Source organism: Paenibacillus sp. FSL H7-0357, from assembly GCF_000758525.1.
Taxonomy (GTDB): domain Bacteria; phylum Bacillota; class Bacilli; order Paenibacillales; family Paenibacillaceae; genus Paenibacillus_AQ.
In genome coordinates, this window is sequence record NZ_CP009241.1 from 6,688,684 (window position 1) to 6,804,026 (window position 115,343).

Below are 115,343 nucleotides of genomic sequence, written 5' to 3' on the forward strand. Positions count from 1 at the left end.
TAATACGTCTCCGGCTCCATAATGAAATTATGTGTCCGGGCAATGATCTTCTCCGGCTGCTCCAAATCCAGCAGCATGGCTCCTACACGGTAGACAATGTCCTCATCGACGCCGTGATAGAGCACCAGCCAGCCCTTGTCTGTACGTATCGGAGGTGTAGAGCCTCCGATCTTCCGCGATTCCCAGGATAGATTCCCGGCTGTGGCAAGCAGCTTGGGTTCTTCCCAATGGATAAGATCCTCGGAGTAGGTAATCCACATGGCCGCCTTCTCGGTTCCGTAGGCTTCACCCACGTATTCCTCGGGACGGCGCAGCAGTACGAATTTGCCGCCTATTTTCTCAGGGAACAGAATATTATCCCGGTCATTGATATCCAGTGGTGTCGTGTCCGCAACAAACTCCCAGTCCAGCAGATTATCCGATTTCAGAATGGATGACCGGGTCAGCCAATGCCCCTCCTCTTCCCCCCAGCCATCCGGGTATTCCGGAATGGAGCGCTCCGGGACACCCGCCCCGGTAGGATAATAGCTCATGGCGCAGGGGCGCAGGGCATAGTTCAGATAAAAGGTTCCGTCGATTTTGACAATCCGCGGGTCCTGCACACTGCCGTAAGGAAATCCCAGCATATCGGGTGTCACAATCGGCTCATCCTTCACGTGGGTAAAGTTCACGCCGTCCTCGCTCTCCAGCAGGCCCAGAAAGTTCTTGCACGGGGTCAGGGAACCTGCGGTGCGCTCGATCATATAGAATTTCCCGTTATCGATGATGACCGCAGGATTGAAGACCGTAACCTTTCGCCATTCATAACCGCCAGGGACGACGATCGGATTATTCGGATGTCTTGTGATTTGCATGTCTATTCCTCCTGCGAATAATGTTCATGGTATAGTTTGATTGTTTGAACCTCATAGGGTTTAAAAGAAAGCGGGATAACTCCGCCGGAAGATTCCACGGGACCCGTCTCAGTCTCCAGCAGATTCACCCGGCAGGCGCGGATATCATCAGCCTTCCAGTTCAGCACAGCCGTATCTCTGCTGCCTGCGGATTCATACAGCCGGACAATGGTCCCGCTGCCGTCCTCTGCACTCTTGATCGTATCGAGCACCACATGCCCGCTCTGAAAACCAAGCCAGGCATAGGTACCCGGATAGCTGCCGGGATGAGACTCTTCGCTGACCACCAGCAAGGGTTCGTTCAACTCCGCCGCTTCCCGCACAACAGTACTCTGACGCCATTCGCCAGCGTGGGGATACAGAGAATACGTAAATTCATGTTCCCCCTGATCCGCATAGCGGTCCGGCCAGCGCGGGGCGCGCAGCAGTGAGAGGCGCAGCACTCCGTCATGGATGTCATAGCCGTATTTGCAGTCATTCAGCAGACTGACGCCATAGCCTCCCTCGGACAAATCCGCCCAGCGGTGGCCGCAGACCTCGAATTGTGCCTGCTCCCAGCTGGTGTTGCGGTGGGTCGGACGCTCCAGTGCTCCGAACGGAATCTCATACGTAGCCTTCGCGGCCACAATGTCCACCGGGAAAGCAGCCTTCAGCACTTTGTGCTCCTCTTTCCAGCTCACACGGGTCTGAAAATCTACCCTGCGGCTGTGCCGGGGCAGAATGATCTCCTGCTCAATCAGGGATTCATTCAGCTGCCAGCGGAATTTCAGCACCGTCAGTGCAGGTCCGCTGACCAGGACCTCCCGGTCCAGCAGCTTCGCCCGGCCTGCAGGCTGCTGCTCATAACGCGGGTCCAGGTCCCAGGCATCCCATAGAGGGGGAGTATCATGATAGAACTGCAGCTGGTTGCCGGTCTGTCCGGGCTGAAGCAGCTCCCGGCTGGCACTCTTGTCGTACCAGCGGCTGATTTCCCCGTCTTCATTAAACTTAAGAATATAATGCTCTGTCTCCCATTGCTCCGGGAAGGCTTCTCCGGCGCTGAGTTGTCCCTGAGGCTCATGCCTTCCGCCGGCTTGTTCCGCTTCCCGCAGCCAGAATGTCCGGCAGCCAAAGGCGGGGACCCTGCGGACCCGGACTGCCAGCGTATAGCTGCCGCCGGCTCCATCCGTGTTCCAGCATTCGCTATCCAGCAAGCCGTCTTCATCGAACGCCTGCACCGCAGTCAGACTGCTGTCCCCCTCAAGCCGGATCAGCTCCGTCCGCTCCCAGCCCAGGCTGTTGAAGACTACATAGGGACGGCCCTCCCCCGAAGTATCCACTCCGCTTGCCAATGCACGGAGTGAAGTGTCCCGCACCTGCTGGCCCAGGCTGAATATTTCCGCGTATTGCTCCCGCGAGGTGGTGTACACCTCCGGAATTGAAGTACCCGGGATGATATCATGGAACTGATTAAGCAGCAGCAGCTTCCATCCTTCGGCAAGCTCCGGATATTCCGGTTCCAGATGCTTCAGAAGCCCGCTCTTTTCCGCGAGTACGCTCCAGATCTCCGCTTGCCGGTACAGGACCTCCGCTTTGCGGTTGCTGCGTTTATTAAAGGCATGTGTAGTGAACGTTCCCCGGTGAAGCTCCAGATAGAGGTCGCCGTGCCACGCGGGAAGCTCCGGCTGGCGCAAGCTGATCTCCGAGAAAAAAGCCTCCGCAGTAGAGAATCTGCTGACGGGCTGGCCCGGCGTCAGGCCGGTACGGGCCACGTATTCCAGCATTTCATGGGTGACCCCTCCTCCGCCGTCACCGTGGCCGTAGAGCAGCATCAGCTCATCATGCCGTTCCTTCTGGGCATAGGCCTGCCAGTGCTCCTGGACATCCTTCGGATGGGTATGCTCGTTTACCCCGTGGTTCTGATAGGCCACGATCTTCGTTCCGTCAATGCCGACCCAGTGGAACAGCGTATGCGGGAAGGGATTGGTATCATTCCAGCCGAGCTTGGTTGTCATGAAATAATCAATTCCAGCCTGCTTCAACAGTTGTGGCAGAGAAGCGCAATAGCCGAAGGTATCAGGCAGCCATTCAATCGTGGACCGCTTGCCGAATTCCTCCATATAGAAGCCCTGACCATACAGCATCTGCCGCACCAGCGATTCCCCGCTGGGGATGTTTAAATCCGGTTCCACCCACATGCCTCCGACCAGCTCCCACCGGCCCTCGGCAATCCGTTCCTTAATCCGTTCGTACAGCTGCGGATAGTTCGCCTTGGCAAAGGCATACAGCTGTGGCTGGCTCTGGGAGTAGCGGAAGTCCGGATACTTATCCATCAATGCGCAGACCGTAGAGAAGGTCCGGCTGACCTTGCGTACCGTTTCCCGGACCGGCCACAGCCAGGCAATATCAATATGCGACTGGCCCACCATGTGCATCGTCCCGGCGGACAGACCATCTGACCTTTCCGCCGCTACCTCCGCCCGCAGCTGCTGTTCAGCACCTGCGATGGCATCGCTGTCACGGAGCAGATGCTCCTTCATGTAGAGCTTATCCATCACCCGCTCCAGCGCCTTCAGGGTACGTATGCGGCGCATATCCTCTACAGGCAGCAGCAGGGCCGCTTCATGCGCCGTCTTCACCGTATGCAGCAGGCTGTATACGGGAGGATTCACACGCACAAGTGTGATTTCGATCCCGGCCAGCGGCGGCTTAATCACCGCCTGGCGGTTCAGGGGATCCTCCGGCTCAGGCACCGGATCATACAGCTCGATACCGAGCTGAAGCTCCTCTCCTGCAGCGCCGGGAGGCAGAGGAATGAACCAATGATTGCTGTCCAGGCCATGGTGCGGCACTCCATTAATACTCAGGAGGCCTTCCCCGCGGCCCAGATAGAGCAGTGCAGTCTCTTCGCGCGGCCAGTCTTCCGGAACCGCGACCTGATGCTGAAGGAAATACGTGGTACCATAGCCTCCGTCGAGCCGTGAAATCTTGTAATTCTGATGAAGCTCCTCTTCGTGCTCGTATAAGCCGGGAGAGACGTAGCGGGACCTCTGCAGACTCCATTCCTTCAGCTCTATCTTCTCCGCCCACTGGCCTTCCGCCAGCCAGCCGATAAAACGGTTCATACGCTTCATAACTCAGCCTTCCTCCCTGACATGGAGCGGTGCCGTCAAATATTCTGCAGAGTGAGGTCCCGCCATGATCGTAAATTCCCCTGTCTCCACGATCCGCGTTAAATCTGCCGATACGTATTCCAGTTGCTCCCTGCCGACCTTGAACGTAACCGTCTGCATGTCTCCCGGCTGGAGGCTGATCTTGCGGAAGGCCTTAAGCTGCTTCTCAGGACGCGTTATGCTGGAGGCCAGGTCTGAAATATACAGCTGAACCACCTCACTCCCCGTCCGGGCACTCGAATTGGTTACATCAACGGATACACGCGCTTCACCATCCGCAGAAATGACGGAGGGCTCCACCTTCAAGTTGCTGTATTTGAATTCGCTGAAGCTAAGTCCGTAGCCGAACGGATACTCGGCATTAAAGTCCGTCTCCAGGTACCGCTTGCCTCTCGTCCGCCGCTTGTAGTAATACACGGGGAGCTGACCGGCATGTTTCGGAATACTGATGGTCAGCCGCCCGGAAGGGTTCACTGCGCCGAAGAGAATGTCGGCAATGGCATGCCCGCCTTCCTGACCGGGGTACCAGGCTTCCAGAATGGCATCGGCATGCTCTACAATCCATGGCTCGGCAATTGGACGGCCATTGATATAGACCACAATCAGCGGCTTACCCAGCTTGTGAATTTCCTGCACCAGCTCAAGCTGCACGCCCATCAGATTCAGTGTGGCACGGTCAATGCCCTCGCCGCACTCCATATCGCTCCAGGAATGTTCGGTCACGACAGAAGCACCAGTGAGCAGATCAATCGTCCCTTCGCCAAAGTCCCGGCTACTTGAGCCGCCAATCGCCAGAACAACCGCATCCGCCTCGGCTGCACAGGCCAGTGCATGCGCGAAGCCTTCCCGGGAATCGCCTTTAATCCGGCAGCCCGGAGCATACAGCACTCTGTCCAGCCCGCCGCCCAGCGCATTTCGAATCCCGTCCAGCACAGTGACAATAGCGCCTTTGGGCTGAGGTGAGGTATAATCGCCCAGCTGATTGTACGATGCATCCGCATTGGGTCCTATAACTGCGAGCTTCCCGATCCGCTTACTTAGCGGCAGTGTTCCGCCCTCATTCTTCAGCATAACAATGCTCTCGCCGGCAATACGCCGCGCCAGCTCCCGGTGCTCCGGCTTGCCTATCGTCCGCTCGGCCTGCTCAGGATCGGCAAAGGGACGGTCGAACAGCCCGAGCTTGAACTTCAGCTCCAGAATCCGGGCAGCAGCGCGATCCAGGTCGGACTCCTGCAGCCGTCCATGATGGATAGCGCCGGAAATATGCTTCTCGAACATCTCCCCCGACATCTCCATATCGATTCCGGCCAGCAGCGCCTGGGCCACCGCCGCTTCCCCGCTGTCCGCTGTGTTATGCCCGTTCGTCAGCATGCCCAGCGCTCCGCAATCCGTGATCACGAACCCGTCAAAGCCCCATTGTTCCCGCAGCACATCCTGCAGAAGATATCGGTTCGTCGTGCAAGGAACACCGTCAATTTCATTGTAAGCAGTCATAATAGACAAGGCTCCGGCTTCCACCGCTTTACGGAAGGGCAGCAGATCCACCTCATGCAGCTCGCGGAGCCCCATATGCACGGGCGCGGAATTCCGTCCGCCTTCCGAGCTGCCATAGGCGGCGAAATGCTTCAGAGTCGCCAGAACGGAGTCATCTGCATCCAGCCGGTCGCCCTGCAATCCCTTTACCGCCTCCACTCCCATCGTGGCAATCAGGAACGGGTCTTCGCCAAAAGTCTCCTCTGTCCGCCCCCAACGCGGATCCCGCACCACATCCAGCACCGGCGAATAGGTCGCCGCTCCGCCCTGGCTGCGGGTCTCGAGTGCCACTACCCGGCACATCTCCCGGTACAATTCGGGATTCCACATACTACCCAGGGCCAGCGGCACTGGAAATACAGTCGCACCAATAGCCATATGCCCGTGTGAGCATTCCTCGCCGAACAGGATCGGAATGCCAAGACGGCTCTCCTTCATGGCATAAGCCTGAATGGCATTAACCGCCTCCGCCCCCTCCTTCGGGGACAAGCCCGTCTCCAGTGTGACGCCAGTCCATGGATCTGCACGCAGAGTTCCATACAAAGAGCCAACGCCTCCGCTTGCGACCTGTCGCTTGAAGGCTTCCGTCATCCCCGTGGTTCCGTCCGGACGCTTCTCATAACATTGCCACCCGAAAGGCTGGACTAATTGCCCAGCCTTCTCTCCAAGTGTCATGCGCTGCAACAGGTCCTGTACCCGATCCGCCACAGGGCTTGTTTTATCCTTATAGATCATTTCTACAGCACCTTTCTGCAATAGACAATCATGCCGCTCTTTGGCGGCACTTCAGAGGATGAAATTCCGAAGAAGATAGCCCTCAATTTGGCTTCGCCAAATTCGAGGCTTCCATAACAATGTCCTTAGTATGGACACTGTTATTTCAGGATAGAGACCTGAATTAGTTGGATTTCCAGCGGTCATATGCAGCCTGATTGATCTCGGCCACACGCTCACCGCCCATTTTCTTGACAGTCGCCACATAATTATCCCAGCCGGAGAGCGGCTCGGCACCGGTGATGAACTTCGCTTCCATCTGCTTCACATACGTGCTCAGATCCGAATTCAGACTGCTGATTTCGGTCTGCTCTTCCACGGTGAGGAACAAGGCCGGGAACGGAATCCGCGCTCCCTTATCGAGAAGCTTTTGCTTAGTCTCCTGCTCCACCCAAAGGTCAAAGTCCGTCTTCAGACCCTTGTTGATATCATCCATGGAGAGGGTTGGGGCCGGGATTCCGTAGTTAGGCGTCAAGGTCGCCCGGTAATCTTCCATTTCCTTGCCGTCCGGTACAGGCAGGTACTCCTTGACTCTATTTTCTTTATCAGTGTAATTCCAGAGTGTTCCCTCCGGCCCTTTATTGAAGAACAGCGCGCCTTCATAGGAATACAGATAATCTACCCAACGGATGGAAGCTTCAGGCTGCGGGTTGCTCTCGGAGATGGCGAACGCGCCGGTAGTAATCCCTCTGTTCTTGGCAATCGCCGGGGCGGCAACCGATTCGCTGTGAACCGGCGCGAACATCGGATCTGCCGTCGAAGGCTCTCCGCCTTTAGTCATATAAGCATGCCAGTCGGAGAACAGGGCAACGCGGTTATCCTGCGCTTTGGCCTTTTTCTGCTCTGCGGTCTGCGAGAAGCTCTCTTGATCCAGCAGCTCTTCGGACCACAGACGGTTCATATAGGTCAAATACTCCTTAAAGCCTTCCTCAAGCGGTGTATAATGCACCGTGTCGTTGTCATCCACGTAGATTTCTTCCTCATAAATGCCGAAAGCGCCCAGCAGCCATGTGCGGATATCGCGGAGATTCGCTGCGGTTGTCGTCACCGAGGAGATGGGAATTTCGTCTGCGACGCCGTTGCCGTTCGGATCTTCCTCCTTCACACGCTTCAGATAGGTATACAGCTCTTCGGTCGTTTCAGGAAGCTTGTCAATATTCAGCGCCTTCAGGAAATCCCCGTTATACCACATCGGGTTGCGGTACCAGTGCTGGCTGAGCTCCACCACCGGCAAGGAATAGATATGCCCGTCCGGTGCTGTAATCGACTTGCGGACATCGGGATTCTCCTCCAGCAGCGCCTTGAAGTTCGGGGCATATTCATCAATCAGATCCTCCAGGGGAATCAGGATACCCTGTTCTCCATAATTCATCTGTTCTGCAGTCGTCAGACCGGCAGCATAAAAAATATCCGGGTAATCCCCGCTCGCAAACACCAGATTCTTTTTGGTCTCAAAGCTGTCCTTCGGCGCATTCTGGTATTCCAGCGTAATGCCGGTAAGCTCCTGCATCTGCTGAAGCACAGCCATATTCTCCCAGTTCTGAATCCCTACATCCGGTGCCAGCATCGTTAACGTAACGGGTTCACTTACAATCGGAAATCCTTCCTTGCTCACAGTGACTTCTGCGGTACCGCTGTTCGCTGCCCCTTCTTTCGAATTGCCGCAGCCTGCCAGCAGTGTCAGGATCACAGCCGAAGACAGCAGAAGCTTCCATGGTTTACGTGTGGTCTGCATAGATGATTCCTCCCTTATTATCATTAGATTTTATACACTTACCCTTTGACAGAGCCAATCATGACCCCTTGGACAAAGTAACGCTGCAGGAACGGATAGACAGCCACAATGGGCAGGGTGGAGACGACAATGACTCCATATTTGATCAGCGATGCCGTTTCTGCCTTCGAATTCATGGCCATCGCCACCTCGCTGTTAATCGCGGCACCCGTGGTTTCGGCCGACATTTCCTGAAGGACAAGGATCTGACGCAGAACCATCTGCAGCGGATACTTGGCTTCATCATTCAAATAGATCAGGGACGGAAAATAACTGTTCCAGTGGCCTACACCATAGAACAAGGCCATAACGGCTACAATCGGTGCGGATAGCGGCAAAATAATGCGGATGAACAGCTTCAGATTGGTACAGCCGTCAATGTGCGCCGCTTCCTGCAGCTCCTTAGGGATGGTCGTCTGAAAAAATGTGCGGGCCACGACAATGTTCCAGACTGAAGCGGCCACCGGCAGTATCAAAGCACCCATACTATTAATGAGGCCCAGGTTCTTGACCAGCAGATACGTCGGCACCAGTCCGCCGCTGAAGAACATCGTGAACAGAATGATGCCCATAAACAGCTGGCGTCCGACAAAATCAGATCTGCTGAGCGCATAAGAGGCCGGCAGGGTAACGGCGAGATTGAGCAGGGTGCCTGCCGCCGTGTAGATAATTGTGTTCAAATAACCATTCCATATCTTAGGGTTCTCAAAAACAAGCCTGTAGCCGTCCAGAGTCACATTCTTCGGAAACAGCCACATGGCCCCCGAATTGACATCCTGCGGGGAGCTGATTGAAGCGCTGAGAATATAGATCAGCGGATAAAGGACAACCACCAGTGCAAGACATAAATAAATATAGGTGCTGATCAGAAACAGCTTATCCCCCCTGGATTCTTTCATTGCAGTAACCATAGACTTCAACTCCTTTCTACCAGAGGCTGTTCTCACTGGTGCGTTTGGCAATCCGGTTGACGGTAACCAGCAGAATGACGTTGACCACCGAGTTGAACAATCCGACAGCTGTTGAGAAACTGTATTGGGCGTTCACCAGGCCGGCGCGGTATACATAGGTGGAGATTACATCGGAAGCTTCCATATTGAGCGAGTTCTGCAGCAGCAGAATTTTCTCGAAGCCAAGGCCGAGAATATTACCCATATTCAAGATCAGCATGATCGTAATCGTGGGCACAATTGTCGGCAGATTGATATGCAGCACCCGTTTGAGCCGGCTCGCTCCATCCACTATAGCCGCTTCATGCAGCTGGGGGTCTACGCCCGACAGGGCCGCAAGGTAAATAATGGTCCCCCACCCCGTGCTCTGCCAGACGCCCGAGAAGACATACACCGTCTTGAACCAGGCCGGATCGGTCAGAAACTGTGCAGGCTGAAATCCGAGGAACTCAATGACCCGCACAATCATTCCGATAGAGGGTGATAAAAAGGTAATGATCATCCCCGCCATGACAACTACAGAAATGAAATGCGGTGCATAGGTGACCGTCTGGACTGTTTTTTTGAACGGACCGTTGCGGACCTCATTGAAGGCCAGCGCCAGAATAATCGGCAGCGGAAACCCGATCGCAAGTTCATAGAAGCTGATGCTGAAGGTGTTCCAGAGCAAATCCCAGAAAAAATAGGAATTGAAGAACCGTTCGAAATGGTCAAAACCAACCCATTCACTGCCCGTGATTCCTTTGGAAGGCACGAAGTTCTTAAAAGCAATCTGGATGCCGTACATCGGACCATAATGAAAAACGAAGAAATACAGTAATGCGGGAAGCATGAACAGATAAAGCTCCCAGTTTTTCCAGATCCTTTTGCCAAGGGACTTGTTCTTCAATGAAGGACTTCCGGATACCGCAGCGTTACTCCCCTTCATTCTTTCACTCCTCTCTATGTTAGTTTACGTAACATTAAGTCGTATAGCTGCTTCGCATTCTTCACAATGCAACTCTTGCTAACGCTTACAACACAAATTGTAGTGAAACTAAGCTGACATCGTAAATATGTAGGTTCTGCATTGTCATGTTAAGGGAGTGTAAAACCGCACTACTGCGGCACTTTCCGGCCTGCTCTGCTATTGTCACCTTCATATGGCCCACCGCCTGAAATGTGTGAATTATGAACCTCCCTCCGGGCTGCAAAAGTTACATATTGTGATCACAGGACAGGTATGCAAACATTTGCTACGAATGCCTGACTAAATGATTGACTGACGATATAGGAGGTTTCTGTTATGACCCGTACAACCGCCCACCTGATCTCCCACACGCATTGGGACCGGGAATGGTACATGCCTTACGAGCGTCATCATGCTCTGCTGGCGAAGCTGATGAATGAACTGCTGGAGACCCTGGAGAAGGACGAACGCTACCGTTATTTCCACCTGGACGGACAGACCATTATTATTGAAGACTATCTTCAGGTGCATCCTGAGAAAAGAGAAATCCTGGAGCAATTCATCCGTGAAGGACGCATTGTCATCGGACCCTGGTATGTGCTTCAGGATGAATTCCTGACGAGCTCGGAAGCCAATGTCCGCAATCTGCTGATCGGCCATCAGGATGCGGCCAAGTATGGCGTCATCTCCAAGCTGGGCTATTTTCCGGATTCCTTTGGCAATATGGGACAAGCGCCGCAGCTGCTCCGGCAGGCAGATATTGAGACTGCAGTGTTCGGACGCGGTGTGAAGCCGACTGGCTTTGACAATATGGTCGGTGAGCTGAACAGTGCAAGCTATGAATCACCTTATTCCGAAATGTTCTGGGAGTCTCCCGACGGCTCAAGCGTGCTTGGACTGCTCTTCGCGAACTGGTACAGCAACGGTAACGAGGTGCCTGTGGAGGCGCAGGAGGCCACGGCCTTCTGGGACAAAAAGCTTGCCGATGCCGGTAAATATGCCTCCACCCCGGAGCTGCTATTCATGAACGGCTGTGATCATCAGCCTGTGCAGCGCAATCTCGCCGATGCCCTGGAGACCGCCAGGGAGCTGTATCCGGATGTGGATTTCGTCCATTCCAGCTTCGAGCAGTATTTGCAGGCGCTTAAGCCCTCGCTGCCTGAAGATCTCGTGACCGTGAACGGCGAGCTGCGCAGCCAGCACACCGACGGCTGGGGCACGCTTGTGAACACCGCTTCCGCCCGCGTCTACCTGAAGCAGATGAACCAGCGGGGGCAGACCCTGCTGGAGAAGGGCGCCGAGCCTCTGGCTACACTGGCTTATCTGGTCAGCGGGAAGGCTTACCCCCATGCATTGCTAACCTACGCCTGGAAGACCCTGATGCAGAATCATCCGCATGACAGCATCTGCGGCTGCAGCATGGATGAGGTTCACCGCGAAATGATTGGACGCTTCGAGAAGAGCAGACATGTGGGTGAAGCCATTATTGAAGAAAGCCTGAAGGCTATAACCGGAGTGATCGGTACTGCAAACACGGCTTCCTGGGGAGAATCCGCCATTCCGGCAGCCGTCTTCAATACCACAGGCTGGGAACGCAGCGGTACGGTAAGTGTGGAGATCATTGCCGCCAAACGCTATTTCAAGGAAGGGCCGAACCCGGCGGCGATTGCCGAGGCGCTGGACCGGCTGCCGCTTGATCTGGGCAACGGCCGGCTGCTGGACAGTGAAGGGCGGAGCATTTCCTGCCGGGCGGAAGATCTGGGCACCCAGTTCGGCTATGAGCTGCCGGACGACCAATTCCGCAAGCCTTATATGGCCCGCAAACTCCGTCTGACCTTCGAGGCCGCACAGGTACCACCGCTCGGCTACAAAACATATGCCTGGATACAGTCACCGGATGTCCGTACCGAAGCTGCTGCCAGTCCACTAAGACTCATGGAACAGGGAATGGCCAACGACTTCCTCGCTATTGGGATCCGGGAGGACGGCTCCTATGATGTAACGGACAAGCATACCGGTAAAGTCTTTAAGGGACTCGGCGTCTATGAGAACTGCGGCGATGTGGGGAATGAGTATGTGTTCCGTCAGCCGGAGGGCGATGTACCGCTGACTACCCGTGGCCTCACGGCCCGGATCTCTCTTGCCGAGCATGAACCCTACCGCATTACCTACGAAATCGTCCATGAATGGGAAATCCCGGCTTCCGCCGATGCTGCGTTCGCGGAAGAGAAACGCAAAATGGTTCCGTTCCGGCAGCGCAAGGCAGGCCGTTCCTCGGAGAAAGTGCCGCTGCGGATCGTGACCCGGATCAGCCTTGAGGCTGCAGGGACCGGCATTCAGGTCTCTGCCAAGTTTAATAATCAGGCCATGGACCACCGGCTGCGCGTCCTCTTCCCTACTAGACTTGCCGCCTCCACCCTTCTGGCCGATTCCATATTTGAAGCGGCGAAGCGCGATATTGCTCCGGCTTCCGATTGGATTAATCCAAGCAACGCCCAGCATCAGCAGGCTTTTGTCAGTGTGTCGGATGGCAGCGCCGGACTTATGATCGTCAACAAAGGACTGAATGAATACGAGGTCCTGCGCGACAGGAGGAATACCATTGCTGTGACCCTGCTGCGCAGTGTGTCGGAGCTGGGGGACTGGGGTGTGTTCCCTACACCGGAAGCCCAGTGCCTGGGTGAGCATACCGTAGAATTTGCGGTTCGTCCTTATGCCGGAGATGCTGCCGAGCCGGAGGCTTTTGCCTGGGCCTATCAATATCAGGCCCCATGGTTCACTGCCCAGACCGGCTGGCAGCAGGGCTCCTTGCCTGCCGAGTATCAGCCGCTGGAGTGGCAAGGCCGCACACTGGCCCTCTCCGCATTCAAAATGTCCGAAGCAAATGAGGACGTTGTCCTGCGGTGGTATAATCTGGCGCACAGGGAGCAGGATTTTACGTTTAAGGCTCATTTTCCCGTACAGGCTGCATACGCCAGTGATATTCTGGAGCGGCGGAAACACAGGGAAGCATCCGACGAAGGAATCCTTCGCAGTTCCGTCAGCAAAGCCCAAATTGTCACCTATGCGCTGCAACCGTTACAACCCTAATATCAACCATACCAGGAGGAGTTAGACTATGAACCTGCCAGCTTCCATTACCCAGTATCTGAATGAAGCCGACGAACGGCTCGCTCACCATCCGAAATTGCAAAAACTGTTCCGTAACTGTTTTCCGAATACGCTCGAGACTACAACCAGACTGCTTGATGACGGCACTACCTTCGTATTCACGGGGGATATTCCGGCCATGTGGCTGCGTGATTCCACTGAACAGGTGCGCCATTATATTCCTTTTGCCAAAAATGATCCTGAGCTTCAGCGGACTCTCCGCGGCCTGATTGCCCGGCAGATGTTCTATGTCAATATCGATCCGTATACCAATGCCTTCAACGAAACAGCAAGCGACAAGCATTACCGGGACACCGACGACTGCAATCTGAATCCGTGGATGTGGGAGCGTAAATACGAGCTGGACTCCCTCTGCTTCGTCGTACAACTGGCTTACATGTACTGGAAGGAAGCGGAGCAGACCGACATCTTCGATACCGCCTGCTACCAGGCGCTGACCTCCATCGTGAACGTTATAGAAACGGAGCAGTATCACGGGGAAAAATCGCCGTACCATTTCATCCGGCAGACGCTTCAGGATACGGAGACTTTGTACAACAACGGACGCGGCATGCCCGTCAATTACACCGGCATGAGCTGGTCCGGCTTCCGTCCAAGCGATGACAGCTGCGAATTCGGCTACAATATTCCCTCAAATATGTTCGCCGTGGTGATTCTGGGGTATATCCGCGAGATCGCAAGCGAGGTGTACAAGGACGAAAGACTGGCGGCCCGGGCTGCAAAGCTGCGCAAGGAAATTGACTTCGGCATCCGTACCTACGGAATTGTAAACCACCCGAAATACGGCAGAATCTACGCCTATGAAACAGACGGCTACGGCAATTATTCCCTGATGGATGATGCCGGCACGCCGGGACTGATGTCCATTCCTTATATTGGTTATGTGGGTGTGGAGGATGAAATTTATCAGAACACCCGCCGGTTTGCGCTCAGCTTCGACAACCCTTTCTATTTCGAAGGTAAACATGCCAAAGGGATCGGCAGTCCGCATACGCCGGGAGGTTATGTTTGGCATATGGCGCTGTCCATGCAGGCGCTGACGGCAGACAATGATAAGGAGATCAAAGAACTGATTGATATGCTTATACGGACCGATGCGGATACCGGATATATGCACGAAGGCTTCCACCCTGACGATCCCGCCGATTTCTCGCGCGAGTGGTTCGCCTGGTCCAACAGCCTGTTCGCCACCCTGATCAGCAAAGCGATGGACAAAGGACTGGTCTAGTCTGAGCTGCACCAGTCGTACCTTCCTTCAATGGATATTGCAGCGGAAAACACAACCCTAGTTAATGATGTGAATTATAGAATCGAGTCCTGCCTTTAGAAAAAAACCGGCTGCGCCGTCCTTTATACAAGGGTGGCGCAGCCGGTTTTTTGTAGCTGGAGTAGCTGGACTGCATGAACTTTAATAGCTGCTTTGGCTCTGTTCGCCTTTGGCAATAGCCACGCCGCCACTGGTACCGATTCTTGTCGCTCCGGCTCCAACCATAACAAGGGCATCCTCTGCGCTGCGCACACCGCCGGATGCTTTGACGCCGATGTCCGGACCGACTGCCGCACGCATCAGTGCGATATCTTCCTTGGTGGCTCCTCCGGTGGAAAATCCGGTCGAAGTCTTCACATAATCTGCTCCCGCTTCAACAGCAAGCTTGCAGGCACGGACCTTCTCCTCATCGCTCAGCAGGCAAGCCTCGATAATGACTTTGGTTAATGCTTTGCCGCGGGCTGCATCAACAACAGCAGAGATATCACGCTTCATCAATTCATCATTGCCATCCTTCAAAGCGCCGATGTTGATCACCATATCGACTTCACCTGCGCCTTTTGCTATTGCATCGGTTGTTTCAAAGGCCTTTGTTTCCGGCGTTGAAGAGCCTAACGGGAAGCCGATAACCGTGCATACTTTTACCTCAGGTGTATCTTTCAAGACTTCATGGGCAACAGATACCCATGCTGGATTTACGCAGACTGAGGCGAACTTATAGGCTTTGGCCTCTTCCGCCAACTTGATGATATCTTCTTTCCGTGCATCCGCCTTCAGCAGCGTATGATCAATGATCCCGGATAGTGTAATTTCACTCATTATTAATTCCTCCATAGCAGTAGATATTCTCATACCCTGTAATCATACCAATAGAAGAACGCTTTGGAAAGGCGAGGGAGAACGATCTGCACCTTTCAATATGCTTCTATGTACCTCTCCGCGGAATGGATTAACCTCTATTTTATAAATATAAAAAAATAAAAAGTTTAATTATGCTAAATAAACCTTTTCAAAACAACGATAATAATTATATGGAATTATTGGTTTCCATATTTTTCTGGATTGATTTCACAACTATTTTGTAGAAGGAGATGTTTGGACAGATGGGTAGTTTTAAATTCGCAACGAACACCAAAGAGCACAAACTAGATGTACAAGTCGAAGGAACCATGTCAGAGGAGGACGCAGGACGGTTTATTCAGGAATATAATCAAACCGTAAGCAAGTTTGACCCTACTGAATATGAGATTGTCCTGGACTGCACTACGCTGAATGTTTCTTCTCCGGATGTGCTGCCTATGCTGGAGCAATGCTATATTCTGTACCAACAATCCGGGTTCAAAAAAGTAGTCTTCACGATCGCCAAAAGTCCGGTGCTGAAAATGCAGCTTAGCCGGGTGGCTCGCTCCACAAAACTGGCAAACTATGAAATTATCGAAGTGTAGGTGAACCTGATGAAACATACCGGAGAAAACATTAGAATCCGCAATGCCGCGTACTACCATCCACAGCACATTGTTGGCAATGATTATTACCTTGATCATTTCGCGCAAATGGGGAAGGACATCAAGCGGTTCCTCGAAGTGATGGGCCGCAAGAATAGATACATTATCAAGGACGAAAATGAAAATTCGCTGACGATGGGATTAAAGGCGGCACAGAAGGTGCTTGAGGATGCCGGTCTGCAAAGTGAAGATCTCGATATGATTGTGTTCGCTTCACAGACACCGGAGTATACTTATCCTACCAATGCCCTGCTGCTGCACAACAAACTGCAATGCAAGCATCGCACCATTACTCTGGATTCCAATGCTAATTGCGCCGGTATGGTAGCGGCTGTTGAACAGGCGAGCCGTTACATGCAGTCGAACCCAAGCATCCGTTATGCGCTGATCACAGGGAGCGACTACAGCTCGGTCAACTGCAATACGGACGATGAAATCACCTATCCTAACTTTGGAGATGCGGCAGCCGCCGTTATTCTGGAGCGGAGCAGTGAAGCTGGGGGATTTACAGATTCCTTGTACTATACAGATTCCGAAGGCTGCGAGAACATTATGTTTCCAGCATGCGGATTGTCTAACATCTATCGCGAAGATATAACAGCAGAGCAGATTCGAATCCGCTGGACGCCGTTTGACGGTACCGTGTGCGTGGATGCGGCCATAGCCGATATTAAAGAGCTGCTGAGCCGCAACGGCCTGACTACCGATGATATCTCCGCCTTCTGCCTGTCCCAATTCTCACTCAAAAACATTGAGCTGATTCAAGAGGGGCTCGGCCTTAGTGAAGAGAAATTCATCTATGTTGGCGACGAATTCGGCTATACCGCCACAAGCAGTCCATTTATCGCCTTTCAGCGTGGAGTCGAGGATGGACGGATCAAACGCGGGGACTATGTCTTCTTCTGGTCCGTAGGCGCCGGCTGGCAAATTCCGACGATGCTCTTCCAATACTGATTAACGGGAAACCGGACAAGCTATCTTCTTAAAATCATGCAAAGAGCCTTGCTCTCATTCTGGAGCAAGGCTCTTCTTTATGCCGTAGCCAATGGTTACTTTTGCGTCAGCGAATCAATGTCCACAAATGGCGTGGCCCCGCCAGTTACCGACGGCAGTACGCCGTTCCATTTCTCCAGCGCTTTCTCCTGGACTTCAATTTGCTTCAGCTGCACCAGCTCAGGTGTAACCTCCTGCTTCTTCAGTCTTAAGGATTCGGCCTCCGCCTGTGCCTGGGCAATCTTCTGTTTGGCTTCTATCTCAATCCGCCGGAGATCATTCTCCGCCTTCAGCGCCTGCTGCTGGGCGACCTGCTTCGCTTCAATCGATTGGTTGAAGGCATCGGAGAATTTGAAATTGACAATGTTGATGTCATTAACGACTAGATCATATTTGGCCAGCCGTGCAGTGAGCAGACCACTGATTTCTCCCGCCACGGCATCACGCCGTGTAATCAGATCTTCTGCGGGGTATTTAGCCGTTACCTCCTTCACAATCTCCTGAATCGCCGGGTTGATGATCACGGCATCAAAATTGCCTCCAATATTATTCATCAGATTGTAGGCAGAGTCTTTACTGACGGAATAGTTAACGGCTACATGGGTAGATACGGGCTGAAGGTCCTTGGACGATGCCGTAGTGTCCGTCTCCGCTTTGGTTACCTGCGTGTTGACCTGAATCACACTCTGGAAGAAGGGAATTTTCAAATGAATGCCCGGTGTCAGCATATTGTTGTTCAGTTTACCGAAGGTTTTGTACAAACCTACATGCCCGTATTCTACGGTGGCAAATGAGTTGGCGGCGATTAGCCCCAGAACCAACACCGCCGCCGCGATGCCTATGAGTTTGCCTGGCCTAGCCTGCTTCAATTTCGGATTAATCTCCATGATTGTTGAAACCTCCCTAATTATGCTCTGCTTGGTATTGTTAACCTTTTATACGGTGGTGCAGCACCAGCGGTCGCAAGGAATTTTTTGCAGGGAAGTATTCTATATTGTATTAGGGAGAAGTGGCTACCGGAATCATTCCTTCCAGAGTAATGCGGTATTCTCTCGTTCTCTCCCCGCCGATGTCGGAGGCTTCGTAGACCAAATCGTCTCTAAGCACAACGGAATTGGCCTGCAAGGCGTCATTAAGGTATATAAATTCAGCGTACCCGCTGTGATAGCGGTATACATATGCGGTCATCGGTGTTCCATGTGCTGCCACTGCTTCCCGGTATCCATCGCCGTCAACATCCAGCTCCCGGGTATGGCCTGTGTCTATTCGCAGCATTTCCGCCGGTGTCCCCTTATTATCTATATTGTAGTAATTGCTAAGCGAGTTGTTCGCTCCCAGGCCGCCGGTGATTTTGAGTACCCGGTCCTTAAAAAGATTAGTCACCTCTACCTGTATATCCTCTACCTTACGGTAATTGTATGTTCCAACGGAGCCAAGGCTGAAATGCCCCTTACTTGTGTCTAAATCTGCATATACATAGTCATCATCTTCTGCCTGCGTATAGACAGTTATCTGAATCCCGCCAAAATCGTCCAGCCTTGTCTGTGAAATCACTTTGCTGCCCGCAGGGAGCCCTTTGGAGGTCTCAAGCACGGGTGCCTCTTCCACCCGCTGCCAATCCAGTGGAATCAGCCCCGCTCCGTTCTCCGGATCGGAGCTTACCTCCGGCGGCGGAGAGGATATGCCATCCCCACCGCCGGGTACGGCTGCAGCCGTTGCCGTTGACTGGGGAGCGGCTGTAGCGCGGAGTTCCGCAGTTTCTTTGCCGGACGGCAAGCAGCCGGATGCCAATGTCAGCAGCGGCACAAGCAGCACTGCGGTTATTCTTTTCAGGATGAGATTCATTTCTCCACTCCTCTTCTGCCGTGAATATCACCGTTCTTCTATAATATATAAATAGCAGCCTTCTCCATAGAGAAAGCTGCTAAAAAGATGAATTATGAATCATATGATTTACGAATGTCCGCCGGATAAGGACAAGCCAACCCGCTTTACCAGCTGTGTGCTTTCCTCGTTTAATCCGGTAATCGTAACCGTTTTGCCATACGCCGCATACTTGCTGATCGTCTTGGCAATGGCGCCAGCCGCTGACTGGTCCCATACATGGGAATGTGTGAAGTCGATCCTGATGTTCTCCGGATCGCCCTCATAATTAAACTCATGAATAAAGTGGCTTGTTGTACCGAAAAACAGCTGGCCGGAAACGACATATGTGGCCATATCGGCGGATGTCTGGACGCTCAGGGAAATCGAGGCTATTTTCCAGGCAAACGTCAGGGCACTGAGCAGAACACCAAACAACACCCCGATGGACAGATTATCCGTTAGCACGACCGTAACAACCGTTACAATCATTACCAGCGCATCGCTTAGCGGTACGCGGGCCAGCGTCTTCAGCGAGCCCCATTCAAAGGTGCTGATACACACCATGATCATGACGCCTACCAGCGCTCCCATTGGAATTTGCTTAACGATATCACCGAGAACGAGGATGAGGAACAAGAGGAATATCCCCGACACAAAGGTGGATAGCCGGGTGCGTCCACCCGATTTCATGTTGACCATCGATTGGCCGATCATCGCACAGCCTGCCATGCCTCCGAAAAAGCCCGTGACGATGTTCGCCAATCCTTGCCCCTTCGCTTCACGGTTCTTGTCGCTTCCGGTGCCGGTTATATCGTCAATTAAAGTTGCCGTCATCAGCGATTCCAGCAGCCCGACCACAGCGAGTGACAGTGAATATGGCAATATAATGAGCAGCGTATCCAGTGTAAATGGCAGCTGAGGCAGATGGAACAGCGGCAATGCCGATGTTATCTCTCCCATATCCCCCACGGTCCTCACATCCAGATCAAGCACAATACTGAGCACTGAAACGATAATAATTGCCACAAGCGCCGAAGGCACCGCCTTGGTGAAACGCGGAACCGTATAGATGATGAGCAGAGTCAAGGCTACAAGGGCATACATCACCCAGCCTTGGCCCTTGAAATGCGTAAGCTGTGCCATAAAGATCAGAATAGCCAGCGCATTGACAAAGCCGGTCATGACCGGCTGCGGAAGAAAGGTAATAAATCTCCCCAGCTTGAGCATCCCCATCACGATTTGGAAAACTCCGGCTAATACGGTAGCTGCGAACAGATACTCAATTCCGTGCTGGATTACCAGACTGCCGACCAGCAGCGCCATTGCGCCGGTGGCTGCCGAGATCATGCCCGGTCTGCCTCCGGCAAACGATGTTACAATTGCGATGCAGAAGGAGGCATACAAACCGACCATCGGGCTTACTCCGGCAAGGATCGAGAACGCAATCGCTTCGGGAATGAGTGCAATCGCCACCGTCATTCCGGAAAGAACATCGCTCCGTGTATTGGAAAACCACCCGTTATTTAATTTTAGCTGCTTCAAGCTTCTGTTTCCTCCTGTTTCTGTTATGGTTGATTGGACTGTTCCGAACAGCCCGGGCCGGTGCAACGCCAATGTTTCTTATTGTACCTGACCCGCCATAACCTCCACAAAAGTGCAGCCTGTACTTGTAAGCGTTTATTTCTGTCTTTTTCTCGCATATGCTGCGAAAATCAAGTCCATTCAATAGATTAAAATTACCGGTATAGTCCTGAAGCCTTAACCTCATTGAAGAAGGTATTGAATTCCTCGATATTAAGCTGCTGCGCAGCATCCGACAATGCAGTCGCCGGGTCGGGATGAACCTCGACCATGATGCCGTCGGCTCCGGCGGCGAGTGCCGCTTTGGCGCAAGGGATCAGGATATCCTTGCGTCCAGTGGAGTGGGTCACATCGACCAGCACCGGCAAATGGCTCTCCTGCTTCAGGATCGGCACGGCCGAGATGTCCAGTGTATTACGCGTCCATTTCTCGTAAGTGCGGATACCGCGTTCGATCAGCATGACCTGGGTATTTCCGCGTGACATGATGTACTCAGCTGCATGGAGGAATTCTTCCATCGTTGCAGCAAGCCCGCGTTTCAGCAGAACCGGTTTATTCAGTTCTCCAGCCGCCTTGAGAAGCTCAAAGTTCTGCATATTGCGTGCGCCGATCTGGATAATATCCACATAGTCCAGCGCCGGCTCCAGATGTGCCGGATCGACGATTTCACTGATCGTCAGCAGGCCGTATTCATCAGCCGCCTCACGGAGAATCCGCAGCCCATCCATGCCAAGGCCCTGGAAATCATACGGCGAAGTCCGGGGCTTGAACGCTCCACCGCGCATTACGCGGATACCGGCCTTTTTCAGCGCCGCGGCCACCGTACGGGTCTGCAGCTCGCTTTCTACGGAGCAAGGGCCTGCTACCATCAGCGATGACAAGCCGCCGACGGTCACATCGCCCGGCAGGACAATAACGGTGTCCTCTTTGTGGCTCTTGCGGCTGACAAGCATGCTTTTCTTGTGCTCGGCAGACTGCAAATCCAGAGAAGCGGAGAAGATTTGCTTGAAGAGGCTGCGGATCGTTCCGCTTGTGAAAGGTCCTTTGTTGCCCGCTACCAGCTTCTCCAGCATCTGTTTTTCCCGTTCCGGATCGAACTTCGGCACGCCTTGCTTTTCTTTAACTACACCAATTTCCTGAACTACCTGGGCACGCTCGGAGATCAGCTCCAGCAGCTGCTCATTAATTTCATCCAGGCGGGCTCTCAGCCCATCCAATTCCACGTTGCTCATTACCTTCCACTCCCTCTTCTCGATTAATTCAACCTATGAACACAAAAAGGCCCCCCGTCGCAAGGGACGAGGAGCCGTGGTACCACCCTTATTTAGGATTAATCAAAAACAACCGCCGGCACAAAAAATGAAAGCTCATTTCCTGCCCGGGATTAACCCTATCTTACACCCGATAACGCGGGGCGCGGGCCTCCCTACCCATAGTTGCTGCAGCAAATACTTCAGGGGCCGACTCGGAAGTGAACTTCGGCGCTAATCGTCTCATGAGGGTGCTCTCAGTCTCCGGCACACCTTCCCTGTTAAGATCCGCTTCTAGCGCTTACTCTCTTCGTCATTGTCATTTGTGTTATATGCCGGCGCTTCTTCTGCGCCGGTTGATGCTATCTTAATCAATAAGATCCTCTGATGCAAGACATCAATGTACCGCTTCGCAGCTTTAAGCAACTAAAATAACCTTTAATAAGATTAAGCGCCCAAGCCTGTTTTTTCGCCTCAAAAAAATTTCCCGATGATATTCGAAATAGCTTCGCTTCTGAGCGGCTTGCTGATATATTCATCCATCCCGGCCTCGAGACAAAGCTCACGGTCACCCTTCAGCGCATTTGCCGTAACCGCAATAATTACCGGAAGCTTCTCCTGCGGAAACGTCTGTTTAATAACCCTGGTAGCTTCCAGCCCATTCATCCCCGGCATCTGCACATCCATGAAAATAATGTCATAGTCCTTGCTGCCGGCCATCTCCACTACCTGCAGTCCATCTACCGCAACATCAACAGCGTAGCCCCGCTTCTCCAATATTTTGCGCAGCACGATTCGGTTAATTTCATTGTCTTCGGCCACTAAAATACGCAGCTCCCGGCCAACCGTACCCAGGCTTGGCAACTCGGTACCCGGTTCTCCGTCTGAACCTTTGTCCTCCTCGCGAAGCACCACAGTGAATACAAAGGCCGCACCGTTCTCTGTGCCGGTATCCAGTGCGATGCTGCCGCCCATCAGTTCAACAAGCTGTTTGGTAATGGCGAGGCCCAGGCCTGTTCCTTCATGACGCCGGCACATAAATTGCTCAAGCTGATAAAACGGCTCAAACAGCCGGCTCCGGGAGTCTTCCGGGATACCAATCCCGGTATCAGCAACAGTGAATTGCAGCGTAACGCCATCCGCGGCCTTTGCCGCAGTCCGGACCTCTATTGTGACACCTCCGGTATAGGTGAACTTCACTGCATTGCCGACTAAATTGAGCAGAATCTGCTTCAGCCGCTCTGCGTCGCCTATCAAATGCTCCGGCACTTCTGCACCCATCGTAACCTCAATGTACAACCCCTTCGCCTCCGCCTTAAGGAGCAGCAGTTCGAGCGCGGAGTCCATGCAGTTCCTCAGCAGAAACGGCTCTTCGTGCAGGGCTGTTTTGCCCGCTTCATTCTTGGAGAAATCCAGAATATCGTTGATGATATTCAGCAGCGTATCACCGCTCTGCCGGATAATATCGAGATATTCGCGCTGCACGGAGCCCGGTTCACTCATGTCCAACAGCAGATCAGTCATCCCCAGAACCCCATTCATCGGTGTGCGGATCTCATGGCTCATCATCGCCAGAAACTCGCTTTTGGCCTTGTTCGTATTCTCAGCAATCTCCTTGGCAATGAGCAGCTTCTTCTGCTCGGTAATATCCTTCACGATAATATAGAATCCGACCCGCTCCTCGTTGATGATGATAGGGGCGATCGTTGTCAGCACTTCGACGGTATGGCCGTCTTTATGCCAGATCAGATTGATATTCCGCTCCTTGCTGTTGTTCTCATTGCAATAACCGATTACATCATGCAGATGATGGGCGCCGATAATCAGACTCACACTCATTCCGACCATTTCAGGGATGGTGTAGCCTGTCAACTGGCAGGCTTGTTCATTTCCGTTTATGATATTGCCCTGCAGATCCAGGGAAATAATCGCATCATGATTATATTTTTTCAGGGAGGTATACCGCTCGATGGATTCCTGCAGCATCGTCTCTACAGCTTTGCGCTCCGTTACGTCACGGCCTACCGCAAGCACGCTCATGCTATTCCCATCCTCAATTAAACGCAGGGTGAATTCAATCCAGAGGTATCGTCCGTCGGCATGGCGGATTCGCAGCTGGATGCTCTGAGCATCCATGGGCTCAGAGAGCTCCAAAACGGTAAGATCCTCATGGTGAATCAGCCCGCGGATATCGCGTCCAATCAGCTTCTCCGGCTCATACCCCAGCACCTCCTGAATCGAAGGTGAACAATACAGGCAAATGTTGTCCAAAGTGGAATAATACACAATATCCCTTATGTTCGCGGCGATCAGCCGGTAGAGTTCATCACTCGGAGGAGGGGTGATTCCGGAGGTATTCCCCTCTGGAATCTCAGCCAAATGGATTAAATAATGCAGCTTCTCCCCCGTACAAGGATCGCTGATAAGCACAGCATGCAGAAGCAGCTGGACCGGTGTGCCGGCGGCACGGATCAGCTTAATTTCACATTCAAAAAAGGGGGCCTCTCCTGCTTGCAGAGCCCCCATCATCTTTTTATACACCGCCAAAGAATCATTATGCAGAAACTCACCGAATTCATGCTCCAGGAGCTGTTCCTCCGAATACCCCAGCATCAAAACTACCGCGGGATTTATACGGGTCCATTTTTCATCCATAGAAAGAAAAGCTACTCCAACCTTTCCCGTTTTGTACGCCTGTCCAAAGCGGGAATATACCTCCGCATGCTGTCTTAACATCTGATCCACCGCCCGTTTGTGGAGTATTGAGTGAAATTCACTTATTTTAAAACTTCAATATAAATATCTTGTATAATCGGGCGAAAGTCAAATGTTATTCCCGCTTTTTCAGCTATAAAATTCAAGGCATTAGATATTCACTTTCCGCAGGTCTTAGAATGAATAGTAAACTTCTTTTCCGGCAAGAAAATCCCTGCACAGGGTATCGCATACTTTTGCTGCGTCCTCTTTAATCCAGCCATTCCGGTCAGGGTCATGAATAAAAAACAGATAGCTGATAAATATATCCATAAAAATCAATCCTTCAATATACCGTACCTGATCAAAAGTGAAAGTGGACCTTGAAGCATAACCCAGCAATAGGGTTTGCCTTAATTCGCTTGGAAGGATGGAAGATGCGCTGCCCAGGTCAAATAGGTAATAGCCATAACCGAACAATCCAAAGTCTATATAACAGGGACCCTCATTCGTAATAATGACATTCCCAAGTTGAACATCGGCATGTATGAGCCCCCACTCTTGTTGAGCATCCAAATCCCTCAGTTGTCCCTTTACATATTCCAGAACCTCCCTAATGATCTCATAGTGCTCTTGACTGTACAGGCTGGCTTCAATTCCATATTTAAGTTCCTCAATCGCACTATCTATTCTCGCTGCATCATATACAGGTCTGGTTAGCGCCGGCAGTGCGGATTCCCGTGAAAAATGATGCAGATCCGCCAGCTTCTCCCCTAATGCAAAAGCAATCTGCCCTATGTTGTCTTCCTGCAAAGTAAGCGTTGAACCCTCTATCCACTCCAGTAAGGTTGCGTAACAGGGGCCAAATTCATTGGCTGTATATTCTGAAACAAACTGGCCCGCACGGTTAACAGAGGGTTTCTGCACCCGCAGGCTGTTCTTTTGGGATAATCCCTGAAGTAAGTACATTTCTGACTTTAAGCCTTCAAGCGTATGTTGTATACCAAACAGACCTGCTGTTGCAGGTTTATGTATGCGCAGCAAATACTGTTTGTCGTCGCTTGTATCTGTTACCTTAAACGTCATATTTTCATTATGTCTAATAAATTCAATTGCTGGTTCTGAGATAGAATAAAGCGCAAGCACTTCTTCTGCATGATGCATCAAATCGTCCACAAATTCAGATTCCATAATATAATCACCGTTCCTGCATTTTCCTTTTAGTTTATCATAGGTTTAATCCCGGATACGCGGGCAAGAACAGTTAAATACAAAGAAGCCCTTAACAAAGCGGCTTCGTAATAATCCTTATAGAACGGCTTTTCGCCGGCAAACCGGCCTTCCGGCGGAGTTCTCCCCAGTGCCCCACCTTTGACTGTACACCCTTGCTCTAATCCCGGTCCGGTGTCAGGAACCCCCTGTTAACAAAGCTTCAACAGTTTCCGTAACGGCTTTGACCTGAAAGGGCTTCGTAATATACCCGGCAAAACCTGCACCTTTGGCCCGCTCAATATCCAATCTCTGGGCAAAGGCGCTAATCGCCAAAACCGGGATATGCCGGGTCTCCTCTTTCGACTTCAAAGATTCCAATGCCTCATAACCACTCAGGTCGGGCAAGCCGATATCCAAAATAATCAGATCCGGCAGCTTCTGTCTGGCAATCTGCAGACCAAGCTCCGCCGTATCAGCTTTCAGCAGTAATACGGAGGGCAGATTTCTTTTGAAAATATGATGCATTAAATCCATGTTGAGCTCATTATCTTCTACATAGAGCACCGTCTGCTTGTATGCCCCCATTCATCAAGTCCCCCTAAATGTTTAATGCGCAATATACCTAGTCAGAGAAAATAAAAAAGCCGAAGAAAGGGTCATCTCCCCCTTCTCCGGCTCATGTTCGGCTCATTTGCATGTCCGACCCATTTCCACCTCATCTATGATGTTTATTGAAAAGTATATGCTATCACACTGGTATCCTTGTCGAAATCCCAATCCACATAAATGTCAGACAGCTCCTTGCCAAGCATCGGCGCAATTGTGGTGGTATCCTCCAAATAACGTTTTTCCATTTTGCGTTTCGTTGTTTTGAGTGTATTCTCATAGCCGAGGCCAATCAGTTCCTTCTCCAGAGGAATCAGAATTCCCTCACGCTTGATGATCAGAGTGCGCGGGCCAAGCCACCAGGAGTCGGTAAATTCCGGTTCCTTCTGCACTTTCCTGCTCACTTCATTGATCTGGGCATGGACTTCTTCACGCCCGGCATAATCGTCGACAGCCACTCCGCTGTGCTTGATGAGTGCAACGATCATTCCTGACGCGTTATGTATGCCCCAATCATAAAAAATCTCGCTGACCTCAATAGCCATCTTGTCCTTCAGGTAAGCCGAAAGCTCGGGAAGCAGTGATTTCATCAGGAGCTCCCGCGTGTAGCGGAACGCCTGCTCCTCTTCCTTGTTTAACAAAAATCTCTCCACAGGCCCGATAAAATTGCGGATATGCATGGCGATGCATTGCTCTCCGATAGAAGCATGAATGGATTCGGGCCCTTTCCCGAAGCGCTCTCTCAGCAGTCTTCCTGTGTAACTGGAAAGTTGGCTAGTAAGTTCTGTAGTACTCATCAAATTTCCTCCAGCATTATATTCTTTTGTCTGTGTCTAACTGTATGGGGAGACTCTCCGCCTGCTGAAGAACGGTTCGTACACCTTAGTATAATCTCAACAGCCAGCTTCGTACACACAAAAAAATCACTGCAGAATTTGACACACAAAATTATATTGTGTACAATTTAATTAATAAAAATATTTCATTACATATTGCGGAAGGATGATTCAGCAATGAGCATATATCAATATACCGCACGCAACATTCGGGGCAGGGAAACCAGCCTTGAACAATACAAGGATAAAGTCCTGCTGATTGTGAATACCGCCAGCAAATGCGGGTTCACTCCCCAATATTCCGACCTTCAGAAGCTCTATGAGAAATATCAGGATGACGGATTTCAAATTCTGGGATTTCCCAGCAACCAATTCGGGGAGGAACCCGGAACCAACGAAGAAGTAGACGTCTTCTGTCAAATTAACTACGGAGTTAGCTTCCCCCTATTTGAGAAGGTTGATGTGAAAGGCGAAAATAAACATCCCCTGTTTCACTATCTGACCGGTCAGGCGGGCTTTGAAGGCTTTGATGAAAGCAATGCCAGCGGGAAGCTGCTGCATGCCATGCTTCAGGAGCGTGAGCCTGCAACTCTGGCTGATGACGAAGTGAAATGGAATTTCACCAAGTTCCTTATTGACCGTAAAGGCCAAGTTGTGAAGCGTTTTGAATCCTACAGCGATCCGCTGGACATTGAGCCGGCCATTCAGGAACTGCTGTAAAATAGTTCAGCTGCATAGTGCCTGCTAATATATGGATACGACAGGAGGGCGTCCCGGAAGCCTTGTTCATTCACGGCTTCTGGAACACCCTCTTTATGCTTACAAAAGAACCAAATGGCTTGTTTCACTTGCCACGGTACGTTTCAGTGAACACTTCAAAGAACGGCGTAGTGTCCCTTTCTGCCATTGTATCCTGTACCCCGGGACTCCAGCCAATCTCCGCCCGCCAGCTTCCGAGCAGCCCGGAAGCAATCAGCTCCTGCTCATCCACCGCAATCTGCTCATCTCCTTGGGGCGCTACATAGAGCGCATCCGCCGGACAATAAGCCTCGCACATGAAGCAGGTCTGGCAGTCCTCCTGCCTGGCGATGACCGCAAGCTTGCCCTGCATCTCGAATACATTCGTCGGGCATACCTTGACGCATAACCTGCAGCCGATGCAGCGGTCCTTGCTGACCAGTTCGATCATATCGCCTGCCCCTCTCTGCGCACATTCAGCTCATGGGCATGCGGCACTCTTTCCGTACTGATGCCGATTCGGTCTATGCCGGACAGAATCAGCCGGTGGGTCTGGCGGATATCCAGCTCCGGATATTCAGCCAGCCGCTGGAGGCCCCGGCTTTCCTTGCGGGCCAGCGCAGCGGTGTATATCCAGCGGCCGACATTCAGCATGGCGGCTGCTTCCCGCGACTGCACTATGCCCTGCACCGTGGCGGGAGGCCGCCCGGCCAAATAGGGCATCAGGCTGTCCAGCCGCTTCAAGGCTGCGGCAACGACAGGTTCGCTGCGGAAATAGTTAATCTGCAGCGGCAGAATTTCACGCTGGACGGCTGCGATCAGCGGCCTTGCCTCCAGCGTTTCCGGCGCATCGGCGCCGGCCGGCAGACCATAGCGGCCTGCCGCGGTAAGCTGCCGGGTGTCCGCCTGCCGCGGCTGGGACAGCGCATGCCGCGCGGCTCCCTGGCCGGCCCAGCTTCCGCTGCATATGGCCCAGGAAGCGTTGTAGGCCCCGCCGCCGGAAATGGCGCCGGTTACCTTCTCGCGGGATGCGGCATCCCCGGCCGCATACAGGCCGGGTACCGTAGTCGCACAGTCGGTCCCCGTCAGGCGCAGGCCGCCCGTACCGCGCATCGTGCCTTCATAACGGAGCGTGAGCGGGAATTTATCCTTGAACGGATCAATCCCCGCCCGCTCCAGCGGCATGAAGAAGATCGGGTGGGCACGGCGCAGAAATTCGCGTTTCTCCGCTGTGTCGGCCAAATCCAGCGAAGCATAGACCGGACCTTTCTGCATCAGTTCCGGGATGCTGCCAAAATTGCGGTCGCCCTGGTGCAGCGGCTTGCCCGCCGCATCATAGAACGTCGCCCAAGCCAGCATCCGCCCGCGCGTCACCGTTCCGCCTTCAAAGCTTGGCGCATACTGCCGGCTGAATTCCATGCCCGACAGATCGGCACCGGCTTCGGCCGACATCAGCAGCCCCTCGCCTGTGAGCACGTTGCAGCCCAGACCTTTGCTGAGAAAGGCGCAGCCGCCGGTAGCCATCACCACGGCGTTCGCCCGTACCTCCCAGGCTTCGCCGGTCAGGCGGTTGATCCCCCGCGCGCCGCCCACGCCATGTTCATCATGCAGCAGTTCCAAAGCGGGAGACTGATCCCAGATCTTCACTCCCGCCTTACGGACTACCCGCCGCATAATCTTCATATACTCCGGGCCGTGGAGATGGGTCCGCAGCGGATTTCCCGCTTCATCCTTGGGAAAGGGATACCCCCAAGCCTCAACCCGTTCCAGACTCTGCTCCACCTGATCCAGCACACGGTGTATCCAGGCATTCTCCGAGAGGTACCCTCCGGCTTTAAGCCTGGCCTGAACCGCCGCTTCACGCAGCTCGGCTACCGGCGGGATCACGAGCAGCGTAGTGCCGCCCGGAGCCGTGGCGCCGCTCGTTCCCAGATACCCTTTATCCGCCAGGATGACCTGCGCTCCCAGTGAGGCTGCGTTCCATGCCGCCCATGCCCCGGCTGGACCTCCGCCCAGCACAAGCACATCCGTTGTTATTTGCTGCTGCTGCGGCATTTCATTACCTCCCAAAAGTTTCACTTGATCATTTCCGGCCTGCTCTAGCCCAGTTGTTCATGCAAAAATCCCAGTGTCACCGCCACGGCCTCATTCAACTCCGGGGTCGGGCCTTCGTAAGGATCTACGGTGTTGAAGCTGTGGTCAGCACCTCTTACCGAATAATAACGGTGCTGCGGTGCCTGGTCCCGGAAACCTGCATTCTGCTGCAGCAGCGATTCCCTGTCCTGGTCGCCCTGGATGATCAGCACAGTAGCAGGTAGCAACCTTAGAGCCTCCTCCAAATTAAAACGTCCCTTATTCCGCTCCACATCTTCCTGAACGGCATAGTCCTGTGGAGTCAATGCCGGCCCCCCGTCAGCCTGAGAACGGGGTGGTGCAGAACCGCCGTTCCAGACCACCAGCGCCTGCACTTCCGGATGCTCGGCAGCGAACACAATATTTCCGCCGCCCGCACGGCTGTGCCCGAGAAGGGCCAGCCGCTTAAGGTTGGCCTGCTCCGCCAGCGGCAGTCTGCCGTCCTGCAGACTGCGCAGCACCTGCTCCAGGTCTTCCAGTTCCCGGCTCAGCGTAGCTGTTTCCGCGAGTTCTTGCGGTCCGAGCCCTGTTGCGCTGCGGGCAGCAATACGCGAGAAGTTGAAGCTGACGGTGTAGAAGCCGCTTTCCGCAAGCCTGCCGGAAATCTCCGGCCAGAATGCCCAGTCCTTATGACCCCGGAAGCCGTGACTGATCAGGACAACAGGCTTCAATAACTCGCCGGGAGGAACCCTTACTTCGCCCTCCAGATAAAGTCCGTTATCCAGCGGCAGCTTGAAACGTTCAATCGTCAAAGTTTCCTTTCCCATACGTTACCTCCTCCATATAAAAATTTATTGGAGCTGCCAATCGCTGATATTGAAATCCTTTTTGGCCAGCTTCTCCTCCACCAGGAAGTTCTTCGTACCCTGGAGCAGCTTTAAGCCATCTTCAGTGAAGGCGGTATCCTTGATATCGCTGATCGGATTCACCTGCTTCGCCAGCTCGGGTGTGGTATCGCCGATTTCGGCCAGGAATTCGTAATACTCCTCTTCATGCTGCTTCAGATCGGCCAATGCCTTCTCCCGCGCCGCATTCCAAACCTTCGGGAAATCCGGGAATTTCTCCAGATATTCCTCCGACACAACGGTAGCGCTGGAGCCGAGCAGATCAGGATGCTTCGAAGCATCATCCAGATGGGTGTAGCCTTCATCAATCAGCTTCAATGCCGGAACACCGAGATTGGTCGTAGCATCCACATCTCCCCGTGCAAGTGCCGCCGTAGCATCGGGAATCAGCATATGAACCAGCTTATAACCTGTGACGCCCTCCTGCTGGAGCAGGCCGACCACATAGCGGTGCATGAAGGAGCCTTTTTGAATAGCAATAGTTTTACCCTGAAGATCCTTTACGGTCTTCGGCCCGTCCTTCTTGCCGATCAGGTAGCCGACGGTATGGGCTGAGGATTGTGAGATCAGGCGTGTTTTTGCGCCGGAGGCATAAGCTATAATGGCCGGAGTGTCCCCTAGACTGCCGAAATCCAGTCTGCCGCTAATCAGCGATTCCGTCTGGTCCGGACCGTTCGGGAAGCCGGTCAGCTTCACTTCGGTAATACCGTATTTCTTCAATTCCTCCTGGATAATGCCTTTATGGAACCCCCAGCCTTCCGCGCCTCCCGGAACGTTCAGCTTATTCGAGCCGATAAAGCCGAAACTCAGTACAGCAGGAGCATTACCGGCTGTCTCACCACCCGCCGCCTCTGCAGTATTGGTGCCGCCTCCCGCTGCCGAAGAAGCCTCCTTGCCGGAGCCTGCATTATTTCCGCAAGCCTGAAGCACCAGCATGACCATAACCACACTTGCGATAAGTGTGAAGCGAATCCCTCTTCCCCATCCGCCTTGAATCTCTCTGTACGTTTTCATTGTCCTGATCTCCCCTCAGTCTTCTGCTGAATGATTTTATTCGTGCTGTTTCTTCCGCGGGATTCTCAGAACCCCGCTCTGGCCGCCAGTTTATACATAAAGTCGTGACTTGCCACCGGCTGTCTGCCCTTGCCCCAACCGACCTTCTCGCGGTAACCGCCAAGCAGTCCCTGCTGCTCCAGTTCCGCCTCCGTCACACCGGTAAGCTCTTCGGAATCCGGCGCTACGTATAAAGCATCTGTAGGGCAATACAGCTCACACATGAAGCAGGTCTGACAATCGCTTTGCCGGGCAATGACAGGAATTCCGTTCTCCACCCGGTCAAAGACGTTCGTCGGACAGACAGACACACATTGATTGCACTCTACACACCTGGCAGCGCTGATGACTTCAATCACAACAGTACACTCTCCTTCGCAACCTCTTCTGTTTTCACCCAGACCTGATCCAATCCCCCGCTGATCAGCCGGTGATGCTGACCGTTATCCGTTTCCTTGTAATCCTCCCGCTTATGCATCCCCCGGGTCTCTGTCCGGGCAAGTGCAGAGCTGTACATCCAGCGCGCCGTAGCCGTCATCGCTTCCGCCTCGCGCGCTTTAACCCCCTCCGGTGTACGCTGGATTTCCCGGCTCCGCTGCTCTTTCCACAGTCCGTCCAAGCGTTCCAGCGAAGAGGTCAGCCCCTGCTCGGTACGGAACAAATTGATGTCGTAGGGTTTGACCTCTGCCTGTACAGCGGCCACCGCCTCAGACGCTCTGGCTGCCGCTCCCGGCTTCACCTGCTGGTGAACCAGCGGCGAGGAGGACAGCCCTGCTGGTGTGCGGTGCGCCGCATGTTTCCCAAGCTCCAGCGCATAAGCCGCCGCACCTTCTCCGGCGAAGGAGCCGGAAGACATGGCCCAGGCGGCATTGTGACTGCCGCCTCCGGTGAAGCCGCCGCAGATCAGCTCGCGGGTAGCCGCATCCCCGGCGGCATATAATCCCGGAACGCCGGTGCTGCAGTTCTCATCCGTAATGCGAATGCCGCCTGTGCCGCGGACTGTACCTTCCAGCCGCAGCGTCACCGGAAAAGCGTCCTTGAAGGGATCGATTCCCCGGCGGTCAAAGGGCAGGAAGAAGTTCGTCTGCGCGACTCTCAGCAGCGGTCTCAGATCCTCTGGGGCACCGTCCAGCTTGGCGAATACCTGGCGGCCCGCCAGCAGATTCCGGGCAATAACCGAGCGGCCTTTCTTGGAGCCTGCCCCTTCCACTACGCTGCCGTCCTCATAATAGAAGCTCGCATAGCTGTAATAGGCCGTCTTCGTCACTGACGAGAAGGTCGGGCAGATGGCATAGGCATTGGAGAATTCCATGCCTGAGAGGCTCGCTCCGGCCTCGGCGGCGAACAAATAGCCGTCACCGGTGAGGACGTTGCAGCCCAGCGCTTTGCTCAGGAAGGCGCAGCCTCCGGTCGCGATCACCACTGCCCCCGCCTGAACGCTCCAGGTCTCCCCGCTCTGGGTCTGCACTCCGGCTGCTCCGGCTACACCGTGCCCGTCGGCCAACAGCTCCAGCACCGGGCTATGGTCCAGAATCTTCACACCCGCTCTCTTGACCAGCTTGCGCATTAGCCGCATATATTCCGGTCCCTGCAGGCTTCTGCGGTATGGGTTGCCCTGTTCATCCAGCGGGAAGGGATACCCCGAAATGCCCAGCCGGTTCATATTGTCGTAGGTGCGGTCCAGCACCCGGTCCATCCAGCGGTGCTCCGCCAGCTTTCCGCCCATGGAATAGCGGCTGGCCTTCGCCTCTTCACGCAGTACGGCGTCCGGCTGCACATACCAGACCCCTGTACCTGACGGGGCGGTTGCCCCGCTGGAGCCGCAATAGCCCTTATCGGCAAGAATGACCTTCGCCCCTTTAGCCGCAGCCGTTAGGGCCGCCCATGTTCCTGCGGGACCTCCGCCGATCACCAGTACATCCGCCGTCAGATTCAAAGAGTCCTTTATTGCCGAAATATGATTCATTGTCCTAGCCCCCTATGGATTCATTAGCCTTGATAGCTGTCACGCCAGTACAGGAATTTGCGCTCAATGGCGCGGAACAAAGAGTCAATCAGCTTGCCAACCACCGCAAAAATGATAATGCCTACAAAAATGACTTCCGTATTGGAGTTCTGCTTCGCCTCATTAATCAGAAATCCCACCCCCGACTGCGAGCCGATCAACTCGGCGACGACAAGGCCAATCCAGGCCACCGCCATCGAAAGACGCAGGCCGAGCAGAATGCCGGGCAGCGCCGCAGGCAGAATGAGCCGCCGCAGCCTCTGTATATGGCTGAAGCCCAATACCCGGGCGACCTCAAACAGCTTGTTGTCCACACCCCGGATGCCCATAAAAGTATTGATATAAAGCGGAAAAAACGAGCCGCTCATAATAATGACGGTCTTCGAGATTTCGCCAAAGCCGAACCAGAGAATAAACAGCGGCGCAATCGCCAGATGCGGAACCAGCCGCAGCACCTGGACACTCGGGTCCAGCAGGTACTCTGCACTGCGGAACAGCCCGGTCAACACCCCGAACAGCAGACCTAGAAGGCCGCCAATCAGAAAACCGAGACCCGCCCTCCCGATACTGACACCCAAATGTTGGGTAAGCTCCCCGGTACCCGCAAGGCCCGCAAAGGCCGAAAGAATCGACAGCGGCGCCGGCAGAAATTCCGATGAAACCAGTCCGGTGCTTCCGGCAATCTGCCAAACAGCTAAGACCGCAACCGGAATTGCGGCTCCGGTTCCCCAATCTGCAAGAAGGGATTTCAAGCGGAAGGAAGGGAGTCTTCCCGCATTATTACGCGCAGTAATAGGTGCCGTACCGCTATAATCACGCGCCTCCCTTGCCCCTTTGGCAGCCTTGACTACCGCCTCTATTCCATCGCTCATGATGTTGTTCTCCTCCTATCCTTGATAGCTGTCCCGCCATCTCAGCAGCCGCCGTTCGATCAGACGGACTATGGTATCACTCAGCAGGCCGGCAGCGGCAAATATAATAATTCCCACGAACACTACAGGCGTGTCTGCAAACTGGCGGGCGTCGGACATCATGTATCCGATTCCTGAAGTGGATGCAATCAGCTCAGCCACTACCAATCCCAGCCAGGACAAGCCCAGCGACAGGCGGACGCCAAGCATTATGTTCGGGACCGCCGCCGGCAGCACCAGCCGGAGAATCTGCTGCATCCGGCTGAAGCCAAGCACCCTGGATACTTCAAACAGCTTGTTGTCAGTCCCGCGGATGCCCATAAACGTATTGATGTATACCGGAAAAAAAGCTCCTTTGGCAATCAGCAGCACCTTGGATTCTTCCCCGATGCCAAACCACAGGATGAACAACGGCACTACGGCCAGACTCGGTATCATCCGGATCATTTGCAGGGAGGGATCCAGCAGCTTCTCCGATCTGCGGAACAGCCCGACCAGTACACCGAACAGCAGGCCAAGACCGCCGCCGAGCAGAAATCCTGACAATGCCCGGATCACGCTGATCCGGAGGTTGCTCCAGAGGTCTCCGGTGGAAGCGAGCGAGATGAACGACTGGGCAATGGTATAAGGGGTCGGGAACAGCATCTCCGAGATCATTCCATAATGTCCAAGGGTCTGCCACAGAATCAGCACACTTCCCGGCAGCAGCATACCAAGTCCGGCAATGGCCGCTTTCCCGGGTCTTCCGGGGGTTCTGGCCGCGATGGCCCGATTGCTCATAAGTGCCCCTCCTTTTATCATATAATTCACATCGTCTAAGTCGGATAAAGGACGACACAAATCCCTTGTTTCCGTAAAATCGTTTCAGTAAAGACAACCTTAAATCCCTGCCCCGTCAGTCAGCTCAAGCTCATCCACCTTCTCGAAATAATTCAGCACCTTCAGACGCAGCTCTTGAAAAGAGGTAGTCGTCTTCTTGCGCGGATAAGGCAGATCGACCGGAACGACCTTGCGGATTTTGCCCGGGCGCGGCTCCAGAATGACTACCCGGTTGCCCAGAAAGACAGCTTCATCAATGTCATGGGTTACAAAAATCATCGTGGTCCGGTTCCGCCGCCAAATGTCCAGCAGCACCGTCTGCATATGCGCCCGGGTAAATGCATCCAGAGCGCCAAACGGCTCGTCGAGCAGCAGGATCTTTGGATTCCGCAGCAGCGCCCGGGCAATCGCCACACGCTGGGCCATCCCTCCCGACAGCTCGCGGGGATAGGACTTTTCGAAGCCGGTCAGTTTCACCAGTTCAATCAGCTCATCCACCTTCTGCCGGATGTCCGGCCTGCCGAGCGGCAGGTCGGAGGCGATATTCTTCTCCACGGTAAGCCAGGGAAACAGGCGATGCTCCTGAAAGATAAACCCCTTATCAATACCCGGACCGCCAATCTCCTCACCTTCGAGAGTCACACTGCCGGTATAACCGGTATCCAGACCGGCGACGATGCGCAGCAGCGTGCTTTTGCCGCAGCCGCTGGGTCCAATCACTGTAATAAATTCGCCTTCCTCTACATGCAGATCAACCTCATGCAGTGCCTGTACCTGCCCGCCCGCTGCATCAAAGCTCTTGTTCAAATGCGTAATAGACAGCAAAGCTTCACCCATTCATGCTCCTCCTTCCAATTGGCAAACCCAAATTCTACACAAAAAAACAGAGGGACCTCGTGTGAACTAACACGGGCACCTCTGTCTGAACAGTCGGCAATTAATAATTCAAAGTAAAACTATTGGAATTTGTAAATTTAAAATATCATCTATCTACAGGTCTGTCAACAAAAATACACATTTCGTTTACAGCCAAAACGCTGTTTACTTAAGTACATTAATTCAAGCAAATGCATTGAATAGGCTTCTTCTGAAGATACTCGACTGAAAGCCCTCCACGGTTCACAGAACATTTATCATTTACTCATATACTTACATTTTGTAAGCAGTTATGTTATAATCATCAATATTCCTTCTCACACCGGACCAGTTACCATTTACTATATTTAACATTCTATTGAACAAGGGGTCAGCATTTATGAATAACAGCGTTCCGCAAGAAAACGTGCCGGAGTTTGAATTCGGTATTTACACACTCGGCGATATCGTAACCGATTGCCATACAGGTCAGACCATCAGCCCCCGGCAGCGTCTCCATGAAGTCATCGCAGCGGCTAAGCTGGCTGATGAGGCTGGGCTGGACGTGTTCGGTGTCGGTGAGCATCACCGGCTTGATTTTGTCATCTCCTCGGTGCCGGTTGTACTCGCGGCAATTTCGCAGGCCACGAAACGGATCAAGCTGACTAGCGCCACAACGGTGCTGAGCACCATTGATCCGGTACGGGTCTTCGAAGACTTCGCCACACTCGATCTGCTGTCGGACGGCCGGGCGGAGATCATCTCCGGACGCGGTGCTTTTCTGGAATCCTTCCCCCTGTTCGGATACGAGCTGGAAGATTACAAGAAGCTGTTCGCGGAGAACCTTGATCTGCTGCTGGAGCTCAATCAGCATGAAGTCATGAACTGGGAGGGAACCTTCCGCTCCCCGCTGAAGAATGCCGAGATTGCCCCGCGGCCTTTGCAGCGGAAGCTCCCGCTCTGGGTCGGCATTGGCGGTTCGGCCGAAAGTGCCGAAAGAGCCGGTACGCTTGGTATTGGGATGGCTATCGCCATTCTCAGCGGCAGTCCTGAACCCTTTCAGAATCTTGCCGAAACCTACCGCAGAAGCGGAGCCAAAGCCGGTCATGCCCCAGAGGACTTAAAGATCGCCATCACCAGCCACGGATATATTGCGAAGACGTCACAGCAGGCGCTGGACGAGTACTATCCTTACTATTACAGTTACCGCAATGCCATCAGTCCGCATCCGGGCCAGGAGTACGGAGTATCCCGCAGCGATTTCGGGCGTTTCGTCTCTCCTGTTAACACGCTTGCCGTTGGCAGTCCGCAACAGATTATAGAGAAAATCCTGTACCAGCATGAGCTGTTCGGCCATAACCGCTTCATGACCCAGCTGGACATCGGCGGACTCCCCTTCAACAAGGTAGCGACGGCTATTGAGCTGCTAGCCACCGAGGTGGCACCGGTCGTGCGGCGGGAAATTGCCAAGAAGCGTAGCAGCCGGTCTTCGCACCAGGAGATCTAAGAAACTGGGCGTACCCAAGTGGAAACTGTTTTTTTGCAGGACGGTATCGTTCAGCGAGAAATAGAAGGATAATTTATAGCGTGAAGCATATAAATCGCTTATATTTACAAAAAAGGGGTCTCCGGCTGATGCCGGAGACCCCTTAACTATTTAGGCGAATGAAGGCTTGCTGTTGTCGACCTTCCCGCTGATAAGCTTCTTGTATTCCTCATCTCCGCCATCCAGCGATGGCGCAATATATACGTGGCCTGCCGAAGAAGCTGGCTTTGCGGCCCGGCCTGCACTTGCCTTGCCCTTAGAGCGCCGTGTCCCTCCGGAACTGCTGCCGTTGCCGCCTGCGGATCGGCGGACCGCACTGGACAAACTGACTACACCCTTCATATTCTTCATGCTCCTAGTCCCCTCCCACTAAATAATTGACGGTACGGAACAAATCGCGGTTGTAAGCAACCACTGCGGTAAGATCCTCCGCAGACAGCCCGTCGTTTCCCGAGAAATGCACAGAAAGGACATGCTGCTCACCTAAAGGATAGCATAGGATATATACCTCGGCAACTTCAGTACGCTGAAAAAAGGTCCATTCCTTGCTCAGATAAGCATCGAGCACACCGGGCCGTTTCCCTTTGTCTTCACTTAATGAAAAAGGGTAACAATGCCCACGGCCCACATTTCCTCCAACCTGTATCAGACCTTCCTTCTCACTTTCCCGCCAGAGCGCGGCGCCAATCACCCGGCATTGTCCGGGCGGCAGAAAGGAATTGCGGATAGCCTCGCTGAGCGCCTGGTATTTCTCTCCACCCTGAGCTCCGGCCACATTACTATTATATTGCCAGAAGAAATGAAGGATACTTTCCTTGCGCCTAAGCTCCAAGCCCAAATGTTCCAATTCCTTCAGGGGATCGCGGTAGCTCCCCTGCTCCTGAATAATGTCCAGGATCTTCCCGCAGCTGACATCAACGGCTGCCACCGGATTATCATGCTGCCATTCATACTCCAGCGGGGTGAGCCCGGACAGATCGGATAAGAGATGATACTCTTCGATATTCTTGCCGGGAATCAAATCCGTGCGCGGGGCTACCCGGTCCGGAAGCAGGCAAAAGACACGTCTGCGCCGCAGCCTGGCCCAGAACAGCCCCATTTCGAACTGTGTATTATCACGGGTGACATAATAATATTTGCCGCGGATTTGAGCCACATCATCAGGTGAAAAGACGAATACGGCAAAATCGCTTTCATCCAGATGTCTCTCCAGCGCCTCCATCGTATATTCATTCGCACGGAAGGCATTGGCATACCAAGGATTAACCTCGGCTTCTCGCTTTAGCTGTTCGTGGATCGCCCGGGCGTAACGGATGGATTCCCTGGATGATCCGATGAATAGTTTGGGTCTGGTCACGACGGCACTCCTTTACAAACTTTTCCAATATGAAACAATTATACAGTGCTTTGCCGCTTTGGAACAGAGGTTTAATTTCTATTAAATTTTAACCAAATCCTTTTCTTTGACCGATGAAACGGGTAATAGACATTTATCCATCCGGGAAGAGAGGAAATTTATGAACAAATTTATACATACCGCAGTGCTGGCAGCCTGCTTGCTCACTGGAAGCATGCTGCAGCCTGCAACCAGTTCCGCTGCAGGAGCCTATACAGCAAAAGTGAGTGCAAGCTCCCTCAATGTACGCAGCGAGCCGGCAGCCAATGCGGCAGTTACAGGATCCTTAAAAAGCGGCGCACAGGTGACCGTTACCGATGAACAGCATGGCTGGGCAAAAGTGCGGTCCGGTTCAATCTCCGGCTGGGTTGCGGGGTATTATCTCATAAAAGTGAGCGGGACAGGCGGTGAATCCCGTGCAGCAGTTGCTGTATCCACATCCGCCAAGGCCTCCGGAAGCGGCGGCAGCACAGCAATGGTTACGGCTGATTCCCTGCGCATCCGTGGAGGTCCGGGAACCGGTTATAAGATACTCGGAGCGTTAAAGGCAGAGGACTCCGTAACTGTTCTGCTGCGGCAGAACGGTTGGGTGCGGATCCGCACCGCCAGCGGGGAGACCGGCTGGGTCGCAGCACAGTATCTTGCCAGCGGAAGCTCCGCGAGTACAGGAAGCGGGAGCCGAACGACTGGCAGCCTTAGGCAGACTGGCGGGATCAATGGCAAGCGGATCGTCATTGATCCGGGTCATGGCGGCAGCGATCCCGGCATGCTCGGCACATCCTTTGACACGTTGGAGAAGGATCTGAATCTGCAGACGGCATTGTATGTCCGCGACTACCTGACAGCCAAGGGAGCCCGTGTGGAGCTGACACGTGCCCAAGACCAGCGCCCTTCCCTCGCCAGGAGGGTGCAGATCGGGCAGTCTGTAGGGGCGGACGCTTTTGTCAGCATCCATTACAACTCCTCCCCGAAGAATGTAAGCGGCACGCTGACTTTTTATTACTCGGAATCGGATGATCTGCGCCTGGCACGCTCCATTGAGAACCGGCTCGGGCAGGGCATCGGCTTGAAGAGCAATGGAGTATCCTTCGGCAACTACCATATTCTGCGGGAGAACAACCTTCCGGCAGCACTGGTGGAGCTCGGGTTCCTAAGCAACCGGAACGATGAAGCGGTCGTCCGCACATCTGCCTATCAGAAAAAAGCCGCCAAGGCAATTGCCGAGGGGCTGGCGGACTATTTTAAAGGTTAATGGCGAAACGGCTAAATACTGATTTCTTTGATCTTGAGATCCCTCATTTTGCCAAGGTCGATATATTCACCATCTATCTTGATTAAGGGCGTTTCGATGTTATGGGGATTCAAGTAGACAATTTCACCGACACGGCCGTCGGTTAAGATCACATCGCGCCCGACGGTCCGTTTCACAATATTCTCCAGGAACACGGAGACCACATGCGGGTCAAGCGCCCCAAAGCTGCCTCTCCTCATCTGCTCCACAATGAGATGGAACGGCATAGCTTCATGATAGGGCCGCTTGGAGGACATCGCATGAAAGATGTCGGCAACGGCAACGATTTTGCTGTAGGAATCAATCTGTTCCTCCTTCAGCCCCAGCGGATAACCCTTGCCGTCATTCCTTTCATGATGCTGGAGCGCGGTCAAGGTGATATGTGAATTAGCCCCCGTTGTCTCCTTCAACATCTCATAGCCGAAAATCGTGTGCTTTCTGACGAGGGCGAATTCTTCGGTAGTCAGCTTGCCCGGTTTATTCAGCAACTCGGGAGGAATTTTGAGCTTGCCGATATCATGCAAGGTTGCAGCTAGGGAAAGCACCGACAGCTCCGCCTGCCCCATATTCATCCATCTGCCAATCAATGTGGATAACACACCTACGCCAATATTGTGCTGGTATGTATAATCGTCCTTCCCCTGAATCGCTTCGAACAGCGCAAAAATATCGGGAAGGAGTGAAATCTCCTGAACAACCGGTACAACATCCTTTCTTATATCCGCCAATGGAACTTTGCGGGTTAATCTGAAAGAATTAAACAAATCCTTCGACACTTCCACCACACCGTTAACCATCTCGCGGCAGGCCGGCGTCTGTGGTTGTTCATCGGTGAATACGATATCCAATGTATTGATTCTTTGCTTGCGGATGAGTTCCAAATGCTCTGCGTTCAATACGCTTCTTGCCGGTATTACAGTTACACCGTACGCATTGATCAGATCATTTTTGAGGATTCTGCCTAAATAACTATCCATACCATACCAACCCTCCCATTTAACCGATAAAATGATGTGCGATATCTGTATGACTATTATCGGTAAAAGATGGGGAATTCTGAAATTTGTAGGACCGCTCCATTTTTTGTCCATTGTGGAGTGGTTATTTCGCTACAGAGAGTCCTCCTGCTTGCGGTATTCACGAGGAGTCTGCCCGGTCGATTTCTTAAAAACCCGGCTGAAATACTTCTCATCCTCATAGCCGACCAGCTCTGAAATCTGCGACAGCCGCAGGTTTGTATTTTGCAGCAGCGTCTTGGCCTTGTCTATTCTCAGTGCAGTTAAATAATCGGACAGATTCTCCCCGCTGATCTGTTTGAACTTGCGTGAGACATTCTCCCTGCTGATAAAAAAGCGCTCGGCGATATGCTGAAGCGTCATGTCCTTGGCGTAGTTCTGATTGAGGTATTCCCGGATTTCCTGAACAAGCCGGCTGTCCGGTGTCTGGGAATTCCCTTTCCACAATCGCTGCAGCATAGTCTTAAACTGATTCCGCCAGTTCTCAACGGAGAACATCCCCTCTTCGTCATAACACAGCTCAAAGGCAATCTCCTCATTCTGCCGCCAGCGCATCAGAACGGCGCGGATCTCTTCCTGCTGGTGCAGAAAGTTATTCTCGGTGAGCAGCGACAGCCCTGAAAGCTGATCGGCCCATTCATCAACCACCCGTTCCATTCTCTGCAGATCCCCCGATAATACGGCCACTCTGAGCTTGTCCAGCAGTGATTCCAGCACGTGGTCTTCCACAGACCCACTCTCCTCCGTCAGCTCCCTGTAATGATAAATGCGCCCTTCCCGCTGAAGGAGATTGCGCTCACTCAGGCCTTGACGCGCCTGACGGAAGGCGTTTTGCAGTCCTTCGGGAAAAGCCACGGGCCGGCTGAGTCCAATATCCACCTGTACCCCATAAGTCTGTTTCATCGATTCATTGATAAGCCGCACCCACACTTCCACATCCAGAGCCGCCGTCCAGAAAAGAATGACAATATCGGTGCCGGCCTGCCAGCTGCGAAAGGCAAAGCCGCTTCTCCCGGGGGAGATCACCTCATTGCAGACGTTCGCCAGCACGAAGGAGGTCAGCGTCACATCGCCATGAAACCGCTCCAGCAGGCGGCAGTTTGCACGCTGGAGCGAGATTACGGCAACTCTGCAGCTTGCCGCATCCCCCTGCAACCCCAGCTCTTCGCACAAGGAAGGCTTCAGCTCCTGAAATGAAGCATGGCCGGAGACCAGATCCGAGAGCATCTTGTCCCAGTACAGCGGCCGCAGCACATTAAGCTGCATATTCTGCCGGTGACTCTGCTGCCGCTCCTCCTCTTCCTCCAACCACAGCTTGAAGGCATGCTCGGCTGCGGCAATCAGTTGTTTACTGTTCAGGGGCTTCAGCAAATAATCTGTCCCTCCGTAGACGATTGCCGGCTTTACATAATTGAAGTCCTGATACCCGCTAATGACAATTGTCTTCGTATTCGGGAAATGATGATGCAGCCATTCCAGCAGCTCCGCACCGTCCATCAGCGGCATCCGCATATCCGTGAAGACAATCGCCGGCTGTTGCTCCTGCATTATCAGCGTAGCTTCCTGCCCGTTGGTCGCCTCAAAAATCTCTGAAATCTGATATTTTTCCCACGGTACAAAATAGCGGATCGCCTCACGCACATGCTTCTCATCGTCTACAATCAGCACCTTCATCTCACTTGCCGCTCCTTTGGGTCCATTGCACTCCCTTAATTTGTTGGGTCCATCATATCCAGCGGAATAATAAGCGTCACCTTAACCCCGCCGCCTTCGACACTCTGCAGCAATAGCTCTGCCCCGCTGCTCATCTGCAGCCGCACACGCGCCAGTACGTTATGCAGCCCAATCTCTTCGTGCTCTGTCCGGCCGCTCTGCTGAAGTCCGGCTGTAATTTCCTCCAGCCGTTCCGCAGTGATTCCTTTGCCGTTGTCCTTGACGGCAAGCCGCAGGCTGCCGTTCGCATCCAGAGCACAGGTGATGGAGATTACAGCCTCGCGGATCCCGTCCGTAAAACCATGCTTGAATATATTCTCAACAATGGGCTGCAGAATCATCTTGGGCACGGCAATCTCCAGAGCAGCTTCCTCTGCATCAATATCCAGCCTTAAGTTCTCTTCCCCGAAACGTTCCGTCTGCAGGATCACATAATTCTGCACATGCTCCAGTTCATCACGAAGCGGGACCTGCGTCCGCTCCGTGTTCATGGAATAGCGCATCATACTGCCAAGCGAATAGATGAGATCATACACCTTGGGTGCATTGTAGCGCAAGGACAGACTGGCAATGGACTGCAGGGCATTATACAGGAAATGAGGATTGACCTGGGCCTGCAGCGCCTTCAGCTGATTGGTCTTGTTGGCCAGCTCAAGTTTGTATTCCTTTAAGATAAGATCGTTGATCGTCCGGGTCATGCCGGTGATTTTGCGTGTCAGGAGGCCGAATTCATCCTCCCGTTCGGCATCCATATGCGCATCAAGCTGACCAATCTGCACTTTCTGGGTGAAGGAGATCAGCTTCTTGATCGGCCTTGTGAATCCGACGGAGATTAATACCGCGCTGAGTCCGCCAAGGATCAGGAACAGCACACCGATTCCGGTGTTGAACCGGGTGATAGTTCTGGCATCGCCATACAGATCTTCATAGGGAACCAGCTTGATGATGCTGCCCTTGAACAACGTATTCTCAATGTGGCGATACATTACAATACCCTCGAAACCATCCTTCTTCCAGGTGAAATGGCCACTGTCATCCTTCTCCGGCAACTGGCTCCAGCCTGCAGTGACCGGTTTGCCGATCCAATCGGAATCAGAAGCAAACAAGGCCTGCCCCTGTTCATTCAAGATATAAAGCCGTTCTGTATCCGAATTGTACATGGATTTGACGATTCCCTCCAGCTCCCCCAAACGGAAATCAATCGACAGATCGGCCAGAACATCATCGCTCGGCGTTCGGTACATGGGGAAATGAGCAGTAAAAACCGGCACAGTACCCGATTTCAAATTAGGGAATCCGGACTTCATCCCGTATTGATGATCCATATGCGTAACCTCAATATAAGGCCGGTACGTTTCCTCCGTTTGGATCACCGGGGCGTAATCATCATTATTCTCCCGGCGGAATAGCCCGCCGAGCACCAGATTCGACTGCCTGGCCGCCCGGACATACAGGTGAATCTGAAAGGTGTTCCGGTCGGAGAGGAACAGGTTATAGAGCTGTGTTGAGATGATCGCCCGGTTATCCGGCAAGACGGAGTTTTCAGGAGCATTATCCGGATGTTTGGCCGTAAGCAGGCTCGTATAGAAGGAGCTGGGGACATTGATTCCGCTGTATAGGGACATCGCCTGCTGATTCACTCCGCTGAAGTAACTACTGAGATTAGCCTCCCCAAGTGTCAGCAGCTTCGTATTCTGCTTCACTGACTGTTCGGTTACCGATTTCTTGGTATAGAGATATGAGAACGTTACGGATATCCCCGACGGAATCACTGAGGCCAGCAGCACTAGCGCCATCAGCCGGGTCCGGATACTGTTTCTGAACATGCCCTTTTCCTCCTGCAATATAATCCACTTTTATAATCATCAAATTGAGTGTTGATGACTCCTGCCTCTTCCTATAATGAGGGTATGAACCCGTTGAAAAACTATACAAAGGAGATTCCATATGAGAAAAGCTCTGCGTTTGCAAAAAGGCTGGGGACAGCAAATCGTTTTCCTCGGCCCCTGCCTGCTCTTCTTCCTGACCATTGTGGTCACACCCTTCTTTCTCGGCTTTTATTATTCTTCCACTGACTGGAACGGGCTGGATCTGGACAAAGCGGTCTGGACAGGCGCCGCCAACTGGAAACGGATTTTTCTGAATGATGATAAGTTCTGGGAATCCCTGCTCTTTACCCTTCGCTTCACTATAGTGTCCGTAATTGCCGCGAATGTGCTGGCACTTCTGCTGGCCTTCCTGCTGATGACGACACTGAAGACCAAGAAATTGCTGCGTACCATCTTCTTTATGCCCAATGTAATCGGCGGTATTCTGCTAGGATACATCTGGCAGTTTATCTTCACCAAGGGCTTCGGGACAATCGGCGAAATCACCGGAATCTCCTTCTTCCAGCTGCCTTGGCTCGGTACGCCCAGCACTGGCTTCTGGGGCCTTGTCATCGTATTTGTGTGGCAGACTGCCGGGTATATGATGGTTATCTATATTGCCTCACTCGCCGGGATTCCGAAGGATTTGATTGAAGCGGCCAAGATCGATGGCGCCCGCGCACCCCAGCTGTTCAAAAGCGTCTATGTGCCTTTGATCATGCCGGCCATCACAATCTGCCTGTTCCTGACCACATCCAATGCCTTTAAAATGTTCGACCTTAACCTGTCGCTGACCAAGGGCGGACCGGGAACCTCCACCCAGTCGCTCGCCTATAACATTTATGCGGAAGCGCTAATCAACAACCGGTACGGTCTTGGCACAGCCAAAGCGCTGCTCTTCTTCGCTGCTGTATCACTGATCACCGTTACTCAGGTATGGATCACTAAGAGAAAAGAGGTGTCGGCATAATGAACAGCAGCAGATACCGTCCCAGAAATTTCATTCTGGAAATTGCCGCCATACTCCTGGCCCTTGTCTTCCTGTCTCCGTTCTACCTGGTGCTTAGCAACTCTGTTAAAGGGCTTAAGGAAATTCTGACTGATGCTGCATCGTTTCCGCAGGTTTTTGTGTGGAGCAATTATTCTAAGGTCTGGGACGCCATAGACTTCCCGCAGGCTTTCTGGAACTCTCTGCAGATTACCATCCTGAGCGTTATCTTCATTGTTCTGTTCAGCTCCATGGCCGCTTATCAGATCGTTAGAAAGCCGTCGCGCTTCAATTCCTTTGTCTTCCTGCTGCTCATCTCGGCGATGATTATTCCCTTCCAGTCGCTGATGCTGCAATTGGTCCGGGTAACCAGTATCCTGGAGCTGCGCGGAGAACTTTACGGTATTGTGGCTTGCTATCTGGGGTTCGGGATGCCTCTGTCAGTCTTCCTGTTCCACGGCTTTATCAAAACCGTGCCCTTTGAGCTGGAGGAAGCGGCCCGGGTCGACGGCTCCAATCCTTACGGCGTTTTCTTCAAAATCGTCTTCCCGCTGCTGATGCCAATTATTGTTACTGTAATTATTCTCAACACCCTTTGGATCTGGAATGACTACCTGCTGCCTGTGCTGGTCATCGGCGGTAATAAGGATCTGACTACACTGCCGGTAGCTGTAACCAAATTCTTCGGGCAGTACACTAAGAAGTGGGATCTTGCGCTCGCGGGACTGGTCATGGCCATTACACCGATTCTCCTGTTCTTCCTGACGCTGCAGCGGTATATTGTTGAAGGAGTAACTTCAGGATCTGTCAAGGGATAAAAGGGTTGCAACAATATCCACTTTTTCGAGCAAAATATTAAGTGTAAGTGTAAGGTCATATGCATTACGATCAAGTTGTAGGAACCACAGACCAGGGAGGTTATTCTATGAAAAGAAAGTTCGCGTTTGTTATCGCAACCGTTTGCACACTCATTATCGCAGGTTGCGGCAATGGCGGCAATACTAATTCCGGGAACAATGGAACCGCTACCAATGCGCCGAAAGAGTCAGCAGCAACTGAGGCGACAAAAGCTCCTGCCAAAGATGTGACGATCAAAATGTTCCAGTTCAAGGTCGAAATTGCCGAACAGCTGAACACATTGGCTGAACTGTATGAGAAAGAAACCGGAGTCAAGGTTGAAGTCGAAACGCATGGCGGCGGCGAAGATTACGGCGCTTTGCTCAAAGCGGAAATTGCCTCAGGCTCGGAACCGGAAATTTTCAATAACGGCGGCTACACCGCTCTGGTTCCTTACATGGACCGCGCTACCGACTTGTCAGATCAGCCTTGGGCCGCAAAACTGATCCCTACCTCCAAAACTCCTGCTACTGTGGACGGCAAGCTGTACGGCATGCCGATGAACGTCGAGGGCTATGGCCTTATCTATAACAAGGATCTGTTTACCAAAGCTGGTATTACTGAAGAACCAAAAACACTGTCCCAGCTTAAGGACGCTGCCGCGAAGCTGAAAGCTGCCGGCATCACTCCATTTGAAGCAACCAACGAATGGTGGTCCATGGGGATGCACCTTGTGAATGTTGGTCTTGCCCACCAGCCTGATCCGAAGAAATTTGTCGATGATGTCAAAGCCGGTACGCAAACCTTTAAAGGCAATGCCGTGTTCGAGCAATGGCTTGATCTGGTGGATGTAATCTTCGGTAACGCCCAAGATAACAAAATGACTACTGACTATGCGACTCAGGTTGCTGATTTCGCCTCCGGCAAAGCGGCAATGATGATGCAGGGCAACTGGACTCAGGGTGATATCGACAAGATTGACCCTGCACTGAACCTTGGCCTGCTCCCGCTCCCGATCAGTGACGAAGAAGGCACCATTCTGGTAGGAGTACCTAATAACTATGTTGTAAACAGCAAATCCGCGCATCCGGAAGAAGCCAAAGCGTTCCTGAACTGGCTCGTATCCTCGGAGACCGGCAAACAATATTTGACGAAGGAATTCAAGTTCATTCCGGCTGAAACTGATATTGAAACAGCTGCAGAAGATATCGGCCAGGTTGCCGTTGCTGTTCAAGAAAAATCCGCAACTGCACTCGGCTGGAACTGGGATATGTTCCCTGACGGAGTAACTCAGGGCTTCGGCGCTGCGATGCAGGAATATCTCGGCGGACAAATTAACCACGATCAGCTCCTGGAAAAACTGGATAAATCCGTACAGGATATCGTGAAGCAATAATCAGCGTAAAGCTTATACATCCTTATGTACAAAAAGCCCCGCCTTCCGGTGTGCTCTCAGGTTATACCTGACAGTTGCCGGGGGAGCGGGGTTTTGTCTGATTCTGCCTTTTAGATGAACATTTCAACAATCAGGAACAGATTGAGCGATACGACCAGCGCAGAGATGATCCAGCCCAGAACCGTAGTAATCCGGTGGTTGACCAGCCCCTTCATAATCTGGCGGTTGCTGGTGAAAATAACAAGCGGGATCAAAGCAAAGGCTATCCCGAAGGACAATACCACCTGGCTCATCACCAGTGCGCGGGTCGGATTGATGCCAAAGGCGATAATCGCCAGCGGAGGAATAATCGTAATCGCCCGCCGCAGATACAGGTTGATCCTCTTATTTATGAATCCCTGCATAACCACATCACCGGCCATTGTCCCAACCGAAGAACTCGACAGCCCTGCGATCAAGAGTCCAAGGCCGAACGAAACTGCCGTTACCGGACCGGCCAAATGGCGGAACTGCTGGAAGGCCACATCCAAGTCTTCAACTACAAGCCCGTTCTTAAAGAAAAGGGCAGCGGCAACGATTACCATCGCCATATTCACAGCACCGGCAATAACCATCGCAATAACGATATCAATCATTTCCAGCTTAAAAATCTGTTTTTTCTCTTTTTCGTCAATCCCGACCACACGGCTCTGTGTCAGTGAAGAATGAAGATAGATCGCATGCGGCATGACCGTTGCCCCAAGAATCCCTGCTGCCAGCAGGATGCTGTCCACACCCTCGAATGCAGGGGTGAATATTCCGGCGATTACTGCTCCGGCATCCGGCTTAGCCATAATGACCTGGAAAGCAAAGGCTAAGACGACGATTAGCACCATCGAAGCAATCCCGGCCTCAAGCGTCCGGTAACCACGCCGCTGCAGCTCAAGAATAGCGAATGAACCGACAGCGGTAATTATTGCGGCAGGCAGCATCGGTATCCCGAACAGCAGATATAGTCCAAGGGCTGCCCCGATAAACTCCGCCAGGTCCGTGGCAATAATGACCAGTTCGCTTTGTATCCATAAAAAAATGGAAGCGCCCTTCGGGAAGCGTTCACGCGCCACTTCCGGCAGATTCTTTCCGGTAGCTATGCCAAGCTTGGCGGATAAGGACTGTATCAGCACGGCCATTAAATTCGATGCGGCAATGACCCATAACAACAGGTAACCGTATTTCGATCCGGCCGTAATGTTCGTGGCGAAATTCCCGGGGTCCAGATACGCTACTGAGGCAATAAAGGCCGGGCCCAGAAACGGAAGGAGTCTCTTCAATCCTTTGACGTCCCCGTTAAGTACTGCTTGTGCTGAAATTGTATTCTTGTGCTTCGGATTATTTATCATTTTGGGTGTTTCCACCACGTTTTGCTCGATCATTTCAAACCCTCCTCTTGCCCGGAAAAAGTTGTCTTCACACATGAAAGTTTCCCTGGTGCAACATTTAACTTATTTTTATTATAATCTGCTTAATGAAAAATGTAAATGTAATTTTCATGGAATTTTCCAATCAAACTATTACCTATTCTTAACTCAAATTATTGTCCGGCAATCATAATTAATCATATGTACCATAAGCCCAGTAAGTGAGCCTCCAATGCAAAGCGGATTTTGGGTATTTTACGGAGCTTCCACAACATAAGATTCCACAAGTGGATACGCCTTCCCCGTCCTCAAAAGGACGGTATCCGTTTCAGCGAGAAATAGAAGAATAATTTATAGCGTGAAGCATATAAAATCTTGAATTTTAAAAAAACGGGCAAGATTCAGGATGAAATCCCCTGTTCTTGCCCGCTTCCTCAAATAGCTATTTCTTCCCCTTCCAGCTATCCTTCAGTGGAACAATTCTGTTGAATACCAGCCGGTCTTCGCCGCTGTGCTTGCTGTCGGCACAGAAATATCCATGGCGCATAAATTGGAATTTCGCCTCCGGCAATGCCCCTTCCACAAATGGCTCCAACAGGCAATTCTTCAGAAGCTTCACCGAATCCGGGTTAATGACATCTCCCCATGTCCCGGTATCTCCCTTAGGACCCTCGTTGTCTTTGAGCAGCTTCTCGTACAGATATACATCTGCCCGAATGCCGTGACCGGCAGATACCCAGTGGAGCGTTCCTTTCACTTTCCGCCCGTTACAGCCGCTTCCGCTCTTCGTTTCAATGTCATAGGTACAGCGCAGCTCAGTGATCTCCCCCGTTGCCGCGTCCTTGATCACTTCATTGCATTTGATAATGTAAGCCCCCTTCAGCCGCACCTCTCCGCCCGTCGTCAGACGGCGAAAGCCCGGAGACGGTTCTTCCATGAAATCCTCCCGCTCGATATATACGACTCCGGAGAAAGGGACCTTTCTTGTGCCTAGCTCTGGATTCTCACTGTTGTTATCTATATCCAGCAATTCAAAGTTCTCTCCGGCTTGCCCGGCATAATTGGTGATCACAACCTTTAAAGGATCAAGCACCGCCATTACACTAGGCGCTTTGGCTTTCAAGTCCTGTCTCAGGCTATGCTCCAGCATCGAGAAGTCAACCATTGTCTGATTTCTGACCATGCCAATCCCCATCACAAAGCTCTTGATGCTCTCCGGCGTAAACCCTCTTCTCCGCAGTCCGCGAAGCGTGGGCAGTCTTGGATCATCCCAGCCTTCCACATAATTGCCGGCAACCAGCTGCCGGAGATAACGTTTGCTGGTGACAACACCGGTCAGGTTAACCCTGCCAAATTCCCTTTGTTTGGGCGCCTCGGCGGTCTCCAGCTCATTCAGCACCCATTCGTACAACGGCCGGTGATCCTTGAATTCCAGAGAGCACAAGGAATGTGTTACGCCTTCAATGGCGTCTTGAATGGGATGGGCAAAATCATACAGCGGATAAATGCACCACGCCTCCCCTGTCCGGTAATGTTCGGCATGAATGATTCTGTACAGTATGGGGTCCCTCAGATTGATGTTGGGCGAGCCCATATCTATTTTGGCCCGCAGCACCCTGGACCCCGAAGGATACTCACCGTTTCTCATTCCGCTGAACAGGCTCAGATTCTCTTCCACCGTGCGCTCCCGGTAAGGGCTGTTCGTTCCCGGTTCGGTTAAAGTCCCTCTGAAGGCGGTGACCTGCTCAGGAGACAAATCACAGACATAGGCTTTGCCCTTGCGGATCAAGGCCACCGCGCTGCTGTAGATTTGCTCCGAATAGTCGGAGCCGTAATAAATATGCTCACCCGGGCTGCAGCCCAGCCACTCGATATCTTCAATGATGGCCTTCACATATTCCATATCTTCTTTCAGCGGGTTGGTATCATCAAAGCGCAGATTAAATACTCCATTGAATCTGCGGGCCATGTCATAGTTGGTATGAATCGCAAACGCGCTGCCGATATGAAGATACCCGTTCGGCTCCGGGGGAAACCTTGTGCAGACCGCTCTGCTGTAGACGCCGCCCTCCACATCTTCCCTGATCAGTTTCTCCATATAGTTCTCTTCATTCTTCTCTTCTGGCATCTCATTTACATTACTCATAGCTAAACCCTCCTGTGTGTGTGCAATAACCGCTCCTAAATAGTAATTCTGCGCAACAAAAAAGAACCTCACCTCCAAGACTTTGCGTCTTGGGGACGAGATTCTCGCGGTACCACCCCAGGTTTATTAATATGTCGCCATATTAAACTCATCAAGTACGGCATTGCTGAAAGCAAGGCTTATACTCTAGCTCTGTAACAGGAGCACCTGTCGTACCATCCCCGGCTGCCGGTTCCGATACGCCGCTCAGAGGCTTGTTTCAACAAAACATTCCCTGCCCCTTTTCAGCATCCGGGGCTCTCTGTGAAGGAATGAAATTATCTACTCTTCTCATCATCGCGTGTCATTATTTTGTATAGAATACCAAACAATCCCTGCCCCTGTAAAGAGGCGGCTTACCCTTCACTGAGCGCGGCCAGCAGGTCCAAGGCTTCCTCATGTTCCGGCTCCAGGACAAGGGCTTTGCGTGTATAATCCAGTGCCGCCTCCAGATCCTCCAGCTCATAGCTGCAAATCGCCAGACAATAGAGCACTGTAATTACCGGCTCTTCCTCACTCTCATGAAGCGAGCGTTCCAGGAACATGCGGGCATCGCGGTACATATCCATTTCAAACAGCAGCAGTCCGCTGTCCAGCGCCAGATCATACCTCTGGGGCATTGGGTAATATCCTGCCCACATCTGCTGTATGCCATGCTGGAGATCCAGCAGTTCTTCGTCATTCGCATCCTCCAGCAGGCTGGAAATACGCTCAGCGCTCTGGATGAACAGCTCAGCATCATATCCGCCGAGACGCCAGAAAGCGAGAATTTGCTGCAGCCCGATGCTATCGAAGTTCTGATCCACCCATACCTTCAGGCTGAAGAAGTCATCCGGTCCGAACCGGTCGACAAATCTCCGGTAAGCCAGCCGGGTATGCACATGGCTCGCCGGATCTTTAAGCTTCAGAATACAGCCAACGTTCAGGTTCTTATAATGATGCGGGGTGAACAGCGAAAGTGCACCCTTTTGCTCAAAAAAGTACTGCATCGCGTGATAATTGGCCGTTAAGGAGATACTTCCGTGATGCATCAGTTTAGGGGGCTCTGCAAACTCCCAGTTCTCCAGCCGGTGATCGCCCTTGTCGGCGGTCAACAGCAGAAAGCCCGCTTGGGACAGACTGTCCAGCCGTTCCATACAAGCCAGCGCCGTAGCCGGGAATAGAATATGGGTATCCTCCAGCTTCTCCCGGTAGTAGTCCGCCACCACGTGATACGGATACGACTTCTCTTCATACCCGGCTGCACGGCTGTAATGATATTCCGGAATGATCCCCTTCAGCACCTCTGAAGTTCCCATCGACTCGGCTTCCTCCGGATACTTTAGGGAAACCTCGCATTCATAAATTTTGCCTTCGTCGATATAGAGCAGTTCTTGCTGAATGCTGTCAAAGAAATAGTTGGCGATTACCAGCAGCGGCTGCTTCAGTCCGCCCACCTGGATCACGTTGCCGCTGTGCGTCAGGTGCAGCTCGGTATCATGGACCGCGTCAAAGCGCGCGAAATCAAGGATTCCCTGCTGAACAAAAGGGATCAGGCCGGGATGCTGCTGCCAGCCGGCAATATTTTTGACCGGCAGATCGCTCATTACATATTGGAATGGAGGCAGCTTAATCCCCGCATAGTCGATCAATTCGCTTAGCTTCTGCAGCACCTGGAAGGCTAGTCTGCCTGCCCCCGCACCCATTTCCAGAATAATAACCGGCTCATCGGTCTGGCCAAGTGCATAACGGTCTTGCAGGAAGCCGAAGATCATCTCAGCATAGGCTGTTCCGATCATCGGGTTGCTCGTAATATATTGCGGAACCTGGTCGTTTTTCCAGGCTTGCAAGCCCAATTCCTCGTAATATGACCGCTGCAGCTCCCAAATCGGCGCTTCACTAAAGCGGTAGCGTTGTTGTTCGCTATTCGTCATGTTCTCTAAACCTGCTCTCTATAATTCTTGTTGAATATTAATAATTATATCCAATATCATGTCCAGTGTCCCACATTCCGCTGCCATTCATAAAAATCGGCTTCCGGCATATATATTCCCATTGATGTATTTTCGGATATGGAAAGGAGCTTAATCTATGGATTCCACTGAACAGGATTCAGCCGGAACAATGAAAATCCCCCAGCCGATAAGAAGCGACGGTGCAGGCAATATCGACCGCGGGCCGCGCGATATTATGCGGGACCGCGAGAACCCGGATATGTTCGTTCCTCCCCCCACGGACAACGGACTGATTCCGAATCTGAAGTTTTCCTTCTCCGATGCCCATATGCAGCTGAACTGCGGCGGCTGGTCACGGGAAGTTACGGTAAGGGAACTGCCTGTCGCCACGACTCTGGCAGCGGTCAATATGAGCCTGACGCCCGGCGGAGTGCGGGAGCTGCACTGGCATCAGCAGGCGGAATGGTCTTATATGCTGATCGGGAGCGCGCGGATCACCTCCGTGGATCAGAACGGCCGCAACTTCATTGCCGACATCGGCCCCGGAGATCTATGGTATTTCCCTCCGGGTATTCCGCATTCCATTCAAGGACTTGCCGAAGGCTGCGAATTCCTGCTCGTCTTTGATGATGGCAGCTTCTCGGATTTGAATACACTGTCGATCTCCGATTGGTTCGCCCATACGCCCAAGGAAGTCCTGGCGGCGAATTTCGGCGTGCCCGCTGCCGCCTTTGACTGCATACCGAACGATCAGGTCTATATCTATCAGGATCAGGTGCCTGGTACAATACAGAGTCAAAAGGTGCAATCGCCTTATGGGGAAATCCCGCTGAGCTTTAAACATCAATTATTGGCCCAGCCTCCACTGAAGACCCCGGGAGGAAGTGTAAGAATCGTCGACTCCTCCAATTTTCCGATCTCCCGGACCATTGCCGCGGCACTGGTGGAGATTGAACCCGGGGCCATGCGGGAACTGCACTGGCACCCGAATAATGATGAGTGGCAATATTATCTTGCCGGGCAAGGACGGATGACCGTCTTCGGGGGAAACGGCGCAGCCCGTACCTTCAATTATAGAGCCGGAGACGTTGGGTATGTCCCTTTTGCTTATGGACATTATATCCAGAATACCGGCACAGACACGCTCTGGTTTCTGGAAATGTTCAAAAGCGACCGCTTCGCCGACGTCTCCCTGAACCAGTGGATGGCCCTGACTCCCCATCAGCTGGTGGGCAGCAATCTGAATGCCGGGCCGGAGCTGCTAAATGCATTGCGTAAGGTGAAATGGCCTGTAGTGGAATATCCGGGCTACGGATTCCCGAAACGCGAGGAGTAACAACAAATAAGGAACGGCTAGGACAATGCTGTCCAGGCCGTTCCTTATTATGCAGATTGATGATTTTATTTGGCTAATCCTTGTTTGGTCAGAATATAACCTGTTCCTTGAGCAGTCATCCCCACGGCATAGCCGCCACTGAACGATGAGGATTCTCCCGTATAGATAAGCTTGGTCAGCAGTTCGCCCTTGGTGTTGATGTAACCATATTTGTCTTTGGAATTGTCGGCCGGGTTGCTGATGCCAACTAAAGCTATGCCTTCTTTGAACGAAAAGGCTCTATTGTATTTCTGGTAACCGATGACCAGCTTGCCTTGTTTATTGATGAAGCCAACTTTACCTGCAGAATTGTATACGCTGGCCAGGCCTTCACTGAAATCACCGGTATTCTCATATTGAAAAGGAAGGCTGAGCTTGCCCTGCTTGTTAATAAATCCCCATTTGCCCTTCGCATTCATCACGGACGCCAGTCCTTCTGAGAAGTCGCTTCCCCCTTTGTACTTAAACGGAATCACTGTTTTTCCCGCCGTATTGATATATCCGTACAGCCCCGCACTGTTCTTCACAAGAGCCAAACCTTGGGAGTATCCTCTCGCTTCGGTGTATTGATAGGGAATAACCAGTTTGCCGGAAGTATTGATAAATCCGATCTTCCCGCCCTTTGGCGCGTAAGCTAATGCCAGTCCGTCCGAAAAATAAAATTCCGAGCTATATTTCTCCGTTAGTGTAGTAACCACCTTGCCTGCCCGGTCAATAAGGGCTTCGCCCGCCCCCTCTGCAAGCACCACATGGGCTACACCACCCGACAGATTTCCGGCGGATGCATATTGGCAGGGAATGGCTACAACTCCCTTCGTGTTAATATAGCCATACCGTCCGGTTGCCGAATCCATCACAACAGCCCGCTGCTCAGCAAAGTCTGTTACTGGCACTATTCCCTCCGGGAGGACAAAAGCCTGTTTGCCGGTACGATCATAATAAACAAGATCTCCAGCGGCCTGCACTGCAAGCAGCAGCCCATGATGAAACTCTGCGTCACTGTTTGGCTTAGCGGTATCAAAGTCAAACGACGTTTGGGAGACATCAATCTGTGCCGGAGAAGGAGCTGCCCATCCGGTTCCCGCAATTGCGGTGGTAAGACTCAAAGTCAATAATGCCATTCCGATTCTTTTGAACATGTCTGAAAGCCTCCACTTCCTTATTTTACCTAATATATAGACGTGTTGATTATGGAAAAAGTTTCGTTGACTGTTGTGCAGCTTCTGTTGCATTCAATGTTAATTGGCCAAAGTTGCTGTATGAATTATTTATTTCGTGAAGTACTAACAGCGTGTAGGAGCTCATATTCTGATAATGGGGAGCGAAGCAGCATCTTGGAGAGGAGATGCCGGTCCGAAGAGCCATTCTTTCACAGGAATGGAGGTCGGACTCATGAGTACAGATCAGCTCATTGCACTGCTCGTTCTTGTCATTATGATCGTACAGCTCGCCGTCAATAAGGGGAAATTCTAAAGAAATGCACTCCTGAATCCGCTTGCTGCCCGGGGTATCACTGGGGCAGCAGGCTTTTTTTCTGATAACAATCTGCCGGACACCGGACAAGCTTCTCGAACAGCGGTTAGCTCAAGCTCGCATTCGCTTAATCTGCACTTCCACAAAAATCCGCATCTTTTTCACTTACTAAAGTTGAGAAACATTAAAAAGTATAGTAATATAAAAAGATGAAGGAGGCGGATTACAATGGCCCAAATGGATAATAGTATGGAGATAGGAATCAGCACTTTTTTGGAAACTACGCCCGACCCGGTGACCGGCAAGGTGATGAGCCATGCGGAAAGACTGCGCGAAGCGGTCGAAGAAATTGTTCTCGCCGATCAGGTCGGCCTTGATGTATATGGAATAGGCGAGCATCACCGTGCAGATTACGCGGGCAGCTCTCCCGCGGTTGTACTCGCGGCAGCTGCGGCTATGACGAAGCAGATCAGATTAACCAGTGCTGTTACCGTTCTGTCCTCAGATGATCCGGTTCGCGTCTATCAAGCCTTTTCTACCCTGGATGGCATTTCGAACGGAAGAGCGGAGATTATGGCAGGCCGGGGGTCGTTTATTGAATCCTTCCCCTTGTTCGGCTACAGCCTGGAGGATTATGACGAATTATTTGAAGAGAATCTGGAGCTGCTGCTGGCAATCCGCGCATCAGAGAAGGTAACCTGGCGCGGCGGCCATCGTCCGGCCATCGATAACCTTGCAGTATACCCCCGCTCCGTTCAGGACCCGCTGCCGGTCTGGATCGCCACCGGGGGAAATCCGGAGTCGGCGATCCGCGCAGGGACGCTGGGGCTTCCGGTCGCTTTCGCCATCATTGGCGGAATGCCGGAGCGGTTTGCTCCGCTAGTGAAGCTTTACAAAGATGCCGCCGCACGCGCCGGTCATGATCCTAGCAAGCTGCAGATTGCCACACATTCACACGGCTTTGTCGGGGAAACCACCGAGCAGGCCGCAGCCTTGTTCTATCCTTCCACCCAGGCCCAAATGAATGTCATTGGCCGGGAACGGGGCTGGAGCCAGCCGTACAACCGCGCAGCGTATGATGATGCCCGCAGCCTGCGTGGAGCTCTATATGTCGGTGACTCCGAATATGTCGCCGAGAAGATTATTTTGCTGCATAAGAACCTGGGCGTTACACGTTTCTTCCTTCACGTCAATGTCGGCACCATGCCGCACCGTGAGGTCATGCGCGCCATCGAGCTGCTCGGCACCAAGGTTGCGCCAATCGTGCGCAAGGAGCTTGCCCGCGGCTAAGTCAATCCTATTAAGTTCTCATACAAAAGGGATGTCCGGTAAGCCAGGAAATACGTGGCCGCCCAGACATCCCTTTTTTTGGGGGTATAAGAATCCATCCTTATCAGCCGCCTACGGAATCAAACACGGCTGATTTTCCGTTTTTGTGAATCTGTATACTCCCATAGTCCTGGGCATTGCCCAGCTCGAAAATCCTCATTCCCTCCAATCTTTTATCCTGATAGTCCATCGTCCCGAGTTCTTCAAGGTTTATTGTGAGCGTCTGATCTTCCGCCTCTGCTTGCAGCGAATTCAGAAATTGGGCTTCCTCTCCTTGAATTACGCTTGAATAATTAACAATCAGGTACTGATCTTCAGCGGCCGGAGAATATAAATACAACCCATTCTTTTCTTTGATCTGCTCAACAAAGCTCTTTGCCCCGTTACCTAGCTGCTCCAGCTTCACTTCATGTACCGGCTCGGCGTCAGTACGGCTGCATCCCGCTAATACCATTACGATAATGGAACAAAGGTATAATAAAGTGCCAGCTTTCTTCATGATTTAACAACTCCCGATTTCCTTGATTTCCTGATTTCCTTCATAAGCTTTAATAAAGTTCATTCATTCCCAGATTATTCGCGAAAAACCCGCAGCAAGTACGGGTTCAGGTTATCAACTAATCTACAATCTGCAAACAGTGATTTGTATAGGGGTGTCCTTAAATTCTTTCATTATGATCTCTTTTACTTTTTCCCATTGCAATTTATCCAGGCCGCAGCCAATTTCAGGCATAGCTATTTGATTGACGGCTTCCTGCAGACATATTTCCTTCATTGCTCTTAAGGACAACGTTAACGTATCATAAGTAGGCTTCTGCCAGTACTTTGACTTCGTTATCAAGTTAAACACTCGCTCCACTTTGTAACATTCACCTACGAGTAATTCATTCCTGTTGGCCTTCTCTTGAAGGGAGGACAGCTTGAATCTTTTCCTAAACTGTACAGCAATTCCAGCCCCCATCTTAGCATCCGCTGAAATACAATGGGCCAGACAGTAATCTTCCGGCATTGAAAACAAGTCTTTCTTTATCTCCTGAAATTCCATCGGCATTCACTCCGTGCAAGGATATAGTGAAATCTATCAATTTTCAAAATCCGTGTTATTTACTTTATTGTACTCTTCCAATAGCTCCTTGTACTTCCCTTCCTGCTGGCTTAACATCCACTCGAACAATGTTCGGACCGCTTCAAAAATATAAGGCTTAATCTTATATGGAATAGCTTGCAGAGTCATCTCATCCTGAACTAAATGCTCATAGAAGCCGACACAAATTGCATTATTCAGATACGGACTTCTCCGGTATTGGTTAAAACACCACTCCGCATAATTATAAATCTTATCTTGTTCTTTCCAATCCTTATTCCTATGTGCTTCAACAAGTCTATCTCTTAACCACACTAATAAAGAATAAATCGAGTCCTCTTTTTCATTAAACTGAAACCTAAGATCATAAAATAACTCAAGCCCTATTCTTCTCCAGGCACTCATGTATCACCTCTATTTGTATTCAGGTTCTGCTACCTTATCTTTAGGATTGTTCCCCGGGAATTTCCGAGATAAAATCCTTAGCTCCAGCCGGAAAAGATTTGGAAGCACTAATAATCACATTACCCGCTTCGTCAAACGTACCGTACTTCACTTCCTCCATTTTCCACAGATCCATGAAATAATTGACCTTCCCGCTGTAATCAGGACGGGTTCCCCACTCTTCTCCATTGGGTTTCATCATATTAATCTTAAACGGGTTTCCGTTTCCGATCTGAAGTACCTCTTTCCCTTGCCATCCCCCCCAGGCCGCTCCATTGATGACTTTATAGTAGGTGGAGATACCTCTGTATTCATAGATAAAGCTATTGCTTTTCCCATATTGAAAATAATAGGTTCCGCCCGCTCCGCCTTCTTGATCCGGGATTAGGTCATCCTGCAGCGTAATACGCGGCAAATCAAGCGCTGCATTTCTGGACTTGACCAGATCGGCACTGACCGAATCCTTCAACAACTCTTGACTCGTCTTATAAATAACTACAGTTTTTGTTGGCGCATCCCATACCACCTTTGCCTTAATCCCTTCCCCAATCCACCGAAAAGGAACATACACCGCTCCATCTCTGATTACAGGAGGCGTCTTAAGCGTTACCCGTTCCCCGCCTACAATGGCTTCCTTGCTGCCCACTGTTAATTTCAGACTATCCTTTGTTACAGAGTCAGTTACCGTGATAGTTTTGGTTTTGCTGTTCCAATCTACATTTACATTTGGAATAAAGGATACCGTACGAATCGGCACTAAGGTTACATTGTTCACTACGATGGGTTTCTGATCGCCCGTCTGCACCCCGTTTATGTTTAAGTGAAGTTCATTTTGAAGCGCAGCTGCCTGGGCAGAGTGCATCGTAAACATAGTACACCCTATAAGAGTACAAATGAGGAGCATCATTTTTTTCTTCATTTTATCTGCCTCCGCAATTAGTTTTCATTATTTATAGACGCCGCTAAAAGGAAATTGTTTCTATAAATTCAAATAGTCCCGTTGCATGTGATTAGTTCGACTATATAAATTGAATTTAAGGATTTTCCATTTTGGCGAGGACGTAACTACGGTGAATATTTGGACTTCCGGCCGCTGTTGTCGTAAGAATTTCTTGATTTAATCCGCTATTTGCGGTGGAAATCCGGTGACAAAGGCGGTCGCTATCGCTCCTACAGTTCCAAAATCCCCCTCCGTTACTTTTGCCTTTTTGGATAGTTATTAAGTTCATTCTATATAATTTGAGAAACGGCAGCAGCAATATCGCCTGCTGCCCTTCGCGCTTATGTATGATTAAGCACAGACCCAATACCTTTCCATTCATAAACTAATAGGTTCAATTCAGAACCTGCAATCTTCACCTTTTCCGTTTGAATCCATTCAGCACCAAAGGCTTCATAGAAGTAACGAGATTTGTTGCCCTCCAAAACCTCAACAAATACCCTGTTTATACTCAGCTTTTCAAATTGTAAAAATAGTATTCTTAAAAGCTGCCTTCCTATCCCCAATCCTTGATATTGTTCAAGGACATAAATCGAGGTTAAGTCCCCTGAGTTTTCTACTGTATTCGTTTCTCTTTTTCCGCCATCGGCAAATCCAATAACTTCTCCAAGGTTATTTTCTGCTACAAAGACATAATTATCATCTTTTGATAAATTCCTCATCCATAATCTGGTCCTCTGTTCATAAGAAGCTTCTCTAAAAATTCGTCAGGCATTATATTTCTATAAGTGGTTCTCCAACAATCCACATGTACTTTTGCTATCCCTTTAGCATCTGAAATCTTGGATTCTCTAATAATCATTGCTAACCCCCTCTGGATATTACCAATCCATCCAATTTTATTTAACGCATATTTTACCATGTTCAGTTAGGGCGTGTCTTCAAACCACTTCACTCGCCAAAACCTGCTGATGTATGCATTCTAAGGAATCACGGGTACAGTACCATTTTCCGATCACACGCGATGAAAGGCGTTTCGTCACTAGGTAGTTTTTTCGGTGGAGGCTTACGTCTCGGGGTTTCAGAGACTTCGCTCTTCTTCCGAAGACGTGTGTGTGTCTGGAAAGTGTATTCCTGGCAGTACAAACGGACCGATCTGCACTTATTTGGGGCTTTTAGCCTGTTACAGTAGGGAAACGGACTCCAGTGCAGTTATTTCTCCCCGATGGCCATTTTTAGATAGAATGCAGCGCAGATAAGGTCCGCTGGGTCCGCAAAAGAGAATAAACAGAGGTTTTACTCTTCATAGCGTCTCCTGAGTCCGAGTAAACGAACCCGCTGCGGGCTTGAGGGACCCTACCTTCAATACTAAATCCCTGCTTCCCCAGAGCTCTTCCAGTTTAAAGACACTCTCTAGTGCCCCCACTTAGTCAGCTTCATTTAAGAACTACAAAAAACCAGCCCTCAATGGGCTGGTTCGCTGCAAGGTTAGCTAATGGAACGACAGCCGCCCGCCAATTTGGCGGATATGGTTTACGTCGGCCCACAGTATAAAATAATTGTAGAACATTTCCCCGATTTGGACTGGGCGGGGGTATGCCCTTCATACCTCACTTCGCTGACCGGGCGCCAGTCTGAGGGATACGGAAAGGATACCCGGTACACGGAGTTTGTGTAGATGCTTTTCGGCACCCTGACACGAGGAGACCATTGCAGGGCGGTAATATGACCACCGCTGAGGACATTCACCAGCATCGGCGCTCTGATATCGACAATCCAGAGTTGAGCTGCTCTTCCTGCATCAGTGCATCCCGATAAATACGCGATACCGCTGCCTTCCGGTGACCAGCTGACGGGAGTCGCGAAACAATCCGAAGCCGCTATAGTCTTCTGCTGCTGACCGGTACGGCTGTCCATTTGGATGAGAGAATAATAATTCGGTGCCTTATAATCGGTTGCGCTATAAGCGATGGTTCGGGAGTCCGGGGACCATGCTGGAAAATAGTTTTTGGCGAGCGGTCCCCCTTCCAGCGTGTAGATGGTGCCGGTGGCCAGATCCACCGTGGAAATGATTGAGATGCTGCTGCCGGGAAACGTATAAAGCGCGAAGGCTCCGTCCGGGGAAAGCCGAACATCATGCAGCGGCCCTTCCGTATTCTGCGTGATTTGTCTCCTGACTGTACCATCTGTCCGGATGCGGTAGAGCTGGGTGTTGCCGGTGGAATCCGGAGCAGCAAACAAAAGCTCCGTGCCCGAAGGGAACCATTGGACATCACTGGCATCCGGCTCCGGGATGCTATTGCTGTTATGGGAGAATGTATCGTAGATGACGATTCGCCCGTTTTTGACATACGCCAGAAATTTGCTGTCGGGGGACCAATCCAGCAGCGTGTAGGGTTCGATTTGGTCGATCCGGGCAGCCCTAAACGTGACGGTATCTATTAGGTAGACCACGTTGCCAACGCCAATGAAAGCGACTCTCCTGCTGTCAGGAGACCAATAAGGAACGGAAAACTCTGCACCCAGTCCCTTGGTAAGTTGAAAATTAAAACCGTCCTGCGGTCGGTACAGCCAAATGTCGAACGTTCCGGCGCGGTCCGACGTGTAGGCGATCCGTCCTTGAACATAATCATGAGGAACAGCTTGCACGGCCAACATCCTCTCCTGAATCATCTTATCTTTCAAATGTATTCAGTGGAGGGCGATTAGGCTACAGTCCCGGACCGGCGGTTTATTTATAGATCAGACCCCGCCTTCATTGAACTCCTCTCTTCCAGAAAAAAACACAACGGCCTTGGTCCATGAACTTCAGGACCAAGGCCGGTTTACGGCTTTAATAAGCCTAACGTACTATTTCTCTTCCGTTCCCACGCTTGAAATGAAAAACTCATATTCAAGACTTTGCTCTGCAGGGATGGTGTATTCCTTATATACTGGCGCGCCCCAGCTATCGTCTCCGCCTACGCCCATTTGTCTTCCTGCTACTGTCACTACGGTGTAATGAACCGCCGGAAGCTCGAACGCATGGCTGGCATGCTCCAGCTCGAATGCGGTATACGGCGACAAATTACATTCCACAGGCGCGGTTGCCGGGGCCGAGATTTGCAGGCCCACTCCCGATTTATCGGTAATCTTCACGCGGCGTACTCCGGTACGGTTACCGGATTCCTGCGGAACAAGGTAGCGGGACGGCAGCTCCTGTACGCTCCGGCTGAACACGCCGAGTCTGGCACCGTACGCACGGTCGATATAATTCTCTTCCGGTCCCATCGCATACCATTCCGTCTGGTCGTAGTCCGCCGGCATTTTGAAGGACAATGCCAGGATCGGCAGATCCGGAAGCCCGGCAGCGCCGTTGTAGCGGGTACGCACCCGCACCTTTCCGTCGCCGTAGACCGTATAGGCGGTTTGAACCGACAGCCCGGGATGGATACTGAACCGGTAATCAAAGCTCACCGTGACTGCACCATCCTCCTGTGCAAGGCTCACCTCTACACATTTACGCGACAGGCTTGCAGCATACCAGCATCCGGCATTGTAGCCGAGATTGGTTCCTTTGTCGTTGTCGGTCGCCGCCCGCCAGAACAGCGGGGCCGGAGGAGCCGCAATCATTTCGCGGCCGTGGATGTTCAAGGACACCAGAGAACCAGCCTGTTTAGAGAACAGCACGGTGAAGCCCTCGCCGAGGACGCCGATTTGCACATCCCCTTCCACAACCTTCAGTTGGCCGGCTGGCTGCTCCGCTTCAGCTTCCTCTTGCACTACGAAGATGGACTCTCCAAAGGCAATTTCATATCCGGCCTTGGCCCAGAGCTCCGCATCCTTCAGCAGCAATGAGGCCTGAATGCTGTATTCGCCCGGTTTTCCGTCTGCTTGCGGCAGCTCGACCGGCACCAGCACCTCGCTTTGCGGCGCGGCATTGACGTCAGTTGTCCAAGCGCCGAGCAGCTCGCCTTCACGATACAGCCGGTATTCCAATGCCAGATGTCCGGTTCCTGCGAACAAGCTCTCATTAATGAGCCGAATGCCTGTTTTTCCAGGCTCCAGCTTGTAGTTCTGGTACAGGAATTTAACCTCCTGCATCTTCGGCGTCCACTGCCGGTCGGCGTAGACAATGCCATTGCCGCAGAAGCTGTAGTCCGTCGGACGGTCCTGGAAATCGCCGCCGTAAGCAAAATACTCGCGGCCATAGCGATCCTTAGTAATAATCGACTGATCGATATAATCCCAAATGAAGCCACCCTGGTACATCGGGTACTTATTCTCCAGCTCCGTGTACTTATGCATGCCGCCCACCGAATTGCCCATCGCATGCATGTATTCGCAGCTGAGATAAGGCTTGTCCGGGTTGCTGTTCAAATACTCTTCGATATCCGCCGGTTTGGCATACATCCGGCTCTCCATATCGCTTGTGGCATTGTAATTACGGTCATAGAACACACCTTCATAATGGACAAGACGGCTATTATCACGGCTGCGGAACCAATTCGCAACATCCAGAATGACCTGACCCGCATACGACTCGTTGCCGCAGGACCAGATTAGAATGGATGGATGATTCTTATCCCGTTCCAGCATAGACTCTGCCCGGTCCAGCACGATATCGCGCCAATTCGGATCGTTGCCGGGAATGTTCCAAGAAGGCTCAACAGCCCCCATCTTTTGCCACGAACCATGGGTTTCCAGATTCATTTCGTCGATGACGTAAATGCCGTATTCATCGCACAGCTCATACCATAGTGTTTGGTTGGGATAATGCGACGTACGTACGGCGTTAATGTTGCTGCGCTTCAGCGTACGGATGTCCCACATCATGTCCTCACGGGTAATCGTCCGGCCGGTGCGGCAGTTGAATTCATGCCGGTTGACGCCTTTGAATACAATCCGCTTGCCGTTGATGCACATCAGCTTGTTCTTCAGTTCGAACCGGCGGAACCCCGTCTTCTGGACAATCGCTTCAATGAGCTTCCCCTGTGCATCGAGCAGCGAGATGCAGAGTGAATACAGATACGGATTCTCTGCACTCCATGTCAGAACATCCGCAATGTCTCCAGACAAGGTCAGTTCACGTCCGCTGAACCCGCCCTCCGCACTCAGACGGACCTGTCCTGCTTTATCCTTGAGCTCAATTCTTGCGCTAACGTTCTCCTGCGGAGTATCCAGCAGCTGCATTTGAACATTCAGGCTTCCTTGCGTATAAGTATCGTCAAGCTCCGCCCGCACCGCGAGATCCCGGATATGTTGCTTCGGAACAGTATACAAATAGACTTCGCGGAAAATACCCGAGAACCGCCAGAAATCCTGATCCTCCAGCCAGCCTCCGGTACTGCGCTGGTATACCTCGACGGCCAGCTTGTTTTTGCCTGTACGCACATACGGGGTCAGATCAAATTCCGACGGTGTAAAGCTATCCTCGGCATAACCGACAAATTCCCCGTTAAGCCAGACATAAAAAGCCGACTCCACCCCTTGGAAGGAGATATAGAGCGGTCCGTCCTCCAGGTTCGCCGGGAGACGGAATTCCTTCACATAACTGCCGACCGGGTTATGCTCCTGCGGGATATGCGGCGGGCGGACATCACTTAGTCCATCCCACGGATACATCGTATTGACATATTGTGGCCGGCCGAAGCCCTGCAGCTGGATATGTCCGGGAACCTGGATGCTGTCCCATGCGGAGCAATTATAGGATTCCGCAAAAAACGGCTCTACACGGCTGGCCGGATTCGGCGCATAGCTGAATTTCCAGCTGCCGTTCAGGCTATAGCGCATATCCATCGGCGCACCCGCCTCTGCCTTAGCCATGCCTGCATAATAACGGTGGTCCGAATGGGCCTCGAGCCGGTTCACCTTGAACACACCCGGGTCCTCCAGCCAGCTCAAACTTGGGGTAACTGCCAATTTCATTTCCTCCTTTAGAACGTGAACATAAGAATGTTAGCTGCTTCATTCTTATGTTCAGCTTATTAGTCATTGTTATTTCACGGAACCCACCATGCCGGCAACGAACTGCTTCTGCATCAGGAAGAAGACAAGTGCTGTCGGAAGCGTTGAGATGACAACCGCGGCCATAATCACGCCGAAATCCGGCGAATAGCTGGAGCCGAGATTGGAGATCAGCAGCGGAATTGTCCGTTTCTCCGGGGTCTGCAGCACAATCAGCGGCCAGAGGTAATTATTCCAGCTGGACATGAACGTAATAATGGCGGCAGCCGAGTAAGTTGTCTTCATGGTCGGAACATAAATTCGGAAGAACAATCCCAGCTCCGACAATCCGTCCATCCGGCCGGCTTCCAGAAGTTCCCGCGGAAACATCTTGGAGCTCTGACGGAAAAAGAAGATCAGAAACGCCGTTGTGAAGGTCGGAAGAACGACCGCGGCCATCGTGTTGACTCCAATGAGCGGAGCTGTAGCGGACAGCTTTGAGAACATTTGATAGAGCGGTACCATCAACGCGGCGAAAGGAATCATCATGGATAACAATAACAAATTGAAGACGATATCCTTTGCTTTGCTGCGATAAATTTCGAATCCGTATCCGGCCAGTGATGAGATCAGCAAGGCCAGAATCGTTGTCGTCACAGAGATTTTGAGCGTGTTCCACAGAGCAGGCACAAGATTGATTGAATCCGTCAGTTTCTTGATATTCTCGATCAAATGACTTCCGGGAAGCATTCTTCCCTGAGTTACATCTACCGAAAGGTTCGTCGCACTAATAATCATCCACAAAAACGGGAAGATCGAAACGATCGCTACAATGGACAGAAACACATAAATAGGTGCGCGGCGTAAGGTTCTCATTACTTATCATCACCTGCCAATTTGATTTGAAGGAAGGCCAGTACAATAATCATGACAACGATGGAGTAAGACACAGTAGCTGCGTATCCAAAGTCAGGGGTGTACTTGAACGAAAGGTTATATATATATTGGGAAATGGAGAGTGTCGCGTTGCCGGGACCTCCCTTAGTAATATTCATGATTTCATCGAACAATTGCAGCGTCCCGATAGTCGAGGTGATCGACGTAAAGAGAATAATCGGCTTAAGCAACGGAGCGGTGATCGAGAAAAATTGTCTGACCCCCGAGGCGCCGTCAATCCGCGCGGCTTCATAAATGGAGTTGTCGATGTTCTGCAGCGACGAGAGGAAGAAGATCATGTTGTATCCCGTCCACCGCCATGTAATTGCGATAATAATTGTGACCTTTGCCCAGAAGGGATCGGAGATCCACTGAATCGGTTCGGATAACAAATGCATGTTCATTAAAGCCAGATTCACCAGTCCGTCATTACCAAACAGATATTTGAATACGACGGAGTATGCCACAAGCGAGGTTACGCAAGGCAGGAAAATAGCGGTACGGAAAAACCCTTTGAAGCGCAGCTTACTGTCATTAAGGAGCACCGAAATAATCATCGCAAAAGTGATCATGAGCGGTACTTGCACAATCAGGAACAGAAAGGTATTCTTTACGGCGGTAAAGAAGGTTTTGTCGCTGAGCAGCCGCTTATAGTTGCTTAATCCGTCAAAATGAAGATTGGCTCCTGCGCCCGTTTTGAAGGAGAGCAGCAAAGCCTGAATCATCGGATAAAAGTAGAACAAGCAAATCATGAGGACGGCCACAGCAATAAATAACCAGCCGGTAAGCTTAGCGCGGTTGCGCATGGTATGGTTCACAGCTCTCAATCCTTTCTCTATACAGGCGTGAATCGGAAAACGGATAAGCCGCCGTCCCCCCGCCAAGGCTTAAATCGGCCGGTACGGGGGGACAGCGGAGTAATCAGGTGCTACAGGGGTTACTGGATTTGAGACTCCGCTTGGGACTGAGCATCGCCGAGCGCTTTATTTATATCCGTACCGTTCAGGTAATTCTGCATTTCAACCTTGAGGATATCCTCGATAGCATAGGTGTGCATGCCGTAGTTAACATTCGGAATTTCCGCAGTCCATTTTGCGAAGTCGGAAATGACCTTTTGTCCGCCAAAGTAGTTGTCTGCGGCAGTGTAAGCTTCGCCTTCAGCAGCCGGTTTATAGGTTCCGATAACGCCAACGTCGGTCACAAGCTTCTGGTACAGGTCAGTGTCGGAGCCGAGTGTTGCGCCCAGGAATTCAATTGCCGCTTCTTTGCCGTCGTTGTTAAGTACATACCAGGAGCTGCCGCCCAGGTTGGAGGCATGCACGGAGCCTGTCGCATTTTTCAATTTAGGGAATGGTACAACCGCCCATTTACCGGACTGGTCAGCTGCCGATTTCACCGATGGTGTAATCCAGTTGCCTGTTGGAATGGATGCAACGGCACCGCTGTTGAAGCCGGCGAGGAACGAGCTCCAGTCGGAGTTAACCTTAACGATATCCGCAGACATCAGCTCTTTATAGCTTTCGAACGCTTCCTTCAGTACAGCATTGTCCTTCAGGTCAGGTGTTGTACCATCGCTCTTCAGATACCAGGAGCCGGCGGATTGGATCATCATCCGGATCAGCCCCAGATCGTTCGGGTCCTGGGTCAGCATATCTTTGCCGGTTTTAGCTTTTACCGCTTTGCCGATCTCAATGTACTTCTGCCAGTCGATATCCTGCAGATCGTCAACTGTGTAGCCCGCTTCCTGCAAATAGTCTGTGCGAACATACAGGCCTACAACCCCGGAGTCGAAAGGAACGCCATATTGCTTGCCGTTAAAGCTGGTTGGTCCGATCTTATAATCGGCGAAATCAGCGGGTTTAATGGCGTCACCGAGCTCCTGAAATGAGTCTGGATACGTTTGCAAAAAGCTTTGAGCACGGTAATCTTCAATCAGAACGATATTCGGCAGACCCGATGCGCTTCCCGAGTTGAGGCCGGTGTTCAGCTTCTGGATAATATCATCCTGGGCATATTCGATAACGTTGATTTTAGCATCCGCGTGGTCTTTCACATACGCATCCTTCGCCAGATTCATCGCGGCGATATTAAAGTTTTTGTCCCATGCCCAGACCGTGATCTCCTTGGAGGTGCCTGTAGCCTCCCCATTGTTGGTATTTGCCTGGTTATTGGCGTTACTGGAGCAGGCTGTCAGCAGCATAAAGCCGGCGAGCAGAAGAGCAGTAGCTTTTTTCTTCATGATGTATATCCCCCTAACGTATATTTGAAAGTGCTTTCTTTATCAAGAATATCATCCTGGTCCTTCATTTCGTTAGAAATTAATTTAGTTAAAATAGTGATAATATTGTCTTTGTATCCGCTTCCACGGAGAGTAAATTAGCATTTATTTTCTCCTTTCGCACTTTTTTTAGGTAAATCCCCGTCCAACAAACATCGCACATACAAAAAACCGGCGCCGTTTATAGGGCGCCGGTTCATGGCGTGGCTTGGATAGTATGCTGCAAAAACACCGGTTCAATCCGTAGTCAGCAGGGAATTTTGATAGAAACCTTCGTCCCCTGCCCCGGTGTGCTGGAGATGGATACGCCGTAAGGCTCACCGTACAGCAATGTCAGGCGGTCATGAACGTTGCGGATGCCGATGCCGCTGAACAGCTGCCTGCTGACGGACGAGGCGGGAATCGAATCTTTGTTGTCCAGATCCATCCCATCTCCCGTATCAACCACCTCGCAGTGCAGCGTATCCCTGTCCTTCATTATGGTGACATAGATATAGCCGGAGGTTTTGATATTGAACGCGTGAAAGAAGGCATTTTCGATAAAAGGCTGAAGAACCAGCTTGGGCACTTTAGCAGACATGCAATCCGGTGAAACGAAGTAATCCACCTTAATGCGGTTGCCGTTGCGAACCTGATTAATATATACATAATGCTTCAGGTTAATAAGCTCCTCTTCCACTGTAATCGTCTCGTTCACATTGCTGATGGTATTCTGGAGCAGGGAAATCAGCGCATGAATCGTCTCTGTCGCCTGTTCCTTGCTTCCTCTCTGCACCAGAATATTGACTGACGCCAGCGTGTTGTATAGAAAATGGGGATTGATCTGCTGTTGAAGCGCAGCCAATTCCGCCTTCCGCTGCTCCTTTTGGGTCTCCACAAGCTGACCCACATAATCGTTCAGCTCTTTGAGCATATAGTTGTATGCGGTGCTGAGCTGTCTTGTCTCATAGGTGCCGGTAACCGACATGTAGTTATGGAAACTTTTTTTGGTCACATTGGACATTTTTTTAACCAGTGTGCGCAGAGACTGCGTCAGCCTCTTCGTCAGAAAATAGATGACGAGTACGGCTACGGCGGCGATTGCTGCAACGATCAGAAAAATCGCCTTTTTGTCCAGCAGCGTGCCGATTGTCTGTTTCTTATCAATCAGATTCACAATATACAGGTTGTACGAAGGCAAATAGTCCGCCAGCACGATGACCTCCCGCCCGCCGATGGAGAGCTCCTGGCTGGATTTGCCCACCTCGGCGATCTGCTGCGCACTCTCCAGCAGGTCGGGAGACATGCTGCCGATTTGCTCCGTCCGATTACTGGACACGATCAGGCCCGATGTATCCAGAAACATTACATCGTTTCCCTGACTCGTAAAGCTGGCGTAGTTCTTGCGGAAATCACTTTCACGGGTGAACATATACAATGTGCCGTACGGCTTGGATAAACCCGGGGCGGTCAACGCCTTGGCGGCGACCAGATAACGGCTTTGTGAATTGAACGGGCTGGCGTCCATAAAGCTGTAGAAGAGCTGCCCATTGCGTTCCTGAGCGGCCTTTGTAATGGGATTGTTCTTCAACTCTTCTGAGGAGCCCGACCAGTAGGTAACATCGCTGGTGTAGCTTCTTCCGTTCACACCCAGAATGGAGAGGCCGATATTGGTTCCTCCGATACCGGATTGAATGCGGTCCATCTGATCCCGCATACTGTAATACCGCTTGAAGTTCGCCAGTGAATTGATATCCTTCTCCGTCATGAAGCTTCTGATCACGCCGCTCTGCCCGACTTCAATAGCGCTGTTGACGGTTGCATAATGGGAGTTCTCCAGCGCACTTTTGATCTGGTCGATAATCTTGGAATTGGTGATGCTGAAGGTTTGCACGAACAGCTTTTGGGACATTTGTACGGTCACTCCGGTAATCAGGACGGTAACCAGAATGATGCTGATGACCATGACGGCGAATATTTTACTGAACAGGCTTTGATCCTTGAGCTTTGTGAGCCATTTCTCCGTTAGTCCCATTTCGGGCTCCTTCCCGCTGCATTAGCCTTTCCGGTATTGACTAGGCGAGCTTCCCATCAGCTTGCGGAATACTCTGGTGAAATAGCTGTGGTCTGAGTAGCCCACAAGACTGCTGATTTCAGAAATGGATAAACCGGCATTTTCTTTCAGCAGCAGGCACGCTTTTTCGATCCGCACCCGGTTTAAATATTCGTTGAAGCCCTCTTTGTTATGTAGCGCAAAATAATTAGACAGATAGGACGGGTTGAAATGAAACTGCCTTGCCACTTCGGTCAGCGTAAGCTGGCGTGAATAATGCTCGTCGATATACAGTAAAATTTTTTGAATGGCCGGTACTCCGCCGCGGTTCTTGGTTACGCATTCCGTCGCAGCTTGCAAAAACTGCTCAAGCCGTATCTCCGTTTCACCGATATGCCGTGCCTCATGAATGGAGCGGAAGAACTCATATTTGCTTTCGTCCAAGGCGCGGGCCTCGTAATGGAAATGCAGCAGCATTCCGATGATCTGAAACATACTGTGGCATAAAAACGATTTGAACTCGAACATCCCTGTATCTCTCCGGCCGGACATGGACGCGACATATGCGCTTAAGCGGCCGAAAGCCAAGTCGAACTCCTGCCGGTTCAGCTCTGCACCGAAGGCATCCTGATCGAAAGCGGGACCCTGCCGCCCCTCCTCGCCGTTATCTACCAGCAAACAGTGATCCGGGAGAAAGAAGCGGCGGTCCAGCAGCTTCATCAGATCATCCGTATAGATCGTATGCAGTTCACTCAGCTCAGTGAAAACCCGGCTGACCGCGAGATTCAGGAACATATTTGCACGGATGCCCGCGGTGAATACCTGATCTGCAAGACGGACGAGCGCCTCATACCCAGCCTCCTCCAGATTAAACAACAGGCGGACATGCCCCTCCAGCGGAGACAGCCGGCGGAAGGTCACCCTGCTGCCGCTGCTTTGCAGCAGAGAACGAATGCTGTTCTCCAGCCACTCCTCTTTGCGGCTATTCGCAGCGGGTTCGTCGCCCGTATCAGCAATTAGCAGCACAAATCCCGGAAAGGGGAATGTTACCCGCAGCGCTTCCTCGTCGTACTCCACTGGAAAGCCGGAAACCAGTTTGTCCAGAATATAGTCCGCAGATTGCCGCTTGTCGCTTCTCCAGTCCACATGCTGAAGCAGCGGAATCCGCTGCGCCGTTTTTTTCAGAACGGCAAGCAGTGAAGCGGCCTCCAGTCTGGGCTTCAGGATATAATCGGCAACCCCGCTTTGGAAGGTCGAACGCACATATTCGAACTCACTGAAGCTGCTGAGCACGATCACCTCAATTTCCGGATACATCCCCTTGACGAGCCGGATCAGCTCTTCCCCGTCCATCACAGGCATAACGATATCGGTCAGGATGATATGCGGACGCTGTAATTCAATTAATTCAAAAGCCTCTCTTCCGTTGGAGGCCTCGCCCGCAATCTGAAACCCTTCCCCTTCCCAGTCCAGCAGATGGATTATCCCCTGCCGTACCAGCATTTCATCGTCCACCACCAATATTTTGCAGAACGTTGTGTCCATGGCTTCTCCTTTTTACGAACAAAAATACACTAAAAAACAAAATGAAACCCGCTTGATTAAGGGGTTCCATCTCATTGAAACAAACTTATCTATCAGAAATGAAACAGCTTTCATAATCTGATTTACATTATAGGTATACGCCCGGAGACTGTCAATTGAGAGGGAGGAGGGCGATTAGGCTATAGTCCCCGACCGACAGTTTATTTATAGATCAGACCTCCGCCTTCCTTAAACTCTTCTGCTTTGTCCCGCATCCCTGCGGCAATCATCTCTTGCTCCGGTTCTTCTTGTCCATCCTGCAACCTCGCCGTATCGCGGATACCATGAGAAATGCGCATACTGCAGAACTTGGGTCCACACATAGAGCAGAAATGAGCCGTTTTGGCTCCTTCCGCCGGAAGGGTCTCATCATGATATTCCAGCGCCCGTTCCGGGTCGAGTGACAAATGGAACTGATCCCGCCAACGGAACTCGAAGCGCGCTTTGGAGAGTGCGTTATCCCGATCCTGCGCCCCCTTGTGTCCTTTGGCCAAGTCGGCTGCATGGGCGGCAATTTTATAGGTGATGACGCCTTCCCGCACATCATTTTTGTTAGGCAATCCTAGATGCTCCTTCGGGGTAACATAACACAACATCGCCGTTCCGAACCAGCCGATCATCGCCGCTCCAATAGCCGAGGTGATATGATCATAGCCGGGTGCAATATCCGTAGTCAGTGGACCCAGTGTGTAAAAAGGAGCGCCATGGCAAAGCTCAAGCTGTTTATCCATATTCTCTTTGATCAGATGCATCGGTACATGGCCCGGACCTTCCACCATCACCTGAACATCATGCTTCCAGGCAAGCGAGGTTAATTCACCCAATGTCTCCAGCTCGGCAAACTGGGCTTCATCATTAGCATCGGCAATGGAGCCTGGCCGCAGCCCGTCACCCAAAGAGAACGCCACATCATAAGCCTTCATGATTTCACAAATATCCTCGAAATGCGTATAGAGAAAGTTCTCCTGATGATGGGCCAGGCACCAGGCCGCCATAATTGAACCCCCTCTGGAGACGATGCCCGTCATTCTTTTGGCCGTTAATGGGATGTAACGCAGCAGTACCCCGGCGTGAATGGTGAAATAATCCACTCCTTGCTCCGCCTGCTCGATCAGAGTGTCCCGGTATACCTCCCAAGTTAAATCCTCAGCCTTGCCGTTTACCTTTTCCAAAGCCTGATAGATAGGCACTGTCCCGATAGGTACCGGAGAGTTGCGGATAATCCATTCACGGGTGGTGTGAATATTTTTGCCTGTCGACAGATCCATAATATTATCCGCTCCCCAGCGGGTAGCCCATCTCATCTTCTCAACTTCTTCATCAATGGAAGAGGACACCGCCGAATTCCCGATATTGGCATTGATCTTCACCAGGAAATTCCGCCCGATAATCATCGGTTCACTCTCAGGATGGTTAATATTCGCTGGAATGATCGCACGGCCGCTGGCTACTTCCTCTCTAACAAACTCAGGGGTTACATTTTCCCGGATTGCGATAAATTCCATCTCCGACGTAATCAGGCCTCTGCGCGCATAATGCAGCTGGCTGACATTGCCGCCTTCTCTGGCTCTCAAGGGCCGACGCTGCAATCCCGGAAACACCTCTGCCGCCGACTTCTCCGTGAGATTCCCGTTATCCTCCGGCTTGACCGTTCTTCCTTCGTAAGATTCGGCATCTCCCCGCTCCGCGATCCACTGAAGCCTGTGAGGCGTTAACCCCTTGCGGATATCGCTATAGGCTTCATCGTTAGTATAAGGCCCGCTTGTATCATAGACACGGACAGGAGCATTCTCCGCTTCTCCGGCCGTACCCGAGGTTCGGCTTAATGTAATCTCGCGCATCGGAACTTGAATATCAGGCCGTGAGCCCTCCACATACACCTTGTGACTTCCCGGAAAAGCACACAGATCGACCTCATGTTTCTTCTCTTGATTCGGCATCTTATTTCCTCCTTAAGGTTTGAGTAAATAAGAAAACGCGCAAAAAAGCCGCTCCACATGGAGCGGCTCAAAAATCCATATAAGGCTAACGCCAACAATGAAATAAAGGTCCGACTCCACTTTCCTACGCTGGTATGATCCAGATCAGGTTCAAGGGTCCAGGAATGCATTTTTCCCGTCTCAGCCTATTCAGGCTCCCCTAGTGGTTTCTTATTTAGTTATGTTTAAGTTACAGAGAAATCCAGCAATTGTCAACCGGTGTTCTTAATAGAGCTTTGGATAAACATGTCCTCTTTTATGAAAAATGCTGAGCTATATTACTTAGATACTCTTCCTCAACCGTATTTTTCTTCATACTTATGAGCATTTTCGCATCTTCTCCCACTACATAACGGAATTTGCTTGTACCGTCTGTGGCCGCTTGATAAATAGTGTCAGCTACAAGTTCTGGTGCCGAGGCATAGTCTGGAGCTTTTTCCATTTCCCCTAATTTACCCAGAAAGGCAGTAGTAAATGATTTATAATCCGTTAAGCCATCATTAAAAAAGAACTCCATCGATCTTCCGCCAAAGTCCGTGCTAATGGCTCCTGGTTCAATCAACTTTACTTTGATGTTTTGTGATGCTAATTCAAAAGATACGGATTCAGAAAAACCTTCTACCGCGAATTTAGTGGAGTGATACAGAGACATCGTAGGAAAGGTCACGATCCCTCCCATTGAAGAGATGTTGATTAGCAACCCTTCCTGATTAGATCTAAAATGAGGCAGCATGGCTTTAGTCATACTAATAAGACCAAAAACATTCACTTCAAATTGTCTGCGGATCTGCTCATCCGTAGCTACTTCTATAAGTCCCATTGTCCCATATCCGGCATTGTTCAGGAGAACGTCAATTTTACCAAACCGCTGAATAGCTTCAGATAATGCAGATTGAATGGTATCTGTTTTCTCAACATCTAACCGCAACACCAACACATTGTCCAATGTAATGAATTCAGTTTCTTTTTCAGGTGCACGCATCGTGGCTACTACGTTCCATCCTCTTTCAGCAAAATGTTTTACTGTAGCTCTCCCAATGCCAGATGAAGCACCCGTGATAAAAATTGTTTTCATTAAAATTCCTCCTAAAAGTATCTGAATTCGCTAAATGCTGCTCTTCTCTTCCTCTAACTGCTCCATGCTTAACAATCCCTCGGCAATAGTTGTAAGTTTAGCTTTATATTCTGCTATCCCAATCTGGATGCAGATGATCTGGGCCGGGTGCATTTCATCTTTATAATGTGAATACTGCTCTAATAACTGATCTAACTTTTTTTGTGATTCCTCTTGTACTTGCTTCAACCAGAAAATCACCTTGTCATACCCCACAAATCGGCCAAAATAAAGCCTCATCATAAAATCGGATTTCTTACTACTGTCTCCCTCTAGTGGCGCTAGTAAATAGTCGTTAAAACAATCTCGCCCTTTAGCCGTTATGTTATAAACATTCTTGTTTGGCTTACCTTTCTGGGGCACAATTTCCTTGGTTATTAATTCTTCCTTCTCCATTCGGGCAAGCGTAGGATAAATCGTGCCATAACTAGAGCTATAGAAATTAGACAACACATTCTCCAATAACTGCTTTATTTCGTAGCCAGTCAACGCTTCTTTCATGAGCAAGCCTAAAATAACATCCTGACTGTTCAAGAATAGCTCCTCCTTATTTAAAACATCTACATATTACACTCAGTAATATATCAGACCAATATATATCACGTCAATATATAATATTTAAGCAAAAAAAACCGAGTGAAGTCAGCAGTGAATGCCTGAAATCAACTCGGCTTGTCATTTGTACTTAATTTGCTGAACTAAAATATTCTGATAAAATCCCCACCAAAACTTGCTTATAATCATTTAAGTCATAAGAAGAGTTATTTACTTTTTTCTTGGCTATGTTTATGCCGTTAAATATTTCTTCTTCCAATTCCCTTCTTGCCTTTAGTACCTCCAAGGTTCCTTCTAAACCTGTATAACCCTGTTTTTTTCCATACCCTTGGTTAGTATAATATTCAATAAATCCCTCCGACCATTCTTTAGGTCTTTCCTTAACGGCCTTTCTGAAAGAATGATCAAGATCATTCTGCTCTACGTAAAGCAGCAATGGATTCAGCCGCTCCACAATCGCTGCCAGTTCTAGAACATAATTTATAACGTCTTCCTTCTGTGCACCATATTTAATCATTCCAATGGTCACAGGGTTTTGTATAAAACAACAATCAAAAACAAAGGTGTCTGGGCCATTTAAAATATTCGCCGAAAATCCCTTCCAACGCTCTGTTATCAGTTTCCTGTTTTGAGCTAGCGACAATTCATAAACATCATTTTTGGCAACTGCCTGCAATAACTCATCTGGAAAATCCGGCCCATATTCATTTGCGATTTTTCGATATTCCAGGAAAGAATGGCTACCTTGTTTAATCACACGATTATTCAACAAATCCCGAAACTTCTCATGGGTACCCAATAATTCATCGAATTCATTTTTCTCGAGACAGGCGACTCCCTCATAATCCGCTGGATGCTCCAAATCCCCTTCTAAAAACAGCTGAGATTTAAGGTTCATTTCCGTAAGAATTTCATGAACTAATTGAGCCGTTGTTGTTTTCCCGAATCCTGGTAATCCCTCAATCAAGACTAACTTCGGTTTCATAATAAAATCCCTCCAATCATTAGTAGGAGGATATGTAGGTTAGGAGCGATAGAGATGCGGTTTCCCACGACAATAAAAGCGGATACCCTAAGGTATCCGCAGAATGGGTTTAAATTACACCTTTCCCTGCATACCCTGTAAGATTAAAGAAAAGCATGCCGAATAAAATAGTGTAATCACTATTACAGGCATCCTTTCGCATTGTTAATCTTTACAGAGTAATCCACATGATCAGGTTAACGCTCCTTTGTATGCATCTCTATTAGTTAGATTAACATTGAGCAGAGATAAATACAATCCGGGAGCCTTCTTCAAACCTCCCCCGCTAGTCTAGTTGATACAGATTCCACTTTTGCGCGTTTGTACCATTGTCATCCCAAATTTGAACGTTGGTTCCATTTGCAGTACCAGCAGCAGCAACATCCAGAGCTTTCCCACTGTTGCTGGCAATCAATTTATAAGCACTTCCAACTTTAACAATGCTCCACTTCTGATTGGAACCGCCGCCATAACTCCATAATTGCACATTCGATCCATTGGCAGTCCCCATCTCAGCTACATCCAAACCTGTATTACTATTGACGTTAATAACCTTATACAATCCTCCGCCAACATCTGTGATTGTCCACTGCTGAGCACCCGTTCCGTTATCGTCCCAGATCTGTACATTTGTGCCGTTTGCAGTGCCTGCAGCAGCTGCGTCCAATGCTTTACCGCTGCCTACGTTAACCATTTTGTAGGTTTTACCAGAAACGATACCATCACTTGGAGGCGTTGCTGACTTTATCTGCTCTCTGACAAATTTACCGGATGCCGTTAACTGCGCGTCAGACCAACCACCATAAGGGCTTGCGCCAGGCGTCAATGCAGCGGAGGCTTCCGTCTTATCACATAACGACCAGTTGGTCCAACTCAGTTTTCTGTCTTTCATAAAATCCGTCCATACTTTAGATTCGGCAAGGAAAGGACCACCATCTCCGGAAGCGTCACTCGTTCCCCACTCTGTGATGAATACGGCTACACCTTTGTTCCTTGCATAATCAATACGATCTCTCAGCAATGAACCGTGAGTCCCGGCATAGAAATGTGTTGTATACATAATGTTGCTTTGGGCGATAGGGTTATTGGCGGCATCATGCACATCCTGGCTCCATGTTCCGGTTCCTACGATAATGATTCCATTCGTATCAATGGATCGGATAACCGGGATCATTTCCTCTGCATATGGCTTAATGTGGCCGTTCCACGTAGCATACCCATTAGGCTCATTGGCGATTTCATAGATCACATTCGGATAGTCCTTATACAAATTGGCCATTTCTGCAAAAAAACCTTTTGCCTGTTCTTTATAAATATTCGGATCCTTTTCACCCAGCACATGCCAATCGATAATCACATAGATTCCCAGATCAATCGCAGCTTGTACAGCTTCTTTCACCTTGTTTTTTTGCGAAGGATCATTGATATAGCCGCCATCTTGCGTATACATAGCTGGCCGGAATAAAGTTATTCCCCAATTGTCTCTCATCCATTTCATGCTATCATAATTCACGTACTCCCCAAACCATTGCAAACCATGGGAACTCATCCCCTTTAATTGGATCGCTTCTCCCGCCTGATTCACTAATTGGTTCCCAGAAACTCGCAGTTGGCCATTTTGGGCTACGACCGAATTAGCTTCGGCATTCACCTTTTGCGGGGGGACGAAAGATACAGTCATGAAGGTGATAATTAATGCACAAAAAACCGCAATCATTTTTTTGAACATATAAAGCTACCTCCTTAAATGGTTTGCTGTACTTTCCCGTGCTCTATTTTCCGAAAAGATCCATCCCCCTTCACAAAGTTTGCAAATCTATGGGGTATGTCTTGGTGTTTCATTAACAATGTAAAAGGGTGAAAGGAATGGCTTGAGGGATGGTAGTTATCTAATCGTTAGGGTGTAGTCGATAGGCATTATGAGGTGCATTAGCATATGGAGGCGGTTAGATCATCAGATCTAAGAAGAATTATCGTTCTAGCATAGCAGATATGATTAAGACACATAACATATGGGGGTTTCTTATGAAATCCCCATGCTCAGAAAACGCTTACATATTCTGTTATATTATACAATCATCAATCGGTTTTTAATACCAAACGACATCAAATTTCCATAAAAAAAGTGAAGCGCTGTTTCATTCAGCACCTCACTTTTACTATGATGAAATTCAAGCAACACGCTCATATCTTGACGACTTTATTTCCGCCAAAAGCTTGAACAGTCTGCCTTATCCAAAATATTAAACTCGATCATCTTCTCAAGTAATGAGAAATCAACCGGACTCTCCCAACGGATACGTACCAACTGCTTGGTATGATCATAGCCAGCCTGCACAATTTCAGCAGAAAAATGATTAATCCCTGCGATTTCAGGGGCAACAGCCATATGATGTTTGGCTACGCTAAAGCCAATAATGTATGTGCCATGATCGGTGAACATAGGCTGGTTCCAGCCAATTTTCGGCATTAGGTTTGGAAATTTCTTGATTACCCAAGCCAAAACCTCTTCCACTCGCTCCCGATGTTCCGGGTTATCAATTTGCGCTAAATATTCTGCAAAAACTTCCATATCATGCCCCCCTAAAATAAAATTTATTTAATACATTAGCAATTATCCGTTTTTGATTTTCTGTAGGCTAAGGGTGTCATATTCATCTCCTTTCTGAATCTTTCTATAAAATAGCTGGTGCTGTTGAATCCAACCTTATAGGCAACTTCTGTAACATTAGATTCTGCTTGTTGCAGTAAGACTAAGCTTTTTTGTATTCGATAATCCATAACATAATTCAACGGAGTTATCTTTAACATTCGTTTGAAATATCGGCAGCATTCAGAACGGCTCAGTTGGCCTGCTCTTGCAATATCATCTAAAGTGATTTTTTCAGCGTAATGCAAATATATCCAACTCAACATTTGCTTCATCCGATGGCTCTTTACCATTTCCATCTGGTCGTACTCTAATTGAAAGCCATTGATGATTAAGTTTTTCCAAATTAGTGCCAGGTGCATGGTAATATCAATTTCAAAGCAGGGGGATTTTTGTTGAATCCATTGATTTATTTTCACAATGGCATCTAATACATTTTTCCCCCAAGGCTTATCAGCATCTATAAATAAATAGGGTAAATTAGTCGCTTGAATATAAGGGGTTACATAGGTTGTATACAGCTCTTGTGATAAAACGAAATGAGGAGAAACATTTAAACAGATATAGACGCAACCCGATTTATTCTTTTCTTCGGCCATGTGTAGGCAGCCACTATTTATAAATACCCCCTCCCCTTGTCGTACTACTAATTTTTCTTCATTTATTTGAAAGATTGCTTCCCCTTTTATAACCAGAACAAACTGAATTTCATCATGCCAATGAAGCGGTATATATCCATTTATATTTTGATTAATCGTTGTTTCGTAACATGCAACCGGTAGTACGACCGTTCGATGCTCAGTAAGCTCTTTTAAGCTTTGATCAATCATGAAATTTTTAATTTGCAAATGACCACAACCTCAATATATTTATACTTTAACATCCAATATAGATATAATTAAAAAGATTTTTCACCTATTATAACACTATTATTATATTATAAGGTGGGGAATCATCATGGATAGATCAGCCAGAAGAACAGGATTGTTTCTTGTTATAACAGGGGCTATATTTTGGGGGATTAGTGGTACCGTTTCAAAAAAACTCTTTCAGCAATTCACAATCGATGTAAATTGGCTTGTAGCAACACGTTTGCTCATAGCTGGTGCTTTACTCTTAACCGTTCAGTTTTTCATAAAAGACCGTTCACAACTATTCAGTGTATGGAAAAATAGAAAGACAGCTTGCCAACTCCTTGTCTTCGGTTTGGTTGGTATGCTCTCCGTTCAATACACGTACATGGCATCGATCAAATCCGGTAATGCTGCTGTTGCAACACTATTACAGTGTTTAGCCCCTATAATGATTATCATCTATTTAATTCTTCGCAAACACATTGTCTTAACACGAAATGATTTGGTAACTATTTGCCTTGCTTTAGTTGGTTGTTTCTTCTTACTAACAAACGGCTCGATCTCTCAACTATCCGTGCCAAAAATCTCAATAGTTTGGGGGCTTTTATCAGGAATATCCCTAGCTTTTTATACCCTATACGCAATTCCTCTCTTGAAGCAATACGATTCCCTCGTCATTGTCGGTTGGGCTATGATAATCGGTGGTTTCGGATTAAGCCTTATCCATCCACCTTGGCAGTCAGACTTTAAAAACTGGACGCTAGAAACCTATTTATACTTAATCTTCGTTATTCTATTCGGCACAATGATAGCATTCTGGTTCTATATAGAAAGTTTAAAGAGCCTTTCAGCAAAAGAAACAAGCCTTCTAGGTAGTTTGGAACCACTAGCTGCTATATTAACAACTGTATTTTGGTTAAAAGAGCCTTTTGGCTTTTTCCAATGGATTGGTACAGCATGTATCATCGGACTGATTTTGTTAATGACATTGAATAAGAAGTCTACTTCAAATAATCTATGATTTTAAATATGAGGAATTCACCATCAGGTGGAGCGCCGTTGCCCGAGGCGAACTGTGAGGTAACCGGCCACACTGAATCGTTGAAAATTCGTGAAGATTCTGCAATACTATCTATAAAATTATGAATTACGGGGGATTCGATTATGGAAACCGTTGCGCCTAAAAGATATGACACACTGGTCGGCGCGCCGGCCGCCATCGCGGCGGGTTATCGCCATACCGTCGGGCTTAAATCAGACGGCACGGTGACGGCTGTGGGTGATAATAAATATGGCCAATGTGAGGTAAGCGGCTGGCGCGATATTGTGGCGGTTGCGGCGGGTAATGCTCATACGGGTAATGCTCATACAATCGGTCTTAAATCGGACGGCACGGTGGTGGCCGCGGGTTGGAATAAACATGACCAATGCGAGGTAAGCAGCTGGTGCGATATTGTGGCGGTTGCGGCGGGTTGGCGTCGTACCGTCGGGCTTAAATCGGATGGCACGGTGGTGGCCGTGGGTCGAAATAATGAAGGCCAATGCAATGTAAGCGGCTGGCGTGATATGGCGGCGGTTGCGGCAGGTGACTGGCATACCGTCGGGATTAAATCGGACGGCACGGTGACTACTGTGGGTAATAATCGGTATGGCCAATGCAATGTAAGTGACTGGCGTGATATGATGGCGGTTGCGGGAGGTTACCTTCATACCGCCGGGCTTAAATCGGACGGCACGGTTGCGGCTGTGGGTTGGAATAAGCGTGACCAATGCGAGGTAAGCAGCTGGCGCGGTATTGTGGCGATAGCGGCAGGTAGTAATCATACCATCGGCCTTAAATCAGACGGTACAGTGGCGGCTGTGGGTTGGAATGAGTATGGCCAATGTAATATAAGCGGCTGGCGCGATATTGTGGCGGTTGCGGCGGGTTGCGCTCATACCATCGGGCTTAAATCGGACGGCACGGTGGTCGCTGTAGGTGATAATCAATATGGCCAATGCGATGTAAGCGGCTGGCGCGGCATCCAAGTACCCGCAATCGGATTTATTTAATGGATTATCGTTAGGTACTCAGTCTACAACTTTATTTTCCTAGTCTACTGTATTTTCTCCGAACACCTATTTTCTCTTTGTAAGCATAAAAAAGTCGCTCAAATGAGTAATTACAATCTATTTTTTCAAGACACAAACCTTATTGTTAAGCTACTCACATTAATGCCAATTACTAACTTTAATGTAATACTACAACTGAATAAAGAAAATAAAGTTGTAGACTGGTCGTGGGATCGAACAGTGTTATAATGCCAAAGTTTTATAAATAGAAAAGCCACATTAAGTATTTAACTCTAATGTGGCTTTCGGACACGATCACGAACCCTCACTGGCTTAAGGGGCTTAGCCCCAGGTCCGACGGACTTAGCCAGTGCAGGGTTATCTGCTGAGTTCACTTGCCCGAAAAACCTCTTACAGACCAAGGGCCGTATGGGCTGCAGCGTGAATACCTTGTTAGATGATGTATCTGCCTTCTTGAACTACAGGCATAAGGTCTATATGGTGTTATAATAAATGTTCTTCATGTATTTTTGATCCCCATAACGAATCTCTTTTGGATACTCTTCACTGTTGATCTCTAACTTCAGTAAATCATCATTACTCTCTTTTATTTTACTTTTAATCTCTGCCCTTGAGTGTATATTATTAAGTATATTCCTTACCCGCTTATCGTTATCATGTTTAATTTCACAGCGGACTCCTAATTTCACCATGTTATGCTGATCAGTAAAGTCATTAAACAAATCTATTAATATAAAACTATCCCTATCATCTTTCGTAAAAAATACAAAAACATCTCCCTTTCCTGCTCTGCTAGGTCCTTCGCCATATGATAAATACTGGTCACATAATTCCATGAAATTAAATCTTATATTTAATTGTCTCATTAATTCTTCTAAACTAAATACCTCAAACGTGTCATCTATCAAATCAAAAAACGGTAGATAAAAAGAAAATTCAATATATCTTTTCATTCTTAATTCCTTTCATTATTTAATAAAACCTGCCGGACCGAGAGGTGAATGCCCGAAGCGTGAACATGGTGTTATGCGATGGTGCCGGCTTCTTTTAGATACATTCAAGAACTTCTTTTGTATAAATATGTAAGGTTATTTAGGTGGTCATATTCAATTGTTATATCTTCATATCCCTCAATCTTTTCCAATTCAATTGGTACAACTAGTCTTTCGTAGTTATTTTTGTTGTTGATTACCATAAAATACGCCATTAATATTCCTTTTATCATGTTTTCGTGCATTGGTTCTCTAACTAATAATTCAGAAATAAAAACATCTTTATCACTATCTCCACAATTCAGGGCAACATGATAGTCCCAAAAAGGAATTGTACTTTTGCTTCCTGCAGAACAAACAATAGGATACTTTGCACTAATAAAATTGAAAACGATTGAATTAACCTCGTCGATCGTTAGATTCTTTGTTTTTTTTATTGAATGGGTTTCATCGTTGTGAATTATTATGCAATAAGGGATGCTTGAAATATGATCTTTAAACTTTGTAACTAGTCCTTCCCTAAGATATATCGGGCCTATCAAGAGGATTCCTCCTTAATAAGATTTACAGCACTTTCGCATAACGTCTTATTTACGAACTTCGTAAATAACTCTATGTAGAGTATTCGCGAAATTATTGAGCTATCCTGCCCGTTCGTTTAATCCCCTCGACGGTCTAATACTTTATTTTCTCAGTCTAAAATATTATTTTCTCCTTACACTTCCATTTACAAAAAAAGAGCCACCCTGGGATTTCAGGACGGCTCTTGATATCTGTGTTGCTTTTCCACTTATTCTGATGGTGATAAAAATCCGTGAAACTAATTTAATTAACTGAACTTTCGCAGACCAGCTTGTTTTCTTTGATAAACGCTCAAGGCTGCTCTTTTATCCAGACTCTAATTCAGTCAAATCCAGCAATGCATGTTGCCTCAGCTACATCGAAGCTTGTTTGCCAATTAAGTGCTGCGAAGTTCCTTTCAACTATGTATTCTTCTGCTTGGCAACTTGCATACCGCCGATGATAAGCATGATAATCCCAATTACTGCTAGAATAATCCGAACTAAGAATGGACTCAATGAAAACACAGTTTCACCTTGCCAGTACAATCCGAACAACCTTTCATTCATCCCCACAATCGCCAATAATGGCTTAAAAAACAAACTCAGCGCTAATAATACTATCCCGCAAATAATATTGCTATTCATTGATTCAAAACCCCTTTTCCAATTAAGATAAATGAAGATTATTTCACAATAATACTTACCCTTGCATCAACTCTCCCCGTTTACGCACAATTCTGGCAGCATCAGCACTTTTTGATCTACCACAATTGTTTCTATGTTCATTCACGTCCTTACCTTTTCATTCATCAACGTAGACTTCCCAGCCCCATTAGGTCCTAGCAACCCAAATATCTCACCGATCCTGAGTTTAGTCAGAAAAAAGTCGCGTCACGATGCACCTGTGGAAGTTAATTTTTCAGCAATGGTCTATTCTCTTGTTGCTCGAATTATTGAATGCATCCCGACGGGGATTTGCTTTGTTGCCGCACAATATATTGCCAAAGCAAGTTCAACAATCCAAGCGATGATTAATAGTAAAGCTCCCATAAGACTGCTCCTCCTCCAGTTATTCTACTGAACTCATCATAAAAAACTGCGAAAAGGATGTATATAGAAAAACGACAAGCTGCATCCACGAACCAATAAGATGCAAAAAAGCAGTAAGCATAGAGCTTACCGCCTTCTCTTACAGAGCCTTAGGACAATAGACGAACTATGGCATAAACCACTGCAATTTCGATTGCAAGAGTGAGTGCGCCGGATACACTACTTACAGCACCAATTAAGCTGCCAAGAGAAATCAAAAGGATCTCTAAGGTGAAGAAATCTTCTCACTTATTCCAAAAGGAGCATACAAAATAATTCCCGTTTGGCATGATTTAAAGGTACTTAGCAGTCGGAATAAGGAGTCAGTATATTCTTGGAGGCTTGCTTTCTTCTGGGGATTTAAATGACAGAAAAGCTGCAATTCCATTATTGAAAGGGATCACTTCACAGTATCCAAACTACACATTTAAGTATGCAACTTTGGATGCAGGTTATGACTACGAAGCAATTTACCAAGAAGTGCGTAAAACTAAAGCACTTGCTATTATTGCATATAACCGATAGCGAGAAGCTGAATTACTTTAGCTTGTGACCGCATAAACAAACAAGCTCAGTTTAATGCAGCATAAAATTCAAAAAATGAAGTTGATGAGATTGGAGTAGTCTATTGCTCTTTAAGGCAATGCATTATGAAATTGATTCATCTATGTATTCTTTATATTTGAAATTTTTAATCCCTATGAACTCGACCCTTTCTTATAATTTAGTGATCTTTCATTGATTAAGAACAAATTGGATGATGGGAGCTTATTTCCGAAATCCCTCGGGCAGACCGAGGGACGATAACCCCAATGCTTGAATATGGTGTTATCTGATGGATACGCCATCTAGGAAACACTAACATTTCTTTTACGTAATTTCTTAAATACCGAATATTCCTTATTGGACTTAATAAAACTTAATATCTTTTCGGCACATTCTGTTGGATTCATCTCTTCCGTATTTACTTCGAGGTCATATTCATCAAAGCAATATACTTGGGTAAACTGTGAATCTGCTAGTCCAATCGGTCTATCTCCTCTTGTTTGCTCTCTTCTTATGAGTTCTTCTTTCGAGCATATTACACCTGTAAATAACGTAGGCTGATCGAAAAATTGATCAAGAAACTCATTAAACCTCTTTTCAGTGTTGATTATGGTATCTGCTATTACATTAAAACCCAATTCTAATAACAATTTAATTGTCGAATGGTACACAGTGAATATAGAATCATCAACTATTTGAGAGACAACTTGATGATCTATTGCTTTTGGAGGTTCATCTGGAAATTTATTGTTAATAAAATCATTGTAATTATTAAAAAAATCATCAATTGATAAATGATAAAAAAGAATCTCTTTCTGATTTATCAGTTCAGTCGATATGGAGGTCTTTCCGGAACTTGAAGTTCCATTTAAAAAAACTAATATCCCTTGCTTCAATTTAATCATCCCTTCAAAAAATAATTATTTCGTATCTTTCAGAAAACGTTATATTCACAAAGTTCATAGAATTATCCAACTCATAAAATATTCGAGAAATGATTGAACTATCCTGCCCGTTAATGAAGCGCCCGCCAGTCTAATACTTTATTTTATTTGGACACTGACTACAATCCCTTCTAAAAAAAACAGCCCCGATGACCTAAAAAAGCATCATCGGGACTGTTGTAGAAGTTCCACACATTTTTTACTGGTTCCATAGTTTTTTAACTAGTTCTATACTTTCTTTACTGGTTCCCTACTTTCTTATCACCAGACAAAGATGATTCCGTTAAATAATAATGGGAAGTGAGATCCCGCATGCATAAAGCGGTTTCCAATCGTATATGGATAATCGGTTAAATAAAAGTGGAAAGTACCCCTCAAATATAAAGTTAAATAGAAGTGGGAAGTAAAACAAGCGGTAATATGAGCTTGTTTTTTTATTTTGCATGATGATCTTTAATGTAATTATCAGAAGGTCCATTGCATTTTTTAGAATAGAAGGTTAGATTACTAAACATTCATTAAATTGTTAATCGGGAGAGTTTATAACGCGCTATGAATTATCTAAACTATAACGAACAAAAGCACTCGCTATCTAAATCCTTCCCCAGTTTTTCACCAAATGATTAAAGATTTCTTCCTCTAATTGATTGCGGGGAACTTTCTTTCCAATAATTTCAGATGGAATAACACACGTTCTAAATTCTTTTATAGAATTTTTGACGATTAGACGAACGTGATCAGGCGATGACTTTACTACTTCAATTGTGCAGTTAATGTTACGATCTTCTACTAAAAATTCTTTAATTTTCTTAATCGTAGGAAGAATATCATCTAAAGTGTATTCAATGTTTTCCATCAATTTTAAATTCACATCACGTGCAAATTCGTCCACCAAGTCCGAGAATTTCTTGGATTCACTCATAAAATATTTCTCCTTATCAAGCAGGATTTTTATAGGTATTTTACTATTAAATAGTATCAATAAAGGAACGGTGGTGCAAGATATGCCTGTTTGTCATAAAAAAACAACGTTAAATTTAGAAATGACCGAAGGAGAATTTTTAATGATGAGGGACTTATTTACAGCTTTGCTGCTCACACAACGCTGGCCTGATGGGTCAATTATGGATGATAAGTTTTCAGATTTCGCAAAAAAAGTGCATATTGAATTTAAGCGGATATAAAAAAAGGGAAGGTTAACTACCTTCCTTTTTTAGTTTTATAACTAGGCATTGTTCTTTAAGCAAAATAATGTCCTTTACTAAGAATTGATTCAGTAATTCTACCTACTTATCTTGACTCTTGTAGTATTTTTTAAATTTCCATGAATATCAAAAACAATAAAATAATCATATTAATTATTAATATAGTAATACTATGAGAAGGAATATAGTTTGTTTTATCAAAATTGAAAAACACAATTAAGAAAGATAAAATTATGAGAACGTATATGATGTAATAATTAAACACTAAAGAAAATTATACGATAAAAAATGAAGGGACAATGACTAACCAAAACAAAAAGGCATTTTCGACCAGAAATAAAGCCATAACATTAAAACCTAATATGTAAAGCGAAAAAAATAACACATGTTTTTTGAACATATTACTTCCCTCCCCTTCTCTTAATTGGAGGTTTGTAATACCTTTCCTTTTTAAAGTAAATCTCTTTTATCTCCCTTATAGATAATTAATAACAGAACTGCAAAGATAGCTGTATCGTTTAGCCCCGTATTAAAACCATCAAAATCATAACCCGTGGCCATTAAAAAAGCACAAAATAAGGTTGAAAGATACGCCAATGGTTTGAAGAATCAATAAAATATTTCAAAAAATTTAAGTGCTTATATATTCACTTTACTGAGGGTGAATTTTATGTTTTATTAAATCTTCAATTAGGGAGTTGACCTCATTTTCAGTCATATTCCGTATTTTGCTTCCATTAATAAATTACTCTAAAACTAACTTTAATCTTCTAGTTGATTCTAACATCTCAGTTTCGTTATCAAGTTTCTTTCGGAGTTTTAAATTTATGATCAAAAGACTCATCCCTAACCCCACAATCGCAATACCATCGCAAATTATCGGTACCCATTCATTGACGGCATCTGTATTAAACGTTTTTCCTCTAGTAAATGCAAAGATAATAAGGGTCCATAAAATGGATATTATAATAGCCTGACTATTCTCCAGTTCAGCAAGTAGAGTAATAATCAAAGACAATGCCCCAACCCCTATAAACCAAATGGGCGATAACATAGAATGAACTACAGGAATAAAGTTAATATTCCAATTACTATACATGCAACTGCTACCACACGGGTAATGTCCAATCTATTTCTTTCATTACGAATATCAAGTGGCCCCATTTCTATTCCTCCTATAAATTTCAATGCTTTTAGCTTTATTTAGATAATACAACAAACAAAGGAGGTTATTTGTTACTTATTTGGAAATATTATTAATTCGATATATTTTAGTAATCGCAGCTCTCGTCAGTATTTATTTGGCTAAAGTGCGTTCCGACCTTATAAAAAGATTGGAAATGCTCAACTTGCTCCTTATGGTTCTTCACCTCTTTTTGCAAGCCCTAATAGAAAGATAAAGTAAGCTAACATAAACATAATTTATAACATAACCGATACCTTATCCTTACAAAAAAAAGAACCTGTAGGACAATAGGTTCTTTTTTGCACCCTTAAATATTTATACATTCTAGTCTAATCTCTTGTGCCACTGCTTCCGAAAAGCTTGGCCTTAACCCAGCTTTCCGAATAATTCTCCACTGTAGCACCAACTCTTTGTCACGGCGCAGTTCCTCTGCTACATACTTAACTCTACGAATTTGAAACTCTTCAAGAGTCTCCACAACCTGCTGTATAAATGCAGTTGTTAAAGGCACTTTCTGAGAATGTTTTTGTACAATACCCAGCTCAGAAATCCGTTTACCAATCATACTGACGGATATACGCTCGGGATTTTCCCTGTTTGAAGGCTCCTCTTTGACTACAATGGGCTCTTCTCCTTTTATCCTTTAATGTAGACTTAAGCTAGAATTTATCAGTAAAAGGAAAAGCCAAGCGAGTAATCAGGAATAGCCACCTGATATCGTCTGGCAGAGATCTATAAATTCAAAGGAATTGTCAAAAGATATTATCCTGTTTTCGCCTTCTTTTTCTCAATCTTTGGTTTTTCATTCATGGTTACAGGAATTCCTAGCGGATCAGCAACTAACATTAAATTATTTATTGTTCCGTTAATTGTATCAAGTATGTATTTCATATTTTCGTCCTTGTACTTCTCTTCATGATGAGTAACTCTTTTCATTGGGTCTCCAAGCGGAAGGCCGTTATAAAACATCTGCATGGTATACCCTGCTTCTGCTGTTTTTTTCAGAAGAGAATCTGATATATCTACAAATGGTTCATAAATCAATGTAAATTTTACAAAGGCCTTCTTTTCGCCTTCTTCCACACCTTTACGATATTCAATCTCCATTAATGCTTTAATTTCTTGAGGTCCACTATGTTCAAGAGGATTATTTTTCTTCTTAATTGCTTTAATAGAAGTGGAACCAATGAAACCAATAATAAAGCTGATGATTATACTTAGAATAAAAACAGTCGTCGACATTATCCAACTCCTTAACATTTATAAAAAATAAAGTAATTATTCTCGGTAATAATCCTATATATCTTGGGTCTATTGTACTACATGAATATTTAATCTTCTACTTAATTCCTTATAAAAATTCAATAGATTCCGAATTTATCAAACCCAAAAGTAATGAGGTTTTAGGTCAGGAAACAATTGATACAATTTAAATTTGCTTCGGATTAAATCATTCGGTACACTTTTTTGCAATCCATACTCTAACGTAAATAAAGCAGAATAAATTGCATCCCATTCATGTTCAGAGCAATTTTGCGGGAGAAATGTCTTACTAAATTTATTTAAGTTTCCCACATGTCTGATTTTGTTTATAAGAAAAGAATTCATTGTTTTCGAAGGAGCCTTTTTACTCAATGTGTACTTTGTTTTGGTCTCAGCATAATAAGCAACTTTAGGATGAGTTTCATTAATTATAGCATTGGGAAATTTCTTTGAAAGTAAGTCTCCAAGCATAATGCCCTGAGTAAGCATGGAACCACGTGCCCCATTAATAGAAAAAACACTACGATAAGCCAGTTTGTATTTCATTTTCAAATACCTATCCATAGGCCTCCAACCACATCTGTAAGTTGACCACCACAAACAAGAATCAATTCCAATAGCTATTACAGAGTCATTAGAACTGATAGACATACTGATCCAGCGAATAATCGTATTTACTGACTTTTCGTTCTTTGTTTTAACATCAATGATTTTATTTCCTTTAAGAAAAATCAATGCAACTCCGTTTTTGTTTTGCCCTCCTGGATCGATTCCAATTACTACATCTCTCATTTAATACCTCTTTCATTTCATAATTTTATAGGATTCAAGTTAATTGCTATATTCACTTTACTGAGGGAAAACCTTATGTTTTATTAAGTCCTCAATTAAGGAGTTGACCTCGCTATCAGTCATATTCCATATTTTATTTCCATGTATAAATTTCTCTAAAACTAACTTTAATCTTCTGTTCGGTTCTAAAATTTCAATTTCATTCTCCAGTTTCTTTTTTTGCTTGTAAAAAATGAGTAATAGACTAAATCCTAAAGTGAAAATAGCAATACTATCACAAATTATTGGTGCCCATTTATCAATGGCTTCAGTATTAAACGTTTTTCCTCTAACAAAAGCAAAAAGAATAATAGTCCATATAAATGATAACCAAATAGCTTGCGTGCTCTCTAATTCGGCTACAGCCGTAAAAACAAGAGCTAAAGCCCCTACGGCTATAAACCAAAGTGGAGTTATAAAAGAGTGTATAGAAGGAATAAGAGTGATAAAACTAGAACAAATAAATAAAATGCCCATTATTCCTATTATTTTCAATATATTTCTTTAGTACCAATTCTTCAGCGGATTCATTTATACTCCCCCTATTATTTTAGAAAATCTAAAGGTTATTAGATTTATTTAGATAATACAACAAATGAAGGGGGAGGTAAGTGATTTATATGGAACTAATAATAATACGTGCACTTTTAATAATTCAGGCTCTTACTTGTATATATTTTGCTAAAAAATATACTGATCTTATAAAAAGATTGGAAATGGTAAATTTACTTCTACTAATTTCATACTTTTTTTTACTTACCATAATAAGGTAGTAGTCTAGTTGCAAATACTACGATTATAACTAATCTCCTTAAAGAGCCTATAAAGTCATAGGTTCTTTTCGTTTTCATATCAAATATTTTTACACTCTAGATGAATCTGTTGTGTAACTGCTTCCGAAAAGCCTGGCCTTAAACCAGCTTTACGAACAATTTTCCACTGTAACACCAATTCTTTATCACGGCGAAGTTCCTCTGCTACATACTTAACTCTGCGAATTTGAAACTCTTCAAGTGTCTCCACAGCCTGATGTATAAATGCAATCGTTAAAGGCACTTTTTCTGGATGTTTTTGTAAAACACCCAGTTCAGCAATTCGTTTACCAATCATACTGACGGTTATACGCTCAGGCTTTTCCTCAGTTGAAAGCTCCTTTTCGACTACAGTAGTTGCGGCGATAAGCATCTGCTGGTCGCGCGCTTCCCAATTCACCCGAGTATCTGAATACTTTTGGGGTACCGTTATATCAGGTAACTGTTGATACAACCACTGGTTGTCATGCCGATAGAGCCAGGCAAAATCCTTTGGTGCCATTTCCCTAAGCTCTTTTCTGGTGGCCAGGGGATGAATTTGTTGCAACTGGAGCCATCGTTTTCTCCGCTTATTTCTCTCACGATCCTCAGGCACCTCTCGTGCACAAATAGCTTCTTCTTGAACTCCCCCAGCCAATATTCTCTTGTATTTGATAACCGTACCTCTATCGCAACCAAGTACTGAGGCGATACTCGTAATCGTTTTACCTTCTGACGACAATTTAAGCAGTTGCTTCTCCCACGTTTTCCCGAAAACTTTGACTTCACCGATTCGGGATCGATCCTCTACCGTCCGATCGGGCCCACGGCGGGAATATACAAATCCACAAGGACAAGAAAATGTCCCCATAGGCAGTCCTGTATCATAGTCCCGTGTTATCTTCACTTCACGAATGGTCGCGTGCCCGACATGACTTGCACCTCGATTTAAGCAAGGCCATGGCCCTTCACCGAAGGGAAGATATTTTATTTCCGTGGTAAAAAATATATCAGGACTCAACCCTAAAAAATGCATCATTAATAAATGTTGAATCGGATGTGCGGCTCCACGCTGTTTTCGAACCATTTTCAATAACCAATTTTGTTCCTTATAAATCACTTCACAATCTAGTGATCTAAGAAAATCTCGGCCATAAAAACCTACAAAAGACCGCATAAACTTTTCATTATGAACCTTTCCTGAAAAACTTGCATAACCTTCCTGCTGTAAACAAGCGATATATTTTTCTCGGATCACCTCTAGTCCAATAATGGGTGGTTCATTTCTCAATAGCCAATACGCTGCATTGGCTAAAAAACGCTCATGTTCCGAGGGATTATCCTGACTAACTTCCTCCCCTGAAGTAATCGCTTGTGATATATCAATAAACTCGTGTTTATTCTCTCGACTCGAAACTTGAAGTGAACTAGTAAGAAGCCGCGAATAATGCTTATGACAAATGTGTATCCCAGGAATTTGGTGACTAATGTGCCAATAAGGTTCTCCAAATTGATTACAGTCTTCGACTATGCACTCATGGCAATATCGCATATGAGAAAGGAAAGGAATACGACTAGCAAGTACACCAATAGTTGTATGTACATCACCATCCATCTTCATCTTCTCAATTACCTTTTCAGCACGATCAGGAGGTAAAAAGGGTGCATATAATCGATACAAGGTTAGATTTTGAATCATTCGTTCGGGAGTAAAATGTGTGCCCACGGGGAGATTAGAGTGTAGTATAGAAAGCCTTGTTGGTAAATCGTAAACGGCAGATGCCGTTCTGCTTGAAAATGCATCCTGTACGGTTTCTTTACTACCGATCATTACATTTCGGCTAACCAAATTGAATCTAGCTAAGACACTGTACAGCAATTCATCAGGATGAGGATTAAACTCAAAGATCATTCGCTTCCCTCCTATACCGCATAGAATTCCAATGCATTTCGAATGTAACCTGCTTCCCCTAATGCATCATAAGGTGGTTTCCGTACAGACAATGCCTGAGCATAAATTGCTCGTAAATCCTGGTCGGAGTAGGACACATTTTTATCGGCTCGTGATTTCGGGTTTCTTCCCACCTTGGGCTGACTCTGTTCTTCTTTTGAAACTCGTACCAATTCGAAAGCATCCCACATCGCTATTTTAATGTCATGACTAGCACCATTTCTGTCGAGCGCCTTTTTTGCACATGCTTTTGCTAATTCTTGTTCGACCCCCATATTGACAAGGTTCATCGCAATTTGTATCACTAACAATTCTTCATCCGCTTCACCAACAGATTCCACGCTCTCCAGCTTTTGCTGCATAGCAAGAGTATTCATGCGACCCGATACAACCAGTTTTCCCCGCTGATTTTGGTAAAAATTATTGAGAAGATCTGCCTCTAGCGGAATAACATCCCCGTAAGTAATCAATTTTTCTTCATCACCATTTCGAAGAGCATCAAGGATCGGTTGAGCCGTTTTCATATGTGTTTTAGCAGTTTGTTTAATCAGTTGAGGTGTAATTTTCTCTACCTCTGCAAAACCAATTAAGGACCATTGAATAAGCATAAAGAGTTTAACAGCAATATCAACAATACCCTGCGACTGGTCATACATCATATCTCTAAGAGAATCGTCCAAAGGCGTATACTCACTGGTAAACTGATACTTCCAAAGCTTTTTAATGAACATCTCCCATTCACGATCGTCTACGGATAAAGGGGTCCATATCATCTCGCCTTGCGACAATCCACGTCGTACCTGCGCAAATTCCTTGGTCAGAATCTGCTGGGCTTTGTGGGTGCCAATTAGTATAACAGGGACTCCAATTTGATTATTTAGCTTGACAAAGAAATTAAGCATTTGTTCGGCGCCACCACTGGCTGCTTTGTTTAGTCGCTGAATTTCATCAATGACCAAAACTCCAAGACCTAACGAAGAGGCAATGAGCGACATCTCAGGTAGAAGCTCATCAGCAGAGCGTCTGCTCTTGTAAAACTTTCTATAAAAATCCGTACCCATAATGACATCTACGGATTGAAAGAAATTAAAGACGAGCGCTTTGATTGATCCGTTATACGGACATTCAAGTTTCAACCATACAATCTGGTGACGTTCAAACCTATGACCGTTATATTCATGGTGTACAATTAATTGAGGGTAGTACGCTAATACACGTTCAACCGATTTTGTTTTCCCAACTCCACTGGTCCCCACAATACTAAACCCAGTCGCCGCTGACGAAAGTACAGGCTTCGTGTAATCATCCTCCCCATCCCACTTTAACTCTGGATATGCGGAGCGTAGTTGTTTCGTCCACTCCGCAGAAAGTGGATTACGCGTGACATAGCCTCCCCTAATCACCCTAGAGATTCTCTGATGCAAATCAAGCTGGTTAGGAGTAGGCTGAATTAAATTGGAAACGCGCTGGACAGCATGTTGACGGTACTCAGGCGCCTGTTCACGTTCGGATTCCAAATACGCAGGTTCAAGCCGAAGCTGAACGGCCGCCTCTTTCGTGCTTAAAATTGGAGGGAGCGCAGCAATATATACATTATGCTGATGCATAGGGTCTAGCGATTCTGTATATCTTGCTATAGCTCTGTTTCCGACAAATGCATGGGTCCCATCTGCTAAAATTTGTTTTTTAATATCATTCATCGAGGTCCTCCAATACATTTAAGAATGTATCACGCTTATTCGTTTTTGGACGTAAAATGTCATTTGTATCTTCCTCTTTGCGCGGTAATTCAATTACCTTGCTTATGTCTTGAGAAGATAATTTCTTTCCAATATCAAATTTTTCTGTCTCCCGATTAACTTCTTTTTCCTCTCGTCGATTATTTCGAATTTCTTTAGTTCTTGCCGTGTTGCTTTTATCTGATCGATTAAGCTCCGCATTAGTCTTTTGGGTAGCTTCGTCAATAATGGCATTACGTTTAGCGCTGTACTCCGTCTTAGATTGTTGTGTTCGCGTGCCTGAAAGTTCTCTGTTTATTTTTGCTATTTCATTATAATCTCTGGCCTCTTCCAGCGTCGTTCCCTTGTATCTCGCTGAACGCCCTGTTAGTTCACAGCGTTCGAATCCTTGTCTATTCTTGGCTTGAATATAAATGACATCCGTACTTCTAAAGTCATAGGAAATCTGAATTTTCCACTTTCCTGTTGATGCAGCTTGTTCAAACCATGCTTCTCTAATTGCAGTTTCACAAGAATAATACATATCTTCATATCTAATGCCTTCACGTGTAACGGTTGCCTCATCTTTAGGCATAAGGTGAAAGCGAACAAAATCTGATGGAAATGTGCGAAGCCCTCCGCCACGATGTGGAATCCCCCAATTCCAAAGATCAGTTGGATAGGGACTAACATGAGCAGCAATCATGTCCTTATCCATTTCATAGTAATCCATATACTTCTCCAGGTTGTGCTCTAGCACGGTTTCAATGATGCACTTAGTAAACTCATCTAAAGTCATTTTTCCATCTAATCGATAATCTTTTTCCCCACGTTCACGTTGTCGTTTGTGCACCGCTCCTGGAAGCCATTTAATAGCCTTTACATTTAGAAGATTAAACATTTGTTCTACGTAAGGCTTCCAATCCGCACGATAAGGTGCAGCATTGAGAAGAGGGGTATGGAGACCACCCACTACATTATCCGAAGCTTTACTTTTCAGTTCCGCGTTATCGGCAATAATCGCCTTTGGTAGATGATGAACAGGCCACTGTTCTTCATTGATGGAGATCCCGTATTGCTTACAATAATCGACCTTATTTTCAAATGCGTTGGCCAACGCCATGCGAGCGCCCGTCCAACTTGGTCCCTCTAATCCCACGTACATTCCAACAATTAACCTACTGAATGCATCAATCACGACGTAGATAACGGGGCGACCAATGAGCCGCGTACGATCAAATCGAGATACTAAATATACATCCCCAATCGTTGCATCGATTTGATATATCGAGCCTGGGCCAAAGTGTTCATCTATAGCCGAGTTAAGTACAGCACGACGTTTTAGATTATGTTTACGCATTCCCTCATTATTAATCGATCGTTCTCGCGCATTGTATGTTCTGTAATACCACGCTTTAAATGAAGCGAAAGTAGGCAGTTCTTCTTTTGGTGGCAGTAAGGGAATTTTATTTCCCTCTTTATCTTTTAAATCCCCTACACTAAAATATTTTGCAATCATCTCATCATAGGATTTCGGTAAAGATTTTCGTTTTTTTGGAAGATAAAACTGCTTTACTGATAAGCCAAAGATACGCTCAATATCTTCAGTAATATTAACACCTGCAGGTACATTAATCCCTTTAGAAAGCCTGGATGGCCTTCCTAACTTATTTCCGTTATGGCTTTTCTTTTTTCCTTTCCCTCCCTTACGAAAATGGGCCTGTGATACGGCACTGATCAGTTTACCACCAGCCCAATATCGACGAAGGTATTTATAATATGTCTTTGCCGTCGCCCCACTTAACTTCATATGATCACATATTGCTGCCCACCGAAGCTTTTCATTGTATATGTCTGGCTCATCAACCACCAAATCTTTTATTAGCTCCCAAGCTTTATTATTTTCTTCCTGTTTTACTGTACTTGGAGATAGTGAAGAAACATTAAATCTTACATAAGGATCAATTTGCCGTACTATTGCTGCATCCTCATTCAAGGCACTTGAAATAGCCTCAACTTGGCGCAAATGTGGAAAAAACACCTGTTCCTCAAAGGGTGAATTAAGCCGAATTACGTAGCATTCTGTATAACTAGGATTGATCCAAAGTATTCGTTCCATGTACTCCGTTTCAACCCATTCAATCAGCATACCCACGGCTATCATGAAACATTGTTCTCCTTCCCTTTGTTATTTTGCATCTCAGTTCGTTCAACATAAATACACTTTGAAGGGTGAATCCGCTTGTTCAAATCAATACTCCATCTCTTAGTAGCAATAAAATGCTGAACAGCCCATAGAGATGACCCGATTTCAAGTCCAAGCATCTCATCAACCCTTAGCGATGCTTCTGATAGCGAGTACCCATTCGGATGAATCACTTCCTTATATAAGGTAGGTTCAATTTGTTCTAACACATGTTGATTTTGATTAAACGGAGAACCTTCAAGTTGCCGACATCCATGAAACCATTCAATATTTTGTGCCATTTCTTTAGGTATTTCTTTTTCAGTAACGATGCCCCAATCTACATCTCGTTCAAACCAATACATACGTTCTAGTTCTAGCTTATCAATGGTGCGTTTAGAGGCGAGTTGATTGGAAGGAAGAACAGTTCGTGCAATCATCCGATCATTTCCATCTTGATTAACATTGATAACAAAATCTGTTGTCATAACCAGAAGTTCTTTTGTTTTAGAGTCGCTTGGATGTTTTATATTCAGCGCTACAGACAAATCGTGTGTTTTGTCGAGAGAGAGGGGATATTTTTCGCGGATGTCGCTCACATTATCAGACCATTCTAAGATATAGAAATAAAAACGCTCTAATTGAGATAAAAAGTGATGAATTCGCTCTGTTTTCCAGCCCAAAACTCTTCCCGATTGCGAATTGCTCCCCGCAAAATCTCGAACTGTGGTCCATGGCTTATAATTCTTTCCTTCCCCTTGTCCTAGTTTCGCTTTGATTTTATTTTTTGTAGTCATCGTTTGCATGTTGTCACCTCTTGGTCTTTTAATGTGCCTGTAAATAATCTTTAAATCCTTCTGGTTATGACAGCATATTAAACGTTATTCCAAGCAATTGCATTCCAATATTTTTCCAACCTAAAGATTATCCAAAAAACATATCATAATGCGATTTAATAATCTTTTCTTTTCTTTTTTGGGTGATGAATTTTCAAAAAAAGTCCATATTATTCCCTGCCAATGACCTCATATTTCATTTATGTCCATAAAATGTGATCTCCAAAACACATAAAGACAAAAAAACCCTAAACCATTGTGATTTAGGGATTACATTATTTATAACAGAGGATTATTTATGAATTTTCAGGAAAAAGTTAAAGGCATAGAGATTTTGAAAAAACTGTTCTGTATTATTGCTTTCGCAGTGCATTACAGAATTATGAAACATATCTCTCAGCTCTTTCTGAACTGTTTCCTCATCCAAATGTTTAATTATATTCGGGGGCAATGGTTGAGCATTACTAGAAAGGAATAGTAAATCCCTCCAGGTTTGTGGGAAATCAATTTTTTCTCCTTGAAGAGCATTTACAGCTCCATTTTGTTTTATTTCATCGAAAGTTAGTAAATACGCTTCAAGATAATCACTATTAGGTTTTGTACCGTGTACAAATTTCAAAACACGACCTTTAAGTGTCTTAGGTCTCACGTCTTTTCCGTATTGGAATTTCAATATATTTCTTAGTTTTTTAAGGAAAATCTTTTCTTCTTCATCGCTTAAGTTAAAAATAGCATCGCGAATATTCTGTATGTACATTTTCAACCCCCAATCTTTTCTTTAGGATTTCTCAAAATATACATCTTTACAAGACAATTCTATCCAAAAGGCCAAAAACCTCTTTTTCTATAGAATACTGTATAAAAACTGCAATTGAACATTTTCAATTTCAAAAAAATAAAGAGCCTATCGAATAGGCTCTTTACATGGTATAAGTCCAACTTCAGAAAAATAATAATATTTACTGAAGCATCCTCGGTTGTTGTACGCCAGGTTATTTTTGCAGCAAGCGATTCAAATATAAGTCTTATATTTACATAGAGTATATTACTGGGTTATACCATACGCTTTGAAGATTGGGCGCTTGGCTATCTATTATTATAATTAATAGATACTACCTTTCCCAACAATTGATACAAGAGGACAGCTAGTATCACATTTATATATTATTTATTACTTATTTTCGTAGTTGTTAATTCATTGGTCATAAAAGAGAATAATTTGTATAAATTCTTCTCATGTTTATTATGAATATTGAATGGTAATACCGTTTAGTGGAGGTGTTGTAATTGCAGTGGAAATTACACGAGGATACACGCTTTTCTACGGGATTAATCCAGTATTACTCCCGTCAATTCTTACTTCCCACTTATTTAACGAAGATTCTCCTCTCTCGTGGGATTACAAATGAAGACCTATATTATTCCTATGCTTATCCCAGTTTAGCGGATCTCCATGATCCATTTCTGTTCAAAGAAATGAGAACAGTCGTATATCGAATCTATAGGGCTATTATGAACGGCGAACGGATTAGTATTTTCGGCGATTATGATGCGGATGGAATGACATCCAGTGCGCTTCTTTATCGTGCGCTGTGCAATTTAAAAGGTAGTGTTTCAGTGATAGTCCCCACCCGCGCCGAGGGTTATGGGCTCTCAGTAGAAACTATCGAGAAAATCGCAATAGAGAATCCTTCACTAATTATCACAGTAGACAACGGTTCTAATTCGCATGCGGCTTTAGCCGCTGCGGCAGCCAAGGGAATCGATGTTATTGTAACGGATCATCACGAGATCACGGGTGAACTCCCTAAATGCTATGCTTTTATCAATCCAAAACGAAAAGATGACACCTATCCTTGTACCCACCTATGCGGAGTTGGGGTGGCCTTCAAAATTATTCAGGCGCTGTTTGCTGTGCGTAAAGATCTGGATTGGTATAAACATGCCTGGGAGTATCTGGAGCTTGTAGCCCTGGGGACGGTCGCCGATTTAATGCCGCTTGTGGGCGAAAACCGTACGCTTGTGAAACTAGGGCTCTATAAAATGAATAACGATCCTTCAGAACCATTTAAGAAACTATTTCAGCTTCTACGGATTTCAAATATTGATAGCTCCACCCTCTCTTTTCTGATTGCTCCTATATTCAATTCGGTTGGGCGCATCGGTAATCCTAATTTTGCGGTTAAGCTCTTAGCAGAGAAAATAAGTCATGAAGATGCGATCATTTTTATGATTGATCTAAACGAAAAGCGAAAATATCTAACGGATGTCCAATTTAGACAAGTTGATGAGACCATTCAGAGGCTACACCTCCATAGTCAAGATCTGATTGTTGTAGCCGATAAGCTACATGAAGGCTTGATTGGAATTTTAGCCGCTAAAATTACAGAGAAATATCAAAAGCCCACCATCGTGTTTACGGATCGTGGGAAGGGATCTGCACGGTCGGTTTCAAACACGTCGTTTTCTATTGTGGACGCCATTCAAAGTTGTAGCCAATATCTAAAGACCTTTGGCGGGCATCAGGCCGCAGCAGGGCTTTCGCTAGAGCTCAACCAGCTTCCTTCCTTTACAGCTGCGATTCAAATTGCTGCTCGAAAACAATCCATCATCCAGCCCTCTAAAATGTATCATCATGAACTCCCTATCCAGAGATTTGATGATGAACTCTTTGAGCACCATATGATGATGGAGCCGTTTGGCATCGGCAATGAGAAACCCCTTTATTCCAGTTCTGCAATTCCAAGTCATTATCGAGTGGAGCCTTTCGGCAAAAACCAAGTTCACGCTTCACTTCACTTTCATCGAAAAAAAGCTCTTGCGTTCTACAAAGCTTCTTCGTTTCCGAATGCCCAAAGTAAAGCAGTCGAATTTTTATATAGTGTAAATTCCTATCCAAGAAAAGATTTTATCGTAAACGATCTCAAGTTTTTTAACCATTAATAATTTAAAAAAAGGAAAAAACTTACAACTAAATACAATAGGAGCCGAGAAAGTCGGCTCTAAGATGATGGCGCTATACTGTCTTAGTTAATTCAGGGCAGATAGTCTTTCCTACGGGTCAGGAACATAAAGACGAGATTGGGCAAAATCCTTAGTTAATATCCACTGGGCTTTATGTGCTAATTAGAATAACAGGAACTCCAATTTAATCCTTAAATTATTTATAAATAATCATAGTAAAAAGTTTCGCCCATTTCTGAGCATAGTTCCTTAAATTTATTTTTTTGCAATTCATTTTCCTGTAAGGTACCTTTTATCGCAGAACCAAATGTTCCGCTGGTATTAACATTATTCAAGACTTTATTGATATGTTTGACAACAACTGAATTTAATTCTGCATTTTTAATGTAGAAAGGTAAATTACTTGTTTGATCATACCAAAATTGATAGTTCCATTTATCACTTGAAGCAGCTAGAATATAGCCTTCATATATTTCGAAAAATTTGTATTTTTTTAAAATCAATAAACTTTCATCCGATAATTTAGATATGAATAAAAAGATATCTTCGGTAATTAGATTTGTCCAAAAGGACTCGATTTCATCCTGTGGAATTTTATTATTTTTAAACAACCATTCTACAATTTCAAAAACTGCACTCGAGTTTCTTGATATTCTGCAAAACCTCGTAAAGTTATTTTTCCAAAACACTCTTAAAAAGCCATCGTTTCCTGAGAACTTTCTTATAATTGCAGGAGATACAGATATTATGTTCATGAACTCTCTCTGGTTATTCTCAAGAAATTGTAATAGTTTTGTTTGTATATTGGGATCTGTATGTTCAGATAAATCAATCCAAAATTGTGTGACTCTGTTGTTTTCATAATGAGATAAGGGGATTTTTTGAAATAATTTTTTAAACAATTCGTTACTCTGATCGAAGTGAGCAACACTGGGTAACGTATCTACTAAATAAGTGTAGTCATTGCTGTACTCAGCACATGTTGGATCAAAATGACGCCTTGCTACTTCAACAAATCCTTCAACTCCACTATCAACTATAAACTTCCCTAAATGGTTTTGTATAAACATCCATAGAGCTTCTACTTGAGGATAACTAATTATATCCTTTGCATGAATGCACGCATTACGCTTATTTTTCCAAAAAATTGCTTCGTTTCGTATATCTCTATATATTAGAAATGCTTGTTTCGAAGGTTTAGGCTTAACTTTTTTCTTTTCTACGTCATTATCGAAAGCTATTACTTCGTTCACTTCTATATCCCATTTATCTATTAATTTAAGATTATCTTGTATTTCTGTCCAAGTTGAATCGGATATACCAGCTGGCTGTTCTGCACGCAGCAATCGATGTTTAACTATTATCTGAAATGCTAAATAGGACAACATAAAAGCACCACGGTATGCTGAAACTTTAAAACATAAAATAGCCTCTTCCAAAAATTCCTTTGCCTCATCCTCAATGTATTGTGTCTCTAACCAATTCTCAAAAGCTAATTTCATTTTTATTTATTTCTCCTTTGATTTTTGTAATACACCGCTATCTATTCATATTAATATTCTTTATCTTAATTTAAAGTGACATTCGATAGGAAATACCAAACCGTACAAATTAAAAGTGATGTAATTTTTTTAATCACTTCAACAAAAAAAGAAGCACTACGTTTATTACGTTTTTTGTGCTTCTTTAAATACTAATTTATACAATGATTACTTATGGAAATTTAAGACCTTATCTCAACAATAGCTAAATTTTTAGGTTGGGGTATTATCATAATTAAATTCTTTCGCCAACCATTCAAAATCCAAATTGGTTTCCTCTTCCCCTTGTACTCCTGATTCTGATAAGGTTTTTACTCGAAGCAATTCTTCTCTTTCGGATAAAAGCAATTCGTAATCCTTATTTAATCTATCTATCTGAGAGAGGGCTTGCTGTAATTCCTGCATTAATTTTAAATTATTACTGTTTTCAATATTCATTTTATCCTTAATATCTTCGAGTTCTTGTTGTACTTGACGTAAATCCAGTTGAGAGGACTGAAGTTGTTTGTTTGATTCCTCACGGAATATCGATTCCCGTTCAATAAGAAGCGTATTTGTCTCTTTCTCATAATTATTAATTTTGCGGGTAAGAGTGTCATTTTCGGCCTGTAATGTATCACGCTCTTTTCTCGTCTCGCCTAAAGTTTGCGAAATCTTACCCTGCTCCTTTAACTGATTCTCATAATTCTGATTTAATCGAGTATTACTCATCTGTAATTGATTAATTTCAGAAGTAAATCCTTTAATTTGTTTATTATTAGATTTTATGAGCTTCTCAAGATCTCTTAATTTTAGGGACTGGTTTTCAATTGTCACTTTTAATTCATTCTGTTCTTCTAGCAAGTTATCATAGAGATCTTTATACTCCCCATCTGACTCTTTTTCTTTATACATTTCTGATGCATGCTCTAACATTCGAATTGCACTTTCAACGATCTCTCTGGGGTCATTTGGTAAGTCTATCTCTTTAGCATCATCAGAAGTATCATGCAAATACTCAAAATTATTACGGCTCAAATCCCCACCTTCTTTTTTGGGACTGTTATTAACTTGTGATTTGTTTAGCTTTTTATCCTCGACAGATAAAACTTGTTTGGAAATTAATTCTTTATAAATCGATTCAGGATGTTGATCAACAAATAATTCAACGAGTAATTGTTTATGCAATCCATTTTTATAAAACCGAAGAATATTAATAGTAGTATGTGTTGGGATTACATTTTTTTCATAAATCCCTTTGATATTTCGTACCACTTCATCAATTGTACGATCTGTTTTATTTGCAATAATATCCAAAGTGTTTTCCATGTAACTCAAATATGAATTCACAAATTTATTGTATAATTCGTAATAATTGCTTAGGACTTGACTTAACTTTTCACGAAGGAGAACACTATCAACTTTATTACCACTCAGCTCAAGTTTTGAAATTTTAATAGCTCTTAACAAAGAAACATTTCCGTAAATGATTTGAGAAATTTCATGATCTGAAAAATGATAGAGCAGAGCAGCATCAAGCAACTCATCTTTTATACCATATAGGCCATCCATAGAAATATATGGGTTCTTTTTAACGGAGGACCCTGTTTTTCTTTTCATATTATTCCCTCGTCTCTCGATTGATTGTTATTCTTCCTTGTTCTTTCTTCATTGAGCTAATAATATGATCTATTTCTCGGACGACTCGAACATCACTTTCAGTTCTTTTTGCATCATAAAGTACTTCTTGGGGGAGCAACTCTTTTTTCTTATTCACATGTTTACCAATCAACTTATAAATCTCTATTCGAAGCGCTGGCAGCTTTGCATAATCCAATCTTTTTATTATGATTGGCCCTATATCCGAATTTAGTACATTGGCTTGTAGTAATCCACAAATAATAAACAGAGATTTCTCATCTGATAAAGTTAATAAACTCTCCGCTAACTTTTTGTGTTGGTAAGGTTGTAATTTTGCAACATGTCTCTGTAATGTACGCTTTTCAAACTCACTACCTTCAACTAACAAACTGACATACTTTAAAAAGGACTCCTCATTCCCAAGTGAAACCATACAATTAAGAGCCTCTAAATAAAGCATGGAATTTTTGTTATTTAAGTAAGGTTTTATTTGCTCTTGGACATTTTGATTGCGGTTACCTATAAATCCGATAGTCAATAAACACTCTTGCTTTACCTTAAGGTCATTGGAGGTTTTCAACTCCGATAACACATATGAAAGAACACCTTCGCTTCTTGTATAACTCAAACCACGAATAATAGCACGCTTCTTATCTGGAAATTCTTCAAGTGCCTGAACCAATACATTTGTTGAATGAGTCATTCTTAGTGAGCCTAGTGTCTGACAAATAGGAATCAGTAAGTTATCGTCGTCTGTCTCATTTAACACTTTTTTTAGCATCGGTATAGCATCTTCCTGAAATGAACGAAGTGCGGTTGTATAAATCGGTCCCAAAGGATATTTTTCATTTTTAATGTAAAGTTCAAAGATAACTTTTACAGCACTTGTTCCAAATTCTGAAAATCTATAAGCATTTTTTATCGCATGTTCAATTAAATCAGTCCGCCTTAAATCGAGGTTATTAATTTCATTGAAAATATCTGGAATAGACTCTTTCTTCGCTATATTTAACAAGGCATCTAAGCTTCCCTTGAAATATTCTGGATCTGACATGCGTTTTAGCAATCCACTAACAGACTCTTGATCTCTAATGGAACCAGCAACCAAAATTGCGAAATTAATATGTTGACGTATAGTGGCTTTTTCTAAAATCGCTTTAATAATACGTCTACCCTTCAAACTTCTGTTCGTCAATCGATTAAGCAATTGAATGATAAGTGATTTGATTTTATCATCAGATAGGTCAAACTTACGACATTCTCTGAATAGAATAATGATTGACCTCTCTCCAAAGGATTCTATGATTCTTACAGATTCTTTCCATAATTCTCCGTTAGTCTGATATGCAATATTTTCAATTGCTTGCAAAATAGTCTGATATTCAGACTCAGTAATGTTTTCATCAAGGCTTTCAAATGAAATATCTACGTAACCTAGATTACCGTAATACTCAACTTCAACAACACCTTTATTCTCATTTAAAGAACTTGGCCCTGTCATAAAATCTAAAAATTCCGCTTCGTTTTCTTGCTCTTCTATTTCAATTTGTTTTAAAATCTCTTCCTTTAATTCCTCCTCTTCCTTATCGCTCAATACATTTTTTTCCCTATATTCCTCTGATGGTGAGATCTCCTTTTTCAAGCTATTCAGTTTATCTAGCACTTCATCAGACATCCGATCAAATAGTGACATCTGGTCTCATCTCCCTTTGTCGAATGTTTTTATTTAACGTTGCCTGACGTTCTTGGAGTTCTCTAATTTCTTCTTCCGTAAACTCATGTGATCCAATATTCACGTCGATCACTTCCGTTTCATCATTTTCAAGCCAAGCCTTTACAGCAACTTCTCTTTCAGTGTTGCAACTTACTTTTAACACTAATTTCGAGTTTATTTCTACAGGTTTTTTAAATTCGATTATGGCAGATTTCAATTTTTTAACATGTATAGATTTAGCAAAGGGAGCTGAGAAAAGTTCCAGTTGCATTCCGTTCACCGTTTTTATATCTCTCGGACCATTAACAATAAACTTATCTTGAATGATGCGCTCAAAGGGTAATTTGGTTCCTTTTTCAAGAATAGCAACTGGATCACCCCCGACGATATCAACATAGATATTATTAGGAACTGTATTTCCAATAACATTTTGTCTGTCTTTATTATCCGATACATATTCTTTATTTCCTTTTAAGGAAATCTCATTAATCCGATAATGATAAACAGCAGCTCCCCTACTAACTGAAGTCATTGGGTTGGATGATTTGAGCGGCTTAATTCGGCGATTGAAAATGTCATAGATGCGTTCTTGGATCGTTTGGTAATAAGTCATTCCACCTACCAAAAATACTGCATCAATATCTTCCAGTTGCATTGGACCCAATATTGTATTTTCAAGAGCGCTACGAATTGGCGTTTCAATATTTTTGGTTTGATTACCTTCAGCAAACAATAGTTTATTAATTATAGTGTCATAATCCTTTTTGGTTAATTTAAACGTTGTTACAAGCTCTGAAGGAAGTGTACCTGGAAGTGCTGCTGAGAAAGAAATATTATCGAATTGATCTTTGTTCTCGAAATATTCAATTCCTTCTATCCTTAGTTTTGACTCAATGCTGGTACTAAACTTCATTTTTGCCTTTTCAGCAATATCAGTTAGGTTGGATAACAACTGTATTACCACATCTCTTCCGAACTTTTGAGCAATAGCTTTCGCCGAAAGTCCTGATTCCTTAACAACTCTACGTAATAATTCATTCATAATTTCTGTATCAAAGTCCATTCCCCCAAGATCAGTATATTGAGAAATTGAAATTTCCTGTATATCTAGCTTTCCACCTTCTTGTCCAGAAACTTGTAATATAGATACATCACACGTTCCGCCTCCCAAATCAAAGACCATTAAGTTCTTCTTACCTGATGAAAAATCAATTCTCCTGTCAGTCGGATCTAGCTTTTCTTCTTCATTTAAGAAATCGATTAAGGCAGCCGTTGGCTCAGGGATCATATGAATCCCCTCCTCACTGAATCCGCTTAATATAGCAGCTGTCTTGGTGGCATTTTGTTGTTGAAAGTCAAAGTTTGCAGGGATTGTAATTACCACGCTGTCGATTTCTTCATTTGGATAAAAGTCTTTCACTTGTGCTCTTAAGGATGAAAGAACATATGAAGAAACCTCTTCTGGTCGTATTCTGATATCATTAATTATCCACCCTTTATCCTGTCCGATAACACGTTTGGCTTCTTTTACAACAGAAGACGGAAAAACCCCACTCATTTTTTTTGCGAACTTTCCAACATACGGTATATTTTGAGGATCTACATAAAGAACAGAGGGCAACAGAATATTTTGAATTAAAGAATCCCCCCGTTCATCTGTTTGTGTCACTTCTAAAGTTGTTGTTTCTATTTCACTTCTAATCGTTCTATGAGCTACACTCACGGTTGAATTAGTAGTTCCTAAATCAATTCCTACAAATCTTGACATATTTAATTTTCCTCTCCATCTTTAAATTTCATCTCAGTGACTAACGGGGGGATTATTATTCGATTATTCAACATCCACCCATATTTCAAAAGTTTAACTTTAATTTCGTCGGAGTCAGATGAAATGGGCCCGTTTGTTTCATAATTTTTAATTAATTCAGCACGAGTTACAATAAATATCTCGTTTATTTCTTTGAAGTTACTAAATTCTTCAAGTCCAATCGTTAAATTCAAATTTGAAAAAAGATTCACTAATCTCCCTGTACTAATATTGGGATTATTCGGCTTGATGCCTTGACTTTCCTCGAATAAATCAGAAAGCAAATAGTCCCCTCTGCTACCGCCTAAAGCTTTCAATAGATTGCTGAGTACTTTTTCTTCAGTTTGACGTACACGTTCTTTTTCTTGCTCTAAAGCCATATTCAGACGTTTAAGTTCATCTTCCGCTATTTCCAATTTATTGCTATACTCTTCTTCAAGAACTGTGAGTAATAGATTACCGCCAGATTTCATTTTTTCCATAGCACGATGAATGGAACTTAAAGCTTGATTTAAATCTTTTTCTACGGTTTCTTGTTCAGACGTAGCTCCCATAAGATCTATGGTTTCGTCAGAATTGCCTATCAAAGTTTGGCTATAAGGCAATGAATCAGTAATTCCCTTATCTATTTTCAGATTTTTTGCCGTTTGAGTGATTCCCTGTTCAGAATATCCGTGCAAATTGTCTATAAAGACCTTCATCAATTCTGAGGGTTTGCAATGTTTCGAAGATTCCAAAATTATTTTTTCCAGTCCTTCTGCAAAGCATAAACCATCAACATTAATTATTTTTTTATACGCTGCCATTCTACCATTTTTTCCTTTTTTCAATCTAAAACCAGCACCTAGTAAGTATTGTTGCGCTGGTTTAGTTTCTTCCACCGTATAATGCCAAGAAATGACTTCATCCACTAAAGAAAGAATTTGAATGTCATTTTCTCCTTCTAAGAAACATACGAAATAACGAATTAGGAGTTCAGTTAAAATTCTCTGATCAGGGATAAATAACTTACTTCCCTCTAAATCACCCTGGCAAATATAGATGAATGCCTTTCTAGCATGATTATATTTTAATTTGGTTAGTGACAAAAAGTTTGCACATAAATCCATCGTTAATTTTTGAGGTTCATCTAATTTATTCCACTCAGTTTTAATGAGAGAAATTAGTGTATCTTCATTTTCAATTTGTGGATTCTCAAAGATTGTTTTTTCACAAAGGATTTGTAGCTTCCAATAAAGGTTATTGCGTTTATCAAAACTGTATAATGAAACTTTCCTTAATAAACTTTCTGTTTCTTCTCCAAACTCTTGAGCTAACAGTTCGAGAATCTTTTCGCTTCCCTTGCCATAATTTTTCAGGGAGAAATCTATTACTCGTTCTATCGTATTCATAACTCCTCCTATTACTTGCCTGTTATAAGTGAATAAGTTTTACCATTGAAGGCAGGAACAATTGACATATCGTTTCCTAAGTAGGCTAATAAATTAATCAAAGTGGGATAGATGATATTACCATCTACAATAGTCTGGTTTGGGAAGTAAGATCTTTGATGTTCTCCGTGCATTAGAAATACCTGTTTAGGGCTGATATCCATGATTAATTTAAGAATTTGCTCTCGACTTGCATGAGCTGATAATCGAAATGTTTCTGTACTAGCCTTAAGCTGTTTTGTTACACCATTAATTTTTACCGTTTGATCCTCTATACGATTATCAGCCTGTAAAAGATGACTGCCAGGGCTTTCTTCATCCATATATCCTGTAAAGGAAATGGTGTTTTGGGGTTCTTCAATCATCTTCTCCGCATACCTTGCAGAGGCACTTTGATCCATCAGCATTCCTGAGCTTGCAACGATACAACTCCCACCTGTGGATAAATAGTCCTCATAAAATTCATCAAAACTAGAACTAAGCTTTTGATTGGCATAAATATCTTTCGCACAAATAACTTCTTCTCCAAAAAGAGTTTTATCATTCTTTTCTTCATCAAAAATATCTTGATATACTTTACATACATCAATAACTCTTCCATCAATGAAGAGATTAAATGGCAAAAAGCGTTCCTTTTGGAATGCATCCCGAATTATCATTAATATCTCTTGCGCTCTACCTACGGCAAATGCTGGGATCAAAATATTTCCTTTGTTATTAATTGTTTTTCTAATGGATTCTGTAAACATCGTCTCTTGAAGATCCCTTGAAATGCTAGCATTCGTTGGTAGAAACCCGTATGTTGATTCAGTAATTAATATATCTACTTTTAAGTCTCTGGGAAGTTTTAAACCTTCAACAGTTTTTTGATTATCAATTGAATAATCCCCCGTAAAGAGAATCGAGACTCCATCGATTTCTAAATGAATCGAACTGGCCCCCAAAATATGTCCTGAGTGGTAATAAGTAACTTTCCATTCTGTATTTTGCGATGGAATAGTGAAGGTCTTCCCTTGTTCAATTGTTCTTATGCTAAGAATTGCTCCTCGAACGTCATCCTCAGAGTAACCATCAGGATGCTTCTTATTCCCTTTCACAGCGTCCAATAACAAAATCCTCATTAATCTGCGAGTTGCCTCAGTAGTGTAAATCGGCAGCTGGTTATATTGGTTATAGATATAAGGTACAGAACCTGTATGATCTAAATGAGCGTGGGTGAGAAGTAGCGCATCTAGTTTTTCAAACGTAACTCCTTGTTCAAACATTGGAGTATAATCAGCATGGTAGTTTTCTTCATGTAAATGCATGCCTGCATCTAATAATAGGAAGTGTCCGTTGACGTTGATTAGTATAGATGTGCCCCCAATTTTCTCTCCTCCACCTAGAAATGTGATTTTACAATCCCCGAGAGGTGGCGTCTCCTTATTTGACTCTATTTTTTTTGATGTTCTCCAATAGGCAGAAATCACTTCTCGTTTATCTGAATGTTTTACATATAAATCTTCTAAGTGTTTGTGTAATAGTTCTGTATGTTTATCTTCTAAATAATTCACATATAAAATGCCTAATGTTAAATCATTTGGATACGCCAAATAATCAGCCTCAATATGTTCAAGCCACTTTTTATCTTTTCTCAATCTCCATATGATATGTAGAGAGCCTTTTCGTTTTACCTCTAACGAAAAATCCTCAAAATGGCCAAACTCAATGCTAGAAGCAATAGTAGTATTTAATGAATTCTGTAATAAATCCTTATAAAAGATGGCAAGTACTTTCACTTCTCCAAATATTGGACCACTTATCTCGTACCAGTCATTTCGACTTACTAGATTTACAATTTCATCAAGTATAATTGCCCAGTATGTTATCTGCTGGATTTTACCCACTTCGATATTTCGCAAGTAAATTAGCTTTCTCAAATGAAACCTGGCTTGATTGAAGTTTCTAAAATGATATTCTAGCTCGATTAACAAAACTAAATAATCAATATATGGTTCTAAAAATCCAGTATTATTTCTAAATTCACTATCTACGTTACCCGCTAATCCCAATAGTAAATAATATGCTTTTTCATATTGGGCTAATGAAAAGTACATCTCTGACATTTGAATAATTTCCATCGGGAAATGCTCAATACCTGGTTGATTAAGCAACCATTCGAGGTCTTCAGTAGACTGTCCCCCATATTTCCAGTAGGAGAAAAACAACGGAAGAAATAAACGTAACTCTCCCGATTGCCTAATGCCTATTTTTGCAAGGAGGTATGCATCCTGATATTTTTGAATGGACGCATAGAACTTGCATAACCTCTCAGTCATTTCTAAGTCCAAGTTGTCCATTTTTTCATATAGTCGATCATAATATTTTTTAGCTTCGGACGGGTATCCACGATTTTCATAGAAAATAGCATTTTCAAAATTCTCTTCTAATGTGTTCATGGTCGCATTCCCTCTTTTAATCATATAGACATAGTTAATATGTAATGAACTACTGCACCAGGATTGAAAAATAGTATAAAAGACTTAGAGATAAATCGCTTCCCATTTCCATATATAAGGCTATAGACACTTACATAAAATAATAGCAAATTTTGTTGGATATTGATACATATTTTGCCACGAATTAATCTACTTATGAAAAGGAAGAATTTCTGACAATTTATTTAATTTTCACTATCCATTTACTATTCAATTTGGTGGATTTTCAAAAAAAGATTTACTCAAAATAAATTTAAAAGGACTCTCCTAAGGGAAAGCCCTTTCTATAAGGGATTGCTTAAGCAAAAATTTTGATATATCTGCAATTTCAGTGGAAATTAACTCAATACTTTTCCCTATATGAAACAGGGCAATCGTATCCCTTCAGATCCCTGAAAGGCGTCGATGCCCTTCTAATCGAAAAGTAGTTTCGGTCTGAATTGTCGTCTGAGCACCCCCCATATCAATTCGAAAGGAGAATTCGCCCTACAGTCTAAGGTCCCAACGGATCTCCGCCTTAAAATGTGCTAAATAATCTCGGTAAAGGACAAAACTGTTGATTGAAAGTGTATTCTATCGGTGTAATGGCATTCGTTGGAGTTAAAACGAAAACATCCGCAAAATTGGGTTCCCGACTGCCCCTCTTGATTATCTCCCCAGGTGTAAACATATATGGTACCATCGTTTTTTAGGAGCAGGACATGGCTTGCGGTTTCGCTAGCTCTTTGTATGGATTTCTGCTGGTTATCGCTGATTTGGCCTCCGTCTTCTAAGTAAATAAGAAAGAACACAGCCAAAGATAAGGGTTAACTAAATAAAACATTTGATTCAAAATTTCATAACCCTCCTCCGTCATTGGGTCAATTGATGGACTACTTCATCCACGACCTGCTGGAAGCCGCCGTGCGCCACGAATTGCTGGTAGGAAAAGTATAGGAAATACAGAAACACAAAAAATAATGCTATACGTACCCAAGCAGGAACCAGCTCATTAAACACCCACAATCCCCACTTTAAAATGCCAACGACCACTGTTTTCAGGATTGTAAAGGGGGTTTTCACGAATTCATAAGCAATGGATTTACTGGTATGATTGGTTAGGACTTCGGATGGATCAACCCCTTTTTCGCTAACTTTGCCGTAAAATATTCGAACAGTGACATGTTTTCCTCCTCTTCGATTACATCTGGTGAAAACCCGCCAAGATATCCTCGGCTCCAATCGACATTAAATCGCTGCTACCCGTTAATGCAAGACGATTGTTTTGAGCCATCCGTACTTTATCAACGCAATTTCGCGCCCAACGGCCATTTCCCTCCAGCATACCGCCTTGGCGAGCGAAAAGAGCAGTAACTTCCTGTTCTAATGCCAATGCGGCTTCAGGCGCGAGCACAAACTGCTTGGACTGAAATGATCGCTTAACGATTTCTAGGATCTCGCTGGCACTATAGTCCGTGAATGTAAATCGAAATGGAATTCGTGAACTCAGACCAGGATTTACCGAAAGCAAGTCTTGCATTTCCTTGCTGTATCCTGCTAATATGACCACGAGTTCACTTCGGTGATCCTCCATCGCTTTGACAAGAACATCGATCGCCTCCTTGCCAAAATCATTCTGGGAGTCTGAGCGCGCTAGGGCATAGGCTTCATCAATAAAAAGGACGCCGCCCTTGGCGCTGTTAATAAGTTCTTTGACATTTGCCTCGGTATGGCCGATATACTTACCGATCATGCCTGAGCGATCAGTCTCCACCACATGGCCGTTGGCCAAAAAGCCCAGCCCATTAAGAAATTTTCCAACGATTCGAGCGACCGTCGTTTTACCTGTACCAGGAGGTCCCGAAAACATCATGTGCATGCTGATCGTTTCCGTCGACACCCCTTGTTGCATTCGTTTTTGTTCCACTTCCACGTGATGGAGTATGCTTTGGACTTGTTCTTTAAGCGAAGTTAACCCCACCATGGCGTGAAGCTCTTGCATCGCTTCTTCGCGGAGCTCACGCTTTCCGATAGCCGCACGATTGATCTCTTGATCCCCGTAATTTCTCGGCATACCTGCGGCCAGCCGCAGATCGTCAGGCAAGATTTTCCCGACATACCGATCGGTGT

The 115,343-nt window shown here is 46.8% G+C and carries 94 protein-coding genes, 1 riboswitch and 1 other annotated feature (2 of these 96 only partly in view); of the genes, 17 read left to right on the forward strand and 77 right to left on the reverse strand.

Annotation, left to right across the window (positions count from 1 at the left end; all coding sequences use genetic code 11):
* The 6 genes from H70357_RS29540 to H70357_RS29565 all read right to left on the reverse strand — a co-directional run.
* Positions 1-854 carry the 5' portion of a glycoside hydrolase family 130 protein gene (locus tag H70357_RS29540; RefSeq protein ID WP_038596658.1) on the reverse strand. 163 nt of this gene lie to the left of the window's left edge, so 854 of the gene's 1,017 nt are visible here — the first part of the coding sequence; the start codon lies at positions 852-854; its stop codon lies off the left edge, out of view.
* Positions 855-856: 2 nt separating this feature from the next.
* Positions 857-4,006, reverse strand: coding sequence for an alpha-mannosidase (locus tag H70357_RS29545; protein WP_038596661.1), 3,150 nt, complete (start codon positions 4,004-4,006; stop codon positions 857-859).
* A 3-nt stretch (positions 4,007-4,009) separates the two neighbouring features.
* Positions 4,010-6,313 carry a glycoside hydrolase family 3 N-terminal domain-containing protein gene (locus H70357_RS29550; protein WP_038596664.1) on the reverse strand — a complete coding sequence of 768 codons (2,304 nt, stop codon included), beginning with the start codon at positions 6,311-6,313 and terminating at the stop codon, positions 4,010-4,012.
* Between the two features lie 163 nt (positions 6,314-6,476).
* Positions 6,477-8,087, reverse strand: a complete 1,611-nt coding sequence (locus tag H70357_RS29555; RefSeq protein WP_038596666.1) for an extracellular solute-binding protein — start codon at positions 8,085-8,087, stop codon at positions 6,477-6,479.
* Positions 8,088-8,125: 38 nt separating this feature from the next.
* On the reverse strand, positions 8,126-9,037 hold the full coding sequence (locus tag H70357_RS29560) for a carbohydrate ABC transporter permease (protein WP_038596669.1): 912 nt from the start codon (positions 9,035-9,037) through the stop codon (positions 8,126-8,128).
* Between the two features lie 16 nt (positions 9,038-9,053).
* Positions 9,054-10,004, reverse strand: coding sequence for an ABC transporter permease (locus H70357_RS29565; RefSeq protein WP_038596672.1), 951 nt, complete (start codon positions 10,002-10,004; stop codon positions 9,054-9,056).
* Between the two features lie 357 nt (positions 10,005-10,361).
* On the opposite strand from H70357_RS29565, the gene H70357_RS29570 reads away from it, so the two are divergent.
* Entirely contained in the window at positions 10,362-13,115 is a 2,754-nt protein-coding gene (locus H70357_RS29570; RefSeq protein ID WP_038596674.1) for an alpha-mannosidase, read from the forward strand.
* Between the two features lie 28 nt (positions 13,116-13,143).
* Positions 13,144-14,424, forward strand: coding sequence for a glycoside hydrolase family 125 protein (locus tag H70357_RS29575; RefSeq protein WP_038596676.1), 1,281 nt, complete (start codon positions 13,144-13,146; stop codon positions 14,422-14,424).
* Positions 14,425-14,604: 180 nt separating this feature from the next.
* On the opposite strand, the gene deoC is transcribed toward H70357_RS29575, so the two are convergent.
* Positions 14,605-15,282, reverse strand: a complete 678-nt coding sequence (gene deoC / locus H70357_RS29580) for a deoxyribose-phosphate aldolase (RefSeq protein ID WP_038596679.1) — start codon at positions 15,280-15,282, stop codon at positions 14,605-14,607.
* Positions 15,283-15,566: 284 nt separating this feature from the next.
* Between deoC and H70357_RS29585 the strand changes: the two genes are divergently transcribed.
* Together H70357_RS29585 and H70357_RS29590 are read left to right on the forward strand one after the other, a co-directional pair.
* On the forward strand, positions 15,567-15,908 hold the full coding sequence (locus tag H70357_RS29585) for a hypothetical protein (protein ID WP_038596681.1): 342 nt from the start codon (positions 15,567-15,569) through the stop codon (positions 15,906-15,908).
* A gap of 9 nt (positions 15,909-15,917) precedes the next feature.
* Positions 15,918-16,922 carry a ketoacyl-ACP synthase III gene (locus H70357_RS29590; protein ID WP_038596683.1) on the forward strand — a complete coding sequence of 335 codons (1,005 nt, stop codon included), beginning with the start codon at positions 15,918-15,920 and terminating at the stop codon, positions 16,920-16,922.
* Positions 16,923-17,017: 95 nt separating this feature from the next.
* Here H70357_RS29590 and H70357_RS29595 read toward each other — a convergent pair whose 3' ends face one another.
* The 8 genes from H70357_RS29595 to H70357_RS29630 all read right to left on the reverse strand — a co-directional run bounded on the left by H70357_RS29595 (position 17,018) and on the right by H70357_RS29630 (position 26,967).
* On the reverse strand, positions 17,018-17,848 hold the full coding sequence (locus H70357_RS29595) for a prohibitin family protein (RefSeq protein ID WP_038596686.1): 831 nt from the start codon (positions 17,846-17,848) through the stop codon (positions 17,018-17,020).
* Positions 17,849-17,960: 112 nt separating this feature from the next.
* A complete protein-coding gene (locus tag H70357_RS29600) occupies positions 17,961-18,806 on the reverse strand; it encodes a hypothetical protein (protein WP_038596688.1) in 846 nt (281 codons plus the stop codon).
* A gap of 108 nt (positions 18,807-18,914) precedes the next feature.
* Positions 18,915-20,369, reverse strand: a complete 1,455-nt coding sequence (locus tag H70357_RS29605) for a SulP family inorganic anion transporter (protein WP_038596690.1) — start codon at positions 20,367-20,369, stop codon at positions 18,915-18,917.
* A 194-nt stretch (positions 20,370-20,563) separates the two neighbouring features.
* Positions 20,564-21,640, reverse strand: a complete 1,077-nt coding sequence (locus H70357_RS29610) for a bifunctional 3-deoxy-7-phosphoheptulonate synthase/chorismate mutase (RefSeq protein WP_038596692.1) — start codon at positions 21,638-21,640, stop codon at positions 20,564-20,566.
* Positions 21,641-22,132: 492 nt separating this feature from the next.
* Positions 22,133-24,394 carry a PAS domain-containing sensor histidine kinase gene (locus tag H70357_RS29615; RefSeq protein ID WP_052092325.1) on the reverse strand — a complete coding sequence of 754 codons (2,262 nt, stop codon included), beginning with the start codon at positions 24,392-24,394 and terminating at the stop codon, positions 22,133-22,135.
* A 153-nt stretch (positions 24,395-24,547) separates the two neighbouring features.
* Complete coding sequence (locus tag H70357_RS29620; RefSeq protein WP_038596694.1) at positions 24,548-25,543, reverse strand: phosphotransferase enzyme family protein; 996 nt, start codon at positions 25,541-25,543, stop codon at positions 24,548-24,550.
* A gap of 216 nt (positions 25,544-25,759) precedes the next feature.
* Positions 25,760-26,149: a response regulator gene (locus H70357_RS29625; RefSeq protein WP_038596695.1), complete on the reverse strand. Its 390-nt coding sequence runs from the start codon at positions 26,147-26,149 to the stop codon at positions 25,760-25,762.
* 143 nt (positions 26,150-26,292) lie between these two features.
* Positions 26,293-26,967: a Na-translocating system protein MpsC family protein gene (locus H70357_RS29630; RefSeq protein WP_038596697.1), complete on the reverse strand. Its 675-nt coding sequence runs from the start codon at positions 26,965-26,967 to the stop codon at positions 26,293-26,295.
* A 216-nt stretch (positions 26,968-27,183) separates the two neighbouring features.
* Between H70357_RS29630 and H70357_RS29635 the strand changes: the two genes are divergently transcribed.
* The gene (locus tag H70357_RS29635; protein WP_038596700.1) at positions 27,184-27,726 is read left to right on the forward strand and encodes a glutathione peroxidase; all 543 of its coding nucleotides are present in this window, start codon (positions 27,184-27,186) and stop codon (positions 27,724-27,726) included.
* 124 nt (positions 27,727-27,850) lie between these two features.
* Here H70357_RS29635 and H70357_RS29640 read toward each other — a convergent pair whose 3' ends face one another.
* From H70357_RS29640 to H70357_RS29680, 9 genes are all read right to left on the reverse strand, one after another.
* Positions 27,851-28,195: a 4Fe-4S dicluster domain-containing protein gene (locus H70357_RS29640; RefSeq protein WP_038596702.1), complete on the reverse strand. Its 345-nt coding sequence runs from the start codon at positions 28,193-28,195 to the stop codon at positions 27,851-27,853.
* Positions 28,192-29,799: an FAD-binding protein gene (locus tag H70357_RS29645; protein WP_038596704.1), complete on the reverse strand. Its 1,608-nt coding sequence runs from the start codon at positions 29,797-29,799 to the stop codon at positions 28,192-28,194. Before H70357_RS29645 ends, H70357_RS29640 begins: the two co-directional genes overlap by 4 nt.
* Before the next feature lie 44 nt (positions 29,800-29,843).
* Positions 29,844-30,644, reverse strand: a complete 801-nt coding sequence (locus H70357_RS29650; RefSeq protein ID WP_038596706.1) for an alpha/beta hydrolase family protein — start codon at positions 30,642-30,644, stop codon at positions 29,844-29,846.
* A gap of 24 nt (positions 30,645-30,668) precedes the next feature.
* Positions 30,669-31,736, reverse strand: coding sequence for an ABC transporter substrate-binding protein (locus H70357_RS29655; protein WP_052092326.1), 1,068 nt, complete (start codon positions 31,734-31,736; stop codon positions 30,669-30,671).
* Between the two features lie 65 nt (positions 31,737-31,801).
* Complete coding sequence (locus H70357_RS29660) at positions 31,802-32,134, reverse strand: 4Fe-4S dicluster domain-containing protein (RefSeq protein WP_038596708.1); 333 nt, start codon at positions 32,132-32,134, stop codon at positions 31,802-31,804.
* The gene (locus H70357_RS29665) at positions 32,131-33,741 is read right to left on the reverse strand and encodes an FAD-dependent oxidoreductase (protein ID WP_038596710.1); all 1,611 of its coding nucleotides are present in this window, start codon (positions 33,739-33,741) and stop codon (positions 32,131-32,133) included. The genes H70357_RS29660 and H70357_RS29665 overlap by 4 nt, the downstream gene beginning before the upstream one ends.
* A gap of 23 nt (positions 33,742-33,764) precedes the next feature.
* Positions 33,765-34,652 carry an ABC transporter permease gene (locus H70357_RS29670; RefSeq protein WP_038596712.1) on the reverse strand — a complete coding sequence of 296 codons (888 nt, stop codon included), beginning with the start codon at positions 34,650-34,652 and terminating at the stop codon, positions 33,765-33,767.
* Between the two features lie 15 nt (positions 34,653-34,667).
* Complete coding sequence (locus tag H70357_RS29675) at positions 34,668-35,471, reverse strand: ABC transporter permease (protein ID WP_038596714.1); 804 nt, start codon at positions 35,469-35,471, stop codon at positions 34,668-34,670.
* A gap of 99 nt (positions 35,472-35,570) precedes the next feature.
* Entirely contained in the window at positions 35,571-36,347 is a 777-nt protein-coding gene (locus tag H70357_RS29680) for an ABC transporter ATP-binding protein (protein WP_038596716.1), read from the reverse strand.
* A 418-nt stretch (positions 36,348-36,765) separates the two neighbouring features.
* Between H70357_RS29680 and H70357_RS29685 the strand changes: the two genes are divergently transcribed.
* Complete coding sequence (locus H70357_RS29685) at positions 36,766-37,872, forward strand: LLM class flavin-dependent oxidoreductase (RefSeq protein WP_038596717.1); 1,107 nt, start codon at positions 36,766-36,768, stop codon at positions 37,870-37,872.
* 150 nt (positions 37,873-38,022) lie between these two features.
* Here H70357_RS29685 and H70357_RS29690 read toward each other — a convergent pair whose 3' ends face one another.
* Positions 38,023-38,262 carry a hypothetical protein gene (locus tag H70357_RS29690; protein ID WP_038596719.1) on the reverse strand — a complete coding sequence of 80 codons (240 nt, stop codon included), beginning with the start codon at positions 38,260-38,262 and terminating at the stop codon, positions 38,023-38,025.
* A 4-nt stretch (positions 38,263-38,266) separates the two neighbouring features.
* Positions 38,267-39,268 (reverse strand): TIR domain-containing protein, encoded by a 1,002-nt coding sequence (locus tag H70357_RS29695; RefSeq protein ID WP_038596721.1) that lies wholly within the window; start codon positions 39,266-39,268, stop codon positions 38,267-38,269.
* A 160-nt stretch (positions 39,269-39,428) separates the two neighbouring features.
* Between H70357_RS29695 and H70357_RS29700 the strand changes: the two genes are divergently transcribed.
* On the forward strand, positions 39,429-40,559 hold the full coding sequence (locus H70357_RS29700) for an N-acetylmuramoyl-L-alanine amidase family protein (protein WP_038596724.1): 1,131 nt from the start codon (positions 39,429-39,431) through the stop codon (positions 40,557-40,559).
* Positions 40,560-40,570: 11 nt separating this feature from the next.
* Here the strand turns inward: H70357_RS29700 and H70357_RS29705 are convergent, their stop codons facing one another.
* The 3 genes from H70357_RS29705 to H70357_RS29715 form a co-directional block, all read right to left on the reverse strand.
* A complete protein-coding gene (locus H70357_RS29705; RefSeq protein WP_038596726.1) occupies positions 40,571-41,575 on the reverse strand; it encodes an HD-GYP domain-containing protein in 1,005 nt (334 codons plus the stop codon).
* Positions 41,576-41,707: 132 nt separating this feature from the next.
* Complete coding sequence (locus H70357_RS29710; protein WP_038596728.1) at positions 41,708-43,288, reverse strand: response regulator; 1,581 nt, start codon at positions 43,286-43,288, stop codon at positions 41,708-41,710.
* 35 nt (positions 43,289-43,323) lie between these two features.
* Positions 43,324-45,153, reverse strand: a complete 1,830-nt coding sequence (locus H70357_RS29715; RefSeq protein ID WP_038596731.1) for a sensor histidine kinase — start codon at positions 45,151-45,153, stop codon at positions 43,324-43,326.
* Positions 45,154-45,274: 121 nt separating this feature from the next.
* On the opposite strand from H70357_RS29715, the gene H70357_RS29720 reads away from it, so the two are divergent.
* From H70357_RS29720 to H70357_RS29730, 3 genes are all read left to right on the forward strand, one after another.
* The gene (locus H70357_RS29720; protein WP_038596733.1) at positions 45,275-46,165 is read left to right on the forward strand and encodes a carbohydrate ABC transporter permease; all 891 of its coding nucleotides are present in this window, start codon (positions 45,275-45,277) and stop codon (positions 46,163-46,165) included.
* Positions 46,162-47,001 carry a carbohydrate ABC transporter permease gene (locus tag H70357_RS29725; protein WP_439823194.1) on the forward strand — a complete coding sequence of 280 codons (840 nt, stop codon included), beginning with the start codon at positions 46,162-46,164 and terminating at the stop codon, positions 46,999-47,001. Before H70357_RS29720 ends, H70357_RS29725 begins: the two co-directional genes overlap by 4 nt.
* A gap of 107 nt (positions 47,002-47,108) precedes the next feature.
* On the forward strand, positions 47,109-48,416 hold the full coding sequence (locus H70357_RS29730; RefSeq protein ID WP_038596738.1) for an ABC transporter substrate-binding protein: 1,308 nt from the start codon (positions 47,109-47,111) through the stop codon (positions 48,414-48,416).
* 110 nt (positions 48,417-48,526) lie between these two features.
* Here the strand turns inward: H70357_RS29730 and H70357_RS29735 are convergent, their stop codons facing one another.
* From H70357_RS29735 to H70357_RS29745, 3 genes are all read right to left on the reverse strand, one after another.
* Positions 48,527-49,795 carry an Nramp family divalent metal transporter gene (locus H70357_RS29735; RefSeq protein WP_144024483.1) on the reverse strand — a complete coding sequence of 423 codons (1,269 nt, stop codon included), beginning with the start codon at positions 49,793-49,795 and terminating at the stop codon, positions 48,527-48,529.
* 460 nt (positions 49,796-50,255) lie between these two features.
* On the reverse strand, positions 50,256-51,959 hold the full coding sequence (locus tag H70357_RS29740; RefSeq protein ID WP_038596743.1) for a glutamine--tRNA ligase/YqeY domain fusion protein: 1,704 nt from the start codon (positions 51,957-51,959) through the stop codon (positions 50,256-50,258).
* Between the two features lie 88 nt (positions 51,960-52,047).
* Positions 52,048-52,305 (reverse strand) — a binding site (T-box leader).
* Between the two features lie 49 nt (positions 52,306-52,354).
* Entirely contained in the window at positions 52,355-53,911 is a 1,557-nt protein-coding gene (locus tag H70357_RS29745; RefSeq protein WP_038596745.1) for a tetratricopeptide repeat protein, read from the reverse strand.
* Positions 53,912-54,068: 157 nt separating this feature from the next.
* Here H70357_RS29745 and H70357_RS29750 point away from each other — a divergent pair, with 157 nt between their 5' ends.
* Positions 54,069-55,268 carry an oxalate decarboxylase family bicupin gene (locus H70357_RS29750; RefSeq protein WP_038596747.1) on the forward strand — a complete coding sequence of 400 codons (1,200 nt, stop codon included), beginning with the start codon at positions 54,069-54,071 and terminating at the stop codon, positions 55,266-55,268.
* 65 nt (positions 55,269-55,333) lie between these two features.
* Here the strand turns inward: H70357_RS29750 and H70357_RS29755 are convergent, their stop codons facing one another.
* Positions 55,334-56,446, reverse strand: coding sequence for a WG repeat-containing protein (locus H70357_RS29755; RefSeq protein ID WP_038596751.1), 1,113 nt, complete (start codon positions 56,444-56,446; stop codon positions 55,334-55,336).
* A gap of 175 nt (positions 56,447-56,621) precedes the next feature.
* Here H70357_RS29755 and H70357_RS36135 point away from each other — a divergent pair, with 175 nt between their 5' ends.
* Positions 56,622-56,780 (forward strand): hypothetical protein, encoded by a 159-nt coding sequence (locus H70357_RS36135; protein WP_156130961.1) that lies wholly within the window; start codon positions 56,622-56,624, stop codon positions 56,778-56,780.
* A 228-nt stretch (positions 56,781-57,008) separates the two neighbouring features.
* Positions 57,009-58,070 carry an LLM class flavin-dependent oxidoreductase gene (locus H70357_RS29760; protein WP_038596754.1) on the forward strand — a complete coding sequence of 354 codons (1,062 nt, stop codon included), beginning with the start codon at positions 57,009-57,011 and terminating at the stop codon, positions 58,068-58,070.
* Positions 58,071-58,173: 103 nt separating this feature from the next.
* Here H70357_RS29760 and H70357_RS29765 read toward each other — a convergent pair whose 3' ends face one another.
* The 20 genes from H70357_RS29765 to H70357_RS29855 all read right to left on the reverse strand — a co-directional run bounded on the left by H70357_RS29765 (position 58,174) and on the right by H70357_RS29855 (position 81,502).
* Complete coding sequence (locus tag H70357_RS29765; protein ID WP_038596757.1) at positions 58,174-58,608, reverse strand: hypothetical protein; 435 nt, start codon at positions 58,606-58,608, stop codon at positions 58,174-58,176.
* Positions 58,609-58,731: 123 nt separating this feature from the next.
* The gene (locus H70357_RS29770) at positions 58,732-59,154 is read right to left on the reverse strand and encodes a macro domain-containing protein (RefSeq protein WP_038596760.1); all 423 of its coding nucleotides are present in this window, start codon (positions 59,152-59,154) and stop codon (positions 58,732-58,734) included.
* Between the two features lie 36 nt (positions 59,155-59,190).
* On the reverse strand, positions 59,191-59,598 hold the full coding sequence (locus H70357_RS29775) for a DUF7674 family protein (protein ID WP_038596762.1): 408 nt from the start codon (positions 59,596-59,598) through the stop codon (positions 59,191-59,193).
* Positions 59,599-59,638: 40 nt separating this feature from the next.
* Entirely contained in the window at positions 59,639-60,508 is an 870-nt protein-coding gene (locus H70357_RS34650) for a copper amine oxidase N-terminal domain-containing protein (RefSeq protein ID WP_197073628.1), read from the reverse strand.
* Positions 60,509-60,918: 410 nt separating this feature from the next.
* Positions 60,919-61,299 carry a GNAT family N-acetyltransferase gene (locus H70357_RS29785; RefSeq protein ID WP_331281744.1) on the reverse strand — a complete coding sequence of 127 codons (381 nt, stop codon included), beginning with the start codon at positions 61,297-61,299 and terminating at the stop codon, positions 60,919-60,921.
* Entirely contained in the window at positions 61,296-61,439 is a 144-nt protein-coding gene (locus H70357_RS36985; protein WP_331281745.1) for a hypothetical protein, read from the reverse strand. Before H70357_RS36985 ends, H70357_RS29785 begins: the two co-directional genes overlap by 4 nt.
* 671 nt (positions 61,440-62,110) lie before the next feature.
* Complete coding sequence (locus H70357_RS29790; protein WP_231578338.1) at positions 62,111-63,235, reverse strand: hypothetical protein; 1,125 nt, start codon at positions 63,233-63,235, stop codon at positions 62,111-62,113.
* Positions 63,236-63,427: 192 nt separating this feature from the next.
* The gene (locus H70357_RS29795; protein WP_038596765.1) at positions 63,428-66,484 is read right to left on the reverse strand and encodes a beta-galactosidase, LacZ type; all 3,057 of its coding nucleotides are present in this window, start codon (positions 66,482-66,484) and stop codon (positions 63,428-63,430) included.
* A gap of 69 nt (positions 66,485-66,553) precedes the next feature.
* Positions 66,554-67,378: a carbohydrate ABC transporter permease gene (locus tag H70357_RS29800; protein WP_038596768.1), complete on the reverse strand. Its 825-nt coding sequence runs from the start codon at positions 67,376-67,378 to the stop codon at positions 66,554-66,556.
* Entirely contained in the window at positions 67,378-68,244 is an 867-nt protein-coding gene (locus H70357_RS29805; protein ID WP_038600839.1) for a carbohydrate ABC transporter permease, read from the reverse strand. The genes H70357_RS29800 and H70357_RS29805 overlap by 1 nt, the downstream gene beginning before the upstream one ends.
* 131 nt (positions 68,245-68,375) lie before the next feature.
* Positions 68,376-69,677 carry an ABC transporter substrate-binding protein gene (locus tag H70357_RS29810; protein WP_038596770.1) on the reverse strand — a complete coding sequence of 434 codons (1,302 nt, stop codon included), beginning with the start codon at positions 69,675-69,677 and terminating at the stop codon, positions 68,376-68,378.
* Positions 69,678-69,963: 286 nt separating this feature from the next.
* A complete protein-coding gene (locus tag H70357_RS29815) occupies positions 69,964-71,730 on the reverse strand; it encodes a sensor histidine kinase (protein ID WP_038596773.1) in 1,767 nt (588 codons plus the stop codon).
* Positions 71,731-71,751: 21 nt separating this feature from the next.
* Entirely contained in the window at positions 71,752-73,293 is a 1,542-nt protein-coding gene (locus H70357_RS29820; protein WP_038596775.1) for a response regulator transcription factor, read from the reverse strand.
* Between the two features lie 200 nt (positions 73,294-73,493).
* Complete coding sequence (gene thiC / locus H70357_RS29825; RefSeq protein WP_038596778.1) at positions 73,494-75,272, reverse strand: phosphomethylpyrimidine synthase ThiC; 1,779 nt, start codon at positions 75,270-75,272, stop codon at positions 73,494-73,496.
* Between the two features lie 104 nt (positions 75,273-75,376).
* Positions 75,377-75,483: riboswitch (TPP riboswitch) on the reverse strand.
* Between the two features lie 84 nt (positions 75,484-75,567).
* Positions 75,568-76,386 (reverse strand): SDR family oxidoreductase, encoded by an 819-nt coding sequence (locus tag H70357_RS29830; protein WP_038596780.1) that lies wholly within the window; start codon positions 76,384-76,386, stop codon positions 75,568-75,570.
* Between the two features lie 30 nt (positions 76,387-76,416).
* Entirely contained in the window at positions 76,417-76,959 is a 543-nt protein-coding gene (locus tag H70357_RS29835) for a PadR family transcriptional regulator (protein WP_052092328.1), read from the reverse strand.
* Positions 76,960-77,110: 151 nt separating this feature from the next.
* Positions 77,111-77,965, reverse strand: a complete 855-nt coding sequence (locus tag H70357_RS29840; RefSeq protein ID WP_038596782.1) for a P-loop NTPase family protein — start codon at positions 77,963-77,965, stop codon at positions 77,111-77,113.
* A 325-nt stretch (positions 77,966-78,290) separates the two neighbouring features.
* Positions 78,291-79,733, reverse strand: coding sequence for a cellulase family glycosylhydrolase (locus tag H70357_RS29845; RefSeq protein ID WP_052092329.1), 1,443 nt, complete (start codon positions 79,731-79,733; stop codon positions 78,291-78,293).
* A gap of 471 nt (positions 79,734-80,204) precedes the next feature.
* The gene (locus tag H70357_RS29850; RefSeq protein WP_038596784.1) at positions 80,205-80,576 is read right to left on the reverse strand and encodes an iron chaperone; all 372 of its coding nucleotides are present in this window, start codon (positions 80,574-80,576) and stop codon (positions 80,205-80,207) included.
* A 35-nt stretch (positions 80,577-80,611) separates the two neighbouring features.
* Positions 80,612-81,502: an AraC family transcriptional regulator gene (locus tag H70357_RS29855; RefSeq protein WP_038596786.1), complete on the reverse strand. Its 891-nt coding sequence runs from the start codon at positions 81,500-81,502 to the stop codon at positions 80,612-80,614.
* 109 nt (positions 81,503-81,611) lie between these two features.
* Here H70357_RS29855 and H70357_RS29860 point away from each other — a divergent pair, with 109 nt between their 5' ends.
* Together H70357_RS29860 and H70357_RS29865 are read left to right on the forward strand one after the other, a co-directional pair.
* The gene (locus H70357_RS29860) at positions 81,612-82,529 is read left to right on the forward strand and encodes a DMT family transporter (protein ID WP_038596788.1); all 918 of its coding nucleotides are present in this window, start codon (positions 81,612-81,614) and stop codon (positions 82,527-82,529) included.
* A 143-nt stretch (positions 82,530-82,672) separates the two neighbouring features.
* On the forward strand, positions 82,673-83,560 hold the full coding sequence (locus H70357_RS29865) for an RCC1 domain-containing protein (protein WP_038596791.1): 888 nt from the start codon (positions 82,673-82,675) through the stop codon (positions 83,558-83,560).
* Positions 83,561-84,054: 494 nt separating this feature from the next.
* Here the strand turns inward: H70357_RS29865 and H70357_RS29870 are convergent, their stop codons facing one another.
* The 4 genes from H70357_RS29870 to H70357_RS37240 form a co-directional block, all read right to left on the reverse strand.
* Positions 84,055-84,534 (reverse strand): hypothetical protein, encoded by a 480-nt coding sequence (locus H70357_RS29870; RefSeq protein WP_038596794.1) that lies wholly within the window; start codon positions 84,532-84,534, stop codon positions 84,055-84,057.
* Positions 84,535-84,638: 104 nt separating this feature from the next.
* Positions 84,639-85,115, reverse strand: a complete 477-nt coding sequence (locus H70357_RS29875) for a hypothetical protein (RefSeq protein WP_038596796.1) — start codon at positions 85,113-85,115, stop codon at positions 84,639-84,641.
* 441 nt (positions 85,116-85,556) lie between these two features.
* The gene (locus tag H70357_RS29880; RefSeq protein ID WP_038596799.1) at positions 85,557-85,781 is read right to left on the reverse strand and encodes a hypothetical protein; all 225 of its coding nucleotides are present in this window, start codon (positions 85,779-85,781) and stop codon (positions 85,557-85,559) included.
* A gap of 141 nt (positions 85,782-85,922) precedes the next feature.
* Positions 85,923-86,015 carry an ATP-binding cassette domain-containing protein gene (locus tag H70357_RS37240; RefSeq protein ID WP_081966272.1) on the reverse strand — a complete coding sequence of 31 codons (93 nt, stop codon included), beginning with the start codon at positions 86,013-86,015 and terminating at the stop codon, positions 85,923-85,925.
* Between the two features lie 525 nt (positions 86,016-86,540).
* On the opposite strand from H70357_RS37240, the gene H70357_RS36140 reads away from it, so the two are divergent.
* Complete coding sequence (locus tag H70357_RS36140; RefSeq protein ID WP_156131047.1) at positions 86,541-86,750, forward strand: transposase; 210 nt, start codon at positions 86,541-86,543, stop codon at positions 86,748-86,750.
* Positions 86,751-87,073: 323 nt separating this feature from the next.
* Here H70357_RS36140 and H70357_RS29885 read toward each other — a convergent pair whose 3' ends face one another.
* From H70357_RS29885 to H70357_RS29940, 11 genes are all read right to left on the reverse strand, one after another.
* Entirely contained in the window at positions 87,074-87,667 is a 594-nt protein-coding gene (locus H70357_RS29885) for a chloramphenicol phosphotransferase CPT family protein (RefSeq protein WP_038596801.1), read from the reverse strand.
* A gap of 640 nt (positions 87,668-88,307) precedes the next feature.
* Positions 88,308-88,637 carry a hypothetical protein gene (locus H70357_RS29890; RefSeq protein WP_038596803.1) on the reverse strand — a complete coding sequence of 110 codons (330 nt, stop codon included), beginning with the start codon at positions 88,635-88,637 and terminating at the stop codon, positions 88,308-88,310.
* 1,028 nt (positions 88,638-89,665) lie between these two features.
* Complete coding sequence (locus H70357_RS29895) at positions 89,666-90,019, reverse strand: hypothetical protein (protein ID WP_156130962.1); 354 nt, start codon at positions 90,017-90,019, stop codon at positions 89,666-89,668.
* A gap of 849 nt (positions 90,020-90,868) precedes the next feature.
* Entirely contained in the window at positions 90,869-91,348 is a 480-nt protein-coding gene (locus H70357_RS29905) for a hypothetical protein (RefSeq protein ID WP_038596810.1), read from the reverse strand.
* 138 nt (positions 91,349-91,486) lie between these two features.
* On the reverse strand, positions 91,487-92,161 hold the full coding sequence (locus H70357_RS29910; RefSeq protein ID WP_038596813.1) for a DUF429 domain-containing protein: 675 nt from the start codon (positions 92,159-92,161) through the stop codon (positions 91,487-91,489).
* 57 nt (positions 92,162-92,218) lie between these two features.
* The gene (locus H70357_RS29915) at positions 92,219-92,695 is read right to left on the reverse strand and encodes a hypothetical protein (protein WP_156130963.1); all 477 of its coding nucleotides are present in this window, start codon (positions 92,693-92,695) and stop codon (positions 92,219-92,221) included.
* Positions 92,696-93,052: 357 nt separating this feature from the next.
* Positions 93,053-94,903, reverse strand: a complete 1,851-nt coding sequence (locus H70357_RS29920) for a TnsD family Tn7-like transposition protein (RefSeq protein ID WP_038596818.1) — start codon at positions 94,901-94,903, stop codon at positions 93,053-93,055.
* A gap of 11 nt (positions 94,904-94,914) precedes the next feature.
* Entirely contained in the window at positions 94,915-96,642 is a 1,728-nt protein-coding gene (locus tag H70357_RS29925) for an ATP-binding protein (RefSeq protein WP_052092330.1), read from the reverse strand.
* A complete protein-coding gene (locus tag H70357_RS29930) occupies positions 96,635-98,824 on the reverse strand; it encodes a TnsB C-terminal domain-containing protein (RefSeq protein ID WP_052092331.1) in 2,190 nt (729 codons plus the stop codon). Before H70357_RS29930 ends, H70357_RS29925 begins: the two co-directional genes overlap by 8 nt.
* On the reverse strand, positions 98,821-99,651 hold the full coding sequence (locus H70357_RS29935; RefSeq protein ID WP_052092332.1) for a heteromeric transposase endonuclease subunit TnsA: 831 nt from the start codon (positions 99,649-99,651) through the stop codon (positions 98,821-98,823). Before H70357_RS29935 ends, H70357_RS29930 begins: the two co-directional genes overlap by 4 nt.
* Before the next feature lie 322 nt (positions 99,652-99,973).
* Positions 99,974-100,438: a hypothetical protein gene (locus H70357_RS29940; RefSeq protein WP_038596821.1), complete on the reverse strand. Its 465-nt coding sequence runs from the start codon at positions 100,436-100,438 to the stop codon at positions 99,974-99,976.
* A gap of 530 nt (positions 100,439-100,968) precedes the next feature.
* Between H70357_RS29940 and recJ the strand changes: the two genes are divergently transcribed.
* Complete coding sequence (gene recJ, locus H70357_RS29945) at positions 100,969-102,624, forward strand: single-stranded-DNA-specific exonuclease RecJ (RefSeq protein ID WP_038596824.1); 1,656 nt, start codon at positions 100,969-100,971, stop codon at positions 102,622-102,624.
* Positions 102,625-102,845: 221 nt separating this feature from the next.
* On the opposite strand, the gene H70357_RS29950 is transcribed toward recJ, so the two are convergent.
* From H70357_RS29950 to H70357_RS29980, 9 genes are all read right to left on the reverse strand, one after another.
* Positions 102,846-104,147, reverse strand: a complete 1,302-nt coding sequence (locus H70357_RS29950) for a hypothetical protein (RefSeq protein WP_038596827.1) — start codon at positions 104,145-104,147, stop codon at positions 102,846-102,848.
* A 252-nt stretch (positions 104,148-104,399) separates the two neighbouring features.
* Positions 104,400-105,785: a hypothetical protein gene (locus H70357_RS29955; protein ID WP_038596830.1), complete on the reverse strand. Its 1,386-nt coding sequence runs from the start codon at positions 105,783-105,785 to the stop codon at positions 104,400-104,402.
* Between the two features lies 1 nt (position 105,786).
* Positions 105,787-107,499, reverse strand: a complete 1,713-nt coding sequence (locus H70357_RS29960; RefSeq protein WP_038596833.1) for a HEAT repeat domain-containing protein — start codon at positions 107,497-107,499, stop codon at positions 105,787-105,789.
* On the reverse strand, positions 107,486-109,288 hold the full coding sequence (locus tag H70357_RS29965; protein ID WP_038596836.1) for an Hsp70 family protein: 1,803 nt from the start codon (positions 109,286-109,288) through the stop codon (positions 107,486-107,488). The genes H70357_RS29960 and H70357_RS29965 overlap by 14 nt, the downstream gene beginning before the upstream one ends.
* A gap of 2 nt (positions 109,289-109,290) precedes the next feature.
* Complete coding sequence (locus H70357_RS29970; RefSeq protein WP_038596838.1) at positions 109,291-110,718, reverse strand: hypothetical protein; 1,428 nt, start codon at positions 110,716-110,718, stop codon at positions 109,291-109,293.
* Positions 110,719-110,729: 11 nt separating this feature from the next.
* Positions 110,730-113,195: an MBL fold metallo-hydrolase gene (locus H70357_RS29975; RefSeq protein WP_038596841.1), complete on the reverse strand. Its 2,466-nt coding sequence runs from the start codon at positions 113,193-113,195 to the stop codon at positions 110,730-110,732.
* Positions 113,196-113,761: 566 nt separating this feature from the next.
* Positions 113,762-114,025, reverse strand: a complete 264-nt coding sequence (locus H70357_RS37245) for a hypothetical protein (RefSeq protein WP_442950484.1) — start codon at positions 114,023-114,025, stop codon at positions 113,762-113,764.
* A gap of 61 nt (positions 114,026-114,086) precedes the next feature.
* A complete protein-coding gene (locus tag H70357_RS36150; RefSeq protein ID WP_156130965.1) occupies positions 114,087-114,233 on the reverse strand; it encodes a hypothetical protein in 147 nt (48 codons plus the stop codon).
* Between the two features lie 181 nt (positions 114,234-114,414).
* On the reverse strand, positions 114,415-115,343 hold the 3' end of the coding sequence (locus H70357_RS29980) for an AAA family ATPase (RefSeq protein WP_052092333.1). 1,549 nt of this gene lie beyond the right edge of the window; 929 of the gene's 2,478 nt are visible here — the last part of the coding sequence; its start codon lies beyond the right edge, outside the window; the stop codon is at positions 114,415-114,417.

Bases quoted from the DNA above. Each gene is read 5' to 3' on its own strand.
- H70357_RS29645 (WP_038596704.1), bottom strand. From the start codon at position 29,799: ATGCCGCAGCAGCAGCAAATAACAACGGATGTGCTTGTGCTGGGCGGA.
- H70357_RS29550 (WP_038596664.1), bottom strand. From the start codon at position 6,313: ATGATCTATAAGGATAAAACAAGCCCTGTGGCGGATCGGGTACAGGAC.
- H70357_RS29630 (WP_038596697.1), bottom strand. From the start codon at position 26,967: ATGAGTACTACAGAACTTACTAGCCAACTTTCCAGTTACACAGGAAGA.
- H70357_RS29635 (WP_038596700.1), top strand. From the start codon at position 27,184: ATGAGCATATATCAATATACCGCACGCAACATTCGGGGCAGGGAAACC.
- H70357_RS29590 (WP_038596683.1), top strand. From the start codon at position 15,918: ATGAAACATACCGGAGAAAACATTAGAATCCGCAATGCCGCGTACTAC.
- H70357_RS29810 (WP_038596770.1), bottom strand. From the start codon at position 69,677: ATGAAGAAAAAAGCTACTGCTCTTCTGCTCGCCGGCTTTATGCTGCTG.
- H70357_RS29720 (WP_038596733.1), top strand. From the start codon at position 45,275: ATGAGAAAAGCTCTGCGTTTGCAAAAAGGCTGGGGACAGCAAATCGTT.
- H70357_RS36985 (WP_331281745.1), bottom strand. From the start codon at position 61,439: ATGATTATTAGAGAATCCAAGATTTCAGATGCTAAAGGGATAGCAAAA.
- H70357_RS29640 (WP_038596702.1), bottom strand. From the start codon at position 28,195: ATGATCGAACTGGTCAGCAAGGACCGCTGCATCGGCTGCAGGTTATGC.
- H70357_RS29750 (WP_038596747.1), top strand. From the start codon at position 54,069: ATGGATTCCACTGAACAGGATTCAGCCGGAACAATGAAAATCCCCCAG.
- H70357_RS29805 (WP_038600839.1), bottom strand. From the start codon at position 68,244: ATGCGCAACCGCGCTAAGCTTACCGGCTGGTTATTTATTGCTGTGGCC.
- H70357_RS29730 (WP_038596738.1), top strand. From the start codon at position 47,109: ATGAAAAGAAAGTTCGCGTTTGTTATCGCAACCGTTTGCACACTCATT.
- H70357_RS29545 (WP_038596661.1), bottom strand. From the start codon at position 4,006: ATGAAGCGTATGAACCGTTTTATCGGCTGGCTGGCGGAAGGCCAGTGG.
- H70357_RS29845 (WP_052092329.1), bottom strand. From the start codon at position 79,733: ATGTTCAAAAAAATGATTGCGGTTTTTTGTGCATTAATTATCACCTTC.
- H70357_RS29940 (WP_038596821.1), bottom strand. From the start codon at position 100,438: ATGTACATACAGAATATTCGCGATGCTATTTTTAACTTAAGCGATGAA.
- H70357_RS29700 (WP_038596724.1), top strand. From the start codon at position 39,429: ATGAACAAATTTATACATACCGCAGTGCTGGCAGCCTGCTTGCTCACT.
- H70357_RS29705 (WP_038596726.1), bottom strand. From the start codon at position 41,575: ATGGATAGTTATTTAGGCAGAATCCTCAAAAATGATCTGATCAATGCG.
- H70357_RS29690 (WP_038596719.1), bottom strand. From the start codon at position 38,262: ATGAAGAATATGAAGGGTGTAGTCAGTTTGTCCAGTGCGGTCCGCCGA.
- H70357_RS29790 (WP_231578338.1), bottom strand. From the start codon at position 63,235: ATGTTGGCCGTGCAAGCTGTTCCTCATGATTATGTTCAAGGACGGATC.
- H70357_RS29685 (WP_038596717.1), top strand. From the start codon at position 36,766: ATGAATAACAGCGTTCCGCAAGAAAACGTGCCGGAGTTTGAATTCGGT.
- H70357_RS29895 (WP_156130962.1), bottom strand. From the start codon at position 90,019: ATGTATAGTAATTGGAATATTAACTTTATTCCTGTAGTTCATTCTATG.
- H70357_RS29820 (WP_038596775.1), bottom strand. From the start codon at position 73,293: ATGGACACAACGTTCTGCAAAATATTGGTGGTGGACGATGAAATGCTG.
- deoC (WP_038596679.1), bottom strand. From the start codon at position 15,282: ATGAGTGAAATTACACTATCCGGGATCATTGATCATACGCTGCTGAAG.
- H70357_RS29610 (WP_038596692.1), bottom strand. From the start codon at position 21,640: ATGAGCAACGTGGAATTGGATGGGCTGAGAGCCCGCCTGGATGAAATT.
- H70357_RS29785 (WP_331281744.1), bottom strand. From the start codon at position 61,299: ATGAGGAATTTATCAAAAGATGATAATTATGTCTTTGTAGCAGAAAAT.
- thiC (WP_038596778.1), bottom strand. From the start codon at position 75,272: ATGCCGAATCAAGAGAAGAAACATGAGGTCGATCTGTGTGCTTTTCCG.
- H70357_RS29740 (WP_038596743.1), bottom strand. From the start codon at position 51,959: ATGAGTAATGTAAATGAGATGCCAGAAGAGAAGAATGAAGAGAACTAT.
- H70357_RS29795 (WP_038596765.1), bottom strand. From the start codon at position 66,484: ATGAAATTGGCAGTTACCCCAAGTTTGAGCTGGCTGGAGGACCCGGGT.
- H70357_RS29930 (WP_052092331.1), bottom strand. From the start codon at position 98,824: ATGATAGCCGTGGGTATGCTGATTGAATGGGTTGAAACGGAGTACATG.
- H70357_RS29870 (WP_038596794.1), bottom strand. From the start codon at position 84,534: ATGAAAAGATATATTGAATTTTCTTTTTATCTACCGTTTTTTGATTTG.
- H70357_RS29575 (WP_038596676.1), top strand. From the start codon at position 13,144: ATGAACCTGCCAGCTTCCATTACCCAGTATCTGAATGAAGCCGACGAA.
- H70357_RS29800 (WP_038596768.1), bottom strand. From the start codon at position 67,378: ATGAGAACCTTACGCCGCGCACCTATTTATGTGTTTCTGTCCATTGTA.
- H70357_RS29775 (WP_038596762.1), bottom strand. From the start codon at position 59,598: ATGAGTGCCTGGAGAAGAATAGGGCTTGAGTTATTTTATGATCTTAGG.
- H70357_RS29765 (WP_038596757.1), bottom strand. From the start codon at position 58,608: ATGAAGAAAGCTGGCACTTTATTATACCTTTGTTCCATTATCGTAATG.
- H70357_RS29710 (WP_038596728.1), bottom strand. From the start codon at position 43,288: ATGAAGGTGCTGATTGTAGACGATGAGAAGCATGTGCGTGAGGCGATC.
- H70357_RS29935 (WP_052092332.1), bottom strand. From the start codon at position 99,651: ATGCAAACGATGACTACAAAAAATAAAATCAAAGCGAAACTAGGACAA.
- H70357_RS29890 (WP_038596803.1), bottom strand. From the start codon at position 88,637: ATGAGTGAATCCAAGAAATTCTCGGACTTGGTGGACGAATTTGCACGT.
- H70357_RS29625 (WP_038596695.1), bottom strand. From the start codon at position 26,149: ATGGGGGCATACAAGCAGACGGTGCTCTATGTAGAAGATAATGAGCTC.
- H70357_RS29615 (WP_052092325.1), bottom strand. From the start codon at position 24,394: ATGTTAAGACAGCATGCGGAGGTATATTCCCGCTTTGGACAGGCGTAC.
- H70357_RS29585 (WP_038596681.1), top strand. From the start codon at position 15,567: ATGGGTAGTTTTAAATTCGCAACGAACACCAAAGAGCACAAACTAGAT.
- H70357_RS29910 (WP_038596813.1), bottom strand. From the start codon at position 92,161: ATGAGAGATGTAGTAATTGGAATCGATCCAGGAGGGCAAAACAAAAAC.
- H70357_RS29560 (WP_038596669.1), bottom strand. From the start codon at position 9,037: ATGGTTACTGCAATGAAAGAATCCAGGGGGGATAAGCTGTTTCTGATC.
- H70357_RS29815 (WP_038596773.1), bottom strand. From the start codon at position 71,730: ATGGGACTAACGGAGAAATGGCTCACAAAGCTCAAGGATCAAAGCCTG.
- H70357_RS36135 (WP_156130961.1), top strand. From the start codon at position 56,622: ATGGGGAGCGAAGCAGCATCTTGGAGAGGAGATGCCGGTCCGAAGAGC.
- H70357_RS29920 (WP_038596818.1), bottom strand. From the start codon at position 94,903: ATGATCTTTGAGTTTAATCCTCATCCTGATGAATTGCTGTACAGTGTC.
- H70357_RS29555 (WP_038596666.1), bottom strand. From the start codon at position 8,087: ATGCAGACCACACGTAAACCATGGAAGCTTCTGCTGTCTTCGGCTGTG.
- H70357_RS29975 (WP_038596841.1), bottom strand. From the start codon at position 113,195: ATGAACACATTAGAAGAGAATTTTGAAAATGCTATTTTCTATGAAAAT.
- H70357_RS29925 (WP_052092330.1), bottom strand. From the start codon at position 96,642: ATGAATGATATTAAAAAACAAATTTTAGCAGATGGGACCCATGCATTT.
- H70357_RS29950 (WP_038596827.1), bottom strand. From the start codon at position 104,147: ATGAAATTAGCTTTTGAGAATTGGTTAGAGACACAATACATTGAGGAT.
- H70357_RS29565 (WP_038596672.1), bottom strand. From the start codon at position 10,004: ATGAAGGGGAGTAACGCTGCGGTATCCGGAAGTCCTTCATTGAAGAAC.
- H70357_RS34650 (WP_197073628.1), bottom strand. From the start codon at position 60,508: ATGTTTACGATGCACTCTGCCCAGGCAGCTGCGCTTCAAAATGAACTT.
- H70357_RS29745 (WP_038596745.1), bottom strand. From the start codon at position 53,911: ATGACGAATAGCGAACAACAACGCTACCGCTTTAGTGAAGCGCCGATT.
- H70357_RS29655 (WP_052092326.1), bottom strand. From the start codon at position 31,736: ATGAAAACGTACAGAGAGATTCAAGGCGGATGGGGAAGAGGGATTCGC.
- H70357_RS29970 (WP_038596838.1), bottom strand. From the start codon at position 110,718: ATGAATACGATAGAACGAGTAATAGATTTCTCCCTGAAAAATTATGGC.
- H70357_RS29680 (WP_038596716.1), bottom strand. From the start codon at position 36,347: ATGGGTGAAGCTTTGCTGTCTATTACGCATTTGAACAAGAGCTTTGAT.
- H70357_RS29960 (WP_038596833.1), bottom strand. From the start codon at position 107,499: ATGTCACTATTTGATCGGATGTCTGATGAAGTGCTAGATAAACTGAAT.
- H70357_RS29965 (WP_038596836.1), bottom strand. From the start codon at position 109,288: ATGTCAAGATTTGTAGGAATTGATTTAGGAACTACTAATTCAACCGTG.
- H70357_RS29850 (WP_038596784.1), bottom strand. From the start codon at position 80,576: ATGGAAGTTTTTGCAGAATATTTAGCGCAAATTGATAACCCGGAACAT.
- H70357_RS29670 (WP_038596712.1), bottom strand. From the start codon at position 34,652: ATGAGCGATGGAATAGAGGCGGTAGTCAAGGCTGCCAAAGGGGCAAGG.
- H70357_RS29620 (WP_038596694.1), bottom strand. From the start codon at position 25,543: ATGGAATCTGAATTTGTGGACGATTTGATGCATCATGCAGAAGAAGTG.
- H70357_RS29840 (WP_038596782.1), bottom strand. From the start codon at position 77,965: ATGAAACCGAAGTTAGTCTTGATTGAGGGATTACCAGGATTCGGGAAA.
- H70357_RS29880 (WP_038596799.1), bottom strand. From the start codon at position 85,781: ATGAATAGCAATATTATTTGCGGGATAGTATTATTAGCGCTGAGTTTG.
- H70357_RS29735 (WP_144024483.1), bottom strand. From the start codon at position 49,795: ATGATAAATAATCCGAAGCACAAGAATACAATTTCAGCACAAGCAGTA.
- H70357_RS29665 (WP_038596710.1), bottom strand. From the start codon at position 33,741: ATGAATCATATTTCGGCAATAAAGGACTCTTTGAATCTGACGGCGGAT.
- H70357_RS29570 (WP_038596674.1), top strand. From the start codon at position 10,362: ATGACCCGTACAACCGCCCACCTGATCTCCCACACGCATTGGGACCGG.
- H70357_RS29715 (WP_038596731.1), bottom strand. From the start codon at position 45,153: ATGTTCAGAAACAGTATCCGGACCCGGCTGATGGCGCTAGTGCTGCTG.
- H70357_RS29905 (WP_038596810.1), bottom strand. From the start codon at position 91,348: ATGTCGACGACTGTTTTTATTCTAAGTATAATCATCAGCTTTATTATT.
- H70357_RS29955 (WP_038596830.1), bottom strand. From the start codon at position 105,785: ATGAAAAGAAAAACAGGGTCCTCCGTTAAAAAGAACCCATATATTTCT.
- H70357_RS29760 (WP_038596754.1), top strand. From the start codon at position 57,009: ATGGCCCAAATGGATAATAGTATGGAGATAGGAATCAGCACTTTTTTG.
- H70357_RS29770 (WP_038596760.1), bottom strand. From the start codon at position 59,154: ATGGAATTTCAGGAGATAAAGAAAGACTTGTTTTCAATGCCGGAAGAT.
- H70357_RS29865 (WP_038596791.1), top strand. From the start codon at position 82,673: ATGGAAACCGTTGCGCCTAAAAGATATGACACACTGGTCGGCGCGCCG.
- H70357_RS29595 (WP_038596686.1), bottom strand. From the start codon at position 17,848: ATGGAGATTAATCCGAAATTGAAGCAGGCTAGGCCAGGCAAACTCATA.
- H70357_RS29675 (WP_038596714.1), bottom strand. From the start codon at position 35,471: ATGAGCAATCGGGCCATCGCGGCCAGAACCCCCGGAAGACCCGGGAAA.
- H70357_RS29600 (WP_038596688.1), bottom strand. From the start codon at position 18,806: ATGAATCTCATCCTGAAAAGAATAACCGCAGTGCTGCTTGTGCCGCTG.
- H70357_RS29860 (WP_038596788.1), top strand. From the start codon at position 81,612: ATGGATAGATCAGCCAGAAGAACAGGATTGTTTCTTGTTATAACAGGG.
- H70357_RS29755 (WP_038596751.1), bottom strand. From the start codon at position 56,446: ATGTTCAAAAGAATCGGAATGGCATTATTGACTTTGAGTCTTACCACC.
- H70357_RS29830 (WP_038596780.1), bottom strand. From the start codon at position 76,386: ATGAAAACAATTTTTATCACGGGTGCTTCATCTGGCATTGGGAGAGCT.
- H70357_RS29650 (WP_038596706.1), bottom strand. From the start codon at position 30,644: ATGGGAAAGGAAACTTTGACGATTGAACGTTTCAAGCTGCCGCTGGAT.